Origin of the sequence: Marinobacter sp. MDS2, assembly GCF_030718085.1 — a bacterium.
GTDB lineage: Bacteria > Pseudomonadota > Gammaproteobacteria > Pseudomonadales > Oleiphilaceae > Marinobacter.
The window spans coordinates 170349-285691 of the sequence record NZ_JAVAJF010000001.1; the positions used below are offsets into that span (position 1 = coordinate 170349).

General features: G+C 53.9%; 96 protein-coding genes, 1 other RNA gene and 1 pseudogene (2 of these 98 cut by a window edge). 25 read left to right on the plus strand and 73 right to left on the minus strand.

Annotated features, from left to right (window positions below):
• The 3 genes in view from dnaQ to Q9245_RS00840 are tightly spaced (at most 39 nt apart) and all read right to left on the minus strand, a layout consistent with a single transcriptional unit that may run on beyond the window.
• Positions 1–136, minus strand: the 5' end (the start) of a protein-coding gene (gene dnaQ, locus Q9245_RS00830) for a DNA polymerase III subunit epsilon (protein ID WP_305895384.1). 575 nt of this gene lie to the left of the window's left edge; 136 of the gene's 711 nt are visible here — the first part of the coding sequence; its start codon is at positions 134–136; the stop codon falls past the left edge of the window.
• Positions 137–175: 39 nt separating this feature from the next.
• Positions 176–619 (minus strand): ribonuclease HI, encoded by a 444-nt coding sequence (gene rnhA / locus Q9245_RS00835; protein WP_305895385.1) that lies wholly within the window; start codon positions 617–619, stop codon positions 176–178.
• Positions 619–1419 (minus strand): class I SAM-dependent methyltransferase, encoded by an 801-nt coding sequence (locus Q9245_RS00840; protein WP_305895386.1) that lies wholly within the window; start codon positions 1417–1419, stop codon positions 619–621. The genes rnhA and Q9245_RS00840 overlap by 1 nt, the downstream gene beginning before the upstream one ends.
• Before the next feature lie 102 nt (positions 1420–1521).
• Between Q9245_RS00840 and gloB the strand changes: the two genes are divergently transcribed.
• The 7 genes from gloB (at position 1522) to Q9245_RS00875 (ending at position 10640) form a co-directional block, all read left to right on the plus strand.
• Positions 1522–2316 (plus strand): hydroxyacylglutathione hydrolase, encoded by a 795-nt coding sequence (gloB, locus tag Q9245_RS00845; protein WP_305897142.1) that lies wholly within the window; start codon positions 1522–1524, stop codon positions 2314–2316.
• 177 nt (positions 2317–2493) lie between these two features.
• Positions 2494–4188 (plus strand): LysM peptidoglycan-binding domain-containing protein, encoded by a 1695-nt coding sequence (locus tag Q9245_RS00850; RefSeq protein ID WP_305895387.1) that lies wholly within the window; start codon positions 2494–2496, stop codon positions 4186–4188.
• Positions 4189–4200: 12 nt separating this feature from the next.
• Positions 4201–6030, plus strand: a complete 1830-nt coding sequence (locus Q9245_RS00855) for an extracellular solute-binding protein (RefSeq protein ID WP_305895388.1) — start codon at positions 4201–4203, stop codon at positions 6028–6030.
• A 46-nt stretch (positions 6031–6076) separates the two neighbouring features.
• A complete protein-coding gene (locus tag Q9245_RS00860) occupies positions 6077–7162 on the plus strand; it encodes a microcin C ABC transporter permease YejB (protein WP_305895389.1) in 1086 nt (361 codons plus the stop codon).
• A 5-nt stretch (positions 7163–7167) separates the two neighbouring features.
• Positions 7168–8187: an ABC transporter permease gene (locus Q9245_RS00865; RefSeq protein WP_305897143.1), complete on the plus strand. Its 1020-nt coding sequence runs from the start codon at positions 7168–7170 to the stop codon at positions 8185–8187.
• Between the two features lies 1 nt (position 8188).
• A complete protein-coding gene (locus Q9245_RS00870; RefSeq protein WP_305895390.1) occupies positions 8189–9787 on the plus strand; it encodes an ABC transporter ATP-binding protein in 1599 nt (532 codons plus the stop codon).
• Between the two features lie 67 nt (positions 9788–9854).
• Positions 9855–10640 carry an enoyl-ACP reductase gene (locus Q9245_RS00875; RefSeq protein ID WP_305895391.1) on the plus strand — a complete coding sequence of 262 codons (786 nt, stop codon included), beginning with the start codon at positions 9855–9857 and terminating at the stop codon, positions 10638–10640.
• Between the two features lie 53 nt (positions 10641–10693).
• Here Q9245_RS00875 and Q9245_RS00880 read toward each other — a convergent pair whose 3' ends face one another.
• Positions 10694–11107, minus strand: a complete 414-nt coding sequence (locus Q9245_RS00880) for a PilZ domain-containing protein (protein ID WP_305895392.1) — start codon at positions 11105–11107, stop codon at positions 10694–10696.
• Between the two features lie 10 nt (positions 11108–11117).
• Positions 11118–12944, minus strand: a complete 1827-nt coding sequence (locus Q9245_RS00885; protein ID WP_305895393.1) for a DUF1631 family protein — start codon at positions 12942–12944, stop codon at positions 11118–11120.
• Positions 12945–13122: 178 nt separating this feature from the next.
• Between Q9245_RS00885 and Q9245_RS00890 the strand changes: the two genes are divergently transcribed.
• The gene (locus Q9245_RS00890) at positions 13123–14196 is read left to right on the plus strand and encodes a 3-deoxy-7-phosphoheptulonate synthase (protein WP_305895394.1); all 1074 of its coding nucleotides are present in this window, start codon (positions 13123–13125) and stop codon (positions 14194–14196) included.
• 59 nt (positions 14197–14255) lie between these two features.
• On the opposite strand, the pseudogene cobA reads toward Q9245_RS00890, so the two are convergent.
• From cobA to leuC, 20 genes and pseudogenes are all read right to left on the minus strand, one after another.
• Positions 14256–15008: pseudogene (cobA, locus tag Q9245_RS00895) on the minus strand (uroporphyrinogen-III C-methyltransferase); the annotation flags it as partial.
• 92 nt (positions 15009–15100) lie between these two features.
• Positions 15101–16375, minus strand: coding sequence for a serine--tRNA ligase (gene serS, locus Q9245_RS00900; protein ID WP_305895395.1), 1275 nt, complete (start codon positions 16373–16375; stop codon positions 15101–15103).
• Positions 16376–16488: 113 nt separating this feature from the next.
• Positions 16489–17823 carry a replication-associated recombination protein A gene (locus Q9245_RS00905; RefSeq protein ID WP_305895396.1) on the minus strand — a complete coding sequence of 445 codons (1335 nt, stop codon included), beginning with the start codon at positions 17821–17823 and terminating at the stop codon, positions 16489–16491.
• Positions 17823–18470, minus strand: coding sequence for an outer membrane lipoprotein chaperone LolA (lolA, locus tag Q9245_RS00910; protein ID WP_305895397.1), 648 nt, complete (start codon positions 18468–18470; stop codon positions 17823–17825). Before lolA ends, Q9245_RS00905 begins: the two co-directional genes overlap by 1 nt.
• Positions 18471–18480: 10 nt before the next feature.
• Entirely contained in the window at positions 18481–21063 is a 2583-nt protein-coding gene (locus Q9245_RS00915; RefSeq protein ID WP_305895398.1) for a DNA translocase FtsK, read from the minus strand.
• Positions 21064–21086: 23 nt separating this feature from the next.
• The gene (locus Q9245_RS00920) at positions 21087–22310 is read right to left on the minus strand and encodes an O-succinylhomoserine sulfhydrylase (protein ID WP_305895399.1); all 1224 of its coding nucleotides are present in this window, start codon (positions 22308–22310) and stop codon (positions 21087–21089) included.
• A gap of 27 nt (positions 22311–22337) precedes the next feature.
• Positions 22338–23879, minus strand: coding sequence for an amidophosphoribosyltransferase (purF, locus tag Q9245_RS00925; protein ID WP_305895400.1), 1542 nt, complete (start codon positions 23877–23879; stop codon positions 22338–22340).
• Between the two features lie 34 nt (positions 23880–23913).
• Positions 23914–24483 carry a CvpA family protein gene (locus Q9245_RS00930; protein WP_305895401.1) on the minus strand — a complete coding sequence of 190 codons (570 nt, stop codon included), beginning with the start codon at positions 24481–24483 and terminating at the stop codon, positions 23914–23916.
• A 93-nt stretch (positions 24484–24576) separates the two neighbouring features.
• On the minus strand, positions 24577–25251 hold the full coding sequence (locus Q9245_RS00935) for an SPOR domain-containing protein (RefSeq protein ID WP_305895402.1): 675 nt from the start codon (positions 25249–25251) through the stop codon (positions 24577–24579).
• A 90-nt stretch (positions 25252–25341) separates the two neighbouring features.
• Positions 25342–26616: a bifunctional tetrahydrofolate synthase/dihydrofolate synthase gene (folC, locus tag Q9245_RS00940; RefSeq protein ID WP_305895403.1), complete on the minus strand. Its 1275-nt coding sequence runs from the start codon at positions 26614–26616 to the stop codon at positions 25342–25344.
• A gap of 13 nt (positions 26617–26629) precedes the next feature.
• The gene (gene accD, locus Q9245_RS00945) at positions 26630–27556 is read right to left on the minus strand and encodes an acetyl-CoA carboxylase, carboxyltransferase subunit beta (RefSeq protein ID WP_305895404.1); all 927 of its coding nucleotides are present in this window, start codon (positions 27554–27556) and stop codon (positions 26630–26632) included.
• Positions 27557–27594: 38 nt separating this feature from the next.
• On the minus strand, positions 27595–28404 hold the full coding sequence (trpA, locus tag Q9245_RS00950; protein WP_305895405.1) for a tryptophan synthase subunit alpha: 810 nt from the start codon (positions 28402–28404) through the stop codon (positions 27595–27597).
• A gap of 17 nt (positions 28405–28421) precedes the next feature.
• Positions 28422–29630 (minus strand): tryptophan synthase subunit beta, encoded by a 1209-nt coding sequence (gene trpB, locus Q9245_RS00955; protein WP_305897144.1) that lies wholly within the window; start codon positions 29628–29630, stop codon positions 28422–28424.
• Positions 29623–30252, minus strand: coding sequence for a phosphoribosylanthranilate isomerase (locus Q9245_RS00960; protein WP_305895406.1), 630 nt, complete (start codon positions 30250–30252; stop codon positions 29623–29625). Before Q9245_RS00960 ends, trpB begins: the two co-directional genes overlap by 8 nt.
• On the minus strand, positions 30249–31157 hold the full coding sequence (gene truA, locus Q9245_RS00965) for a tRNA pseudouridine(38-40) synthase TruA (protein WP_305895407.1): 909 nt from the start codon (positions 31155–31157) through the stop codon (positions 30249–30251). The genes Q9245_RS00960 and truA overlap by 4 nt, the downstream gene beginning before the upstream one ends.
• Before the next feature lie 85 nt (positions 31158–31242).
• On the minus strand, positions 31243–34383 hold the full coding sequence (locus Q9245_RS00970) for a FimV/HubP family polar landmark protein (protein ID WP_305895408.1): 3141 nt from the start codon (positions 34381–34383) through the stop codon (positions 31243–31245).
• A 282-nt stretch (positions 34384–34665) separates the two neighbouring features.
• Positions 34666–35781, minus strand: coding sequence for an aspartate-semialdehyde dehydrogenase (asd, locus tag Q9245_RS00975; protein ID WP_305895409.1), 1116 nt, complete (start codon positions 35779–35781; stop codon positions 34666–34668).
• 120 nt (positions 35782–35901) lie between these two features.
• Positions 35902–36975: a 3-isopropylmalate dehydrogenase gene (gene leuB, locus Q9245_RS00980; RefSeq protein ID WP_305895410.1), complete on the minus strand. Its 1074-nt coding sequence runs from the start codon at positions 36973–36975 to the stop codon at positions 35902–35904.
• Between the two features lie 17 nt (positions 36976–36992).
• A complete protein-coding gene (leuD, locus tag Q9245_RS00985) occupies positions 36993–37640 on the minus strand; it encodes a 3-isopropylmalate dehydratase small subunit (protein ID WP_305895411.1) in 648 nt (215 codons plus the stop codon).
• 17 nt (positions 37641–37657) lie between these two features.
• Positions 37658–39076 (minus strand): 3-isopropylmalate dehydratase large subunit, encoded by a 1419-nt coding sequence (leuC, locus tag Q9245_RS00990; protein ID WP_305895412.1) that lies wholly within the window; start codon positions 39074–39076, stop codon positions 37658–37660.
• A gap of 394 nt (positions 39077–39470) precedes the next feature.
• On the opposite strand from leuC, the gene Q9245_RS00995 reads away from it, so the two are divergent.
• Both Q9245_RS00995 and Q9245_RS01000 read left to right on the plus strand, forming a co-directional pair.
• A complete protein-coding gene (locus Q9245_RS00995; protein ID WP_305895413.1) occupies positions 39471–40361 on the plus strand; it encodes a LysR family transcriptional regulator in 891 nt (296 codons plus the stop codon).
• Positions 40362–40375: 14 nt separating this feature from the next.
• Positions 40376–41545 carry a PilT/PilU family type 4a pilus ATPase gene (locus Q9245_RS01000; RefSeq protein WP_305895414.1) on the plus strand — a complete coding sequence of 390 codons (1170 nt, stop codon included), beginning with the start codon at positions 40376–40378 and terminating at the stop codon, positions 41543–41545.
• Positions 41546–41555: 10 nt separating this feature from the next.
• Here the strand turns inward: Q9245_RS01000 and Q9245_RS01005 are convergent, their stop codons facing one another.
• From Q9245_RS01005 to Q9245_RS01050, 10 genes are all read right to left on the minus strand, one after another.
• Positions 41556–42641 carry an MFS transporter gene (locus Q9245_RS01005; RefSeq protein ID WP_371824776.1) on the minus strand — a complete coding sequence of 362 codons (1086 nt, stop codon included), beginning with the start codon at positions 42639–42641 and terminating at the stop codon, positions 41556–41558.
• Between the two features lie 75 nt (positions 42642–42716).
• Complete coding sequence (gene aroC, locus Q9245_RS01010) at positions 42717–43811, minus strand: chorismate synthase (protein ID WP_305895415.1); 1095 nt, start codon at positions 43809–43811, stop codon at positions 42717–42719.
• A gap of 36 nt (positions 43812–43847) precedes the next feature.
• Positions 43848–44753: a 50S ribosomal protein L3 N(5)-glutamine methyltransferase gene (gene prmB / locus Q9245_RS01015; protein ID WP_305895416.1), complete on the minus strand. Its 906-nt coding sequence runs from the start codon at positions 44751–44753 to the stop codon at positions 43848–43850.
• Between the two features lie 77 nt (positions 44754–44830).
• Positions 44831–46051 (minus strand): patatin-like phospholipase family protein, encoded by a 1221-nt coding sequence (locus tag Q9245_RS01020; protein ID WP_305895417.1) that lies wholly within the window; start codon positions 46049–46051, stop codon positions 44831–44833.
• Between the two features lie 2 nt (positions 46052–46053).
• A complete protein-coding gene (locus tag Q9245_RS01025; protein ID WP_305895418.1) occupies positions 46054–46968 on the minus strand; it encodes a DUF4892 domain-containing protein in 915 nt (304 codons plus the stop codon).
• Positions 46961–47881, minus strand: a complete 921-nt coding sequence (locus Q9245_RS01030; RefSeq protein WP_305895419.1) for an alpha/beta fold hydrolase — start codon at positions 47879–47881, stop codon at positions 46961–46963. The genes Q9245_RS01025 and Q9245_RS01030 overlap by 8 nt, the downstream gene beginning before the upstream one ends.
• A gap of 12 nt (positions 47882–47893) precedes the next feature.
• Positions 47894–48244, minus strand: a complete 351-nt coding sequence (locus tag Q9245_RS01035; RefSeq protein WP_114333655.1) for a PilZ domain-containing protein — start codon at positions 48242–48244, stop codon at positions 47894–47896.
• Positions 48245–48350: 106 nt separating this feature from the next.
• A complete protein-coding gene (holB, locus tag Q9245_RS01040; protein ID WP_305895420.1) occupies positions 48351–49382 on the minus strand; it encodes a DNA polymerase III subunit delta' in 1032 nt (343 codons plus the stop codon).
• Positions 49379–51466 carry a DUF3488 and transglutaminase-like domain-containing protein gene (locus tag Q9245_RS01045; protein WP_305895421.1) on the minus strand — a complete coding sequence of 696 codons (2088 nt, stop codon included), beginning with the start codon at positions 51464–51466 and terminating at the stop codon, positions 49379–49381. The genes holB and Q9245_RS01045 overlap by 4 nt, the downstream gene beginning before the upstream one ends.
• Positions 51463–52485 (minus strand): DUF58 domain-containing protein, encoded by a 1023-nt coding sequence (locus Q9245_RS01050; RefSeq protein ID WP_371824800.1) that lies wholly within the window; start codon positions 52483–52485, stop codon positions 51463–51465. Before Q9245_RS01050 ends, Q9245_RS01045 begins: the two co-directional genes overlap by 4 nt.
• 239 nt (positions 52486–52724) lie before the next feature.
• On the opposite strand from Q9245_RS01050, the gene Q9245_RS01055 reads away from it, so the two are divergent.
• The gene (locus tag Q9245_RS01055; RefSeq protein ID WP_305895423.1) at positions 52725–53339 is read left to right on the plus strand and encodes a hypothetical protein; all 615 of its coding nucleotides are present in this window, start codon (positions 52725–52727) and stop codon (positions 53337–53339) included.
• 135 nt (positions 53340–53474) lie between these two features.
• Here Q9245_RS01055 and Q9245_RS01060 read toward each other — a convergent pair whose 3' ends face one another.
• Positions 53475–54440, minus strand: a complete 966-nt coding sequence (locus tag Q9245_RS01060; RefSeq protein WP_305895424.1) for a DUF6160 family protein — start codon at positions 54438–54440, stop codon at positions 53475–53477.
• A gap of 185 nt (positions 54441–54625) precedes the next feature.
• Entirely contained in the window at positions 54626–55213 is a 588-nt protein-coding gene (locus tag Q9245_RS01065; protein WP_305895425.1) for a hypothetical protein, read from the minus strand.
• Positions 55214–55376: 163 nt separating this feature from the next.
• Here Q9245_RS01065 and pabB point away from each other — a divergent pair, with 163 nt between their 5' ends.
• On the plus strand, positions 55377–56753 hold the full coding sequence (gene pabB, locus Q9245_RS01070; protein ID WP_305895426.1) for an aminodeoxychorismate synthase component I: 1377 nt from the start codon (positions 55377–55379) through the stop codon (positions 56751–56753).
• Positions 56754–56795: 42 nt separating this feature from the next.
• On the opposite strand, the gene thrH is transcribed toward pabB, so the two are convergent.
• Positions 56796–57410, minus strand: coding sequence for a bifunctional phosphoserine phosphatase/homoserine phosphotransferase ThrH (gene thrH, locus Q9245_RS01075; protein ID WP_305895427.1), 615 nt, complete (start codon positions 57408–57410; stop codon positions 56796–56798).
• Positions 57411–57619: 209 nt separating this feature from the next.
• On the opposite strand from thrH, the gene Q9245_RS01080 reads away from it, so the two are divergent.
• Positions 57620–58345, plus strand: a complete 726-nt coding sequence (locus Q9245_RS01080; RefSeq protein WP_305895428.1) for a phosphoadenylyl-sulfate reductase — start codon at positions 57620–57622, stop codon at positions 58343–58345.
• 65 nt (positions 58346–58410) lie between these two features.
• On the opposite strand, the gene cysB is transcribed toward Q9245_RS01080, so the two are convergent.
• A complete protein-coding gene (gene cysB, locus Q9245_RS01085) occupies positions 58411–59388 on the minus strand; it encodes an HTH-type transcriptional regulator CysB (RefSeq protein WP_305895429.1) in 978 nt (325 codons plus the stop codon).
• Between the two features lie 214 nt (positions 59389–59602).
• On the opposite strand from cysB, the gene Q9245_RS01090 reads away from it, so the two are divergent.
• A complete protein-coding gene (locus tag Q9245_RS01090; protein WP_305895430.1) occupies positions 59603–62344 on the plus strand; it encodes a LuxR C-terminal-related transcriptional regulator in 2742 nt (913 codons plus the stop codon).
• A gap of 243 nt (positions 62345–62587) precedes the next feature.
• On the opposite strand, the gene dinG is transcribed toward Q9245_RS01090, so the two are convergent.
• The 5 genes from dinG to Q9245_RS01115 are packed head-to-tail and all read right to left on the minus strand — an operon-like array spanning position 62588 to position 69436.
• Positions 62588–64765 (minus strand): ATP-dependent DNA helicase DinG, encoded by a 2178-nt coding sequence (gene dinG / locus Q9245_RS01095; RefSeq protein WP_305895431.1) that lies wholly within the window; start codon positions 64763–64765, stop codon positions 62588–62590.
• The gene (locus Q9245_RS01100; protein ID WP_305895432.1) at positions 64765–65481 is read right to left on the minus strand and encodes a general secretion pathway protein GspB; all 717 of its coding nucleotides are present in this window, start codon (positions 65479–65481) and stop codon (positions 64765–64767) included. Before Q9245_RS01100 ends, dinG begins: the two co-directional genes overlap by 1 nt.
• A 3-nt stretch (positions 65482–65484) precedes the next feature.
• Positions 65485–67176, minus strand: a complete 1692-nt coding sequence (locus Q9245_RS01105; RefSeq protein WP_305895433.1) for an ExeA family protein — start codon at positions 67174–67176, stop codon at positions 65485–65487.
• Positions 67177–67181: 5 nt separating this feature from the next.
• Entirely contained in the window at positions 67182–68672 is a 1491-nt protein-coding gene (locus tag Q9245_RS01110) for a DUF3336 domain-containing protein (protein WP_305895434.1), read from the minus strand.
• A gap of 17 nt (positions 68673–68689) precedes the next feature.
• Positions 68690–69436, minus strand: a complete 747-nt coding sequence (locus Q9245_RS01115; protein ID WP_305897146.1) for a VacJ family lipoprotein — start codon at positions 69434–69436, stop codon at positions 68690–68692.
• A 128-nt stretch (positions 69437–69564) separates the two neighbouring features.
• Between Q9245_RS01115 and Q9245_RS01120 the strand changes: the two genes are divergently transcribed.
• Positions 69565–69972 (plus strand): thioesterase family protein, encoded by a 408-nt coding sequence (locus Q9245_RS01120; protein WP_305895435.1) that lies wholly within the window; start codon positions 69565–69567, stop codon positions 69970–69972.
• A 6-nt stretch (positions 69973–69978) separates the two neighbouring features.
• Here the strand turns inward: Q9245_RS01120 and Q9245_RS01125 are convergent, their stop codons facing one another.
• The 3 genes from Q9245_RS01125 to Q9245_RS01135 all read right to left on the minus strand — a co-directional run bounded on the left by Q9245_RS01125 (position 69979) and on the right by Q9245_RS01135 (position 76967).
• Positions 69979–71100, minus strand: coding sequence for a beta-ketoacyl-ACP synthase III (locus Q9245_RS01125; RefSeq protein WP_305895436.1), 1122 nt, complete (start codon positions 71098–71100; stop codon positions 69979–69981).
• A 129-nt stretch (positions 71101–71229) separates the two neighbouring features.
• On the minus strand, positions 71230–75162 hold the full coding sequence (hrpA, locus tag Q9245_RS01130; RefSeq protein WP_305895437.1) for an ATP-dependent RNA helicase HrpA: 3933 nt from the start codon (positions 75160–75162) through the stop codon (positions 71230–71232).
• Positions 75163–75290: 128 nt separating this feature from the next.
• Positions 75291–76967 carry a long-chain fatty acid--CoA ligase gene (locus tag Q9245_RS01135; protein WP_305895438.1) on the minus strand — a complete coding sequence of 559 codons (1677 nt, stop codon included), beginning with the start codon at positions 76965–76967 and terminating at the stop codon, positions 75291–75293.
• 166 nt (positions 76968–77133) lie between these two features.
• Between Q9245_RS01135 and Q9245_RS01140 the strand changes: the two genes are divergently transcribed.
• A complete protein-coding gene (locus Q9245_RS01140) occupies positions 77134–77619 on the plus strand; it encodes a MaoC/PaaZ C-terminal domain-containing protein (RefSeq protein ID WP_305895439.1) in 486 nt (161 codons plus the stop codon).
• Between the two features lie 4 nt (positions 77620–77623).
• Here the strand turns inward: Q9245_RS01140 and Q9245_RS01145 are convergent, their stop codons facing one another.
• From Q9245_RS01145 to Q9245_RS01250, 22 genes are all read right to left on the minus strand, one after another.
• Entirely contained in the window at positions 77624–78574 is a 951-nt protein-coding gene (locus Q9245_RS01145) for an AgmX/PglI C-terminal domain-containing protein (protein ID WP_305895440.1), read from the minus strand.
• Positions 78567–79055: a biopolymer transporter ExbD gene (locus tag Q9245_RS01150; protein WP_305895441.1), complete on the minus strand. Its 489-nt coding sequence runs from the start codon at positions 79053–79055 to the stop codon at positions 78567–78569. The genes Q9245_RS01145 and Q9245_RS01150 overlap by 8 nt, the downstream gene beginning before the upstream one ends.
• Positions 79052–79582 carry a biopolymer transporter ExbD gene (locus tag Q9245_RS01155; RefSeq protein WP_305895442.1) on the minus strand — a complete coding sequence of 177 codons (531 nt, stop codon included), beginning with the start codon at positions 79580–79582 and terminating at the stop codon, positions 79052–79054. The genes Q9245_RS01150 and Q9245_RS01155 overlap by 4 nt, the downstream gene beginning before the upstream one ends.
• A gap of 42 nt (positions 79583–79624) precedes the next feature.
• Positions 79625–80272: a MotA/TolQ/ExbB proton channel family protein gene (locus Q9245_RS01160; protein WP_305895443.1), complete on the minus strand. Its 648-nt coding sequence runs from the start codon at positions 80270–80272 to the stop codon at positions 79625–79627.
• A 28-nt stretch (positions 80273–80300) separates the two neighbouring features.
• A complete protein-coding gene (locus tag Q9245_RS01165) occupies positions 80301–80651 on the minus strand; it encodes a hypothetical protein (protein ID WP_305895444.1) in 351 nt (116 codons plus the stop codon).
• Positions 80648–81142 carry a tetratricopeptide repeat protein gene (locus tag Q9245_RS01170; RefSeq protein ID WP_305895445.1) on the minus strand — a complete coding sequence of 165 codons (495 nt, stop codon included), beginning with the start codon at positions 81140–81142 and terminating at the stop codon, positions 80648–80650. Before Q9245_RS01170 ends, Q9245_RS01165 begins: the two co-directional genes overlap by 4 nt.
• A complete protein-coding gene (locus tag Q9245_RS01175) occupies positions 81135–83966 on the minus strand; it encodes a tetratricopeptide repeat protein (RefSeq protein WP_305895446.1) in 2832 nt (943 codons plus the stop codon). The genes Q9245_RS01170 and Q9245_RS01175 overlap by 8 nt, the downstream gene beginning before the upstream one ends.
• On the minus strand, positions 83963–85549 hold the full coding sequence (locus Q9245_RS01180) for a M48 family metallopeptidase (protein ID WP_305895447.1): 1587 nt from the start codon (positions 85547–85549) through the stop codon (positions 83963–83965). Before Q9245_RS01180 ends, Q9245_RS01175 begins: the two co-directional genes overlap by 4 nt.
• A 481-nt stretch (positions 85550–86030) precedes the next feature.
• Entirely contained in the window at positions 86031–87209 is a 1179-nt protein-coding gene (locus tag Q9245_RS01185) for a VWA domain-containing protein (protein WP_305895448.1), read from the minus strand.
• A 22-nt stretch (positions 87210–87231) separates the two neighbouring features.
• Positions 87232–88074, minus strand: a complete 843-nt coding sequence (locus Q9245_RS01190; RefSeq protein ID WP_305895449.1) for a MoxR family ATPase — start codon at positions 88072–88074, stop codon at positions 87232–87234.
• Positions 88075–88104: 30 nt separating this feature from the next.
• Complete coding sequence (locus tag Q9245_RS01195; RefSeq protein WP_305895450.1) at positions 88105–89973, minus strand: VWA domain-containing protein; 1869 nt, start codon at positions 89971–89973, stop codon at positions 88105–88107.
• 38 nt (positions 89974–90011) lie between these two features.
• A complete protein-coding gene (locus tag Q9245_RS01200; protein WP_305895451.1) occupies positions 90012–90356 on the minus strand; it encodes a hypothetical protein in 345 nt (114 codons plus the stop codon).
• A complete protein-coding gene (locus Q9245_RS01205; RefSeq protein WP_305895452.1) occupies positions 90356–90802 on the minus strand; it encodes a YcgN family cysteine cluster protein in 447 nt (148 codons plus the stop codon). The genes Q9245_RS01200 and Q9245_RS01205 overlap by 1 nt, the downstream gene beginning before the upstream one ends.
• Positions 90799–91092: a YcgL domain-containing protein gene (locus Q9245_RS01210; RefSeq protein WP_305895453.1), complete on the minus strand. Its 294-nt coding sequence runs from the start codon at positions 91090–91092 to the stop codon at positions 90799–90801. The genes Q9245_RS01205 and Q9245_RS01210 overlap by 4 nt, the downstream gene beginning before the upstream one ends.
• Positions 91089–92240 (minus strand): HRDC domain-containing protein, encoded by a 1152-nt coding sequence (locus tag Q9245_RS01215; RefSeq protein ID WP_305895454.1) that lies wholly within the window; start codon positions 92238–92240, stop codon positions 91089–91091. Before Q9245_RS01215 ends, Q9245_RS01210 begins: the two co-directional genes overlap by 4 nt.
• A gap of 14 nt (positions 92241–92254) precedes the next feature.
• Positions 92255–92857 (minus strand): recombination mediator RecR, encoded by a 603-nt coding sequence (gene recR, locus Q9245_RS01220; protein ID WP_305895455.1) that lies wholly within the window; start codon positions 92855–92857, stop codon positions 92255–92257.
• A 35-nt stretch (positions 92858–92892) separates the two neighbouring features.
• The gene (locus Q9245_RS01225) at positions 92893–93216 is read right to left on the minus strand and encodes a YbaB/EbfC family nucleoid-associated protein (protein WP_114333620.1); all 324 of its coding nucleotides are present in this window, start codon (positions 93214–93216) and stop codon (positions 92893–92895) included.
• Positions 93217–93220: 4 nt separating this feature from the next.
• Entirely contained in the window at positions 93221–95110 is a 1890-nt protein-coding gene (gene dnaX, locus Q9245_RS01230; RefSeq protein ID WP_305895456.1) for a DNA polymerase III subunit gamma/tau, read from the minus strand.
• Between the two features lie 71 nt (positions 95111–95181).
• The gene (locus Q9245_RS01235) at positions 95182–96219 is read right to left on the minus strand and encodes a lipase secretion chaperone (protein WP_305895457.1); all 1038 of its coding nucleotides are present in this window, start codon (positions 96217–96219) and stop codon (positions 95182–95184) included.
• Between the two features lie 49 nt (positions 96220–96268).
• Positions 96269–97213, minus strand: a complete 945-nt coding sequence (locus tag Q9245_RS01240; RefSeq protein ID WP_305895458.1) for a triacylglycerol lipase — start codon at positions 97211–97213, stop codon at positions 96269–96271.
• 174 nt (positions 97214–97387) lie between these two features.
• Positions 97388–97484: signal recognition particle sRNA small type (ffs, locus tag Q9245_RS01245), an RNA gene on the minus strand.
• 80 nt (positions 97485–97564) lie between these two features.
• Positions 97565–98326: a 2OG-Fe(II) oxygenase gene (locus Q9245_RS01250; protein ID WP_305895459.1), complete on the minus strand. Its 762-nt coding sequence runs from the start codon at positions 98324–98326 to the stop codon at positions 97565–97567.
• A 107-nt stretch (positions 98327–98433) separates the two neighbouring features.
• Between Q9245_RS01250 and Q9245_RS01255 the strand changes: the two genes are divergently transcribed.
• The 9 genes from Q9245_RS01255 (at position 98434) to Q9245_RS01295 (ending at position 111672) form a co-directional block, all read left to right on the plus strand.
• Entirely contained in the window at positions 98434–99354 is a 921-nt protein-coding gene (locus tag Q9245_RS01255) for a D-hexose-6-phosphate mutarotase (protein ID WP_305895460.1), read from the plus strand.
• Between the two features lie 53 nt (positions 99355–99407).
• Complete coding sequence (locus Q9245_RS01260) at positions 99408–100223, plus strand: lysophospholipid acyltransferase family protein (protein WP_305895461.1); 816 nt, start codon at positions 99408–99410, stop codon at positions 100221–100223.
• A complete protein-coding gene (locus Q9245_RS01265; RefSeq protein ID WP_305895462.1) occupies positions 100223–101161 on the plus strand; it encodes an SDR family oxidoreductase in 939 nt (312 codons plus the stop codon). Before Q9245_RS01260 ends, Q9245_RS01265 begins: the two co-directional genes overlap by 1 nt.
• Positions 101162–101267: 106 nt before the next feature.
• Complete coding sequence (gene prsK / locus Q9245_RS01270) at positions 101268–103403, plus strand: XrtA/PEP-CTERM system histidine kinase PrsK (RefSeq protein ID WP_305895463.1); 2136 nt, start codon at positions 101268–101270, stop codon at positions 103401–103403.
• A gap of 124 nt (positions 103404–103527) precedes the next feature.
• Positions 103528–104910, plus strand: a complete 1383-nt coding sequence (gene prsR / locus Q9245_RS01275) for a PEP-CTERM-box response regulator transcription factor (protein ID WP_305895464.1) — start codon at positions 103528–103530, stop codon at positions 104908–104910.
• A gap of 48 nt (positions 104911–104958) precedes the next feature.
• On the plus strand, positions 104959–107664 hold the full coding sequence (locus Q9245_RS01280) for a tetratricopeptide repeat protein (protein ID WP_305895465.1): 2706 nt from the start codon (positions 104959–104961) through the stop codon (positions 107662–107664).
• Between the two features lie 111 nt (positions 107665–107775).
• The gene (locus tag Q9245_RS01285; RefSeq protein WP_305895466.1) at positions 107776–109740 is read left to right on the plus strand and encodes a PA14 domain-containing protein; all 1965 of its coding nucleotides are present in this window, start codon (positions 107776–107778) and stop codon (positions 109738–109740) included.
• A gap of 145 nt (positions 109741–109885) precedes the next feature.
• Positions 109886–110551: a PEP-CTERM sorting domain-containing protein gene (locus tag Q9245_RS01290; protein WP_305895467.1), complete on the plus strand. Its 666-nt coding sequence runs from the start codon at positions 109886–109888 to the stop codon at positions 110549–110551.
• Positions 110552–110619: 68 nt separating this feature from the next.
• Complete coding sequence (locus Q9245_RS01295) at positions 110620–111672, plus strand: glycosyltransferase (protein ID WP_305895468.1); 1053 nt, start codon at positions 110620–110622, stop codon at positions 111670–111672.
• Here the strand turns inward: Q9245_RS01295 and Q9245_RS01300 are convergent.
• The 4 genes in view from Q9245_RS01300 to Q9245_RS01315 are tightly spaced (at most 35 nt apart) and all read right to left on the minus strand, a layout consistent with a single transcriptional unit that may run on beyond the window.
• Positions 111641–113188, minus strand: coding sequence for an exosortase/archaeosortase family protein (locus Q9245_RS01300; protein ID WP_305895469.1), 1548 nt, complete (start codon positions 113186–113188; stop codon positions 111641–111643). The genes Q9245_RS01295 and Q9245_RS01300 overlap by 32 nt on opposite strands.
• A gap of 11 nt (positions 113189–113199) precedes the next feature.
• Complete coding sequence (locus Q9245_RS01305; RefSeq protein WP_305895470.1) at positions 113200–114318, minus strand: GNAT family N-acetyltransferase; 1119 nt, start codon at positions 114316–114318, stop codon at positions 113200–113202.
• Positions 114318–115217, minus strand: a complete 900-nt coding sequence (locus tag Q9245_RS01310; RefSeq protein ID WP_305895471.1) for a glycosyltransferase — start codon at positions 115215–115217, stop codon at positions 114318–114320. Before Q9245_RS01310 ends, Q9245_RS01305 begins: the two co-directional genes overlap by 1 nt.
• A gap of 35 nt (positions 115218–115252) precedes the next feature.
• Positions 115253–115343 carry the end of a glycosyltransferase gene (locus tag Q9245_RS01315; protein WP_305895472.1) on the minus strand. Its footprint extends 791 nt past the window's final position, so only the last 91 of its 882 coding nucleotides appear in the window; its start codon lies beyond the right edge, outside the window; the stop codon is at positions 115253–115255.

The following is a 115343-nucleotide window of genomic DNA, read 5'->3' on the forward strand; positions in this document are numbered from 1 at the left end:
CCGGATTGATATAAACGTGGTAATTTCGCCCCGTTAATTTGCGCTCAATAACTTCAACACACCCGATCTCAATAATCCGGTGCCCGGCGCTGGGATCAATACCCGTTGTTTCTGTGTCCAGTACAATCTGTCTCATGCATTACCTTTCAGGGAACATCGTTCGGCTGTTACTACTTTAGCGCCTCATCACGGTTTCGACACCCAAGTTGGCAAGCTCATCCGCCAACTCGTTGCCCGGGTCGCCCGCGTGACCCTTGACCCAGTGCCAATTTACGTTGTGCCGGGCGGATTCCGCGTCCAGCTCTTTCCACAAATCCGAATTCTTGACCGGTTTTTTGGCCGAAGTTTTCCAGCCATTGCGCTTCCACCCCTCCATCCACTCTGTGATCCCTTTGCGTACATACTGTGAGTCTGTATACAGCTCGACATCGCAAGTACGATTCAGCGCTTTCAGGCCCTGAATAGCGGCCATCAGCTCCATCCGGTTATTGGTGGTTTCACGCTCGCCGCCATGCATTTTTTTCTCGGCCCCACCGTAGCGCAACACAACCCCCCAACCACCCGGTCCGGGATTGCCTTTACACGCTCCATCGGTGTACATCACTACTTTGCCTGCCATTAGAACTCCGGTGAACGGTTACTGGTATCGAGATGTCGGGGCACTCGGTTCATGCAATCTCTTGATGCGCCTACCGCACCCGGGAGCGAGATCACGTTGTTCTTTCGCCAACTTACGCCACGCTGGATAGGCGCCGGCACCCGTTTGCGCGCAAGGATACAGTAATAGGCGCCAACGGGAATAATATTGGCTTTGCCGGAGGGTTCCCGGGTGGCGATGGAGCCGTGGCGTTTTTGAATCGGCAGCTGACAAAAATAGGTCGCGGTGGATTCAACCGTAAAGCCCAGCAGCCGAAGCCAGTCTTCCATGCGCGACCGCATCATGAAGCGCCCGCCCCAAGGCCCTTGGTGATGCCGGGAAAGCAGCTTGCGAGCACCCCACAGCCCCAGTGGATTGAAACCAACCAAAGCCATCACGCCTTCGCCTCGCAGAACTCTTGCCGCTTCCCTCAGCACCTGATGAGGGTCCTGAGAAAAATCGGCAGCATGATGCAAAATGGCCAGATCGATAGAATCGGCCGGGAATGGCAGTTCAACCGAATCGCAAACCGCCACTCCATCCGGCATGTTCGGACTCCAAGTAGGCGTTGTAATAATCCGCTGTACGAAATCGGTACCCGTGGCCAAGGGTAATCTGTGACTCAAGCCTACTTGTAACTGCCGGGCTCCGGTGAGGCTGCCAAGCTCTCTATCAAGGACACGCCGCTGGCTGGCCAACAAGGCTCGCCCTAACGGGCTTTGAAACCAGACTTCAAAGCTTTCATGTCGCGCTGCAAAATCGATCGGCCTGGAGTCGTTCACCGTTTATTCCTCTGCTCATGCGGCCCTGACATCGGACACCTTGGGATAGGCGCGCTGTTGCTTTATCATAACAGTCACATCCATTAAGCACATGTGGTCATGATGTTTCGCATTTACCCTATTCCGGCGTTTTCAGACAACTACATCTGGTGTCTTGCAGATACATCAACCGGCAAAGCCCTTGTGGTGGATCCGGGGCAGTCGCAACCGGTCAAGGATTATCTGAAACACTCGGGCCTGACGCTCGACACCATTCTGGTCACTCATCATCACCCGGACCATATCGGTGGTATTGCCGAGCTCCGGGAAACGCACCCGAACATCAGAATCGTCGGCCCGGAAGGTTCACCGTTCACCAATGTGACAGAAACGGTGAGCCATGGCGATCACCTTGAATGGCAAACGATTCGTTTCTCAGTAATGGCAACCCCAGGCCACACTCTGGACCATATCGTCTACTACACGGAGACTCAGGTTGATGGCGCTCCTGTACTGTTCAGTGGTGACACCCTGTTTATTGGCGGCTGCGGAAGGCTGTTTGAAGGTACCCCCGACCAAATGCACCGCTCATTGAACTCACTGCGGGCTCTTCCCGACAACACTGCGATTTACTGCGCCCACGAGTACACTCTTGCCAACCTTCGCTTTGCGCGTCATTGGCTGCCTGACGATGCGGGGCTGATCGAATTCGAGCAAGACTGCAATCTGCTGCGCCAAGCCGGGAAACCCACTGTGCCTTCGAGCCTACAGAACGAAAAAGCACTCAACCTGTTTCTGCGCTGGGATGACCCTGCCGTGATCAAAGCCGCAGAAGCCTATGGTGCTGAACACGGTTTGCCTGTAACCAGTCCGGCGGAAGTCTTTGCAGCCGTTCGGCATGGCAAAGATCACTTCTGATCAGAACCGAATTTGAGGCGGTGGTAACAATACCTCTCAAAGCCGTAACATCACGTGCCTTGACCGCCTTAAAACCCGTCCCATAGAATCTCGCTCGAACTGTGTTTGAAGCATTGCATTTATCTTTACGCCGGATCTTGTTACTGACGTCTGGCGCAACCTCCCGGAAGCCTAGTTATGCCGGTTAATCGCCTCTCATTGGTCTTACTCACCACATCCTTAACCGCTGGCTGCAGCAGCAATCCTTTATTTGAAAGCAGGCACAGCAACCCGCTCGAATCTGAACGCGTTGTGGTGGCTCAGGGCGACGATGAACTGATTGCGGCTATCGATTCAGATCAAGATCTGTCCACGAATGCCCCCTTGGATGATGCCATTTCGGCAGACCTTAAAGCGAAAGCGAAAGCCGCCCGTAAAAAGCTCGACGAGCCCAAGTCCTCCGGGTCGGATGAGCTTGTGCAAACGGATCTATGGAGCCGCATGCGAGCCGGGTTTGCCATGGATCACTCGGTTGATAATGCCAGGATGCAGGCTCAGCTTGACTGGTATGCCCGCAATCCCCGCTACATTCAACGCGTAACAGAAAGAGGCGCACGATACCTGCACCACATCCTGAGCGAAGCCGAAGCCCGCGGATTGCCAACCGAGCTGGCCTTGCTGCCAGTGGTAGAAAGCGCGTTTGATCCTTTTGCCTACTCTCACGGTCGCGCAGCAGGGCTTTGGCAATTCATCCCTTCAACCGGCAAATACTTCGGTCTGACACAAAGCTGGTGGCATGACGATCGTCGGGATGTGCTGACCTCAACCGATGCCGCACTCACTTACCTCGAACGTCTGGCCAACCGATTCGACGGCGATTTCACCTTGGCACTGGCGGCCTATAACTCAGGCGGCGGAACGGTTTCCAGTGCCATGCGCCGCAACCGTAAGGCGGGCCAGTCAACAGACTATTGGTCATTAAGACTACCTAAAGAAACCCGACACTACGTGCCCAAGCTTTTGGCATTGGCAAAAGTGATCGACAATCCGGACGCCTATGGCATTCAGCTGCCGGAACTGAAGAACGAACCTTATTTCGAAGTGGTTGAGACAGGTTCACAACTGGACCTGGCGCAGGCAGCCAAACTTGCAAGCGTCGATATTGATGAAATCTATCTGCTTAACCCGTCTTACAACCGATGGGCCACGAACCCCGATGGCCCGCACCGCTTGCTGGTGCCCGCCCAAAACGCTGATACATTCCGAGCTGCGTTGGCGAATTTCCCAGCCGACCAACGGGTTTCCTGGAAAAACTACAAAGTAACGAAGGGTGACAACCTGGGCAGCATTGCTCGCCGGTTTTCCACCACCACGTCCGTTATACGCCAGGTAAACAAGCTAAACGGCGACATGATTCGGATCGGTCAGCAGCTTCTGATTCCGTCCTCCACCAAGAGTTCTGACGCCTATGGCTTGAGCCAGTCCCAGAGGCTTGAGCGCAAGCAGGAGCGGAAGCGATCAGGCAATAAAGTACGCTATACCGTTCGCCGCGGCGATACATTCTGGGACATCGCCCGGGAACACCGGGTCAGCGTGCGTGAAGTTGCCGCGTGGAACGGCATGGCGCCGGGCGACCCCCTCCATCCCGGCCGGAAACTGGTTATCTGGAGCAAGGTGAAGCAACCCAAAACCGTTGCCGGCAACGCCAGAAACAAGGCCATGGTGCGCAAGGTTGGATATCGCGTGCGCAAAGGCGATTCTCTATCGACGATCGCCTCCCGTTTCTCCGTGAATGTGCGAGACATCGCATCATGGAACGATCTTAATACCAACCGTTATCTGCAACCCGGCCAAAGTCTGGTACTCTACGTTGACATAAGAAACAGCCCATAACGTGCGAGAACTATGACAAAAATACGTAAAGCACCGAGCCTCACCGGACTGGTTACGTCACTGGCCCTTGCGGTCACTTCTTTTGTTTCATACGCAGACAGTCACTCCCCGGAAGCGCCCGCCCCCGTGCACGGCATGGCCATGCACGGGGAGGTGAAGTACCCCTCGGATTTCGATCATTTTGAGTACGTAAATCCGGCAGCTCCCAAAGGCGGCCATCTTAAACTGAGCGCCGTCGCCAACGGTTTCGATAGCTTTAATCCGTTTGTTGTCAGAGGCGTTGCCGCCGCTGGCGTCAGCACCTATGTGTACGACACCCTGATGGTATCGTCTGACGATGAGCCTTTTTCAGCGTACGGGTTGATCGCAGAGAGCCTCGAAGTACCCGAGGACAGAAGCTACGTTATTTTCAATTTACGGGAAGAAGCTCGCTTTCAGGACGGCGAACCGATTACCGCCGAGGACGTAGCCTTTTCCTTCCGAATCCTGACCACGGAAGGCCATCCTTTCTATCGCAATTATTACTCCGATATCGAAAGTGTATCGGTCGAAAGTGATCACCGCGTTCGGTTTGACTTTGGTGATACCGAGAACCGCGAGCTGCCCCTGATTATCGGCCAAATGCCCATTCTACCCGCCCACTACTGGCAAGACCGGGAGTTCGAGGGCAATGGCTTGAATGTGCCGGTGGGCAGTGGGCCTTATCGCATTGGCTCCTTCGATGCCGGCCGAAACCTGACATTCGAACGCATCTCTGATTACTGGGCAGCCGACCTTCCGGTTCGCAAGGGTCGCTTTAATTTCGACAAGATCACCTACGAGTATTACAGCGACGATACCGTTGCTCTCGAATCTTTCAAAGCAGGCAACTTCGACTTCCGGCAGGAGACCTCCGCTAAAAACTGGGCTACCGCCTATACCGGCACACCGTTCGAGAAAGGCTCGATCACCAAAGTCGCGATTGAGCATCACCGTCCAACCGGCATGCAAGGCTTTGTTTTCAATACCCGAAAAGCGGTTTTCAAAGACCCCAAAGTCCGTGAAGCTTTGGCCTACGGATTCGACTTCGAATGGGCGAACCGAAATCTGTTCTATGGCCAGTACAACCGCACAGACAGTTTCTTCGAAAACAGTGAACTTGCGTCTGAAGGCTTGCCGTCCGGGCGCACACTGGAGATTCTCGAGCCTTTCCGTAACCAGCTCAGCGCCGACGTCTTCAACAAGGTGTACACGCCACCTGACACCAGCAAAACCCGGAGTGTTCGTGACAACCTTAAACAGGCATTTCAGCTGCTGAGCGAAGCCGGTTACGGAATTCAAGGTGGAAAAATGGTTCACAAAGCATCCGGAAAGCCACTGAAATTCGAGATTTTGCTGGCGCAGAAAAGCTTCGAGCGCGTGGTACTTCCGTTTACCCAGAACCTTAAAAAGCTGGGCATTGATGTCACGGTACGCCTTGTCGACACCAGCCAGTACATTCGGCGCGTCCGCAGTTTCGATTTCGACATGATTACCCAGGTACTACCCCAATCCGACTCGCCCGGTAATGAACAGCGAGATTACTGGCACTCGTCGAATGTTGATGTAGAGGGCTCTCGCAATACCATTGGCGTGAACGACCCTGTGGTTGATGAACTTGTCGACATGGTGATTCAAGCACCGGACCGTGACGAATTGGTCCATCGAGTGCGGGCCTTGGATCACGTGTTGCTGCATGGCCATTACGTCATTCCTCACTGGCACCTGAGCAAAGACAGAGTGGCCTATTGGAACCATCTTGAACGGCCCGACGTTACCCCTAAAAGCGGTATCGATCTTAATAACTGGTGGATTGCCCGCTGAGCGGCCCACTCCCAATCAAGCCGTCATGAAAGGATTCCTTCCCTAGATGGGTACATACATACTTCGTCGATTGGCGCTGATTATTCCGACCCTGATCGGCATCATGCTGCTCAACTTCATCATCGTTCAGGCAGCGCCCGGTGGCCCCATTGAGCAGCTGATTGCCGAAATGGAAGGGCTGGGTGGCAATGCGCTCGCCCGGGCCGGTGGCGGCGATATGGGCGGCGAAGTCTCTACGGCTTCAAATGAAAGCCGGGGAGCGCGGGGGCTGCCGCCGGAGCTCTTGGCGGAGATGGAAGCCCGCTACGGTTTCGACAAACCCGCCCACGAACGTTTTCTGGGGATGCTGAAGGATTACGCCACGTTTGACTTCGGGAATTCCTTCTTTCGAGATCGTTCCGTGGTCGAACTCGTCATCGATAAAATGCCGGTATCCATTTCGCTGGGCCTTTGGTCCACGCTGGTTATCTATCTGATTTCCATTCCTCTGGGTATCCGGAAAGCCGTCAGAGACGGTTCCCGTTTCGATGTTTGGAGCAGCTCTGCCATCGTAGTCGGCTACGCCATTCCCGGATTCCTGTTTGCGATTCTGTTGATCGTTCTGTTTGCCGGCGGCAGCTACTTCGACTGGTTCCCCTTGCGGGGCCTTACGTCTCCCGATTTCGACACCATGACCTGGTACCAAAAGATTGGCGACTATTTCTGGCATCTGGCACTCCCCGTTACCGCCAACGTTATTGGCGGGTTTGCCACACTTACCTTGCTGACCAAAAACTCGTTTCTCGATGAGATCGGTAAACAATACGTGACCACCGCCCGAGCCAAGGGTCTGGACGAAAAACAGGTTCTTTATGGCCATGTGTTCCGTAACGCCATGTTGATTGTCATTGCCAGCCTACCCGGAGTGCTTGTGTCTCTGTTCTTCACCGGCTCTCTACTGATCGAGGTTATCTTCTCTCTCGATGGCCTCGGCCTGCTCGGGTTTGAAGCCGCTCTGAACCGGGATTATCCCGTTATCTTCGGCACGCTTTATATCTTTACCCTCATGGGGCTTTTGCTAAAGCTCATCAGCGACATCACCTATGTTCTGGTTGATCCACGCATCGACTTCGACAGCAGGGAGGGCGCGTAATCATGATAAAACTCTCTCCCATTCAACAACGCCGGCTGCGCAATTTTCGCAATAATCGCCGCGGGTACTGGTCGCTCTGGCTGTTTCTGCTGATTTTCGGCATCAGCCTCGGTGCCGAGTTGATCGCTAACGACAAACCGCTGGTTGTTTCCTACCAAGGCGAATTATATTTCCCGGTCGTTCAGACCATTCCCGAGGAAACCTTCGGTGGCTTCCTGCCCACCGAAACCGACTACCGGGACAGTTTTATTGCGGGCGAAATCAACGCCAATGGGTGGATGATCTGGCCTCCGATACCGTTCAGCTACAACACAATCAACTACGACCTGGACGTGCCCTCACCCGCCCCACCCAGCTCCGTTAACTGGCTCGGCACTGACGATCAGGGCCGCGATGTAGCTGCCAGAGTGATCTACGGCTTCCGGATTTCCGTGGTGTTCGGGCTGACACTGACCTTCATCAGCTGCCTTATTGGCGTTGCGGTAGGTGCCATTCAGGGCTACTACGGCGGCAAGATTGACCTGCTCGGCCAGCGGTTCCTGGAGATTTGGTCCGGGCTGCCCATGCTCTACCTACTGATCATTCTGTCAGCCATTGTTCAACCAAATTTCTGGTGGCTTCTTGGCATCATGTTACTGTTTAGCTGGATGGGGCTTGTAGACGTCGTTCGGGCTGAATTCCTCAGAGCCCGAAACTTTGAATACGTGCGCGCCGCACGAGCCTTGGGGCTGGAGAACCGGCATATCATGTTCCGGCACGTACTGCCGAATGCCATGGTGGCAACCCTTACCTTCCTGCCCTTTATTCTCGCGGGGGCCATTACCAGCCTCACCTCGCTTGACTTTCTGGGGTTCGGCTTGCCTTCGGGCTCGCCCTCCCTGGGCGAATTGATTGCGCAGGGCAAAGCCAATTTGCATGCGCCCTGGTTGGGCATTTCAGCGTTTGTTTCCTTGTCACTCATGCTGACGTTACTGGTCTTTACCGGAGAAGCCGTGCGTGATGCATTTGACCCGAGAAAGAATTGATATGAGCGACTTGTTAAACATCTCGGATCTATCCATCCAATTCGACAACGGTCCTCTCGCCGTAAACAGCCTTTCACTATCGATACGGCCGGGCGAAACACTTGCTCTGGTGGGTGAAAGTGGCTCCGGAAAATCAGTCTCGGCGCTCTCGGTACTTCGCCTGCTGGATGAACGCCATGTGAGTTACCCTTCCGGTGAAATTCTGTTTAAGGGCACCAATGTTCTTGAAGCCCCCGAGAAGGTCATGAAAACCATTCGTGGCCGGAAAATCAGTATGATTTTTCAGGAGCCAATGACATCCCTCAACCCTTTGCACACGGTTGAGAAACAGATTTCACAAACCCTACAGATTCACTTGGGCATGCGCGGTCCGCAGGCACGAACACGCTGTATTGAATTGCTGGCGCTGGTGGGCATCCCCAATCCGGAGCAGCGCCTGGCGAGCTATCCGCATCAGCTATCCGGCGGCCAAAAACAACGAGTGATGATCGCCATGGCGCTCGCCAACGAGCCAGAACTGCTGATCGCCGACGAACCGACTACTGCGCTGGATGTGACGGTTCAAAAGCAGGTTCTGGAACTGCTCCAATCCCTTCAGGAAAAGCTCGGTATGGCTATGCTGCTGATCACTCACGATCTCAGTCTTGTCAGGCGCTATGCCGACCGGGTCCTGGTGATGGAGAAAGGCATCAAGGTTGAAGAAGCGGAAACCGACCGCTTGTTCGCTGCGCCGAAGCATCCCTATACGCGCACGCTGATTGACGCTGAGCCTCCGGAACAACCTTTGGCCCCACGGGCAGATGCGAAGGATTTGTTAGAAGTTTCAGAACTGAATGTCGCCTTCACGCTCAAGAAAAATCTCTTAGGCAAAGTCACCCAAAGTTTTCATGCGGTGAAAGACGTCAGCCTGCAACTGGGCCAGGGTGAAACCTTGGGCATTGTTGGCGAGAGCGGCAGTGGTAAAACCACCATCGGCCACGCTCTGCTGAAACTAACGGGCAGCACAGGCTCAATCCGCCTCGACGGCACCGAATTAGCCCCCCTGTCTCAAAAACAGTTTCGGCCCTGGCGCCGCCGCATACAGATTGTGTTCCAGGATCCTTTTGGCAGTTTGAGCCCTCGCATGTCGGTGGCTGAAATCATCAAAGAAGGGCTTCTTATTCACGCCTCTTCAGAACCCGATCGACACGATGACCGGGTTATACAGGCATTGAAGGATGTCGGGCTCGATCCTGCGGCGCGCCATCGCTATCCTCACGAATTTTCCGGAGGCCAGCGCCAGCGCATTGCGATAGCCCGGGCCCTGGTATTGCAGCCCGAAGTCATCATTCTTGACGAGCCCACCTCTGCGCTAGACCGCACGGTTCAAAAGCAAGTAATTGAGTTGCTGCAAGAACTACAGGCTCAGTATGGGCTAAGCTATATTTTTATAAGCCACGATCTGAATGTCGTCCGTGCACTAAGCCACAAACTGCTGGTGTTACAACACGGCGAGATTGTTGAATACGGAGATGCAGAAACCATCTTCCGTGAGCCCAAAGAAAACTATACCAAGGAGCTGCTGAACGCAGCGTTTTTCTATAGCACTACGACCAATTGACATTAGCCCCTTTGACTCGGGTCGGGGATAATGCGCCAAAATCAAGGAACATAGGGAGTCGATACCCATGGGTATTCTCAGTGGTAAGAAAGCACTGATTGTTGGTGTGGCCAGTAAACATTCCATCGCTTACGGCATTGCCGAAGCCTTCGCCCGTGAAGGCGCAGAACTGGCGTTCACGTATCAGAACGAAAAGCTTCAGTCTCGTGTGGAGAAATTTGCCGAGCAGTGGGGAAGCAAGATCACTATCCCCTGCGATGTTGCCAGCGATGAAGAAATCGAAAACGTGTTCACCGAGTTGGGCAAACACTGGGACAACATCGATATCATCATCCACGCCGTTGGTTTCGCGCCCGGTCATGAGCTGGATGGTAATTACGTTGATGTAACCACCCGTGACGGGTTCCGCATCGCCCATGACATCAGCTCTTACAGCTTTGTTGCCTTGGCAAAAGGCGCCCGGAAGATGATGCACGAAGGCAGCAGCCTGCTGACCCTCAGCTACCTGGGTGCCGAAAAGGTTCTTCAGAACTACAACGTTATGGGCCTCGCCAAAGCGTCTCTGGAGGCCAATGTTCGTTACATGGCCGCGAGCCTCGGTAAAGACGGCATTCGCGTGAACGGTATTTCAGCCGGCCCGATCAAGACCCTGGCAGCGTCCGGCATCAAGAGCTTCCGCCGCATGCTGGCAGAGAACGCCAAGCGTGCACCACTGCGCCGCAATGTGACCACCGAAGAAGTGGGCAATGCCGCTGCGTTCATGTGTTCGAACCTGGCATCCGGCATCACAGGTGAGATTTTGTACGTTGACGGTGGTTTCAATATCACCGGCATGGGCGAACTGGAAGACTGAGGTCGGTAACAGGTTAGCCCTCTCACAAAGCCGGCATGCTGTGCCGGCTTTGTCTATTCTGAACCAGTAAACGCATCGGCAACGGCTTCAAGCCAGCTCAGATAATCGGTTTCATCGGAATCGAACACCCTCAAGCCGCTCAAGTACCGGCTACCCTCTTCTTTGCTCCACACCACTTCAACCATCAGCCTTAACGATTCCGCGCGCCCAGACAGATGGATCTCGGCAGTTAGCAACGAACCTACCCGTAAGGTCTCGGTGGTCACCAGACTCATGCCACTGGCAGAAAGATCCCGAACTTCGCAGGTGCGAACCGAGCCCTCCACCAACTCACCACCAAACTCAGCAGGCTCTGCTGATTCAACCTGCAGCCGAGCTGTTGCCCGTGCCGACAAGCGATAATCTCCGCGCTTGTCGGTCTCATCCGGGACTGAGGATTCCTGACCAAATCGGTAATCTTTGTCCATCATAATCCCCTTAACCCCGGCTGCCGCGAATTCGGCCAACGACACGACTGAGCGTATCATCAAAGGCCGCCCCGCCACCAAGAATCTTGATCCTGCCACCGACGATACCCGCTACCAATTCCTCCCGCATTAACTGGTGCCGGTTAAGCCCTAAGCGATCGACAAAGACGAATTTTCCGGTAGCCGCAATTTTTACGGCTAATTTCAACCGCAATGGCGCGTCTTTCGCCTGTTCAGACTCGAGCACGATCCAACCTTCAAGCTCGAGTTGATCAATCTGTCGAGCGGCTTCGGCTTCAGCCTCACGCACCAACCTGCCCAATTCCAGTTTTTCATCGGCAATCCGTTGCTGCTCGGCCTCGGCCCGTTGTCGTTCTAACATGGCTTCATGGGCCGCTTGTCGCTGTGCAGCCAAACGCTGCGCTTCTTCTTTCTCGCGACGCACTGCTTCTGCTCTTGCACGAACTTCAAGGGCGGCCTGTTCTCGTTGCCGCTGTTGCTTCTGGCAGACCTTCACCAACAGCCGCAAGGTTTCGTCCAACACCTCTCCAAACGGTTTCAAATCGGGTAAAAGTCGCAACGTCTGAGCGTCCAGTTCAGCCTGGAATTCAGTCCAATCCTGTAACCTCAGTTTTACACCGGCACCGTTCGTCCACACAATCTCGTGGCTGTCCGGCAACAAAGCAAAGAAAAAACGCCGCTGCTCATCGACACCCTCGCCTTTCACAAACCAGCGCTCTAGATAGGGTTCAAAATCACTGTCGTTCAGGGCGGCTCGATCAATCCAACCGGCCTCATACACGAAATCGCCGCTTACCGGCAACGCCGGCTCCAGATCGGTAATCTGACCTTTAATCCGGTCAACAATAACGGCGTTGATCGCCTCAATTTTTGCCACGGGTATGTCTTGCCCCATGGCCCGGCGCCAGACATCGTGAACGAGATCCCCAAGCTGCTCTCCAACTCGATACAGCTTGCCTCGATCTTTATCAGACAATGCGGGATCACCAGCCCACACCAACCATTCCAGAATTTTATTCGCGTGCCGATACAACTCGCTTTGTTCGCCGTCGGCCAACACGCTTTGTTTGAGCACCGCCATCCAATCGTTCAGCACGAAGCCCGAAATAAAGATTGGCAATTGGCGCCCTTTCAGCGCGCGGCCCACCAACGCTTTCGATACTTGCTCGGCGTGGCGCTGCCGTGACAGCCCCAACTCGGTTTCATACAGCCGATGCCGAAGCCTATCGACCTGTCCCAGTCTCTTCTTGCTGTCCTCAAGCCATTGCTGACAATAAACGTTTACCGGCTCTGTGGAACCCTGCTCAAAACTTGCGGCCACGGCAACCACCAGGCTATCAAGCAAATCCAGCAGGGCGCGAGACGACCGTCCGCCGGTATCACTCCAACCCCGCCACTCCTGCAAATGGTCCAACCAATCCAGCACCACCTGCGGAAAGGCTTTGCCACCGTCTTCTCCCAGACGCCATGCACACCAGAACCTAAGCCGAGCGACGCGACTGACCAACGACGCGTGCAGCCCACTGGTATTCAGAAAAACATCCATAATACGGTCGGCTAGATAGGCAGCATTGACCTGCCGAACACTCCAGCCAATCTGCACAGACCTTAAAACATGGGTAACCCGCTCATCCCGCTGTTCAGACCAGCAGGATAAAAGCAAAGGCCCCCAATCCGGTATGGCATCGGGCGTAGAGTTACCGGTGGGATATGGCAGGTCCGGAACACGAATGCCGGTGAGAACCTGATTAATTCGGACAGCAACCTCTTTACGGGAAATTGGCGCTGCCTCTGGCTGCTTTGCCTTAGGGGACATCCGGTGCCTGTTGTCTGGAATCGTTGAAATGGACCTTCAAATAACGCAGTATAACCAACTCGCCGGGGTTTGCTGCAACCGTGTACCGGCGCCATTCGTGTTTATCTTCAATCACCGGGCAAAGTGACACGGCGTTGTTTCGGTGACGTAACGATTTGAGTCGGGGAACTACAACAAGATGTCGGGCAAGAAACTGGAAAACCTGAACGTGGCCAGCCAGGAACAACTGATCACTCCTGAAGCCTTGAAAGACGAACTGCCATTATCGGACAAGGCGGCAAATACCGTCGCGTCAGGCCGTCAGGCTATTTACGACATCATGGACGGCAAGGATAAGCGTCTGTTTATCGTTGTCGGCCCCTGCTCCATCCACGATCCCGAAGCAGCAAGAGATTACGCCAGCAGGCTAAAAAAACTGGCCGATGAAGTCAGTGACACTCTGCTTATCGTGATGCGCGTTTACTTCGAAAAACCCCGGACTACCGTCGGCTGGAAAGGACTGATCAACGATCCACACCTGAACGATACGTTCGACATAGAACAAGGCTTGCATATCGGTCGTCGCCTGTTGCTGGACATCAATGAAATGGGCCTGCCGGTCGCCACCGAAGCGCTTGATCCGATCTCTCCCCAGTACTTGCAGGATACCATTGCCTGGTCGGCGATTGGTGCACGCACCACCGAATCCCAGACACACCGCGAAATGAGCAGCGGTCTGTCGATGGCCATTGGCTTTAAAAACGGCACAGACGGCAACCTGGACGTAGCGGTAAATGCGATGAACTCTGTATCGCACCCTCACAGTTTTTTGGGAATTGACCAGCAAGGTCGAGGCGCCATTATCCGCACCAAAGGTAACAACTATGGCCACGTTGTTCTGCGCGGCGGCGGAGGTAAGCCAAACTACGATTCTGTCAACGTTGCTCTGTGTGAGCGAGCGCTGGAAAAAGCAAAACTGCGCCAATCCATTATGGTCGATTGCAGCCACGCCAACTCCAACAAAGATCCCGGCATTCAGCCTCTGGTCATGCAGGATGTTACCCGTCAAATCATTGAAGGTAATGAATCGATTCAGAGTTTGATGGTTGAAAGCAACATCAACTGGGGCAACCAGTCGATCCCTGACAATCTAGACGACCTGAAATACGGCGTATCTATTACCGACGCGTGTATTGATTGGGAAACAACGGAAAAGGCGATTCGTGAAATGCGCGAAAAGCTGAAGGATGTGCTGCCGAAACGCGGCGCATAAAATAGATAAGGCCCGGAGCCTGTTCAGCGCCGGGCCTTATTTTTTGATCAATCGCACTCTCAAATCACCGACTCACATCCCAGCCAGTCCAATTTCCCCCTCAAACTGACTACATGGCCGATTATCACGATGGTCGGAGCCTGAACCCCACTGCTTTTAACCAACGAGGCAATGTTCTCCAACGTGCCGGTCACCACCTTCTGTTCCGGAGTTGTGCCTTTGGAAACCAGCGCCACAGGCATATTCGAGTCCATGCCGTGAGCAATCAATTCCCGGCAGATAATCGGTAGCCCGACCAGCCCCATGTAGAACACCAGCGTCTGATTGTTTTGCACAAAGTCCGACCATGGCAAATTGCAGGTATCGTCTTTCAAATGGCCGGTAACAAAGCGGACGGATTGAGCGTGATCACGGTGCGTGAGCGGAATGCCGGAGTAGGCAGCGCAGCCGGATGCGGCGGTGATGCCCGGCACCACCTGAAAGCGTATGCCTGCGGCCGCCAGGGTCTCAATTTCTTCCCCTCCACGACCAAAAATAAACGGATCGCCCCCTTTAAGGCGGACGACCCGATACCCTTCCTTGGCGAGATCCACCAAGCGCTGATTAATTTGCCCCTGAGGTAAGGTGTGGTTCGCTCGTTTCTTGCCTACGTGGATCTTCTCCACCTGCTCAGGAACCAGCGCCATGATTTCAGGCGACACCAAGCTGTCGTACAGCACCACTTCAGCCGACTGAATAAGTCGCCATGCCTTGAGCGTCAACAGCTCCGGATCACCGGGGCCGGCTCCGACCAGAGCCACATCGCCGGCGGAATTGTTCGGATTATCCGTTACCGGGTTCGGCTTGAAGCGGACCGGGCCCGCTCCAACCTTCACTCTTTTCCCTGGCACCTCGGTTTGTCGGCTCATTGGATGCGCTCAACGCCTCCCATATAAGGTTTCAATACCTCAGGCACAACAATGCTGCCGTCAGCCTGCTGGTAATTTTCCATAACTGCGATCATGGCCCGGCCTACCGCCAAGCCTGATCCGTTGAGTGTATGCACCGGCTCGGGCTTACCGGTTTCCGGGTTACGCCAGCGAGCTTGCATGCGACGCGCCTGGAAATCCCGGGTGTTGGAGCAGGAGGAAATTTCACGGTACTTGCCTTGGCCCGGAAGCCACACCTCAAGATCATAGGTTTTAACTGCGGAGAAGCCCATATCACCACCACACAGGGTGACCATGCGATACGGCAACTCAAGCAACTGCAATACTTTTTCCGCGTGACCGGTCAGCTGCTCCAGAGCCTCACCGGACTCTTCAGGGCGCACCACCTGAACCAACTCGACTTTATCGAACTGATGCTGGCGAATCATACCGCGCACATCCCGACCGTAAGAGCCGGCCTCACTGCGGAAACACGGCGTGTGCGCCACCATGCGCAGCGGCAATTCCGAATCCTCCAGAATGCTGTCGGCCACCAGGTTGGTCACCGGCACTTCGGCAGTCGGAATCAGATACAAAGGATTGTCGCCTTCCATACGGAACAGGTCTTCTTCGAACTTGGGCAGCTGCCCGGTACCGAAAAGTGCGTTGCCGTTCACAAGGTAAGGTACATAAGTCTCTGTGTAACCATGCTCGGTGGTGTGCAAATCGAGCATGAACTGAGCCAAAGCCCGATGCAGTCTGGCCAACTGACCACGCATCACCGCAAAACGGGAATGGGCCAGATGGGTCGCCTTCTCGAAATCGAGTCCATTAATGGCTTCACCCAAGGCGACGTGGTCTTTCGGCTCGAAGTCAAACTCGCGAGGCGTTCCCCAAACGCGGGTTTCAACGTTGTCGTCTTCACTCTTTCCGGGAGGCACGTCTTCGTCCGGCACATTCGGAATCCCGGCAAAAAACGCGTTTAGGGCCTCCTGCACAGACCGCAGCTCTTCTTCCGCTTCGCTACGCTGCTGCTTCAAGCTTTCAACTTCATCCAGCAGCGGCTTGATATCTTCACCGGCGGCTTTGGCTTTACCAATCGACTTGGAACGTTTGTTCTGCTCGCTCTGCAGGGTCTCGGTACGAACCTGAATGGCTCGGCGGCGCTCTTCCAGCTGCTCGAACGTGGCTACATCGAGCTCAAAGTTTTTAATGGCCAGCCGGCGGGCGATCTCTTCAGTCTGTGAACGGACACGTTTGGGATCGAGCATGGTGTTCCTGAATTATCCAGTTAACGAATGGGTGAATAGGCGAACATTATACCCGCCATGAGTTTGCTGGCCAGCATTGACCTGAGCCGCAAAGTAAAACCCGACAGAACCAATCAATAGCGCTTAACAGTGCTTTGTTGGTCGAGAGCGTCCAGACGTTGACGCTTTTCGGCAAGCTTGATTTCCAGGCCACGCATGACAGGCTCATAGTAGCGGCGCTGATGAATGGCTTCCGGTAGATAGTTCTCGCCTGCCGCATAGGCATCGGGCTCATCGTGAGCATAACGGTACTCTTCGCCGTGGCCCATGCTTTTAAGCAGCTTGGTGGGTGCATTGCGCAAATGCACAGGCACATCGTAGTCAGGATCGCTCTTGATATCGGCCATGCATCGGTTGAACGCGGCATAGACCGCGTTACTTTTAGGCGCCATGGCCAAATAGGTCGCCGCTTGGGCCAGAGCCAACTCCCCTTCCGGCGAACCTAAGCGCTCCTGCGCATCCCAAGCCTGCATGGCAATCTGCAGCGCTCGCGGGTCGGCATTCCCTATGTCTTCACTGGCAATTCTGACAAGCCTTCGTGCAACGTACAGTGGATCACAGCCGCCATCGAGCATTCTGCATAGCCAGTAAAGTGCACCGTCTGAGCTGGAACCCCGAATCGACTTATGCAGCGCCGAAATCTGGTCGTAGAAAACATCACCGCCCTTATCAAATCTGCGCAGGCTCGTTTGCAGGACTTGTTCCAGCGTTGACGGAAGTACGCGATTATTTCCCTGCTCGTCTGGTTCTGCCAAATCCGCTGCTACTTCGAGGATATTCAGCGCACGACGTGCGTCCCCGCCGGAGGCTGAAGCCATAGTATCCAGTACCGAAGGGTCAACTTTTAACGATCCTGCAAAACCCTCGTCACTCGAAAGCGCGCGGTTAAGCAGGGTCAGAATATCATCAGATTCGAGATTTTTGAGTACATAAACCCGGGTACGGGACAGCAGAGCGCTGTTGAGTTCGAAAGAAGGATTTTCAGTGGTGGCTCCCACAAAGATGAAAGTGCCATCTTCGATGTGGGGCAGGAAAGCATCCTGCTGGCTTTTGTTGAACCGGTGAACTTCATCAACGAACAGCAAGGTGTCACGGCCTTGGGCCTGCTTGCGGTGTTTAGCACGATCCACCACTTCGCGGATTTCCTTTACACCGCTGAGCACCGCCGACAGAGTTTCAAACGTTAGCTCGCCTACGTTAGCAAGTAATTGCGCAAAGGTGGTCTTGCCAACCCCGGGCGGCCCCCACAGAATCATGGAGTGTAGCTGGCCCTGTTCAACGGCCCTGCGGAGCGGTTTCCCCTCACCCACCAAATGGGCTTGCCCTACGTAGTCAGCGAGGGTTGTCGGGCGCATTCTCGCCGCCAGAGGCTGAAACCCGACCTCTGGCTGAAACAGGCTGTCCTGCATTAAGCACCGTCCCGAATAACGTCAACCTCCTCAGGATACTCCAATGTGAAGGCGCTCCTATCAACATCCTTGTTCAGTTCAATCGAGTCAAAACTGAGAATACTGATTTGAGCCAGCGAATCTTCCATTCTCATTTCTTGCAGTTCACCATCGAAGAAACTCAGACGCAACGAGACAAACAACGAGTCTGCGCCTTTGGGCACCAACGTAAACTCTTGAGTCAATTCTCCGATTCGACGCTGGCTGACCTCATAGGTTTCATCCAGATTATCGACCTCACCACTGAGCAGCAGAGCTGGAGTGCTTTGAACCCGGTCATCCAGTTTGTGGATCGTCACTTGCTCAAGATCCGGGTCATAAACCTCAACCGTCTCACCATCACTGACGATGAATTGCGACAAAGGAGCGGCCGTTTCCCAATAAAACAGACCCGGCCTTTTCGCTTTCAAAGCGCCACGGGTTTCTTGCACACGACCACCGTTTTCACCGACCACGATTTGAATAAAGTCAGCCTGATAGGTTTCGTAGCTACGAAGAATCGAGGAAAGCTCCTCGGCGGCCCCGGCAGAGGATTCCTCAGCATGACTAAGGCTCGCCGTGAAAATGAGCAGAATGCTCGCCATCAGAGAATACATAATTCGAATCATATTAACGCTCCTAGTCTCTTGGGGGCGGCGGCGCCAGAACTTCTCTGGCACCATTGTGGCCCGCCGCACTGACGACACCCGCTGCTTCCATTGCATCCACCAGGTTGGCGGCGCGGTTGTAGCCAATCTTGAATTTTCGCTGAACCGAGGATATCGACACCCTGCGATTTTCGGTCACGAACGCAACCGCTTCATCAAACAATGCATCACCTTCGTCGCCACCACCGCCTTCAGTCAGTGTGGGCACGCCGGGCAAATGCTCACCTTCGGCACCACTGAGTACGTCATCAACGTATTCCGGCTCGCCCCTAGCCTTCCACGCACTGACCACGCGGTGCACCTCATCGTCGTCCACAAAGGCGCCATGCACACGAACAGGCAACCCTGAACCCGGCGGCAGATACAACATGTCACCGTGCCCGAGGAGCTGCTCTGCGCCGCCTTGGTCCAGCACCGTTCTCGAATCGATTTTGGAGGAAACCTGGAACGAAATCCGGGTTGGTATGTTGGCTTTGATCAAACCGGTAATCACGTCCACCGACGGCCGCTGAGTGGCTAGTATCAGGTGAATACCGGCTGCACGGGCTTTCTGGGCAATCCGCGCAATCAGCTCTTCGACCTTTTTACCGACGATCATCATCATGTCGGCAAATTCATCGATTACGACAACGATGAACGGCAAGGTTTCCAGCTCCGGGCGCTCCTGCTCGTCATTCGCCAGATGATCGTCCGGCTTCCAGAGCGGATCCAGCAGCGGCTCTCCCTCGGCACGAGCATCTTTCACTTTTTTGTTATAGCCCGCCAAATTACGTACGCCCAAACTCGCCATCAGGCGATAACGGCGCTCCATTTCGGCGACACACCAACGCAGTGCATTGGCGGCTTCTTTCATGTCAGTAACGACGGGAGCCAGCAAATGCGGAATGCCGTCGTAGATGCTCAATTCGAGCATCTTCGGGTCAACCATAATGAAACGAACGTCTTCCGGCCCGGCCTTCAAGAGCATGCTTAGTAGCATCGCATTGACCCCCACCGACTTACCGGAGCCGGTCGTACCGGCAACCAACAGATGCGGCATCTTCGCCAGGTTGGCCACCATCGGATTACCACCGATATCGTTACCCAAAGCCAGCGTGATCGGCGATGAGGATTCGGTAAACACCCGAGCTCCCAACACTTCGCTTAGTCGAACGATCTCTCGGGTTTCATTCGGTATTTCAATACCAACTACCGATTTCCCGGGTATCACTTCGACAACCCGAACACTGAGCACAGCCAAAGAGCGGGCAAGGTCTTTGGCCAGGTTGGAAATTTTGCTGACCTTCACCCCTGCAGCTGGCTTAATTTCAAAACGGGTAATGACGGGGCCCGGGTTCACTTCGACCACTTCCACCGTGACGCCGAAATCTGCAAGCTTCTCTTCCAGCAAGCGGGACATGTGCTCGAGGGATTCCTCGGAATAGCCGCTCTCTTTATGCTCTTCGGGCGGATCCAACAGCGTAATCGGTGGAATCGGGCTCTCAATGTCTTCTAGCAAAGAGCCTTGCTTACTGCTGCTCTTTTTCGTGTCAGAAGCGCCTTGATCCTCTTTCTTGAACGGCGCGATCTTCAGCGCCCGGCTCAAAGGTTTTTCTGCTTTTTTGGCAGTCGGTTTGGGTACTACCGGTTCAACGTCGCGCGAACTGAAGCTTTCCACTTCTGACGGTTCCGGATCGGCTGTCGTACGTCCTTCCAGAGCCGGTTCTTTACGAAGCTTTTGCGGTTTTGCCTCCGAATTCTGTGTCGCCGCGCGATCCTTCCCGGCAAACAGGCGGCGCCACCAGGGTATCTTCTTAGCAGAATCCGGGTTGGCATTGGACGCGGCAGCCTTGGGCGCACTGCGGGCAATCGGCGGTTCCGGTTCGTCCTTTGGTTCGGGTGCCTCGGCACGAACCGCTTTGGAGGTTTGCTTTTTGAAGAAGGCACTAACGGCCAAAGCCGCTTTCAGTGTCAAACCTCCTACCCGGTCCATCAACCGGAACCATGAAAGCCCGATCGTCACGGTGAGCGCAAACAGGAAAATGGCAATCAGCAAAAGTGTGGTTGCCGGCAAATTGAAAAAACGAACCATTGACTCGGAAACGGCCTTGCCCAAGACCCCACCGGAGGACATGCCCAGACCGAACAAGGAATACAACGAAAGCAAACTCGTTGCGGATAGGAGAATCAGTATGAAGCCACCGAATCGGACCATGAACAGCGGCCAATGCAAATCCAGTGGCTGATGGCGAAGCCGAATGAGCATGAAGGCATAGCCTGCCACCATGACCGGGAAAAGCCAGGACACATGCCCGAAAAAGTCCATTAAGAGGCTGGCCAACCAAGCACCGGTGCGGCCGGCGTAATTTTCTACGTTGGTTTCATGGCCGATGCTGGCCCAACCGGGGTCAGAATGACTAAAGGTAAAGAGCGCCATGGCCAGATAGATGCAGAGCACGATGAGGGCCAGGACAGCCCCTTCACGGGCCCCCTGTGCCATCAAGAGGCGAAAGCGCTTTTGTTTGTCTGTGAGTTCCGTGGGTACAGATTTTTTCGCTTTAGCGGATTCCGCCATGAATACTCGAACCGTATGTAAGTTTAGTCTTCCAGCGCCTGAAAACCCCTTGCGAGATCGGTTTTCAGGTCGTCGATGGCTTCAATGCCAACTGACAGCCGGATCAGATTTTCAGTAATACCTGCTTTCGCTTTGTCTTCAGGTGCCAAGCGCCCGTGCGTTGTCGTTGCCGGGTGGGTGATGGTGGTCTTCACATCTCCCAAATTAGCCGTAATTGAAATCATCCGCGTGCCGTCAATGAAGCGCCAGGCCTGCTCCCTGCCTCCCTTGACCATAAAGGACACCATGCCACCAAATCCGCTTTGCTGTTGTTTCGCCAGCTCATGCTGCGGATGGCTTGCAAGCCCCGCATAGAACACTTTTTCTACAGAGGGCTGTGATTCCAACCACTTAGCCAACTCTAACGCATTGTCACAGTGAGCTCGCATACGAATCGGTAAGGTTTCGAGACCTTTCTGAAAAACCCAGGCGTTGAATGGGCTCATGGTGGGCCCGGCGGAGCGAATGAAGCCGTATACCTCATCCAGATATTTCGCCGGTCCAACCACCACACCGCCAACGCAGCGGCCTTGTCCATCAAGATACTTGGTCGCAGAGTGGATAACCAGATCAGCACCTAACGCCAACGGACGCTGAAGAATAGGCGTGCAAAAACAGTTATCAACCACCAGCAACGCATCGTTAGCATGAGCCAGAGTTGCCAATGCTTTTACATCTGCCACTTCACACAAAGGATTTGACGGCGTCTCGATGAACAACATCCGGGTTTCAGGACGGATCGCTGCCTGCCACTCATCGACCTCAGTAAGACTCACAAACGTAGTCTCAACGCCAAACCGCGCCATATACTTCTGGAACAGAACGTTCGTGGTTCCGAAAACGCCACGGGAACAGACCACATGATCGCCGGTTTTCAGCAGCGACATGCAGGTGCTGAGAATTGCGGCCATGCCCGAAGCCGTCGCGACGGCTTTTTCACCACCCTCCATCGCGGCTATACGCCCTTCAAATGCCTGAACCGTCGGATTGGTGAAACGCGAGTAGATATTCCCTGCCTCTTCACCGCCAAACCGCGCCGCTGCCTGCGCAGCGCTGCCATAAACGAAGCTCGACGTTGGGAAAATTGCGTCGCTGTGCTCCAGCTGGCCGGTGCGAATCTGCCCTGCCCTGACCGACAACGTGTCTACTGACATCCCGTCCAGATCGGATTCGGGAATCCAGAGGTGTTCTTCACGCGTGTGGCTCATGGCATTCTCCTGGCTGTTCGGCGACGCTCAGTCTTCGTCATTATGTAGGTCAATATTGTCGTTATCTGAGTCAGAATCAGAGTCGACATCCGTCACATTTGCAGTCGCTGAGCTGCTGTCCTTGCGACGATTTTCGAGACGCGTCAGATACTCTTTGTCGATGTCTCCGGTAATGTAATTGCCGCTGAACACAGAGCATTCCCAACCATCGATATCATCGTTCACATCGCTGACACAGGTGATCAGGTCATCCAGATCCTGATAAACCAGCCAGTCGGTCCCGATCAGTTCACCAACCTCTTCAACCGTGCGGTCATGTGCGATCAATTCAGATGCAGACGGCATGTCGATGCCGTAAACGTTCGGATAACGAACCGGGGGCGCCGCGGAAGCAAAATAAACGTTACGCGCGCCGGCATCCCGAGCCATCTGAACAATTTCTTTACACGTGGTACCGCGCACAATGGAGTCGTCTACCAGCATGACGTTCTTGCCACGAAACTCCAGATCGATTGGATTGAGTTTCTGGCGTACCGACTTCTTCCGCATTTTCTGGCCCGGCATAATGAACGTCCGGCCGATATAACGGTTCTTGATAAAGCCTTCACGGTATTTAACACCAAGCTGATACGCCATTTGCATGGCTGATGTGCGGCTGGTGTCGGGAATCGGAATGACAACATCAATGTCGTGGTCCGGGCGCTCACGAAGCACTTTATCAGCCAGTACCTCACCCATCCGCAAACGAGCCTTGTAAACCGACACGCCATCCATAATCGAATCAGGGCGGGCAAAGTACACGTGCTCGAAAATACACGGATAAAGCTTGGGTGACTCGGCGCACTGCTCCGCGTAAAGCGTTCCGTCTGTTTCGATATAGACAGCTTCGCCGGGCTCAATATCCCGCACCAGCGTAAAGCCGGCTGCATTCAGGGCCACGCTCTCGGAGGCAATCATATATTCGGTTTGGCCGTTTTCACCCTCACGAATCCCGTAACAAGCCGGGCGAATACCGTTAGGATCACGGAAACCCACAATGCCGTGGCCGGTAATCATGGCGATTACACCATAAGCTCCACGGCACCGTTGATGAACGGCGCGTACCGCAGCAAAAATTTCATCTTTGGTCGGGTTCAGCTTGCCAAGCTTCTGCAGCTCATGAGCAAACACGTTCAACAGCACTTCCGAATCGGAATTGGTATTGATGTGGCGCAGGTCAGTGCGGAACAAATCACTGCTCAGCTCGTCGGCGTTGGTCAGATTACCGTTATGGGCAAGCGTTATACCGTAAGGGCTGTTAACGTAGAACGGCTGGGCCTCGGCCGAACTGGCGCTTCCCGCTGTCGGGTAACGAACATGGCCGATACCCACATTTCCGACCAAACGGCGCATATGGCGTGTGTGAAATACGTCTCTGACCAAGCCGTTATCTTTGCGCAAAAAGAACCGGTCGTCCTGGAAGGTAACAATACCCGCCGCATCCTGGCCACGGTGCTGTAGAACGGTCAATGCGTCATAAAGCATCTGATTGACGTTAGAAGTACTGACAATACCGACAATGCCACACATGGCTGGACGATTCTCCGAGAGTTAGAACTGAATGTTAGCGAGAGGCCGACGCGGGTTCCACGCCTTCCGGTTCACTGGGTACTTGGGTGTTTCCAGAACTGCTATCTGCCGGCCCCAGAAAGCGGGCAAATTCATCACCAAAGGTGCGTCGAGACCAATCTTCGACCACTGCCAGGCGTTCAATCATGACAGACGATTGCCACCAGGTATCTTGCGCAAGAGGCGTATAGCGAGTGAAGGCGATGCCAACAATGACGACCACCACGCCACGAAGTAGGCCAAACCCCATGCCCAACACCCGGTCGGTGGCGGAAAGACCGGTCGCGCGCACCAGGTGGCCGATAAGATTATTAACGATGGCACCCACGATCAGAGTGCCGAAAAACAGAATGGCGAATGCAGCCACCAAGCGAACCAAGGGCGTCTCGACGGATGATTCGAGAAGGCCCTGCATCTGCGGATGGAATGTGCGGGCGATGATGAATGCACCGATCCAGGTCACCAATGACAGAGCTTCGCGAACGAACCCCCGCTTCAGACTGATGAGCGTGGAAACAGAAATGAGGGCAATGATGACCCAGTCAATCCAGATCAGCGATTCCATGAACAACCCGGTGGAGAAAACGAAGGAAGAATTCTAACAGGAAACGGGAGCGCACCAAACTCCCGTCTTAAGATAATTCCAGTTCCGGAGGAATTATTTTCCGCCTTTGGTCACAAGACTTTTCAGTCCAAACTTCTTATCGAGCCTGGCTTTGGCCTGGTCGGCATCCGCACGGTTCACAAATGGGCCACTAAACACACGAGTTAATGTCTTGTCGCCGCTGGAAAACTGCTGCAAGTGCGCACCAAAACCCATCTCGATCACATTGTCACGCAACCGCTTCGCATTGTCTCCGTTGCCGAAGCTGCCCAACTGAACAACCCAGGCTCCTTCCAGAGTGCGAGCGAACTCAGCCTTCTCTTCGCTCGGTTTGGCAGCAGGAGCTTCTTGTTTGGTGGCCTGAGGCAATTCCGCTACCGTCTCAGTCTTTGATGCATCAGCCTTTTCGGCGGGAGCAGCCTGCGATGATTCGGCCGGTTCAGCCAATTCCGAGTTCTGTGCGCGGTCTTCTTCGACAATTCGGAATCCCGGCGCCTGTTTCACATCCTCGGAACCCGATGCCCCGTTGCCCGAGGAAATCTGGTATCCCACCGCATCACCCGACGGCTCGTCAGGCATTTCTACCTCAGGAAACGGCGGCTCTTCGGGGATGGTGATCGACGTGGATTTGCGTTGGGAATGGGGCTCATCAAAGATCATCGGCACAAAGATGACAGCCAGGGAGATCAGAACCAAAGCACCAATGATTCGCTGTTTTAACCCGTCCACCTGAAAGAACTCCCTATGCCAACCTATTTGAGTTCGATAGTAACTGTGTGAAAAACAGAACTGAAGCCATATCCGGCCAATGAACAAAGTTTAAGGCGAATCACCCAGCAGCAGCCCCCTGGCCTCGGCCACGGTGAAGAACGATCCAAAAACCACCACACAGTCTGCCGAGCCTGCTGCCCTAGCCTTGGCATCCTCCAACGCTTCCGCGATGCTGTTGCTCGCACCGGAGTTGGCAAGCTCGCCCACCCGTGCTTCAAGCTCCTGAACAGACAATCCTCTAGGCACACTCAGACCCGCCAGGCACCAGTGATCCACAACGGGTGCCATTGCAGACACAACACCTTCAATGTCTTTATCGCCAAGCGCGGCATAAACCGCAATAACACGCCCACTGCTTTGCTGTTTCAACTCATAGAGCTTGCTTGCCAACCAACGGGCCGCATGGGGATTGTGTCCAACATCAGCAATGACCCTGGGCTTGCTGCTGAGCCGCTCAAAACGCCCGGGCAGATTGACGGCATGCGCGGCCTCACCCAACCGCTCAAGCCCGGCTTCCGGAACAAGCTGTGCAGCCATGACCGTAGCCGCCGCCACACTTTCAATGGGCAACGGCCCCGCCGGCAACGCTACACGCCCCTCAGTCAGCACTAAATCAATGAGTTCACTGTCATCAGCACGAGGCTCAAGCCGATAGTCACGCCCGGTTAGCCGCAGATCAACTTTCTGAGCGGTTGCCTGCTGCAAAACCGAAGCCGGTGGCACGGGATCGGCGCAAACAGCGGGAATTCCCGGGCGTAGAATGCCCGCCTTTTCAAAGCCTATTACTTCCCGGTTGTCGCCCAAAAAACCGATATGGTCAATGTCAATCGACGTAATGATCGCAAAATCGGCATCAAGAACATTAACCGCATCAAGCCGGCCACCCAAACCGACTTCGAGCACCCAATCTTGCACCCCTGCCCGCTCAAGCGCCACGAATGCCGCCAAAGTACCAAACTCAAAGTAGGTCAAGGACACACTGCCACGGACTTCCTCTACCATTTCAAAGGCAGAGACCAAGGCAGGATCGGACACATTGGTTCCGTTAATACGAACACGCTCGTTGTAACGCTGAAGATGGGGCGATGTGTAGGCACCAGTGGTTCTGCCCGCCGCTAATAACTGACGCTCGAGTGTAGCAACCGTGGAGCCTTTACCATTGGTGCCGGCAACGGTAATGATTCGGGCATTAGGCTTTCTCGGAAACAAGCGGCGAAGAACCACCAGAACTCGATCAAGCCCCATGTCGATTTCTGTGGGGTGAATGGCCTCTAACCACTGGAGCCATTCATTAACAGACGCGCCACCTGTCGGACTACTCATTGCCCTACTGGAACTACTCGACAGATTCATCTGCACTCGGCTTTTCAGAGATTTCAAACTCGATCGGAGCCTCGGTACCCGGCTTCTCCTGTCCAGTGAACTTTGCAAGTACGTGGGCAATTCGCTCACGCATCTGGTGACGATGCAGAATCATATCGATCGCACCATGCTCCAACAAAAACTCACTGCGTTGGAAACCTTCCGGCAGCTTCTCACGCACCGTCTGCTCGATTACCCGAGGCCCGGCAAAACCGATCAAGGCGTAAGGCTCGGCAATATTGAGATCGCCCAGCATGGCCAAACTGGCAGACACACCGCCAAATACAGGATCGGTCATCACCGAAATATAAGGGATGCCCTCTTCTTTCATGCGCTCAAGAACCGCCGCGGTCTTTGCCATCTGCATCAACGACAAAATAGCTTCCTGCATACGCGCACCGCCACTGGCCGAAAAGCAGACCAGCGGAATGCGGCGCTCCAGCGCAACGTTGGCTGCCTGCACGAACTTTTCGCCCACAACCTGCCCCATGGAGCCGCCAAGGAAGTTAAATTCAAAAGCACAAGCCACCAATGGCACGCCCAACGCACTGCCGCTCATCGCAACCAAGGCATCTTTCTCGCCAGTCGCTTTCTGGGCGGCCGCCAGGCGGTCCTTATAACGCTTGGTGTCTTTAAATTTCAGACGATCATTGGGCTCAAGATCGGCCGCAATCTCTTCGCGCCCATCTTTATCTAAAAAGATCTCGAGACGGCGCCGGGCAGACACACGCAAGTGGTGGTTGCACTTCGGACACACATCCAGATTCTTTTCCAGCTCTGGCTTATACAGAAATGCGCCACATTTCGGACACTTCTTCCAGAGCCCTTCCGGGACACCGGTACGTTGCCTTGATTCCGAGCGAATCTTGCTCGGCATGATCTTGTCCAGCCAGTTACTCATGCTTAGGTCCTGTCCTTTTGTGCCTGGATGCTCACTTATCAGGCAAGGCTATCCAGTGCTTCGCGCATTGGGTACAACAGATCGTGTAACGCTTGGTTCAATGCGTCAGAATCTGATTGATTTCGGGCTATTGTATCCACCAGTACGCTACCCACAATTACACCATCGGATACTTTGCCGATCGCACCGGCGGTTTCTGCATCCCGGATACCAAAGCCCACACCTACAGGAAGTGCGGTTAACTCGTGGATATGAGCCACTTTCGCTGCAACTTCATCCACATTGATGGTTGCCGAGCCGGTTACACCCTTGATAGAAACATAGTACACATAGCCAGACGAGTGCTTGCTAATTGCTTTAATTCGCTCATCCGTTGTTGTTGGGGCCAACAAGAAGATCGAATCCATATTGCGCTCGGCAAATAACGGAGCAACTTCACCGGCTTCTTCGGGCGGCAGATCGACCGTTAGAACCCCATCGATGCCCGCCTTTGCCGCCGCATTGGCAAACGCTTCATAACCCATCGCTTCCATCGGGTTAAGGTAACCCATTAACACAACAGGCGTATCAGCATCGGTTTTTCGAAACTCTTCAACCATGCCAATCACCTGGCGCAGCGAGGTGTTATGTTTCAGCGCGCGCTCACATGCCAATTGGATAACAGGGCCATCGGCCATTGGGTCAGAAAACGGAACCCCAAGCTCAATAATGTCCGCGCCGGCTTTTACCAGTGTGTGCATCAGGCTGACCGTTTGCTCAGGATGAGGATCACCCGCAGTAATATAGGGGATTAACGCCTTACGCCCCTGCTCTTTCAAGGACTTCAATACACCTTCAATACGACTCATGCCTGCTCCTGATACCTTCAGATCTCGATGCCATCCAACTGGGCGATGGTATGAATGTCTTTGTCGCCGCGGCCCGACACGTTAATGACCACAACCTTGTCTTTATCCATGGTGGCCGCCAGCTTAAGCGCGTATGCCACGGCATGAGACGACTCCAGCGCTGGCATAATGCCTTCCACCTGGGTCAAGGTGCGGAAGCCGGCCAGCGCCTCTTCGTCGGTGACCGACACATAATGGGCGCGGCCAATATCCTTCAACCAAGAGTGCTCTGGACCTACACCGGGATAATCCAGTCCGGCACTGACAGAGTGAGTTCCCGCGATCTGGCCATTTTCATCTTCCATCAGGTACGTGCGGTTGCCGTGCAACACACCCGGACGGCCGGCACACAATGGCGCGGCGTGATCGCCTGTTTCGATACCCAAGCCGCCGGCTTCAACACCGTAAAGTTCAACGGATTCGTCGGTCAGGAACGGGTGGAACATACCAATGGCGTTCGAACCACCGCCGACACAGGCAACCAACGCATCAGGAAGTTTGCCCATTTTTTCCAGGGACTGCTCACGCAGCTCGCGACCGATCACGGATTGGAAATCGCGTACCAAAAGTGGGTACGGGTGAGGGCCTGCAACGGTGCCAATGATGTAGAAGGTGTCATCTACATTTGCCACCCAATCGCGCATCGCCTCGTTCATGGCGTCTTTGAGTGTCTTGGTACCACTCTCTACGGCATGAACCGTAGCGCCCAACAGTTTCATGCGATAAACGTTCAAAGACTGACGCTGAACGTCTTCTGAGCCCATGAAAACGTGACATTCCAAGCCAAGGCGAGCGCAAACTGTGGCTGTTGCTACGCCATGCTGACCTGCGCCGGTCTCGGCAATAATGCGCTTCTTACCCAGAAAGCTTGCAAGCAGCGCCTGACCAATGGTGTTGTTTACCTTATGGGCACCGGTATGATTAAGGTCTTCCCGTTTTAACCAGATTTGCGCACCACCGGTTTCACGAGTCAGGCGTTCCGCAAAATAAAGCGGACTTGGCCGGCCCACGTAATCAGCCAGATCCTTGTCAAACTTGGCCTGAAATTCCGGGTCGTCTTTCAATTGGAGATATTCTTTCTCCAGCGTCATTAACGAATCCATCAGGGTTTCAGAAACAAACCGGCCACCGAAGGCTCCAAAGTGACCTCTGGAATCCGGGAGTGCCTTCAACATTTCATCAGTCAGTTTTACGGACACTTTGCACCTCTTTAAAGAAATCAGATAATTTGGTGGCGTCTTTAATACCCTTGCTCAGCTCAACCCCGCCGCTGACATCAACGGCCCAGGGACGAACCGCTTCGATGGCGCGGGCTACGTTAGCAGATGACAAGCCCCCGGCCAATATCAGGGGCATAGGACGTTGATCTGGTATCAATTGCCAGTTAAAGGATTGGCCTGTTCCGCCATAACGATCGGGATCCCAGGCATCCACAAGCAACCCCACCGCTTTGTTATACGTAGAATAAGCTTCTGAGATCTGTTCTGCGCTCTGGACTCTGATGGCTTTGATCCATCTTCGCCCGAAGGACTCGCAAAATTCTGGTGTTTCGTCGCCGTGGAACTGCAACAGATCCAACGGCACGGCATTCAGTACCGACTTGACGAACTCGGCTTTGGGATTCACAAATAAACCCGTCACGGTTACAAACGCCGGGATAGCCGCCGCCAACTCTTGTGCCTGCTCAATCGACACCGCACGAGGGCTTGGATCATAAAACACCAAGCCTATGGAGTCCGCTCCGCTTTCCACAGCCGCTTTTACATCTTCGACTCGGGTCAGACCACAGATTTTTACACGGGTTGTCATGATTCTGAAACCGGCTGCTTGGGATGAATATGGGTTGGAGCAATAGGCAAGTTGTGCTCTCGCGAAAACCAGGGCGCCACAAAAGCCGGACCACACAGTGCTTCGGGAATACCAAAGTGTTCAGGATACCCTACATCAACCAGATAAAGCCCGTATGGCGGTGCGGTAACGCCCGCAAGTTTTCTATCCCGAGCAGCCAGAATCTCGCCAACCCAGGTTACCGACTGTTCTCCCGACCCCACGGCCATCAGAGCACCGGCTATATTACGAACCATGTGATGCAGGAATGCATTGGCCTGCACATCAATGACCACATAGTCCCCTGAACGGCTGACCGATATGCGCTCCAAAAAACGAACCGGAGTCCGAGACTGGCAGCCCGCGGCCCGAAACGATGAAAAATCATGTTCACCGGTGAGTGCCTGAGCAGCTTCGTGCATCTTTTGTGCATCCAGTGGTCGAAAATTCCAGCTAACCTGCCCGCGCTGAATACCCGGCCGAACCGGATTATTGAAAATAATATAACGATAACGCCGATAGGTTGCCGAGAAACGGGCATGGAAATCACCCACGCCGTTGCCCGCCCAATGCACTGCTATGTCATTTGGTAACGCCGTATTAATGCCCATGACCCACGACCGAAGCGGGCGCACAGCTTCAGTATCAAAATGTACAATCTGAAAACTCGCATGAACACCAGCATCTGTCCGGCCTGCACACACCAGTTCAACCGGGTGGTTGGCAACCTTGCTAACCGCTTTGGTTAACTCCGCCTGAACAGACCGAACGCCACTTTTTTGCTGCTGCCAACCGTGAAATGCCTGTCCATCATACTCGAAAGCAATTACAACCCGACCGGCACCGATCGAATTGTTCGTAGTTAAAGGCTGCGATTGAAGAAACAATGGAGCGTCCAGTTTGCGGGTTCAGAAAAACAAAGCGCCGGCACAAAGGCCGGCGCTGTTGCCGTTATACAGTGATTATAACGAATCAGGAGAGATTTTTAAGAAGCTCTTGCGCTTCAGCCTTCTGCTCGTCGTTACCCTCCAGTGCAACTTCCTCGAGAATGTCTCTGGCACCGTCGCCATCACCCATTTCAACGTAGGCTCGTGCCAGATCAAGTTTGGTCGCCGCTTCGTCCGTGCCTGCCAGGAAATCGAAGTCATCGTCGTCACCAAGATCGGCGTCCTCGATATCGAGGCCGGACAACACTCCGCTCTCGCTTTCCCGCACATCAACGTCGGGATCCAGAGAAGGCACTTCCTCAGCATCGCCCTGATCCAGCTCATCCAGAGCGTCTTCAAGGCCCAACTCTTCGTCTAACGAGCTCTCAGCCGTTTCTGAAGCGTCGGCCGTATCGAGCTCCGAGAACTCATCCATCAGGGCCAAGTCTTCATCGGAAACATCCAGTTCGAGGTCGTCGAGGCCGGCTTCACTCAAATCTAAAGCCTCGGCTTCACTGTCGTCCCCGACCTTATCAAGCTCGGCATCCAATTCGTCAAGGAAAGACTCATCAAGAGCAGAATCGTCCTCCGAGTCGTCAGCCAACGAAACCAACTCACTTTCCTTATCGGCTTTATCGCCTGACTCTCCGGATAACGCACCTAAATCATCCAGCTCACCATCCAGGTCCAGGCTCTCGGTCAAATCGAGCTCCGGGTCAAGCGCATCTTCAGACTCACCTGCACCAAATACAGCCTCATCCTCTTCACTCAGCTCGAAATCGAGACTGAATTCATCTTCACCCAAAACATCATCCGGCTTATCAACTTGCGAATCCGCCTCAACATCCATTTCGAAGGACGAGAAGTCGGATTCTTCGTCAGCCGTGTCCGTTGATTCATCCGAGCTATCCAGCGCAGCAATACCCGAAAGATCGTATTCAATCGGGTCATCGGGTGAACCAGCCCGCGCCTTTTCATCCTCAAACTCATCCTCGAGATCTAGCTCACCGGCATCATCGTCCAAAGGTGTTGAGGACACCTCGGGCTCATTCTCGTCAACGTAGGCTTCGGAAGCGAAACCAGCCAAGGAATCGGAACGAAGCTCATTTTCGAGATCATCGATGCTCGGCATGGCCTCGGTCTCTTCACGCTGCTGCTTGAGAACCGTAGCTTTCGCCAGAGCTTCGTCATCGCCCAAAGCTTCTACTTCGCCAAATTGCTTATCGAAAGACTGATAATCCTGGCCGTCGGCATAGGTCTCCAGCAATTTCAGGCGCAGATCCGTTCGGCTGGGTTCACGCGAAATTGCGGTTTCCAGAACCTCGGCCGCTTTTTCATGCTGACCGTAAGCAATATAACTGTTTGCTTCCGCCAATACTTCATCACCCCCAGGTGATGCTTTCACCTGGTTTTGCTCAACAGCAGGAGTCAGCTCAAAGCCTTCTGTGTCGCCATCATCTTCAGCATTCAGCTGATCATAGAACGCCTTTTCACGAGTTGCGTTCCGACGCGCTACCACCAAAAGAAGGAGCAGAAGAAGGATCAGCCCGCCGCCGAGGGCCAACTGGTACATCGGATTCCCGACGACCGAATCCATAAACTGACCCAACCAACCTTTTTTAGATTCCTGCGCCGGCTCGCTGGCGACCGGCTGCTGGGCTTGGGGCTCGTCGGCAGCGGCGGTGCTCGCCACCGGCTCGGCCATCTCACCCGAATCCGATGCTTCTATTTCGGCTGCATCATTCGCCTGTTCACCTGCAGATTCCGACGTAGTGATTTCGGCTTCCGCTTCACCCTGCCGTGCCGTCGCTGATTCCTGTGCAGTGTCGTCACCTGGAACCAAGCTCTGGGCGTCAGCGACTTCCCGTTCCGAGGAAGCTTCCGCGGCCATGTCTTCGTCTGTTACCTCAGCACCGCCAGCCTGAACATCGGAACTCTCACCGACGTTGTTTTCGGCAGACTCTGCCTCCGCCGAGGATGCTTCATCGGCAACGCCTTCAGACACACCGGCTTCGCCACCCTCCAGATTACCCGGAACGGCGGCTGGATCTTCGGAAACTGCACCCTGCAAATCAGCAAGCTGAGTGCTCTTAAGCTCGAGGAGACGCTGAAGCGTTTCGACCTGCGCCTGCATATCTTCAAGCCTGGAATTCAGTTCTTCGTTTTCACGACGAGTGGCTTCCAACTCTTCCAGAGCCACGGCAGAACCTGCATCCACCCCCCCTTCAGAGGCACCATCACCACCGGCAGATCCGCCCTGTTCTTGAGTACGGGCCTCGGATTCATCTGCGGCGATAAGGCGAAGCTCCGCTCCGGAATCTGCTGCTTGCGGCTGTGTGCTCGGCTTCGGAGCCGGTTCAGCCGTTTGCGTAGCATCCACGGGCCGCGGCGACTTCAACTCCTCGTTCTGTCTTGCGACAACCCGAGAGGCCTCTGCCTGACTACGGCGCTCAATTTCAGCGAGACTTGGGGCACGAAGTACCTGACCACGCTTCAGGCGATTGATATTCCCACCAATAAACGCATCCGGATTTTTGTCCTGGATTGCCAGCATCATCTGCTGCATCGACACTGAATTATTGGGGCGCATTCGCTGCGCGATGGTCCAAAGGGTATCGGAAGGCCCTGTTGGCCCAAAACTATCGGCGCTATAACCGGACGAACGTGAATTCTGAACGGCGGCCTGGCGACGAACAGACTCCGCACTGCGGCTGGTGCGCGCAGCGGTGCTGCGCTGCGGCGCCGAAGTTGGTGCTATCACCTGCTCCCGGACGCCCGACTCTTCCGCATAGACAGGAGGATCGACAAGTACTGCGTACTCGCGCATCAAGCGGCCATTCGGCCAGGTCAGTTCAAGAAGGAAATTCAGGTAAGGTTCGCGGAAAGGTTCTCGTGAGGACACATTGATCGCGAGATTACCGTCGGCCTCGGTCACTACTTCAAATTTCAGTTTGCTCAGAAACTGATGACGTTCCAGGCCGACTCGTTGGTAAGCAGCTTCAGGAGCCACGTTAACGAAGACGTCACCGGGATCAACTCCACGACTTTGTCGCAACGAAATTTCAGCATCCAGCGGCTGATTCAGCCACGACTGCATCTCAATTTCACCCAGCCCCAGGGCCTGAGCCATGCCCGAGCCGAGCCCTCCCGCCAACGCCAGGGCAACCGCAAGCTTGCGTACCTTCATGCTTTTTCCTTTCCAGTCTCCGTTATTCTTTGACTGCTGAATTTCAACAGAATCGGACGAGGTTGGATGACTTTCGTCTTTTTATAGTTTGGGAGTATTGTTGATAAAACCTCTTTTATCAATCAATCAGCCGCATTCCTTGCGCCATTAGTTCACCACTCCCATGGAACTCATTAGTGTCCCTGAAAATAACAGGGGCGGACACTGAAATCAGCACCCGCCCCGAACCGGCTTATGAAAAACCGGACACAGTTGGCATTAATGACCAATCTGTAACATTTTTTAACGTTCCTGGAGGATTCTCAGCATTCTGCGAAGCGGCTCTGCCGCGCCCCACAGCAACTGGTCACCTACGGTGAACGCGGAGATGTATTCAGGGCCCATGGCCAGCTTACGAATACGTCCGATGGGCACACTCAATGTACCCGTCACCTTGGTTGGGGTCAGCTCCTGCATGGTCGCATCGCGATCATTCGGGATGACTTTCACCCAATCGTTGCCTTTTGCCAAAATACTTTCGATCTCGGAAACCGGCAGATCTTTCTTGAGTTTGATGGTCAACGCCTGACTGTGAGAGCGCATGGCCCCAATGCGAACGCAGATGCCGTCAATAGGAATCGGATTACCACTGCGACCAAGAATCTTGTTGGTCTCAACACCCGCTTTCCACTCTTCCTTGCTCATGCCGTTATCAAGCTGCTTGTCGATAAACGGAATCAAGCTGCCCGCCAGCGGAACACCGAAGTGTTCGGTCGGAAACTCGCTCGAACGCATGGTGTCGGTCACCTTACGGTCAATCTCAAGAATAGCAGACGAGGTATCTTCCAGCTCCGGCTTAACGCTGTCATTCAACGCACCCATCTGGTTGAGCAGCTCACGCATGTTTTGTGCGCCGGAACCCGATGCCGCCTGATAGGTCATGGGGGACACCCACTCGATCAGATCTTGCTCGAGCAGTCCGCCCAAAGCCAGCATCATCAGGCTTACAGTGCAGTTTCCACCCACGTAATCCTTCACGCCCTTCTCAAGCGCTTCATCGATAACGTTGCGGTTAACAGGATCCAGAACAATGACAGAGTGATCGGCCATACGCAGCGTTGAAGCTGCATCAATCCAATAACCTTGCCAGCCCGCGTCACGGAGTTTCTCGTACACCGCGGAGGTATAGTCTCCACCCTGACAGGTGACAATCACATCCATCGTTTTCAGGATGTCGATATCAAATGCATCCTGAAGTGCTGGCACACCGTCTTTCCCGACATCCGGAGCCGGCTTACCGGCCTGGGATGTGGTGAAGAACACCGGATCGATGTCAGCAAAATCGTTTTCTTCGCGCATGCGCTGCATGAGGACAGACCCCACCATGCCACGCCAACCTACAAGTCCAACTCGCTTCATGTGCGACCTTTGAATCTCACATTATGCCCGCCCACTGCCGTTATCGCTGGCAAGGACAGGATGGATGATCCCGCAGCGGCTGCATCCCGCCGCCATCGGGCCTCGGTTTCTGAACCTGGATTAAAGTGCGTTTAGAACGGCTTCGCCCATTTCACGGGTCGAAACTTTCTTGCCGCCTTCAGACATAATATCGGCGGTACGCAAACCTTGGTCCAGCACCTTGCTGACCGCAGCTTCAATAGCTGCTGCGGCGGCGTCTTCATTCAGACTGTACCGCAACATCATTGCTGCACTGATGATCGTGGCCAGCGGATTCGCAATGCCCTGCCCGGCGATATCCGGCGCCGAACCGTGGCAAGGTTCATACATACCTTGCTTCTCGGAGTTCAGCGAAGCGGACGGCAACATACCAATTGAGCCGGTTAGCATTGCAGCTTCGTCAGAAAGAATATCACCAAACATGTTACCAGTCACAATCACGTCGAACTGCTTAGGCGCTTTAACCAACTGCATAGCGGCGTTATCGACGTACATATGAGACAGCTCGACGTCCGGATACTCGCTCTTAAGCTCTTCCATGATCTCGCGCCACAGCACGGTCACTTCCAGCACATTCGCCTTGTCCACAGAACACAGTTTCTTTCCGCGCTGCTGGGCAGCCTCAAAAGCCACACGGCCGATACGGCGGATTTCAGACTCGGTGTACTGATAAGTGTTATAACCCTGACGCTCGCCGCTTTCGAGCTGACGAACACCGCGTGGCTGGCCGAAATAGATACCACCGGTCAACTCACGAACAATCAGAATATCCAGACCGGAGACCACTTCGGGCTTGAGCGAAGACGCTGAAGCCAGTTGCGGGTAGAGAATGGCCGGACGCAAGTTCGCAAACAACTCCAGATTGGAGCGCAAACCCAACAGCCCTTTTTCCGGGCGGTTCGCCATCGGCAGGCTGTCCCATTTGGGACCACCCACGGCGCCAAGCAAGATCGCATCGGCCTTGCGGGCCTTATCCAGAGTATCGGCTGGCAACGGAGTATCTTCGGCGTCAAGCGCCGCGCCGCCTACGAGTGCGGTATCGAATGACAAACCCAAGGAAAACTTATCGTTCACCTTGTGCAGAACCTTCTCCGCTTCTGCCACAATTTCGGGGCCAATGCCGTCACCCGGCAACAACAAAACACTACGAGACATATCAGAATCCTTTTTAATCAATTTCCAGCGTTAAACAACCAGGGAGCCGTTTGGCGACGCGCATCTTCATAAGCCTTGATCACATCCGCGTCCTCAAGGGTTACGCCAATATCATCCAGACCATTAAGCAGGCAATGACGACGGAAATTATCGACATCAAAGCTGAAGGATTCTCCTTCAGGAGTCGTAACCGTCTGCGCTTCAAGATTAATCGTCAGCTGATAGCCTTCATTCGCCTCAACGCTCTCAAACAGTCTGTCAACAACTTCTTCTTCAAGAACAATAGGTAACAAGCCATTCTTAAAGCAGTTGTTATAGAAGATATCAGCAAAACTCGGCGCGATAATGACTCGGAAACCGAAATCATCCAGGGCCCAGGGAGCGTGCTCCCGGCTTGAGCCACAACCAAAGTTGGTGCGCGCCAGCAACACGCTGGCATTCTTGTAACGCTCCTGATTCAACACGAAATCAGGATTCAGCGGGCGGCCTGCACAATCCTGGTCCGGCTTACCTTCGTCCAGATAACGCAGCTCATCAAACAAATTAGGGCCAAAACCTGTGCGCTTGATGGACTTCAAAAACTGCTTGGGAATAATCATGTCCGTATCCACATTGGAACGGTCCATGGGGGCAACAATGCCCTGATGTTGCGTAAATGCTCGCATGGTGTCTCTCCTGTGGATCAGTTCATCAACTCACGGACATCAACAAAATGCCCCGTTACCGCAGCCGCGGCCGCCATCGCCGGACTCACCAAATGAGTGCGCCCGCCAAAGCCCTGACGCCCCTCGAAGTTACGGTTTGACGTAGACGCACAATGTTCGCCCTGCCCCAACTTGTCGGCGTTCATCGCCAGACACATGGAGCAGCCCGGATCACGCCATTCAAGACCCGCTTCGATGAAGATCTTGTCCAGACCTTCCTTCTCGGCCTGCTCTTTCACCAAGCCAGACCCCGGCACCACCATCGCCTGCTTCAGACCGGCGGCAACCTTGCGCCCCTTAACAACTGCGGCCGCCTCGCGCAGATCTTCAATGCGACTGTTGGTGCAAGAGCCAATAAACACACGATCCAACTTGATGTCGGTAATCTTCTGATTCGGCTCCAAACCCATGTATTTAAGAGCACGAACAATCCCTTCGCGCTTGATGGGGTCTTCTTCTTTAGCAGGATCAGGCACATTGGCACCCACATCTGCCACCATCTCTGGAGACGTGCCCCAGCTCACCTGAGGCTGGATTTTAGTGCCATCGATTTCGACAACTTTGTCGAACACAGCGTCGTCATCACTGCGCAGCGTGCGCCAGTATTCCACGGCCTTATCCCAGGTTGCCCCCTTGGGCGAAAACGGGCGACCTTTAACGTAGTCGATCGTGGTGTCGTCAACCGCCACCATGCCAACACGGGCACCACCTTCGATGGCCATATTACAAATGGTCATCCGGCCTTCCATACTCAAACCACGAATGGCCTCACCACCAAACTCAATCGCGTACCCCGTGCCGCCGGCGGTCCCAATCTTACCGATAATCGCCAACACCACGTCTTTGCCGGTCACACCTGCGCCCAGCTTACCGGTCACCTTGACCAGCATGTTCTTCATTTTTTTCTGAACCAGACACTGAGTGGCCAATACGTGTTCAACTTCAGACGTGCCGATACCATGCGCCAAACAACCGAAAGCGCCATGAGTCGAGGTATGGGAATCACCACAGACAATGCTCATCCCCGGCAAAGTGGCACCTTGCTCTGGCCCGATAACGTGAACAATCCCCTGGCGAATGTCTTTGATCTTGAATTCCAGAATACCGAACTCATCGCAGTTCTTGCCGAGCGTTTCGACCTGCGTGCGCGACACGGGATCAACAATGCCATCAATACCTTTGTCACGGTCTGTGGTCGGTACGTTGTGATCCGGCGTTGCGAGGTTCGCATCAATGCGCCACGGCTTACGGTTAGCCAACCGAAGCCCTTCAAACGCTTGGGGAGATGTAACTTCGTGCAGCAACTGGCGATCGATATAGATCAATGCTGAACCGTCATCGCGCTGTTTGACCAAATGGTCATCCCACAACTTGTCGTATAAGGTTTTGCCCGCCATGGTTCTCTCTCACTCTCTGGGGGTTTCTGTTTCTTTCTTAAGTGCAACCATCATACTATCTTGACTCCAATAACCCCAATTCATGTTTTTCATTCATTGCATTCCAACTGGTTATCGATGATAGTTTTCGCTATAAATCGACAGGACACTCGAGCTCTGGCGATAGCTCCTCCCAACCACCCGCGCCCCAACTTCAAACGGGGCATCGCCAATCGAGAATCCACCTACGCAAGTCTGGGGATTGGTTTACGTGGTGCCGTTTCAAAAATTTCGTAGGCCATGGATGGCCGGAGAGAAGCGCACACGGACGTGCTTGTAGCGGTTTTTGAAACGGCACCCCGTAAGCCAAGACCTCCCACCCAAGCCCTAATTGACGCGGAGAAAATAGACAACGATGGACGCAAACTCCCTAAAAGCATTCCTGACAATCGTAGACCAAGGCTCTTTCTCCGAGGCCGCAGAAACACTGCACCTAACCCAGCCGGCCGTCAGCAAACGCCTGGCCACCTTAGAACAGCAACTCGGCACCAAACTGATCGAACGGGGCCACCGGGAAATTCGCCTGACAGAAGCCGGCGCGAGGTTACTTCCTCACGCCCGTCAGATACTCGACGACATTCACAACGCCAAAGCCGCTCTAGCCTCCGATGACGGCACCATAACCGGCGAACTCAACATCATCGCCAGCCACCATATTGGCCTGCACCACCTGCCAAACTGGCTGCGACGCTTCGCAAAACAGTATCCGGAGGTTTCTATAAACCTGCAATTCATGGAATCCGACGCAGCCTACAGCCAAATGTTAAAACGCAACGCAGAACTCGCGTTCGTCACCCTCAGCGACAGCATGGAAAGCCAGTTCAGGGTATACCAACAGTGGCCCGACCCCATGGCATTTGTAACCGGTACAGATCATGAGTTAACTGCCGACAAAACGACTACACTTAAAGAGCTGGCAAGGTACCCCGCACTATTGCCGGACACGACAACAGCCACCTATCGCACCGTGAGCCGCTTGTTTCTGGAGGCCAACCTCCCACTTAAACAACAAATACCCACAAACTATCTTGAGACCATCAAGATGATGACAAGTGTTGGCTTAGGCTGGAGCGTGTTGCCACTGAGCATGGTGGATAAGAGCCTGCACACCTTACAGACCGGCTTCTCGGTCAGCCGGGTGCTGGGCGCAATCGGTTTGTCAGGGCGCCAATTAAGCCTGGCCGCCAAAGCCATGCTCGATATCGTTAAGGAAGAAGAAGTGAGCTGTAAAACTAACACCAAATGATTACAGGAGCTTTCATGGGCTTCGACGATTACCTAAAAATTCTGGCCAAACACGATGGATCCGATCTGTACCTGAGCACCGGCGCCCCGCCCTGCGCAAAGTTTCACGGCACACTCAAACCTATTGACCGAACGCCGCTTGGGCCAGGCGTCATCAAAGAAATCGCTTGGTCGATCATGGATGAAGACCAACGCGCTGAATTTGAGCAAGAAATGGAAATGAATCTCGCCTACAGCATTCGCAACGTAGGCCGCTTCAGGATCAACATCTTTCGACAGCGACATGAAATCTCCATTGTTGCCCGAAACATCGTTACCGATATCCCCAATGTTGACGACTTGGGCTTACCCCCCATCCTCAAAGATGTGGTGATGGCCAAGCGTGGATTGGTTCTGTTCGTCGGTGCCACGGGCTCTGGCAAATCCACCTCGCTAGCCGCGCTCATTGACCACCGCAACACCCATTCAGCCGGGCACATCATTACTATTGAAGATCCGGTTGAATACATACACCGACACAAGAAAAGCATTGTTAATCAACGTGAAGTTGGCGTTGATACCCGCAGCTTTCAACAAGCGCTCAAGAACACCTTGCGCCAGGCTCCGGACGTGATCCTGATTGGCGAGATTCGCGATCGCGAAACGATGGAGCACGCCCTTGCGTTCGCCGAAACCGGACACCTATGCATCTCCACGCTGCACGCCAACAACTCCAACCAAGCCCTGGACCGGATCATTAACTTTTTCCCGGAAGAACGCCGTCACCAACTGTTAATGGATCTTTCGATGAATCTTCGGGCTTTTGTATCTCAGAGGCTGGTTCCGACTGTTGATAAAAAACGCTGTGCAGCCATCGAGATCCTCCTGGGCACGCCAACCATCAGTGAACTCATTCTTCGCGGAGAGATAGACGGCATCAAAGAGATCATGGAAAAATCCACCAACCTTGGCATGCAAACCTTCGATCACGCACTGTTCAATCTGTGGATGGAAGGAAAAATAAGCCAAGAAGATGCGCTGAAAAATGCGGACTCGGCGAACAACTTACGGCTCAAGATCAAACTTCATGGCCGGACTGCGCCGCAAGCTCGTAGCGCAGTCTCGCGTTCACCCGCGAGCTCTGAGGGAATCGGGTTATCGCTGCAATTGGAAGACCAGGAAGAGGATTCAGATTCACCGCCATAGCCTTGGCGCATCAACTCTGTTCAGGAGGGGGTTTCAACCCCCACCAGGTCACGCCAATTGCCACGGCCATAGCCCCTGCACCGCCCCAGAAAGCCGCAGCTGTGCTAAAGCCGTCCACCAGAAACCCGGACATCCAGGCGCCCAGTGCACCGCCCGCGCCGAAGGTCAGTCCACTGTAGAGCGCCTGCCCCTGCCCATGGTGGTGCTTGCCGAAAAAACCTTGAACGTACTGCACCGAAACCGCATGCAACACACCGTACGAAGCGGCATGTAACAACTGAGCAACAATCAGAACCGGAACCACGGCCGTCAGCTCGGCGATAAGCGCCCAACGAATCATCGTCAACATCAAAGCGCCCAGCACCACCTGACGCACCGAGAAGTTTCGCGTTATACGGTGCAACACTAAAAACAAAACAATTTCCGCCAGCACGCCGAGCGACCAGAGCAGTCCAATCGATAGTTTGCCGTAGCCATGGTGCTCAAGGTGAATACTGAAAAAGGTGTAGTAAGCGCCGTGCGATACCTGCAAAAGAAAGTTCATTGCGAAAAACGCAATAACAGCGGGGTGACTGATAATCGCTTTTAAACTGCCTTTCGGCGCGCGTTCCACACGAGCGCCGCGCTCCGAGGGCACTAAAAATGCCGACGCTGCGATTCCGACGAAAACCGGTAGCAGCAACCACGGGAGGTATTCGATGGGAACCCATTCTAACAGCGCGCCCACCAACGCGACGGCACCGATAAAGCCAACCGATCCCCACAAGCGAACTTTGCCATACTTGTCTTTATGGGCCCCCAACACCCGCAAGGTGATGACCTCATAAAGCGGAAGAATGGCGTTCCAAAAGAAGGTAAACACCAACATCACTAGCAGCAGACCGTAAAAACCGGGCTCCAGAAAGACGCCAGCAAAGAAAATAGATCCTGTTATTGCCCCGAAGCGAACCAGACGCACGCGCTGCCCGGTTCGGTCGCCGAGCCACCCCCAAAGACTGGGGGCCACAATCTTGGTCAGCTGGATGGTCGCCATCAGTGTGGCGATTTGCAGATAGGAAAAGCCCTGCCCCTCCAGATAGAGGGACCAGTAAGGCAAAAGCCCTCCTAAGAGGGCAAAGAACCAGAAGTAGAGGTTAGACAGCCGCCAGTAGATGGTGTCGCCTCCCTTCGATCAAAGCTGACCGATAACCGGAGTGGACACTTCAACGTCGCCGTTTTGAGCGCGATGGCGCAAATAGTGGTCCAGAAGAACAATGGCCATCATGGCTTCAGCGATCGGAGTGGCCCGAATACCAACACACGGATCGTGACGACCGGTTGTAATCACCTCAACCGGATTGCCATGTACATCAATGCCGCGGCCCGGCAAACGCAAACTGGAAGTCGGCTTCAATGCAATACTGGCCAGGATTGGCTGCCCGGATGAAATACCGCCAAGCACACCACCAGCTTCGTTGGACAAGAAGCCCTCCGGAGTCATCTCATCCCGGTGCTCCGTGCCCTTTTGCTCGATGCACCCGAAACCTGCACCAACCTCGACACCTTTTACTGCGTTAATACTCATCAAGGCATGGGCCAGATCAGCATCTAAGCGATCAAAGATAGGCTCACCCAGCCCTGGCGGTACACCTTCCGCCACCACGTTGATTCGAGCGCCGATGGAATCTCCTTCTTTTCGAAGGGCGTCCATGAAGGCCTCCATTTCCGGCACCTTGTCAGCGTCCGGGCAGAAAAACGGGTTCTGATGAACCTGCCCCCAATCCAGCTTATCAACCTTGATAGGACCCAGCTGCGATAGATACCCGCGTATACGAATGCCCAAGCGCTGTTCCAGAAACTTACGAGCCACGGCACCGGCCGCGACGCGCATCGCCGTTTCGCGAGCGGAAGAACGCCCACCACCGCGATAATCCCGATTGCCGTACTTATGGTGGTAGGTGTAATCCGCGTGCGCAGGCCGGAACTGCTCGGAAATTTTGGAGTAATCCTTGGAGCGCTGGTCGGTGTTCTCGATGATCAATCCGATCGGCGTACCAGTGGTTTTGCCCTCGAACACACCCGAGAGAATACGAACCTCGTCGGCTTCCCGGCGCTGAGTGGTATGGCGAGAAGTACCCGGTTTTCGGCGATCAAGATCGGCCTGCATATCCGCTTCCGACAGCTCCAGCCCCGGAGGACATCCGTCTATAATGCAGCCCAATGCGGCGCCGTGGCTTTCACCAAAGGTGGTGACCGTAAACAGCTTTCCGAAAGTATTTCCCGACATATTTCAGCACTTTGTGTAAGTTATATAAAAACAGGGTTAAGACTTTTTAGCCTGCCATTCACGAAGGTCTCGGGCGGTGACCAAGAACACACCATCGCCACCGCTCTCAAACTCAAGCCAGGTCAACGGCAGATCCGGATAGGCGTCATCCATGGCTCCCCAGGAGTTCCCCACTTCAACGATCAGCAAGCCGTCTTCCGTCAGATGCTCAGAAGCCTTTGCGATGATTCGATGTGCAATGTCCAGCCCGTCGTCTCCGGCAGCGAGGCCCAGCTCCGGCTCATGCCGGTACTCTTCAGGCATATCTGCCATATCTTCCGCATCGACATAAGGCGGGTTACTCAGAATCACATCGTACCGGCCTTCAATGCTGTCAAACACATCCGAACGAACCGTGTGCACACGCCCCTGAAGACCGTGCAGTTCGATGTTCGATTCAGCCACAGCCAGCGCGTCTTCAGAAATATCCGACAGCGTCACCTCGGCTTCATCGAATACGGTCGCAGCGCCAATTCCGATGCAACCGCTACCCGTGCATAAGTCCAGCACACGCTGAACGTAAGCATCACCCAACCAAGGCTGCAATCCGTTTTCGAGCAATTCACCCAAGGGCGACCGTGGCACCAAGACCCGTTCATCAACATTGAACGGCATCCCCATAAACCAGCCTTCGCCTAACAGATAGGCGATAGGCACACGTTCACTGATACGGCGATCAATGCGAGCAAGAATCAGATCTCGTTCCGAGCGGGTAAGCCGTGCATCCAGAAAAATGTTGTTGTTTTCCAATGGCAGATGAACACTGCGCAGCACCAACTGGACCGCCTCGTCCCAAACATTGTCGGTACCATGACCAAAATAAAGTGGCGATGCGGCGAAGCGTGAGGCGGCATACCGCAATAGATCACGGATGGTATGCAGATCATCAACGGGACTAGTCACAAATAAACGTTCCTGCTCAAGCATTTTAGCGCCGCATTATACGCAGATTCAGCGCGCAACTGCAGCCTTCGTGGGGGTTAAAGCGCCAGTGGGCCCGAGCTGCTTCGACTTTCTTCAAACCGATCCAGAGCGGCTGTCATACGCTCGCGCCCCAGTCGGATAAGCTCAGGCGCTTTGTGGTAGTCGTAGCTTCGGCTCGCATTTTTGGGAATGTTTACCAGCAAATCAGGCGGATAACCCGCGATTTTGTACTGCACCAAGGCGCTTTGCATGGTTTCGATGGTCAGGTTCATCACATCAAATTTACCAATACCAAGCTTGTCCCAATCAATGGTGGGGTGTTCCTCTTTTTGCTTTGCCTTGTTCTGGCTTCGCTCTTCCAATTTTGCCTTCAGCTCGCTCTTTTTGTTGTCCTCAGCGGTCTTCTTGGCAATCTCGCGGCTTATCTTATCCTCTGGCGATTCATCGCTACTTGGGCCTCGGGTGGTCAGCGACTTGAGCGTGTCCCAATCAAACCAGCGTGAGGCTTTATCACGAACCGCGCCTACCCACTCTTCGATGTCACGGCCTTCATCGTTGTCAGACGAGAAGGCCGCGTCGGGAATGCGGCGATGCTGGTCGTCCTCACCACTCAGGTTGACCGCCATCACAAGATCGGCATGGGCTGATATCGTGGGAATAATCGGAAGCGGGTTAAGAAGCGCACCATCCACCAAAACCCGGCCGTTTAGCACCAAGGGCGTGACCACGCTCGGGATGGCGATGGAAGCCCGAATAGCCTGATCCAAAGGACCTTCCTGGAACCAGATCTCTTTGTGGGCCAGAAGGTCGGTCGCGACGGCGGTATAGGACATCGGCAGTTCTTCAATGCGAGTATCGCCAAGAATCTCACGCACCACCGAAAAAACTTTTTCACCGCGAATGGCACCGATAGAGGTAAACGTAACATCAAGCAGCTTGAGCACGTCAAACTGCCCCAGACCGGTCACCCAATCTTTGTATTCCTGCAGTTTACCAGCGGCATACATACCGCCAACCAACGCGCCCATTGAACAACCCGACACCGCAATAATCTTGTAGCCACGCTCATGCAGCACTTCAATTGCACCAATATGGGCGTACCCTCGGGCGCCGCCACTGCCAAGGGTCAGGGCGACGGTTTTTCCGTTACCGGTTTGTCTGACGGTAGCCGAGGCAGACGACACATCCGAACTTTCGACCACAGCACTGACACCATCCTGCACCGGTTGCTCCGGAGCAGAACTGCCGCTCGCTTCGGGATTGCCCTTATCTGCCATAGTTACGGCCTCTTGATGACGACGACTTCAAGTCTATTGCCTTGACGGTTAGGTGCGACCTGGTGAACGGCAGGCCCGACCGGCAAAATTCGTATTTGACTGCGGGAAACGCCGATCTTATTGAGCAGATCAGCAAAGGACTGCGCAGCCTGATCCGATCGTTCAACTGCGGCCTCGAAGGCTTCATCGTCGCTCAGCTCGGAAAAGGCCACAAGCACCACGTCAGAATCTTCTTTTTTACTCCAGGCCAACAGCTTCCGCCTGTCACTGGCCGTAAATTCAAACCGGTATGAGATACCGCCCTGCCAGGGCACAATGAGAGGACCTTGCATTCGCCCATTTCCGGCTTCGGATCCGGGAATCACCGCTCCTTGGGTGACGTTCAAGTGTTCCACCCAAACGTATTCACGCAAGTTGCCTCGGGTAACGGTATACACCGAGGTTAACCATTGCCGCCCCTGGTCATCCAACGCAGCAACCACGAAGTAATCCTGATCGGTATCCCGACCTAATAACTTAGGCTGCTCAAAAACCTGATTTGCCCAAACGTTGCTGCGCCCGCAGTTAATGCCGGAGCACTCGAAAAGGATCTGTGCGCCGCGCGCCTGCATGCGTTTTAAATAGTGATTCCGGGCTTCCTGGCGACTGGCATCGCGGTTAATCTCATACAGCTGGCCTTCGCCACGCACAGGCAGGCGGGCCAGGACCTTGGAACGGATTTCATTGCGCACCTCCCGGATCGGGCTGAACAACACCAGATGACCAGAAGATTCGATGGATTTGGTTAGCTGAAGCCGGGACTGAGGGAAGGCTTCCGGTGCTGTTCGCAAAGACTCCGCAACAGCGCTAAGCGAAAGCCCTGTCAGGGCGACAAGCATAAGACTTTGCAGAAAACGAAATCGCGCGGAATCAAGCATCAAAAAGGAACCCTTTTATAGCGGAAGCTACTGGAACGGTATCACCGTCGAGGTGGCAATGGTGCCCACCCGGCACATCCGCAATGGTTAAGTCGGGAATCAGCTTTAGTCGGGCATCAATTCCCTTACGGTCCGCCAGCAAACCGCCTTCCGCCCGAACGAATAAGGTCGGAACTGTCAGCACCGACAAAGACGCGTGCACTTGCTCTTCTGTCATCATAAGTGCGGTCGGGTGCCTGAGGCGAGCATCAGTTCTCCAGACGAACCCGTCTGGATGCTCCCGCATATTACGAGGGACCAAGGTGGCGGCCGCTTCGGGGCTTAACGGGCTAAGACCGCCTTCCCGGATCTTTGCAGCCGTCTCGATAGACGGATAAACAGCTGACGGCGCAGAACCACTTCGTTTTTTCTGCAAGGCCCGGCGAAGCTGCGGAATTGTCTCTTTTGCCGGACGGCTTAGTGCACCGATACTGTCTATCATGACCAGCCGCTTAACCCGCTCCGGAAAAGCCGCGGCGTAGAGCGCGCACACAATTCCGCCCAATGAGTGCCCCACCAAATCCAGCGGTTGTTCGCCGCCTTTGGAAAAGTGCACATCGATCAGTTCACAAAGATCGGCGACATAGTCAGTCAGCCAATAACCATAACCGGGCGGACGATGGCTAGAATGCCCGTGGCCAGCCATATCGATGCCGTAAACGGTCGTGAATTCAGAAAGCTCAGGGGCCAAACGGGCGAACGTCATGGCGTTGTCCAGCCAGCCGTGCACCATGAGCACCGGAGGATGAGTATTCGCGGGAGATTTAGCGGGCCAAGCAAGTCCCGCCAACTCTATATTCTGCAGGGGCCAGTGCGCCTCCCGGCAACCGGCCGGATTTGCGAGCCTGCTGCCTGCTAACACGGCATCGTTCATTCAGAAAGAATCCTACATCGTGTGCGTGGGGCGGTCCGAGCTCAGGGAGCCCGCCAGATAAGATTCAATTTTGGTGCGAGCCGTTTCATCATCACCGTTAAATTGAACGCCAATGCCAGCAGCCCGGTTACCCTGCGCTCCTTTGGGTGTAATCCAAACCACTTTGCCCGCAACAGGGATTTTCTCTGGCTCGTCCATCAGGTTCAGCAACAGAAACACCTCGTCGCCCAGCTGATATTGCTTTTGAGTGGGTATAAACAACCCACCCTGACGGATGTACGGCATGTACGCGGCATAAAGTACCGCTTTATCTTTAATGGTCAGGGTGAGAATACCGCTGCGTGCTCCGAATCCGGGGCCCATATCAAACACCTTTAAATGCTTAAAGTTTCGTGACGCTATTTTATGCTATTTTTCGCCAAGAATTTCCCGACATTTCACAATCATAGCAGCTGATCTTAAACAAAGCTCAACTTGCCTTGCGGCGCACTGGCATCAGCGCTCGCCACGCAATCAGCAGCTGACTGGCTTCCAGTTCCGGGCTGGCGTTATACACCGCAGCGCTTCGGCTCTCTTTCACTTTATCCAACAACTCATGAGCACGCCAAGCCGGATTGCTTCGGGCAAGATATCCGAACATATCGGCTGTTTCAGGATCAGACACTTCCCCGCCAGCGCAGCACCGCGCAAGATCGGCTGCCCAGCTTTCGAACAGCCAAAGCGCATCATCCACGCCCAGTGCTTTGAATTTTCTGGCGGCTTCACCTACCCCAACCTGCCCCTTCATAAACTGGCGGAACGCGTCAAAAGCGGCATCCCGCAGCGACAAGAATTCTCCGGTTGCGTATTCAAGCGCCAATCGAGGCGCATTGCCGGAAAGCAACAAGCTACGCGCCAGATCCCGATCCGATGGCCGACTATCCTCATCCAGACTCGCCACTTTGGTGGCAAGCCACTGGCTCGCTTGCTCAGCGGTAGGTAAAGGTAACGCAAGGGCCTGACAGCGTGACCGAATCGTAGGCAAGATTGGCCGCCCACTCTCCTGTAACAGCAAAAGGGTTACATCTGGCTGGGGTTCTTCCAGGGTTTTCAGCAACGCGTTCGCCGCATTGATATTTAACTGATCCGCCCGGTCTATGATGGCGACCTTATGCTGGGCCACCTGAGCCGAAGACACCGCGAAGGAGGTCAGAGCGCGAATCTGATCAACTTTGATCATCCGCGACTTTTCGGGCGCGTAGACGCGTAAATCGGGATGGGTGCCAGCAGCCATCAGTTCACACTGCTTACATATCCCGCAAGCCAAAGGTGTTCCGTTTTCCAGCCCGCTTGGAGCGTCACACAGAAGAAGCGCACCAACGGCTTTTGCCCAGGCCTGTTTGCCGACACCTCGCTCACCACCCACCAACAACGCGTGCGGCAGCCGCTTCTGAGTCAAGCGCTGTTGAATGCTTTGCCAATGGCTGGCAAGCCAAGGCATTTCCTGTGCTATATCCGTCATTTAACCGAGCCTGTGGAACTTCGTTGGCCATCATGTCGAAGCTGGCGTTTGATGGCTTTTAATAATCGTTGGAGCCGCTGCAACTCTTCGCCGCGATGCGAGGACAGCGCTTGCCTATAGTAATGGCTGTTCACCGCCCGGGCAAAAGTCCTTGCGGATTCAGCCACTGCGGGCCGTGCCTGGGCCAATCGTTCCGCCTGAACCATCGGGGTTTCACCACTACGTACGGGCACGCCTGCCTGCTGACAGACTCGCCGCCAGTTTTCCAAGACTCTGCCAAAACCGTCGCGGCGCTCCCCGGCTCTTAAACTCAAGCCTGAAACGACACCGGCAATCAGTAATGCGAAACCGACTATTCCGGCGGTGATATAACCCAGTTCTTTCAGGCCCATTCCACCCGGCAAGCGGGACATAAGATCTAACTGGCTCTGGCCTTGATAACCGACCACCCAACGCTGCCACTGATAGTTGATGCGGTCCAACTGAAGCCCGAGCCACTGGAGTGCAGCAAAATCCTGATAACGCTGAAGCGATGTGAAGTCATTTTCAAGAAACGAACCCTCTTCCTCTACTGCATCTCTGAGACCGGACTCGATTCGGCTCGGCGCGATGGCCGCCGTGGGATCAACTCTCACCCAACCCCGGCCTTCCAGCCAGACTTCCACCCAAGCATGAGCATCGTATTGGCGAACAATTAAATACTCGCCCCCAGCCCCCGGATCACCACCCTGATAACCGACAACGATTCGAGCCGGAATACCCGCGGCCCTGAATAAGAACGTTGAAGCCCCAGCGTAATGGGCACAAAATCCGCGCTTATTATCAAACAACAAGGCATCTACCCCGTCCTTCGGCATCGTCGGTGGGCGAAGCGTGTAGTAATACGCCTGCTCACGGAATCTGCGCATAAGCGCATTCACCAACTCGGCAGGTTTCAGATCAGCCGCCATTTGTTCTGCTAGCGCACGGGTTTTCGGATTGCCACTGCGTGGCAATTGCAGGTATCGGTTTCGTTCGACGCCATCCAACGCCAGCACAGGTGACGACGCTGTCGCTGACAATGCCATTCGGTAACGAATAGGGCTGTCGGCGGGCCGTTCAAAGCGAAACAGATCCTCGCCGGCGGCAAATACATTGTTCGACGCAGCCACCGAATTCTCCAGGGTGAATGCCCAGCGCTGGTCTGTTGGTTCCATTAAAACATCGTATTCGTTCTCTGCGAGAGGGCCGGCTCCCCCATCTGTAGCAACGCGCCCCAACCTCCGAAACGGCGCCTCATCCCGCTGCCGCCAGGTTTCGCCATCCAGATAATCGAGTATCAACCCTCGCCAATAACGATCCCGATAAGCCGGATTTTCACCACCAAACGTCACCCGAAAAGCCCGTTCACTACTTTGAGCCAGATTGGAAATATCACCGGGGCGCATGGTGTCCGAAATACCACTGCGGGCCTGCCCCGACACCAACGGCACACTCCACAACGGCGCCATTCGCGGGAAAAACACGAAGAGCAGCACCACAATTGGCAGGGTTTTGAGTAACAATAAGCCTAACCGCTTCCAACCCGCGCGGAAATTGCCCGGCAAGGCCGGGGCATTCAGAATTTGTAGCCCCACCAATAAACATCCTATGGCAGCAAAGGTAATAAGCGCCCAAACAATGCTTTGCTGAAACAGAAAATTAACCGCCGCCAGATACACGAGAATAAAAAAAAGAACATAGAAATCACGAGCCGTGCGGGTTTCAAGCCACTTCAAACCCACCGCCAGAACAAAAAAAGAAGCGGCGGTATCAACTGTAAAGCGCCCCTGCACCGTAGCGACGTAAATCGCAACCAGCACCAACATAACGCCGGTCTTCAGCCACCGCCCGGGTAACCTGAACCTGCCTTGCTGGGCCATCCACCGCCACACGGCTAACACAGCACACGCACCTACCAGCCACCAAGGCAAACGATCCCACTGGGGGGCCAGTAACAGAGCAAATGCGCCAATCAGCCAAAGTAACGCTCCACCGGGAATGGCTTGCTCCGCGTGATCGCCCGCGTTTCCCTGATTAAGCTTGAAACGGCGTAGCACGTTCATTTCACCGCCCCCGCATAACCAGCATCCAATGATTTACGTGTGCCATAGGACAAAGCATCCTGATCTCTCGGCGGCATCTCCCCCCAGGCCGCAAGAGCACGCAGACACCGTTCGCCATGGGCGGAGCCGGAGTCTGGCTCTATGATTTCACCCGGAAGGTTCAGCCCAAACCGCGCCCCTTGCTTCACCCGATCCGCCACGAGCCAGGCCAAATAACTTAACCGAAGCTCCGCATCCGCACCCGGAAACGCATTGAAATCTAACCAGTGGGGGCTGCCCTGCTCGCCCTGCCAATCCGCCACCACCATTTGGCCGGACCGGGCGTAACGCTTCCACATCACTCTCTGGCTGAGATCCCCCTCCCGGAACGGCCGCAAATCCGCATGGTCCTGCCCGACCACAGGTGTTATGGCCGCGGCCTCAACACCGTCCTCCACCTGACTTCCCGCTTCAGGTGCAACCAAAGGGCGTGGATACGCCAGAGCCGCAGACGATGGGCGCAGCCACGACCATGCCTTTAGCAAGCCAAATGGGAAACGGGTTTCAATACGAATTCGCTCGGGGCGCACATACCCTCGATGGGCAGAGGGCACGGGCAAAATCACGTCTTTTGTGGAGCCGGCGGGAATATGAATCTGCTCAAGCAACGAGTCGTCTACCATTAGCTGAATCGCCACAGCCTGGTCTTTGCCCGCCGTCAGCCTCAGATAGAACGGGATATCATCGCCCGCAGTACCCTCACCCGTTCGCGTGACCGAAAGGGTGAGGCCCGACAAGTTGCGGTGAGTCTGGTGCATGGCACCGATAAAGACGGTTCCCAGAACGAAGGTCATCAGATAGATGAGGCTGTTTTGGTAGTTAATACCGGTGATCAGCATAATCAGCAACAGGATGCCAAACACCACCCCGGCGCCGGAAGGCAGAATGAAGATATTCTTCTGGCTGAAAACCTGACTGTCGGTACGGGGAATTCGCCGGTTTATCCAGTCTCGCCATCGAGTTAACACACCTTGCCTCAACCTGCCCTCCAAGCTCTAAATTCCGTTAATACCCAACCTATTCGGCGCCCATCAAACCACAGTTCGGCCCTTCAAACACAACTATACTGCTTAACGGTGGGTTCTGATCACACCTCTGGCACTTTCTGATTGAAAAAGTGTCTGACAACCAGAATACTCCGATAAGGGAGCGGGCTGGCTGAACCAAGCATTTTCAGTGGCGGCTCTGAACAGACACGGAAACGTATGAGGCACGACATATGACTCGCCCATCACTGCTTGCAGCAGCCATTGCAGCAACTTTGGCCAGCCCCGCTTGGGCCGGCGTACAAACCATGAGCTCTGATGAGATGGTAGACACCTACGTCGAAGATTCCGCCGTCATCGTCGTGCCCAGAAATCAGCAAAAATCCGAAGCTGACCGCCAAAAAATTATCCGCGCCCTGACCATCTCGCCGGGAGAACCGGTGATCACCGAAGCGGAAGAAGAAGCTTATCGGGAAGCGTTACAGCGTTATATTGAAGACGGCCGAAAAGATGCGTTGACGGATGCGGAAGAAGAGTTTGTGCGTAAGGCACTTCTCCTCCCCATCGACGAACTAGCGAGCGCACAACCACCGGCGGATTTTACGCCAAGAACGCTACCTTTGATTTTTGGCCAGCAACCCGAGATACCGGACGAGCCTTTCACACAAACGTTTATGAACGATCAGCTGGGGCTTGGGTTTGACGGGAAGAATTTGAATTTCAGCATTGGCAACCCGCCGGGGTTAAACCAGATACAGGTGCCGCACGGAATTAACGAAGGGCCTGTTACTTTGACGCCTCGACCAGGTGGTGGATTTGATTTATCGATTGCGGTGCCGGATCGCTGATGATTTAGCGACAGCACTACATGTTAAAAGCGGCAACTCTCGGGTTGCCGTTTTGTTTTCATGCTTTTATTTCAGGTATAAAAAAACGCCCCGCAAGGCGGGGCGTTTCTTCACCAATTAAGCGATCAGGTCAGATTAGTGACCGTATACTGCCAAACGGGTGTTTTGCACATGCAGGTTGTCCAGAGCAACGGTACCGATATTGGTTCCGCCGATCAGCACTTGACCTACGTTAACATCCATAACGATGTCGTTGATGTCGATGCGAAGGGCGTCGGTCGCGGTAGAGGCGCCAAAACCATTGCCTTTATATACATCCAAGTTAACTTGAGCGAACTTGGTGGCAACGCCCAACATCTTCGCCTGTGCTGGATCATTTGGGTCTAGGCCAAGCTCAACGTTGGGCGCCTCGACAGTGCCATCACCGTTGTAGTCGAAGTTATTGCCCGCACCCGTGATGGACATGCCTTTGATACCCAAAGCCAGGAACGGAACGTCAAATTCCATGCTGTTCACGGTGAAAGCAGTGTCGATGTTCAGAGAACCGTCACCAGTACCACCCAGGTTGGTCGCCGCGTCTTCAGTGTCAACACGGATATCCAGCTTAGCCAACATACCCCAAGCTTTCAGGCCGGAAACCAAGGTTGTGCTGTCAGTGCCTTCCAGCATCATGCTGTCTGCAGTCAAACCGAAATCAATCGGCAGGCCGCTGATGGTGTGAACGGAGATTACCGCGTCGCCATCTGCCGCAATGTCGATGTCGATTGACAGATCGTCAAGCAACTGAGTCGCTGCAAGATCAGGCGTGCCATCACCATCGGTGTCAAAAATTGGAGCTGCACCAGTGATAAGCCCAGCACCGCCAAGATCGATGTTGTTCACGGTGAAGGAACCACCACCGATTTCATTGGCGCCACCGCCATTCGTGTCGGTGTACTTGAACTGACCGATGCTTACCTGGGTTTCCAGCTCGATGGTCACACCGGCTTGACCGGTAACGTTACCCATCGCCATGTCGTTCATCGCTTGCAATTCAGCATTGGCAGCAAAAGGAACCGCAGCAATAGCCGTTACCAGAGCAATTTTTTTCAGGCCTTTCATATTCTTCTCCTTAAAACTCATCATTGTTTTTATCTGAGTTTGTATTTTTTGATGCGAGATCGATGACCCCACGAGTTCATTTAAGATTGTTTTACAGTCCGATTCCGTGACTGTACTCACACTTCCCCACATCAAAGCTACGAAAACTTACAAAAGGCGCCTGCCCCACATTTCCCCAAAACATCTCAACTTTCTGTAGCACCGTCGTAAAACAGTTCATAAGGTTTTTTCTGCGATTGGGCATCACCAAAACTCAGCTCACCTTGCTGGAAGCGGTATGGAACAATCTGCAACCCCGAAATTCCAAGACGATGTTCATGCTCCACCGCCAAAACGCGGATATCATCCTCGCCGTCCAGATTGCCCGCGTAGACGATTGCCGTTCCTAAAATTTTGCCGTGGCGTGCCAGCGACTTCAGCGCCGCCCGATACATCAACACCTTAATCGTTGCTGAAGCCTTGTCTCCGGTTTCCCCGAGTTTGACCCTTTTCACTTCACCGTCATTCATCATCATCCACGCTGACGGGATAACTATGCCGCTTTGCTCTAGCTCCGCGCCGACTTCTTCTCGCGCGACTGTTGTCAGCTTTTGAACGTGTACCGCAGCAAGCGTTGCGTATTGCTTGATCTCTTCTTCGGTCAATTTCCCGTCTGACAATGCATTGCGATCAGGTATTGGCAACTCTTCCTCAGCTTGGGCGAAGGTCACCGGCACTGTTACAAAAACAACCGTCAGCATTATCCAAAACAGACTTTTAATATCTCTTATCATTATTAGAATCCTTACGCGTTATTTGCAGGAGGAGCGGCGGTCCAAATTAAGTTAGAATGCCGCTTTGGCTTTCTTCCCCTTTTTATTAGACCAGCGGCCTTCCTGAACCGACAATGCCGGTTTTGTGGCCTAAGTATCATTCTTCTAATTAACTGGAGCTAATTTGCCGCTTCCCGCCTCCACCCAGATTGACCGTAAAAAATACGAACGCTTACTTGCTTGGGCGGCCGAGCTAGAAGATTTCGCCTATTTAGGAAGTACAGGTTCAGGCCACAACCACGGTTCGTTGAGAGGGTTCACAGGCTGCGCAGTGGAAAGGGTATGCGTCGAACCTAATACCGATCTTCTAGAAACAGATTCGCTGGCCTCAAAGATGGAAAGTCTGGCTCGCCAGTTCAGTCTGCCCGATAGCGACGTAAGAAATATTCTGACAGGCGGCTGGATAGGCTTGCTCAGTTATGAATTCGGATACGCAAGAGAAAAACGCCTTGCCGGAGAAAACCAAATGGCATCGACACCGCTTTTATACGCTGGCCTTTATTTGTGGGCGGCCAGCCATAATGTCGAATCAGACACCTATCATTTATGGCTCCACCCCGAGTGTCCGAGCAAAACTCGGACTCTTATCAATTCCTGGCTAGACAACGAAACTCCTAACCGACTCGAAAGCTGGAAAATACCGTCGGGTTTTACAGCTACGCAAATAGCTTCGGATTTCAAAACGAGCGCATCGAAAGTCCTCCGTTACATCACCGCCGGAGATTGCTACCAAGCGAACCTCTCTCAAGAATTCACAGCACGTTATAGCGGAAACCCATGGTTTGCTTTTCAGAAATTAGCTGAAGCCAATCCCACGCCTTACAGCGCATTCCTGAAAACTCCGACCCGTTCCGTGCTGTCTATTTCTCCCGAGCGTTTTCTGGAAATCACAGATCGCACCGTAAAAACCAGCCCAATAAAGGGTACCCGCCCCCGCGGAACCACACCCGAACAAGATGCTGCTTTAGCCCAGGAACTGCTAGCCTCCGAAAAAGACCGCGCTGAAAACCTGATGATTGTCGATTTGCTCCGGAACGATCTCAGCGTCAACGCAAAACCCGGTTCCGTAAAAGTTGACGAACTATTTGCGCTGGAAAGCTACGAAAACGTGCACCACTTGGTCAGCCATATCAGAGCTGAGCTAAAAGACGGCGTGTCACCGTTGCAGGCACTGTTCGATGCCTTCCCCGGCGGCTCCATTACCGGTGCGCCAAAAATTCGTGCGATGGAAATCATTCGGGAACTTGAACCCCATTGGCGCGGACCCTACTGTGGTTCGGTGTTTTATTACGGATTAGATGGCAAGCTCGACAGCAACATCGCTATTCGCACCCTACTCTGCGAGAACGAACATACGGATGAAGAAGGCCTAGAACATGGCACCATTCGGTGCTGGGGAGGCGGTGGAATCGTTGCGGATTCGGAACCGGAAGCGGAGTATCAGGAAACACTGACGAAAGTTCAGCCCCTGATGAAGTTCCTGGAGAATTTGAAACTCTGACCTGCACCACCTTTTGGTGGCACAGGTCAGCCGTTTAAGCGATTAAGCACTGTGAACAGCGCTTGCCTTCAAAAACTCTTTCTTCAAATCTTCGAATTCATGCACCGCAGGGTACTGCGGGAATTCTTCGATCACGTTCTGCGGTGCGTGGAACAGAATACCGGCCTCAGCCTGCCCCAGCATGGTGGTGTCGTTGTACGAATCACCGGCTGCAATCACGCGGTAGTTCAGCAATTGGAAAGCACGCACGGACTGGCGCTTGGGATCACGCTGGCGCAGCAGGTAGTTGGTAATCTGGCCGTTATCGGCCACTTCCAGCTTGTGGCACAGCAGTGCCGGGTAGCCCAGCTTCTTCATCAGCGGCATGGCGAATTCGTAGAAGGTGTCTGACAGAATCACCACTTGGAAACGCTCACGCAACCAATCCAAAAATTCGCGGGCGCCCGGCAGCGGGTCCAGCGTTCCGATGACTTCCTGAATGGCCGGCAAACCATAGCCGTGCTCGTCCAGAATACGTAGGCGCTGCTTCATCAGCACATCGTAATCAGGAATATCCCGGGTGGTGGCCTTGAGCTCTTCAATACCGGTTTTTTCTGCAAATGCGATCCAGATTTCCGGGATCAATACGCCCTCAAGGTCAAGACATGCGAGTTCCACGACGGTCTCCTGATTGAATAATGGTTGAGCGAGCACAACCGATGCTCACCTTTCATGCGGGTATCATATGAAAAAAGGGGCGCAAATGCATCGGGTATCGGGCCAGCTTTCCTGCCGACAACGCATAAACATATAGATTGTCATTCCTTCAGGTTATGAGTTGTTTGTTGTAGCCTTGAGGAATTCTGTACTAGCAATGCTGGAGAAACATGACTGATATCGATTCCCTCCGCACGGAACTGGACGGCCAAAGCCCCCGAGCGATTCTGAAAGCCGCCTTGGCACGTTACGACAACATCGCCATTTCTTTTAGTGGTGCTGAAGACGTAGTGCTGATCGAAATGGCCCACAAACTGACGGACAACCTCAAGGTCTTCACACTGGACACCGGTCGGCTGCATCCCGAGACGTACGAGTTTATCGAAAAGGTTCGACAGCATTACGGAATCGAGATTGAAGTGCTCTTCCCGGAGGCCGAAGCCGTTCAGAATCTTGTCGGCAAGAAAGGCATGTTCAGCTTCTACGAAGACGGCCATTCCGAATGCTGTGGTATTCGCAAAGTGGCACCGCTGCGTAAAAAACTGGCCACCGTGGATGCTTGGATCACCGGACAGCGTCGCGACCAGAGCCCCGGAACACGCAACGATGTCCCCGTGGTACAGATTGATGGCGCGTTTTCGACCGATGACAGGCCACTGGTGAAGTTCAACCCGTTGGCGAACTGGAGCTCCAAGGAAGTATGGGACTACATCCGGATGTCGGAAGCCCCTTACAACGCGCTCCACGAAAAAGGCTTTATCAGTATCGGTTGCCAGCCCTGCACCCGTCCGGTACTGCCGGGCCAGCATGAACGCGAGGGCCGCTGGTGGTGGGAAGAAGCCACTCATAAAGAATGCGGGCTGCACGCAGGGAACCTGATCGGAAAATCCGGCTAATCGCGAATCACAAAAAAGCCCGCCCGTGTTGACGACACCGGCGGGCTTTTTTGTTTCGTGCACGATTAGTACGTGGGCAATTCTATATCTTCAAACAGAGCTGCAATTTCGGTGCGACTGCCCTGGTGCGCAACAACGCGATCAACCATCTCTTTGGTTAGATGCGGTGCAAACCGGTTCATGAAATCGTACATATAACCACGCAAGAAGGTTCCTTTGCGGAAGCCAAGGCGCGTGATAGACGGGCGGAACAGTTTGCTGCCATCCAACGCCACCAGGTCGGTATCCACTTTCGGATCGTAAGCCATGCTGGCAATGATCCCAACCCCCAAGCCAAGCCTTACGTAGGTTTTGATCACGTCGGCATCAGCGGCTGTGAACACAACCTTCGGTGTCAGCCCCTTCGACTGAAACGCCTCATCCAGTTTCGAGCGCCCGGTAAAGCCGAATACATAGGTCACCAACTGGTATTCCGCGAGCTCTTCCAGAGTCAGGTCTTGCCCTTGTGCCAAAGGATGATCCTTCGGCACCACCACGCACCGGTTCCAGCGATAGCACGGCATCATCAACAGATCGTTAAACAGCTCCATGCCTTCAGTAGCGATAGCGAAATCAACAGCGCCGTTCGCCGCCATTTCCGAGATCTGCATCGGAGTACCTTGATGCATGTGCAGAGACACATCCGGGTATTCTTCAATGAATCCTTGAATAACCGGCGGCAAGGCGTAGCGTGCCTGCGTGTGGGTGGTCGCAATACTCAGATCACCTTTGCGCTGGTTGCTGAACTCCTGGGCAATTTTTTTAATGCCTTCCGCGCGTCGCAGAATCTCCCCGGCCTCACGGATGATGATTTCTCCGCCCGGCGTAATGCGCGTTAAGTGCTTGCCACTTCGAGCAAAGACTTCCAGCCCCAACTCGTCTTCCAGCAGCCGGATCTGTTTGGATATACCGGGCTGAGAGGTAAAGAGGCTCTGGGCAGTCGCGGACACATTCAAATCGTGGTGTGCAACTTCCCAGATATAGCGCAGCTGTTGTAATTTCATTAAATCCGTCGCTCCCAGATAAGACCTTTCACCAAATAATACGCATAAAAATGAGAATTTTCATTCTTTTTGGATATACATAGACACTCATCTTCAGTGTAGCTTAATTCCCTGCTTTCACAGCCCCGCCAGCAAGTTGCATTCGCTTTACTCTTGACTTGAGCGTGACAAAGCACACAATCGCTTATCGAAGCTATTTTGATTGTGCTGAACCATGTTGCTAAACACCAAGTTCCTGAGACCTTCCCCCGATCGTCGCGCGGTTCGCAGAGAACGGCTAGACGTAATGTTGGATGCCTCAGAAGGCAAACGCTTGAACCTGATTGTTGCGCCCGCAGGCTTCGGCAAATCGACTCTGGCTAGCCAGTGGTGCGCTCAAAATACCGCTCGAACAGCCTGGTTGTCGCTGGACACCCATGACGACCAACCCCGCCAGTTCTGGCAGTACCTGATTGGAGCTTTTGAACACTCGGGGTTAATGGGGCTGGAAGACGCCAAAAAACAGCTCTCTCAAGAGTCCGGTGACGATCTGACGGCCGCGATCACCTGCTTGATCAACACACTGTCAACGGAAGGCGTGCCATGGTCTTTGGTGTTAGACGACTACCACGTTATTTCGGATGACGATATCCATCGTCAGCTTGCATGGTTTATCGATTACCTCCCCCCCGGCATTCTGATCACCATCGCATCTCGTACCGAACCTCCCTTGCCGCTGGCTCGCTGGCGTGTTCGCAGGCAAGTCCAGGACCTCTACCCGGGCTTGCTCGCATTTTCTGAAGACGAATGCCTTTCGTTTTTTCGTGACACCATGGCCATGGACCTTACGGAAGAAGAGGTCCTATCCATTGCCCAACGCACGGAAGGCTGGGTAGCGGCTATGCAGCTCTCGGCACTGTCGGGCAAAGCAGGACAAGCATCGCAGAGCCAAAGCACCCTGACCGCACCGATTGCTCTGGAAGGCAAACTGATCAGTGATTATGTCTTGTCCGAAGTGCTTGACCAGCTGCCCGATCCACTCACGGATTTCCTGCTCGACACATCCTGTTGTCCGAGACTGTGTGCTTCGCTCTGTAATTTCATCCGGGAACGGGCAGACAGCGAGGAGATGCTTGAGTCTTTACTGGCCCAGAATCTGTTTATCATTCCTCTGGATAACCGCAACGGCTGGTTTCGTTACCACGATTTATTCCGCGAAGCCTTGGCGGCACGCGCCCGCATCATCAATCACGAGAGGGCTGAAACCCTGCAGCGGCGCACCGTAAACTGGCTACTCAGCCACGGTCACGTACAAGAAGCGATAGGCCAGATTGTCAGCAGTCAGGACACCGAACGTTTGGCCCAGGTATTGGCTGAACACGGCAACAACCTGATTCACGGCGGCTTTCATTTGCCCGTACTGGAATGGCTGAAGCTCTTGCCTGAGGATCGGGTTCAGGAAAGCCCGCAACTGATGATGCTGCAGGTGTGGGGGCTCTATTTTGCCAACCGGGTTGAAAAACTCGAGCCGATTCTGGGCGAAGTAGAAAACCTACTGGACCGACAGGTCGCAGATTCCCACCCGAATGCTGAAGGTGCGCTGGCGATCCACGCCGAGTTGTCGCTGATGCGCTCGTACCTGGCCCGCAGCCGGAATGACGAGCAAAATGCGTCGGATCTCACTCGCCAGGCACTGAAAGATATCGACCACAACCAGATTCCACTGAAATCTGTCACCTATTACGGCCTAGGGCTAGATGACTTCGGCAAGGGTGAACTTAACGACGCTCAAGAAGCGTTGGAGGCGGCCATCCGGTTTGGACAGGTGGAACGCAAACCCAGCACGGTACTATCTTCCGGGGGCCTTTTGGCATGGATCCAGTATCATCGCGGTGACACCGATCTTGCGCTGGACACCACCACACGAATACGCAGCTGGGTTGATGAGCATTACTCCGATCCAAGCCAACCCCGCCTGATTTCATGCTGGCAAAATTCCGCGTTGACGGAAATCTACCGGGAACGGAACGAACTGGAACTGGCCGCCAGTTATCTTTCGCCGCTACTTGAGCATGTCGAGAACGGCACCGAACCAGGCCAGCACGTAGTTATTCAATACGTTCGTGGACATTTAGCCTTCAGCAAAGGGAACCTGGAAACCGCCATTGAATGTTTGGAAGATGCGCTGTTCGTGGGTAACAAACGCCGGGAACATATTGTCTTCGAGCCGCCGGCGGTTTCTGCCTTGCTAGCCCGTTGCTATCTGGCCGCAGGTGATCAGGCGAAAGCCATGCGCTGTATTGAGCCGGCCATACAGCACCCGGCAAATAATCCGCTGAACCGTGAGCAAAATCAGATTTCGTTGGCACGCACGCTTATTTCCGGTGGGCGATGCCGCGAAGCACAAGATACGCTTTCAGCACTGATTCCCATTGCCGAACGCAACGCCCACAATCGCCATCTGGTCGAAATCCTCTTGGTTTACGCAGAAGCCCTTCAGCAGGAGGGCCGAGCAGCAGAAGCATCCGCCATGCTCGAACGGGCGCTCGATCAGGCTGAAAACGCTGGCTTTATGCGGTTGTTCGCTGAAGAAAACGACAGACTAAAAAGATTGCTGCTCGAATTACCGCGCTTGAGAGCACCCGGGCGCTGGAATCGCGAGCTGCTCACCATGCTCAAAGATCAAAACGCCACCCTCAACCCGCTGACGCAAGAGCCCGTAACTCAGCGTGCGACTGGCCCTTCTGATTCCGAGCAACCCTCGCCATTAGTAGAGCCCCTCAGCCTTCGGGAACAAGAAGTTCTTCAGCTCATCAATCAGGGGTTGGCCAACAAAGACATTGCGATGACGATGTCGGTAGCACCTGCCACCGTAAAAGCCCATATTCGGAACCTTTATAGCAAGCTGGGCGTGGGCCGCAGAACAGAAGCGCTGGCCAAAGCACGAGAACTCGGACTACTCGACCAGTCATCCTAAAGTGTGACTTGCATCACACTTTTCTCACATTAAGCCTACCCACTACGCCTTTAGGACGATCCCCTTACGCCCCTTTACGCCTTATTATTAATCCACAGTGAGGTTAACGTCTCACACGAGATCTGAAACTCAGGCCTTCAGTCTCCTTGTTGTGCGTTGTTTGGACGCCCGGGTTCGTTTAGAACCCTTTCTACAAGAGCCGCCCTCACGGGCTGGCTCTTTTTTTTACAGTTTTAGACGGGACTAATGCTCGATTAACCGGCGGAACGGAGGCAACGCATCCAGAAGCAGCTGGCCGTAACGTCTGGCGACAATGCGGCGATCAAGAATGGTCACACGGCCAGTATCTTGCTCGGTTCGCAGCAGACGCCCTACGGCCTGCACCAACTTGACCGACGCATCCGGTACGGTGATCTCCATAAAGGGATTGCCACCTCGTTGAGTCACCCATTCCGCTAAACTGGCTTCGATGGGATCGTCCGGCACCGAAAACGGCAAACGGGTAATCACCACGTGATGCAGATATTTACCGGGCAGATCGATACCTTCAGCAAAACTGGCCACGCCAAAGAGTACGCTGGCCTTACCTTCATCGATCCGACTGCAATGGGTTCGAAGCACTTCGTTCTTGGCCATATCGTCCTGAGTCAGAATCAACTCCGGATATTCCGGTGCCAGCGCATCCCTCACCTGCTGCATTTGCCGGCGAGAGGTGAACAGCACCAAAGTGGCCTTTTCGCCCGCCCATAAATCCGGCAGGCGTTTAACCAACGCATCGCCAAACCCGTCGTCCGTTGGCATGGCTTCAATGGCTGGCACTTCCACCGTAGCCATTTCGTTATATCTGAACGAACTGGGCACTACCATGTACCGGCTTGCTTCCGGAAGCCCTGCCCGTGAGCGCAGACGGTCAAACCGGCCCAACGCGGTCAAGGTTGCGCTGGTCAATACCGCGCCATAAACGCGCGACCATAAGCGCGAATACAACAGGTTGTCGGCCAGCACAGGTGAACTGAACAACGTGATATCTTCGGCGTGCTCCCATCGCTGACGAACCGACCAGCGTGCCGCCGGAGGGCCTTTTCGCGGAACCGGTTGGGCGCTTTCGTCCTGATCTGGTTTCGCCGCAACGTTCCCCTCGGACCAGGCTTCCCATAATCGGAGCTGTTCTTCTGCCCGGCTATGAAATGCTCCGATCACCGGGTACCAAGATTCGGCCGTATCACGGTCCAGTTCCGGGTCTTTGCGCTCATCGAACGCACTTTGCAGCTCCTCAACCAAGGTTCCGAGATTGCGACACAAACCGGCTGTGACAATTCGGGTTTCGCCAGCCAATTCGGCAAGGCTATCCGGCAACTCGCCTTCCGGGTACCGCCACTGAGCACTCCGGCGTTCCTCATTGAAATCCCAGCCGGTATTGTCTTCCACCTCTTCGTATACTTTGGCCAACGCAATATCGAGATCCCGACCCGCCAAACTGATTTTCTCGACGGCTTTAGCTGCCTGAGAACCTCCCGGCAGCCACGGCTGCATTTTAACCAACGCCTGCGACAGCTGTTTCAGCCACTGGCGCGTCGCGCTCAACGGGACCGAAGCCGCGAAATGGTTCAGCGCTTTATCCGGAAGATGGTGCGCCTCATCAAAAATAAACAAGGCATTTTCCGGTTCTGGAAGAATCGCACCGCCGCCCAATGCGAGGTCTGCCAACACCAGATCGTGGTTAGCCACCACAATATCGGCATCGTCGAGATCTTTTCGGGCCTCGAAAAAAGCGCAGCTATCGAAGTAAGCGCAATGTCTATTGGTGCACTGGCGGTGGTCGGTGGTGACCTGACGCCAAATTTCGTCGGGGATCTGCTCCGGCCAATGGTCACGATCTCCGTCCCATTCCCGAGAACCGTAGCTGCCGAGCATTTTTTCAAATGTAGCCCGACTACTGGCTTCATCATCGACCGGGCTATCCAGCAGGAACAGAGGCATGGTGTCGCTATCGCCGTGCCCTTCATCGTGTAGGCGCGCCTCCAGCCGAGACATGCATAAATACCGGCCGCGGCCTTTGGCGAGGGTCCAGTTGAACTTTAATTTGCTGTGTTTACGCAGGTCGGGCAGATCTTTGAGAACAATCTGGTCTTGCAGGGCCACGGTGGCTGTGGAAATCACCAGCGTCTTACCCAATGCCTTGGCCACTGGAATTGCCGAAATCAGATACGCCAGTGTTTTACCTGTACCGGTACCAGCTTCCACCACACACGCAGACGCGGGCGACGTGCGCAGACCATCGTTATCGGTAATCTCTCCCATGTAACGGGCAATTTCGGCGATCATCAAGCGCTGGCCATAGCGGGCACGCACGCCCTTGCCGGCTAAAACGTCTCGATACGCTTGCTGAATATCCTGTTTAACGTCGTCGGTTAGCGCCATTATCGGGGGCTCACCCAGTCACGAACGATTCCAACCCGAAACCGCTGGCCATTTTTGCTCAGCACCACACCGTCTTCAGTGATGTTTTCAACCAACAACGAGCCCAGGCTTTGGCCGGTTCGCAAATATCGGTTGTTGATCATCACCCGGCTGGCAGTAGGGTCTGAGGAATAGATATGGCTGTTGAAGGTCAAATCAGGAACACTCTTTTGGAACGAAAGCGGCAATTCTACCAGATGCGGCACCCGTTCTTGGGGCCGTGTTTGTACGGGTGCGGGTGGCCTTTGTTGCTCAGACTGGCTGGGCACAATAATGGTTGGCTGTTCGAATCGAGGTTCATTCAACCCGGATTCTGCAACCGCTTGCGGCGATTCAACAGGCACAACCGGAACTTGATTGACCGGCTCTGGCTGAAATTCTGGCTCAGGCTTTGCCTCGGCCTGTGAAGCGCGCACAGGCGCTCCCGGGGAGGCTACCGCATCAGACTCAACAGTGCCTGCTGATATCGCAGTTGTCTCCGGAACTGGCCTTGAGGGCCAAAACACATACGCTAACACTGCGGCGTTGATGATTAACGCCAACACCACCCAGACCACCGCCGATACCGGCTTCTTCTTGGGGCGATAGATCATCTGTACCTGTTGGCCAAGATCTGGCGCTTTACCCTGACGGCGTTCTGCTTCGGATTTTCTTAAAGCGTCGAGTATGTATGACATAACTTAGCTGCTTCCCGCCGCCGATTCAGCCACTAACCGCGGTCCATCGACGCCCAGGTCGTTATGAATCTGAATAATGGTCATCGCACCGGGAATGCCATCCACCGTTAACCCGCGCTGCTTTTGATACCAGCGTACCTGGTCGGTCATGCCTAAGCGTTTGATTCGGTCAGATTCCTGCGCAGTGCTGGCAAAACGATCAGCCAGCTCCATCATTTTGGAGCTGATCCACAGCGTTTGGCCTTTTTTATCAGCGTAAACGCCGTCACCGCTCTTGTATTCAGGCGCACGCCATAGAATCCGGAACTCTCCGAACCAATACTGTTCAACTTGGCGGAATTCAACGGTAACCGGCCCGTCCGCTGTCTTGAGGGTGGCTTGATCACCTTCCAGCGCCTGCAAAACAACCTGGACATCCTGCCCGGGCGCTATACGCAGGTTCAGGATCGCGGGACGGTTAAGAAATTCTAAAGTTCGGCGCGCTCCCTCACGCTGCAAACATTCCAAGCCAACGTTCTGAGCATGCTGGCAGGGATAAGGTGCGACTTCGGGATGGTAAACCTTTCCCCATAAATCAAATAACTTAATGTACGAATCCTGTAGCGAAAGCCCGTGTTGTTCCGGGATAAACTCTGTCTTGTTGAATCCGGGAGGCTCAACCGGATTCTGCGCCACCGGAGCCGCCACCTCCTCAGGCGTGGTCGCGGCCACAACCCGCTCAATAACACCGGAAACCGATTGTTCGTCATCGCCCTCTGCAAAGTATCCATGCTGCGGAATATCTAACACCCATAGCGTGCTGATAATCGCGATCAATACCGAGGCAACCACCAGCCACAAATGACTGACGCTGTCTCCGAAACCGGCACGTTTCCGGGTACGAGGCTTCATGCCCCCACTGACTTCCTTGGCCGCCCGCTTGATGTGCAGCGTGGTAATTTGGTGTTCGCCCTCCGCGTAGGCCCCCAGCAGCGCACGATCACTGATCAGGTTGATCAGTCGCGGCACGCCTTGGCTGGCACTGTAGAGCTTACGAATGGCCCCGGGCGTGAACAAATCCCCTCTGAGCCCGGCAACGCTGACCCGGTATTGCAAATAGGCGGGGAGTTCCGCCTTATCGATTGCATCCAGATGGTAACGCGCTGTAACCCGTTGGTTGAGTTGTCGCAGCTCGGGCAACGCCAGAATATCCTGCAACTCGGGCTGCCCCAGCAGAACAATCTGCAGCAGTTTTTTTTCGGCAGTCTCAAGATTCGTTAGCAGGCGCAGCTGTTCCAGAACATCGGCAGACAGATTCTGCGCTTCATCAATAATGAGAACTTTGTGGCGGCCCGCAGCGTGAGCTTTTAACAAGTCGGCATTGATGGCATCGACCAGCACCTTGATGCTTGCATCCGGAGCGTGGGTAATTTCCAGCTCATCGCAGACCGCCGACAGTAACTCTCGCGCTGAAAGGCGAGGATTGAGTATCAGCGCAATATCAACGTGGTCAGGGGCATTATCCAAAAAGCAGCGGCATACGGTGGTTTTGCCTGTGCCCACTTCGCCCGTGATTACAATAAATCCACCCTGCCCCTGCACGCCATACATGAGGTGCGCGAGGGCTTCTTTGTGACGATCACTCAGATACAGGTATCGCGGATCCGGGGCTATAGAAAAAGGCGGCTCTCGAAAACCAAAAAAATCGTAGTACATGGGTCCTAGGGCCTGGCCGAATCGCCGCTACTGACCAATTTCAGCTCGGCAGCACGGCGACTTTGGTGTTTCAATCGGCGCACACAGCGCTCGAGTGTTTTTGATATGCGCGCATGGGAGCGAATCATGGAGATTTTCGGCCAGGTAGAGCGTTCACCCTGAAGAATCATTTCCCGAACGTATTCCGGTGTCGGGCTAGACAAGATATGGCGGTAATGGCGAAGCGAATAATCCGGCGCTATCGTCACATCACCGGAATAGCGCTGAGCCATAATCGTATACATTTGGCCGGACGCCTGCCGCAAAAGCTCGGGCTTAACGCGTTTGCGCAAGAAATCAAACAAGCCCTGCCCGTGAAACGCTACTTCGGCCTTCAACAGGTGCGAGGGCAAATTCAGCAAAGACAGCTTCTCATCCTGCCCCTTGGCGTTCAGGAACGGAATAACGTGAGGGTTGGTCTGGCTGACAATAGTGAAATTCACATCGTACAGGTGCATCAACCGGTCCACGGGAAGATCACTGACCACGGAGCCATCTACAAACTTCAAGCGCGGCATGTACGGCAAAGTGTTTCCGTTCAGATCTTTCTTCATCAGCGTCACCGGCGGGAAAATTCCCGGCACGGCTGCACTTGCCAGCGCAGCACTCCACATCATGAGGTATGGAGATGTGTAGCCGCTCAACAATCGTGCCTTCTGGTGAGCTTGCACCGGCGAGACACTGATATTCACGCTTCGCCCGGTGCGCAGATAAGCCTCTTCAAAGGTGTACTCGCCAATGTTGTCGCGAAGGCACTGTTTCAGGGTTTCCTGATCCATCAATCCGTCGCCCCGAAGCGCGCTGAACAGGCCTCGCCACTTCCAGGCTTTGAGGTTGTGGTTTTCGGGCACAAGCATTTCCGGAATTTCCGCGTCTGTATGCACGCCCAGAATGCCTGCAATGATAGCGCCCACACTGGATCCAGCAATTACCTGTGGCAGAAGGCCTTTCTCCCACAAAGCCTTGATCACGCCAAAATGGAACATGCCCAACCCGGCACCGCCACTAAGCAACAATGCCGGCCGGCCAAAGCTGGTCAGGGTATCTCGGAAAAACTGCAGTTTATCGTGCACCGAAAAGTTGGGCACAGGATGATCGCACAGGTAGTCCAGCGACTCACACACCTGGGTGATGTACTCTTCTACCAGATGCTTCGTGCCTACCCGAGAACAGGTATAGAGCGCTGGATTACCCATATTGCCCAAATCGTGATGAAGGCCTTCGCGTAGGGCTCGTTTCAAACGTTCGAAATCGTTCTGCTGGCGATATTGTTTAAGATTGCAAAGCCTGTCGTAAATCAGCTCGTAGTGATACAGATCCGAGGCAAAATCTTCCTTCCACTCAACGTTGCCTTCGAGATAATCCAACTCCAACGCAGCCGCTTTCCATTGCTCATAATTCTGAGCGTCCGCCAATTGTTTTCGGAATCGGTTAATTCTCGGATCTTTAATCAACATCGATCTCCCGGCAGTGCTCAGAAATCTTCGAGCATCAGGTCGTCTTCGTCATCATTGGCGAAGGGGTCAGCTGTGATCTTACCATCGTTAATCAGGAATTCACGACGCTGCAGAAAGGCATTTCTCACGAACGTGTACCGATCGCCAGAAATAATGCCTTCGGCGGGTATCAAGTCCGCGCGTTTATCGACAATCTGCAATGCTCGAAGGAAGTACACCTCCGGCTCTTCAACTGTGTCCCATGCCGAGGGCAGAATAAAACTGTCGGACGCCAATCCGGAGAAATGCCGTGGGGTCGATGGCCCGAGAAACGGCAACATCAGGTATGGTCCAGAGCCCACGCCCCAATACCCCAGGGTTTGACCGAAATCTTCCGGCCGCTCCGGCAGGTCAAAGGCCGTGGCCACGTCAAAAATGCCACCCAGGCCGAACACTGTATTGAAGGTAAACCGCCCGAATGCCACGACGGCTGACTCACCCTTGAGCTGAAACAAACTATTACTGAAGTTGCGAATTTCAGTCAGATTATTGAAAAAGTTAGTGACGCCCCGGTCTACAATGTCTGGAGTAACCGTGCGATACGTCTTGGCCACAGGGCGCAATACCCAATCGTCTACGGTTTCGTTGAACGAAAACACGCTGCGGTTCCAATTCTCGTAGGGGTCTGCCGGGTTCACGGTCGCGGCGCGCTGACCTGCTGGTTCTTGCACGGTCTGGGCCACGACCGGCGAAGTGGCCATGATGACGAAGAATCCCAGCATCATCGCTGCGGATATCCAATACCGAGTAGTCGTTTGAGTCATTTCAATCTCTTGGGTTGTTTAATCTGATTCCATTAGTCGACAATACCGGCGTTGTGTTCTTTTTATCTAAGTCATCCGGAGGAAATTAAATGTCAGTTCAGGGAAACCTCGTCAGCTCCCTCGCCATGACCCTGCGATGGGGCGACATGGATGCATACGGCCACGCGAACAACACAGTTTACTTTCGCTTCTTTGAGGAAGCTCGCATCGTCTGGCTGGCAAAATTAGAACTCGGCGGCATTGAAGAGCCGACCGGTCCAGTCATTATAAAGACCAGCGCTACGTTTCTGAAGGAATTAACGCACCCTGCCACCGTTTTGGTGGAAACATACGCGGGCAAAGCCGGAAATACCAGCCTCGATACCTACCACTTACTGAAAGATGCTGACACCGGAGACGTGTATGCAGAGGGGTATGCGAAGATTGTCTGGATGGACAAAACCACCCGGAAGTCTACTCCACTGCCAGATACCCTGAGAGCTCTGGCAGCGGAGTAATGCGCATCAGCGGTGGCGTACAATCACGCTGCCGATGGAGTAGCCGGCACCGAAGGAGCAGATAACGCCCAGGTCGCCGGCCTTCAGGTCGTTTTTAAATTTATGAAACGCGATGATTGAACCGGCCGAGCTGGTGTTGGCGTATTCATCCAAAATTACTGGAGCCTCTTCAACAGTGGCATCCCGTCCCAGCACGCGGCGGGCAATCAACTGATTCATATTCAGGTTGGCCTGATGCAGCCACATGCGAGCCAGATTGTCAGGCCCCAGCTCCAGAGACTCCAAATGGCCCTGGATCGTTGATGCGACCAACGGCGACACTTCTTTGAACACCTTCCGACCCTGCTGAATAAACAACTTGTCTGGCTTGCCCACGCCAGACTCATCCGCACGATTCAGAAAACCAAAGTTATTCCGGATATTATTGGAGAACTTGGTCACCAATCGGGTGCCAACGATCGCGAAACCCTGCCCCGGCTTCACATCTTCCTCACGCTCTACCAGCATCGCTGTGCACGCATCGCCGAAAATAAAATGGCTGTCCCGATCTCGGAAATTCAAATGGCCGGAGCAAATCTCGGGGCTGACCACCAGAACCGCACGGGCGGTGCCAATTTCAACCGCGTTGGCAGCCGCCTGCAATCCGAAGGTGGCCGAACTGCACGCTACGTTCATATCGTAAGCAAAACCCTGAATGCCAAGGGCTTGCTGTACTTCGATGGCAACCGCAGGGTATGCACGCTGCAGATTCGAGCACGCCACGATAACAGCATCAACATCATCGACGGTTTTACCCGCCTGCTCCAACGCCTCTTTACAGGCATCGACCGCCATATCGCACTGCACAGACTGCTCGTCGTTACTGCGCTCGGGAATATACGGAGTCATGCGTTTAGGGTCGAGAATACCTTCGCGATCGATAACGTGCCGGCGCTTGATGCCTGAGGCTTTTTCGATGAACGCGGAAGACGAGGGTTGCAACGCCGTCAACTCACCGCGGGCAATCTCTTCCGCGTGCTCGGTGTTGTATAGATCCACATACTGATTGAAGGCCTCAACCAGTTCGTCGTTTTCGATGGTGGCGGGCGGCGTATACAGGCCGGTTCCGCTGATGACGGCTTTAATCACAATAACCCCACGTCATGGTTATAGAAACAGTTTTTGACAATACACTGCCAGAAATACTAACACAGTCCTGAAGATTTGCCCGTTGGACTATCGTTCAGTAGCCCACCTCACGCACAGCGCTGACCTTCATCACACCCGAGTTAGCGCCCACTGCTTATCAAGACGCTTAACCGACACTGTCATCGCTGTGCCTAATTGCTGCGCAAAAAACGAAACCCTGAATTCTTCCAGCATCCAACGATATAACTCCAGTTCCGGATCTCGCACACTCTGGCGTTTCTGTTGTTCAAGCTTCTTGGCGTAGCGAGCCCACAGCGCATCAATGCTGTGCAGAAACTCTCGCTCTTTCCCCATCTCTCGTGGCATTTTTTCCAGCCGGATCAATGCCGCCTCAAAGTAGACGCCAAATCGGGCCAGCCATTCCGAAGGCGTCTCAACAAGAAAACCGGGATAAACAAGGTGTTGAAGCTGAAATTTAATGTCAGCCATGCTATTTGCCAAGGCGAGATTAATTTTCCCTTTCAGCTGTTTCGCGACCTTTTGATAGCCGGTCATGGCGCCGTGAAGACGCTCGTCGGCCAGCTCCAACGCAGGAATAAAATCACCCCGATGTTGATCAAACACCCGATCGAAGTTCTCAGGCGTTCGCGGAACTTCATCCGACAGAAAGTGTTCCATCACTGCAGCCAACAACAAATCATCCAGCAACGCTTTAGCCTGCCCCACTGGAGCGAACATAAGCGCAGACTGCTTAAACTTTGGCAGGCGGCGCTCAAGGTCCGTTAAGGTGCTGCCAAACCTATTAATGATCAACCTTGCCACACCGCGGCGCATGGTGGTTTCAGCCGTTAGTGGATCAAGGCACCGGATTGCTCTGACCTGCTTGCCAAGATCTTCCAGCGCCGGGTAAACGGTCACCTGCATACCGCCTTTTTCAGTCTGGACGCGCTCGGGCAGTTTGCCAAACTGCCAATCCGGGTACTCAATCACTTTGGCTTCAGCCGAATCGTCCGATGCGGCTGTGGTCAGTGCCTGTTCTGCCTGATCGCCGAGCTTCGCCTGTAGCTCATCCGCGCTGCGGCTTTCGGCCATCACTTTACCCTTATTGCCGGTGACCTTCAGGTTCATCCGCAAATGCTTGGGCAGCTCTTCTTCTGGCCAGGACTCCGGGTCGATCCGGACCCCCGTCATACGGCGCAATTCGTCGGCTAGTTTGATGGTTAAAGGCTCGTTGCTCGGTTGCATGTTCTCGAGCGCAGCATCGACAAAATCCGGAACCGGCACGAAGTTTCGGCGAACGGATTTAGGCAACCCTTTCACCAGCGCAATGCATTTTTCCCGCAACAAGCCCGGCACCAACCATTCCAGACGCCGGGCCGGAATTTGTTTCAACGCCATTAACGGCACGTTGAGGGTAACCCCATCTCGTTCACTGGTCGGTTCAAATTCGTAGCTCAGGGGGTACTTGGCCCCCTCCCATTCCAGATAGTCCGGATAGAGCGCTTCTGCGGACTGATCGACCGGCCTCTGCAACACATCGTCTTCGGTCAGCTCCATGTTTCGCAACGCTTCAGCGGACAGGTTTTTCCACCAGCTTTCGAAATGCCGGCCACTAACAATGTCATCCGGCAGGCGTTCGTCGTAAAACGCCACCAACACCTCGTCATCCACCAACAAATCACGACGCCGGGTTTTCTTCTCCAGATTTTCGACGGTATCCAGCATCTCGCGGTTGCGGGCAATAAACGGGGCCTTCGACCGAAGCTCCCCTTCTACCAATGCCCGACGGATAAACAGATTCCGGCATTCGGCGGGGTCTACCTTGGTGTAGGGAATCCGGCGCTTGGGCACCACATCCAGCCCGTACAGAGTGACCTTTTCATAACCCATCACCTGGGCCCGCTTTTGCTCCCAGTGGGGTTCAAAATAGTGGCGCTTAACGATGTGGCCTGCTAAAGGTTCCACCCATTCAGGCTGAATCCCCGCCACCATGCGGGCAAACACCTTGCTAGTTTCAACAATCTCGGCGGCCACAATCCATTTGGGGCCGGATTTCGCCACTTTCGAGCCCGGAAAGATCATGACTTTGCGATTACGGGTGGCGAGATATTCCCGCTTTTCGACTTTAACGGCGATCTGACCCAAAAGGCCCGCCAGGATGGGTTTATGGATGGCATCGTAGTTTGCCGGCTGTCGGTTCATCGCCAGCTTTTGATCCCGGCAAATCAGCGTGAGCTGCCGATGAATGTCCCGCCACTCCCGCATGCGCATCCAACTCAGGAAACTCTTCTGGCACAGTTTTTTGAGCTGATTCTGGGACAGCTCCTGACGCTGCTCTTCAAACCAGTTCCAGATATTCAGCAGGGTAGCAAAATCCGATTCTTTATCGTTAAACGGCGCATGGGCCTGGTCGGCAGCTTGCTGTTTATCTTGAGGGCGTTCACGCGGGTCCTGCACACTCAGCCCGGCAATCACGATCAGAACTTCGGCCAGACTGCCGTGGTCGGCAGAGGTAACCAACATCCTCGCCAGGCGAGGATCCAAAGGAAGCCTGGACATGGTTCGCCCAAGCTTGGTGACCCGCCGTTTTTCGTCAACCGCCCCGAGTTCTTCAAGCAGTTTGTAGCCATCGTTTACCTGGCGACGATCCGGTGCTTCGAGAAACGGGAACTGGCGAATTTCGCCCAAACCGGATGTCGCCATTTGCAGAATGACGGAAGCAAGATTGGTGCGCAGAATTTCCGGATCGGTATATTCAGGCCGGTTGATGAAATCCGCCTCGTCGTACAGCCGGAAACAGATACCCGGCGCAACCCGACCACACCGCCCTGCCCGCTGGTTTGCACTGGCCTGGGAAACCGGCTCGATCGGCAAACGCTGGATTTTCGAGCGCACACTGTACCGACTGATTCGAGCCACACCGGTATCAATGACATAACGAATGCCCGGCACGGTGAGCGAGGTTTCCGCGACGTTCGTGGACAGCACGATGCGCCGGCCCCGATGGGACTGGAACACACGATTCTGCTCTTGATTGCTCAGACGGGAATACAGCGGCAAAACTTCGGTATGACGCAACTCCGCGTGCCGCAACACTTTGCTGACGGCTCGTATTTCACGCTCACCCGGCAGGAACACCAACACATCACCCGGTGGCTGTTTTTCGGTGCGCTCGTGTTGTTCGATTTCCTCGATGGCGGAAAGAATGCCATCGGTCCAGCCTTGATCCTTATCGTCCTCGTCGCCCACTAATGGCCGGTACCGAACATCAACGGGATAAGTCCGGCCACTGACCTCGATCACCGGTGCTTTGTCAAAAAACTCACTGAAACGCTCTACCTCAATGGTGGCCGAGGTAATGATGACTTTCAGGTCCGGACGTTTGGGCAGGAGCTGTTTGAGATAACCGAGCAGGAAGTCGATATTCAAACTGCGTTCGTGGGCCTCATCAATAATCAACGTGTCGTAGCGATCAAGGAACCGATCATGCTGAACTTCCGCCAGTAAGATACCGTCGGTCATCACTTTGATTTGCGAATGCTCCGAGGTGTTGTCGGTAAACCGAACCTGATACCCGACACGCTGGCCTACCTGCTCACCGAGTTCCTCGGCAATGCGACTGGAAACGCTCCGCGCTGCAATGCGCCGGGGTTGCGTGTGCCCCACCAACCCTCGAACACCCCGACCCAAATTTAAACAAATCTTGGGAATCTGTGTGGTTTTACCCGACCCGGTTTCTCCGGCTACGATCACGACCTGATGTTCTTCAAGGGCCTTGCTGATGTAAGCAACCCGTTCGCTAACGGGCAAGCCTTCCGGAAACTTAGCGGGCTTGTGCAGAGCCTGACGCTTGCGAACTTTCTCTTTGCCCTGCTCCAACCAATCATTCATCGCCGCAAGATCTTTTTGCCCGGGCAAGCCTTTGCTCCGCCCCAAACGTCGGACAATGCGGGCCGCTTCCTGCTGATTGCACTCAGACAACTGGCGCTTGAGTGCAGCCACCTCCGCCTTGGGGTCGGCCACACTGGATGCAGAAGCTTTGTTCGGGGTTGAATCAGACATTACTTGCCATTAGCTCTCAAAGTTTCAATCAGGGGAATCAGGCGCCACAGTCTAGCGGGAAAGCCACACCGTATAAACACAAAGACCCTGCCGAGGCAGGGTCTTTAAGTGCGGAACGAGCAAACGGTTTAGGCGTTGGCTTCTTCGTCTCGCAGCTCACGGCGAAGAATCTTGCCCACGTTGCTCTTGGGCAGTTCTTCACGGAACTCGAAGTGCTTAGGCACTTTATAAGCGGTCAGGCGCTCGCGGCAGAACTCTTTCAGCTCGTTTGCAGACACGCCTTCTTTGGTGGCAACAACATACACCTTAACCGCTTCACCGCTTTTCGCGTCTTCCACGCCGACGGCTGCGCATTCAACAACTTTCGGATGGCTGGTTACCACATCTTCAATTTCGTTCGGGAACACGTTAAAGCCAGACACAATGATCATGTCTTTCTTGCGGTCCACAATGCGGATGTAGCCGTCTTCCTGGATCAGCGCAATATCGCCGGTCTGAATGAAGCCGTCCTCGGTGAACGACTGACGGGTATCTTCAGGGCGCTGCCAGTAGCCGCGCATAACCTGCGGGCCTTTTACACACAATTCGCCCGGCTCACCTACCGCTGTTTCGTTGCCTTCATCGTCAATGGTTTTAACGATGGTAGACGGGATCGGCAAACCAATGGTGCCCAGCTTGATAGCGCTGCGAGGGTTAAACGTAACCACCGGTGAGGTCTCGGTCATGCCGTAACCTTCGCTGATTTCACAACCCGTGACACGCTCCCACATTTTGGCTGCGTCGCTGGTCAAAGCCATACCGCCCGAGGCGGTCAGCTTCACACCCGAGAAGTCCAGTTTCTGGAAGTCTTCGTTATTGCACAGCGCAACGAACAAGGTATTCAGGCCGATGAAAGCCGTGAACTTCTGCTTCTGGAGCTCTTTCACAAAACCTGGGATATCACGCGGGTTCGGGATCAGGATGTTATGAGCACCCGCTTCCAGCATGATGCCGCAGTTCAAGGTAAAAGAATAAATGTGGTACAGCGGCAGCGGCGCAATAACCACTTCTTCGCCTTCAGAAACCTGATCTTCCAGCATGGGGCGAACCTGAGTCAGGTTTGCAACCAGGTTGGCATGAGTCAGCATGGCACCTTTCGCAACACCGGTGGTGCCGCCGGTGTACTGCAGTACCGCCAAGTCGTCCAGTTTGATTTCAACCGGAGTGAACTTCTCACGCGCACCCGCGCTCAACACTGCAGGCAGTTTGTGAGCACCCGGAATGTTGAACGGAGGCACCATCTTCTTGACGTGCTTTACAACCGCGTTCATCAGCTTTCGCTTGATGGGCGAATGCATGTCAGCCACTTCGGTGACGATAACGTGCTCGATGCCGGTGTGCGGAAGCACTTTCTCGGCGTTTTCTGCCATGTTGGCAAGAACGACAAGCGCTTTGGCACCAGAATCGTTAAACTGATGCTCCATTTCCCGGGTGGTGTATAGCGGGTTGGTGTTCACCACGATCAAACCGGCACGCATCGCACCAAAAACAACCACCGGGTACTGGGTGACGTTTGGCATCTGAACCGCAATGCGGTCGCCAGGCTTCAGGTCGGTTTTGTTTTGCAGCCAAGCCGCGAAGTTGCGACTCTGAGTATCAAGATCTTTGTACGTCAGAGTGACGCCGACCGCACTAAACGCAGGCTTATCTGCGTATTTCTTAACGGCCTGCTCAAAAACATCTACCATGTTTTTGTACTTGCTGAGATCTACCTCACGGGGGATGCCCGCAGGGTATTTGTCTTGATAGAACTGCTCAAAATCCATCACCATCTCCTGTTTGATTGGTGTCAATCGGGTCAATTGTGCAACCCGACTAAAGTCTCAATCCTTAAAAGTGCACAGAGAATAGCAGTTTTGGAATCGATGAGGTAGCTTTCAAAAATCTATCCTTCTTCAACCGCCGACGAGCCAATAACCTATAGAGGTCACTATGAGCGACACCTTGGACATTCTTGAAAATATTACCTACAACGAATTGAATGAAGGTGATTCCGCAACCTTCACCCGCACCCTCACTGAAGATGAGCTCGTCTTATTCGCGGCGGTGTCAGGAGACGTTAATCCGGTGCATCTGGATTCTGAATTTGCTGCCGACACCATGTTTAAAGAACGCATTGCTCATGGTATGTGGAGTGGCTCGTTGATTTCTGCGGCGCTCGCTACGGTTATGCCAGGCCCCGGTACGATCTATCTGGACCAGAGTTTGTCCTTCAAGCGCCCAGTCAAACTTGACGATACCCTCACTGTGAAACTGACCGTTTCCGAGAAAGGCGCGAAAAATCGCGTCACGCTGGCTTGCGATGTTCGCAACCAGAATGGAGACCAGGTGGTTGTCGGCGAAGCCAAGGTTATAGCGCCTACTGAAAAAGTCTCTCTGCAAAAGCCCCGCTTGCCGAAAATCACCATCGAAGGCTGATGTCTTAGCCCGGAAGGAAATCAATCGGGAATTGAACCTTCCGGGCGCTCACCTGGGCCGCTCCGAAATTAAACATTTGCACCCTCATCGCAATACGTTGCTCCAGCGACGGATTACTTAAATCGGATGCCACCACCCGACAAGCAGATACGGAGCCATTGGGCTCGATCGTCAGTTCCAGAGTGACTTTACCCTCGAGCGTCGGATCTTTCCTGAGCTCCCGTTTGTAAAGCGAATACAGAACGCTCTTTTGCGCATCAAATACCTGACGAATGTTACTCATGGCCCGTTGCTTAGCCTGTTTGCGCGCCGGTTTTTCCGCGGTTGCCGCAACCACCTCTTCCGGCGCCTTAATATCGGCGACCTGGTGGCCTGCAACCGCCACCTCCCGAGCCGGCCCTTCACGGGTTTCTATTCCGCCGCTACCGGCCAGTACGTCAGCGCTCGAGGGCACCTCTGACAAACCGGTAGCTTCGGCGCCCGACACATTCGCGGTCAGCTTGCGGCTGTGTTTCGGCTCGGTTTTAGTCAAAGCCTGCAGCCGGTTTTTCATGGCAAACAGGCCGGATTTTGATGCGGTCTCTCGAGCCTGCTCCTTGGTTTGAACAGGTTGCCCGGCTACCTTTGGCGGCAGTTTAGGTTGCCGAGTTTCAGAGACCGACTTCGGCTTGACCACATCGTTCGCTATTTCTGGCGTAGGCTCAGGTTCTTTTACCGGCTCAGGCTGTTTTGGTTGTACCGGCGGTGAAGAAGCAACCAGTTTGGCAAGCCGCGGCGGTATCCGCTCGGCTTCAGCGCGATTCATTTCCGGAACATCCAGATGCGGAATCAGTGCAGCCGGCACCAGAAACAAACCCAACACGATGACCAAGATAACCCTGAAGCGAATGCTTTCTGCGCCATCACGAGTCCATGGCAGACGGCTATCAACGTTTCTTGCGACACGATCAGCCATTGCTCACCTCCGCCTCTGCGGCGAGCCGAACCTGGCGAAACTGCTCATCCACGCAGGTTTGCATAATCCGGCGCAACAATCGGTAATCGGTATCTTTGGCCGCCATGATGGTGATTTCGAGACCTTGTTCAGGCACGTCATCCCAACGGCTGCGGCGGTAAGCCAACTCTTCGGACAAACCGGCTATTCGTGTATCAGTGGATTCAATGCCATCGAGCGTCGCCACCTCGCGGCCCTGCACGAGTATCGATTGGCCGCTGATCTGAACTGTCAGGTTTTCGACCGCTTCCTGTTTCGCCGTGGACGTAGGCAAAGCAACATCGGCATTGTTCTGCATCACTTTGACATCGGAAGAATTCACCATCAGGAAGAACACCAGAATGGTAAATATATCCATCAAAGACACCAGGTTCAGGCCACCTGCCTTGTGCATCCGGCTGTAGTGCCGTTTCCGCATCCGGGCTCTGCGTGAAGTCTTCATACGCCCTCTCCCTCTGCGGCTTCAGGGCTTTGCGCCAACACGCGACTTTCAGCGGCATCCATCAATGCAACATCCGGGAATAACTCAGCCTCCACAACACTGGTTGCCACAACTGCGGGGTACGAACGCACGGTATCCATCACCGACACCAACGTTTGATAATCAACGTTAGGCCCCACTTCCAGAATCACATCGGTTTTATCTGGAACGTGCCGTTTGATTTGCTGCAGAACTGTCCGCAGGCCCTCGTAATCCTGCGCCTCTCCCTTGGCGGGCAATACCGCGATAAGGCCGCGCTCGCTGTCGGCGATCTCAAGGCCGTTGGGGATGACTGTCACCACCAACCGCAAGTCTTCCGCTGCGGGAGCTTCTCCGGCATCCATGCCGGGAAAATTGAGCTCAATCATGCGAACCTGGCTGAACACCATACCCAAAAGCAACACGGGCACCAGCACGATCATCAAGTTCATAAAGGCCGTGATGTCCAGCTCCGCTTCGGCACTTAGCCGGCGGTGTCGACGTCTCATATCACCCTACTCCTGTTCAAACGGGTTTGAGAATGTGAAGCGTCACGCCGCAGCGTTGCGAGCTTCTGGCTCAGACACAATGTTCAGGAGTTTGACGCCTGCCATTTCGAAACTATCGACGATTTCATTGGTACGGGTTTGAAGCAACGCGTGGAACAGCAACAGCGGTATGGCAGAAATCAAGCCAAACGCGGTGGTGTTCATCGCAACGGAAATACTTTCGGAAAGGAGGCTCGCTTTTTGAGCCGGATCGGCTGCGGCGACCGCGGTAAACGCTGCGATCAGCCCGATGATGGTGCCAAGAAGACCGAGCAAGGTGGCCACGTTCGCCAGAGTCGCCAGGTACTGGGTTCGTTTTTCCAGCCTCGGAAGCACCTCCATCAATCCTTCTTCCATCGCGTATTCAATGTCTTCACGACGGCTGTTATTCAGCAGGCGGGCAATGCCCGCACCCAGAACAGACGCAATCGCGCTGTCTGAACTGCTTGCAGCCTTCATCGCCCGGGAATAATCCCGTTTTTGCAACGCCGGCAATATGCCACGTTCAAAGGCCAAGCGGTTTCGGCGGCGAACCGAACCAAGGTAGACAAATCGTTCCAGGGTGATCGCCAATCCAATCGCCAATACGACCGCAATCGGGTACATGAAAGGACCGCCGTCCTGGAAGAATCGGATGAGGGTGTCAAGCATGATGTTGTTCTCCGTTGTTACTGCTGAGTCACGGTTTATCCTGTGCTGGGAGGCCGTTCATTGGCTCCAGCACCAGCGGGTTCAGGGTTTCCCGAAACAGTCGGTGATTTTCAACGGCTGTTGCGGTAACCGGTTGGGTTAATTCGGGTAACTGTTCGTTCAGTTCAGCCCTTGGTCTTCTGGGCAGGCTGGGGCTTTGCCAGGGCAAAATGTAAAGTATGCGCGGATCATCCTCGCCGGCGCTTGCGGATATACCCGCCACTTCCAATACCGGCTTCTGGCTTGGCTTTACAGGCTCTTCTGAATGGGCGCTCACGGGCGAAACAACAACCAAAAGAAGGGTGAGCAGGCAGCCCGTCAGTGCAACAAGATGTCTCATTGAAGCCTCCGTTCAAGGTCGGTAATCCAGCCAGTGACGGTTTTATCTTCCGCGCCCGATAACTGCTGATAACGTTTATAGTGAACCAACGCTTTCTCAAGCTGCAGGAGGTATAACTCGGAAATCACCGCCAGGTTGTAGTACAGTTCTGCGGTTTCTGGTGAGGCTTCTACCCCCTGTTCCAAAAGCTTCGCTGCGGCGGAAAAGCGGTTTTGATCTTTGAGCACAAGGGCCAGGTTGTTAACCGTTATCGCGTCTGCGGGGTTGAGCTCTACTGCGCTCTGCCAGGACTGGATAGCGGTATCAATGTCGCCCCGTTCGTAGGCCCGCTTGCCCTCCAGCGCCAGCGCACTTGCCTGCTCGGGTGAATACAGGGACTTGGGCTTAGCCGTATCCGCGCCGGGTTCGGTTTTTGTAACTGCACACCCGGACACGACAGTTGCCGCCAACAGCAGCAGGCCAAGTGCTGTTTGGCGCGTGTAGTCAAACACCGTCATTCTCCTTTTTCGTCCAGGTCATCCAACGCAGGTTCCGGCTGTAACGCCCCGGGTGCATGGCAGCCAGCACGTCCAGGCTTTGGCGGATCCATTCGTCGTAACCGCGTGAGCGAATCATTTGATGGTTTCGGGTGTGCAGCTCCATCGCCTTTTCTTCAAGCGGATACGCTTCCTCTTCCAGGAGCATCTGGTACTGCAAACTTTCAAGTTCGTTGAGTTCGGCCGGCACCTCAGAGGTCATTAAATCCGCGGCCAACACACGATAAAGCTCTGCTTGCCTGAACAGCACCTCTGTAACCACGGCGTCACCGGCAAATGCCTCAGCTTCTAGCAGGTAGGTCTGTGCTCTCTCCAACGCAGCTTGTTTGCTAACCAACGTTTTTTCCAAAGGGTGCTGTAAAGCAATAGCCACAAACTCATCCGCAGCACGAGCCCCAAGCTTTAACGCGGCATCAGCCGCCCACGCCAGGGTTTCATCCGAATGCCATTGGCTGCGCGATTCAGCGGTAACCAATGTGTTTAGAACCTCGTAATCGGTTGCGCCAGACTGGATCAGGCGCTGTCGCATCGTTTGTTGCTGCACATGCTCATGAGCTGTCGCGGGCGCTGGTGCAATGGAAAGCCACTCCCGATAAAGTGTATTACGGGCTTCGATGTGGTTGGTTTCGTGGTAGATTTCGGCTGCCCGCAAGCGCTGAGGCCAGGGATCGGACATTCCAGACGCCCTGCCAAGAAGCTCGTTCGCCGCCTTTAAGGGTTGGCCGGATTGACGATAGGCGTACACCAGTTTTTCACTGACCTGATGCGCTAACCGATGGTTTGCATAATCAGATCTGAATCGATTCAGTTGATTAATAGCCGCGATCCATTCCGAAGCCTTTAACAAGGTGTTCGCAGCATCAAAACGGGCGTTAACGGCGAGTTCCGAATCAGGTGCCACATTCACCACCCGCTGGAAATGCGCAACGGCCAATGCAGAGTTACCCGCAGATGCTGCTTGCTCGCCCTGCTTGTATATCGACACGGCCAACTGCGCTCGGATGTCGCTTCGCTGGTGCTCCGTAACGGCCAACTGGCTCGAACTTTCAGCAAGCGAAAGTGCCTGGCGCCACGCTCGTTCAGCCAAGCCAAACTCACCTTTATGCTGCTGCACGCGGGCGATTACGAGCCATGCGGCATATTGTTGCTCGGTGTTTGGCGCCTCCCCCTCCAATGTCTTCTTTGCATAACTCAATGCTGTTTCATAATCACCACGAGCATACCAACGGTTCGCCAAGTCTGCGCGCAACGCCGCCACACGTTCATCCGCTCCGAAGGTTTGAGAATACCTCTGCTCTTCCAAACTTAACGCCTGCAAAGCTTCATGATGCTCAGTGGAGTGGCGCCCCTCTTCTAGCGTTACAAAGGCTTTTCTAAGCATGGTCATGGCTGCCCAACCCGCTTCGTCAGACCGTTCGTAGCCAGCACCGTATGCGGCCTTCCGGAAATTCGACAAGGCTTGCAAATCCTGCCCTGCCAGCAGCCTGGCATCACCAGCCAGATGCATTAGCTCACCTTTTTCGCCGGAACGGGGGGCCAACATTTCATAGTATTCCGCTGCTTTGGCCCAGGAACGCTTAGCGTCTTCCCCCTTCCCGACGGATTGATCGGCTGAACCTGAGGCGTAATAAAAATCCCCCAACGATCGGCCATAAGTCAGCCAACGTTGCTGATGGTGAGCAGGCAGCTCCTGAAAATAATCTTCTGGAAGATACTGAGCAACGAACTCCGCTTTAGCTTCCCGGACTTGGGCAGGTGCTCCGGCCATTGCCCGAAAATCGACATTCTGCGCCAGGAAATCAGGGCCGGCACCATGCCCCGGAAACGCGCCCACAAAGCCGTTATTTACCGCTACGGCACGGCCATAACGGCCTTCAACAGCGTGTAGATCTGCTAATCGATCGTACAGAAGGTAGAACCAAGGTGATGGGGACCGCCCGGCCAGCCAGCGTTCCAGAGTTTGGTTATCATCCAACCGGGAAGCCATCAGCGCCAGCACGCGGAAGCTGTCTTCCACCATATCCAGATTGGAATTAGCAGGCTTTCGAATCTGTTCAGCACCGGGCAGCTGTCGGTCCAGCAGTTCCATAAAGGTAACCGCCGCCCGCTCCCAGCCTGACATTCCCTGTTTAAACTGACTCCACCCCTTCATGTAACGAGCTTTTGTGGCAAGTATGGAATCAGGCTCTGCCGAGATCAGCGCTTGATACCCCTTTTCAGCTTCCTGATACCGACCGGCGGAGAACTCAGCTTCAGCAATGCGGAAACGCGCCTCCGGGACCAACTCTGATGACGGGTACAGCCCAACCAGTTGCCGCAACCGCTGGATAGATTCCGGGTGCTGCCCCGTCAATGCATGAGCTTTCGCCATTTGATACAACAACTCGTCCAATCGGCCAGAGAAGGAGCCCCGCGACAGAATGCTTTCGTAACTGCCCAACACGTCTTCGTAGATCTCTGTTTCTTTCTGCTCCGGGAAGCCAATATCCTGACCCGAACGGTCGCGAATATTATTCAGACGATTCAGCGCGTCGATTCGCACCTCTGGCTCGTCCGAGTCTTCAAACAGTTTCTGGTATCGACGCGCCACTTCAGCAGGAGAAATTGCTGGCAACGGGCGGGTTTCGAATTTCAAAAAAACGGGCCGCATGTCGCGCAGGGTTTCGCCATCCTTACCCAGTTCAACCCGAAAAGATTCTTGCGCCGACACATTGCTTTGCCCTAGCGCTACCATGACCAACAACAGCAGTAGTCGCCTGTAACCGAAGTGCATCGTCATTGGGCCTCCTCCCCTAGCGTTTCTAGAGCCAGGTATTCATAGAGGTGCGCAATTTGCTGCTCGGTTTTATCCAGAGCATGCCCCATCAACCGGTATTGTTGATCAACAAAGTCCAGTGCCAGCATATCCAACGCTCGTGCGGCGCGGGCTCGCCCCGCATTGACTTGGGTTTGTAATCCATCGATTTGCTGTTTTAACCGCTGCGAATCAGAAAGCAGTTTCTTTATCGACGTGGCAGAAGCGCCGGCATCCACCAATTGGGTTAACGCGACGATGAACACAGACAGATCATGAGCATTGCGGTTCAACTGGGCCGTCATCTCGTCATAACGTGCCACGTTCCTGACCGCATTCTGCGCATTTGCCTGCTCAAGGAAGGTCAGCAAATACGCCATCCGCGGCTGAGTTAACGTCCGGCTATCAGCCAGAAACCATTGCGGCCCGGTATTTCGGGCATCTTCAACCAGCGCCTTGTAGGCGCCGTGTTGCCCAATCTGTTCAGCCAGCGCACTCAATGTGACTCGTTCGCCCTGATAAGCTGCGTTGGCCGCAAGCCAGGATTCACCGGCCTGCCCGGGATACCCCGCCATATCGAAGCCCCGCCCCATTCCTATCCAGGCATCTGTCACTCCGGGAAAGGCCATCGGGAATTTCTTCGCGCGGTGCCAGCTCTGCATAGCGCCACGGTGATTCCCTTTGTTCGCCAGTGCCAGACCGTGGAGATACAGCGCCTGAGGCGCGTAGTAACTATCCAGCCGCACTTTTTCGAGTAGATTAATGGCTTTGTCGTAGTCGTCGCTCTTGAGGGCAAGGTATCCTGCGCGAAGATGCAACTGATTAAGGAGGTTGGTACCGCGGGTGTCGTTGTTATCTTTGGCAGCCATCGCCATTGCGACTCGCAACGATACAAGCGCCCTGGTGAAGTTCAAGTCGTCTCGGGCAAAGTCATTAGCAAGATTGAGATACCCCAATGCTGCCCAATAGCCCTCGTCCATTTTTGCGAGATAGCGTCCGGCTGCATCAGTCCGGCCTTTGATCCGTTCCTGCTCAGCCAATTCAAACATGTTCCGTTCACGGCGTTCACGATGAACGCGTTCGGCGTTGCCTTGCGGCCCGGAATTGTCGGATACGCCGGATGCATTCGATGAAACAGGATCTGCTTCTCGTTCTGAGAAAAGCGCGCCAGGCTCGAACTCGGGTGCCTTGGCACTCAGTGCTATGTGTAATTTTTTAATCACCGAGCGCTTAACAAATGAATGCAGAAATTCACGGCGCACGAATCGATTATTATCGGCACGAGCATTCACCACGGTTTTGAGTTGATGAGGCCCGCTGGACAGGTTTCCTTGGTATAGCGGCAGTGTTTGCCCCTTGGCCAAGCCATTGCGATCAGACTCGGTGTAGCGGTGTGATGTGACAAGGTGGTCGTCGAGATAGAGCTCCAGAGAATCAACAACCAGAGTTCTTGGCGTTACCACGACAACACTCAACTCCACACGGGTATCCGTATGCGGCAGCAACTCGTCCTCAACGGCACGCACGCTATGGGTATGACTGGCGACCATCTCTGTGAGCTGCGTCATCCGAGTATCGGGAGATACTGCGTGCACACTGTTTACCATGCATACCGCTAGCAATCCGGATATCCAACGCCCCAACATCCTTGGAGCAATCCGGCACTTTTGTGATTTTTGTTTGCCGAACATAGTTGTCCTGTGGTGTCTGGCCGAAACGATTGCGGCCACCGTGTAACAATTCGAAATAAAGAGTAACACCCGCTAACAGCCAAGAACGGTATCCATTTCACCAAATGAACATTTGATGTGGAGGGGATGTCAAAAGTGTCGATTTATTTGACAGATGAGACAAGGAAAGGATTTTCAGAAGAGGGTAAAGGGCAAAACACAACAAGCAGGCCATTGATTATAATGGATAATAGTTAAGGCTGGCCTAATCCCTGCTTGGATTAACCGTGCGGGCGCGCCAAGAGGCTGCACCCGCTTGATATGCCGAGCTTTGCCGATGCCGTTACACGCATCGGCTTTTTTCTTGTCCAACCAACAATTATTTGGTCAGCTGTTTCATGGCCGATTCAAGACCTTCAATGGTTAGCGGGAACATGTGATCGTTTACCAACTGCCGGGTAATGCCCAACGATCCACCGGTGCCCCAATAACTCTCCGGTAACGGATTCAGCCACACCACTTTGTGGAAATGGTCGGTCACACGCTGCATCCACGTTGCGCCGGCTTCTTCGTTCCAGTGCTCGATAGAACCGCCGGGGTGCGTGACTTCATAGGGCGCCATGGTGGCATCGCCTACGAAAATCACTTTATAGTCCGGCGTGTATTTGTGGAGAATATCCCAGGTGCTGGTGGTTTCGTTCATGCGACGAATATTGTTCTTCCACACACTTTCGTAAATAAAGTTGTGAAAGTAAAAATACTCCATGTGTTTGAACTCAAGTCTGGCCGCCGAGAACAATTCTTCACACACCCGGATGTGCGGGTCCATAGAACCGCCTACATCAAAGAAGATCAGCACCTTCACGGCGTTATGCCGCTCCGGCACCATTTTAAGATCCAGGTAGCCGGCGTTTCGGGCTGTTGAGCGAATAGTGTCATCAAGATCCAGCTGATCGGCCGCGCCCTGGCGAGCAAACTTGCGCAACCTGCGCAGGGCCACCTTGATATTGCGAAGCCCCAGGGTGATGCTGTCGTCCAGATCCTTGTAGTCCCGTTTCTCCCAGACTTTCACTGCCCTGCCGTGCCGGCCATTTTTCTGACCAATACGAAAGCCCTCGGGGTTATAGCCATTGGCGCCAAAAGGCGATGTGCCCCCGGTACCAACCCACTTGTTGCCACCCGCATGGCGTTCTTTCTGCTCTTCCATGCGTTTCTTGAAGGTTTCGATCAGCTCTTCGAGGCCACCAAGGGACTCGATCTTGGCCTTTTCTTCTTCGCTCAGGTGCTTTTCGAACTCGGCCCGCAACCACTCGTCCGGAATCAGCGCCTCCAACAAATCGTCGAGGTTTTCGATACCGTCAAAATAGGCTTTGAAGGCCCGATCAAACTTGTCGAAATGCCGCTCATCCTTAACCAGACAGACACGGGCGAGATAGTAGAACTCTTCCATATCGGCAAACGCCAGACGCTGCTGGATTGCTTCCAGCAAGTCCAGAAATTCCCGCAGACTGGCCGGTACTTTGGCTCGGCGGATTTCGAGAAAAAAATCAATCAACATAAAACGATGCTCTTGCCAGCAATCAGTTGCGGCGACGCGCCATAAACGCCAGCCTCTGCAGCAGGTGTACGTCTTGCTCGTTCTTCACCAGCGCACCGTATAGCGGTGGCAACGCAGAACTGTTGTCTTTTTCCAGCAGTGCTTTGGCGGACAGCTCATCGGCCATCAGCAGCTTCAGCCAGTCGATCAGTTCAGACGTGGACGGCTTTTTCTTCAGACCCGGCACTTTCCGAACGTCGAAAAAGACTTCCAACGCATCGCGCACGACTTGCTGCTGCAGCCCAGGAAAATGCACATCCACGATGTCCTTCATGGTGTCATGATCCGGGAAACTGATGTAGTGGAAGAAACAACGGCGCAAGAACGCATCAGGCAGCTCTTTTTCGTTGTTACTGGTGATTACGATGATCGGGCGCTTCTTGGCCTTAACGAATTCCTGGGTTTCGTATACAAAGAACTCCATGCGGTCGAGTTCTAGCAACAGGTCGTTCGGGAACTCAATGTCGGCCTTGTCGATTTCATCGATCAGCAGAATCACTTGCTCGTCAGACTCGAAGGCTTCCCACAACTTACCTTTAACGATGTAGTTGCGAATGTCTTTTACCTTCTCGTCGCCGAGCTGGGAATCACGCAGACGAGATACTGCATCGTACTCGTACAGACCCTGCTGGGCTTTGGTGGTCGATTTGATGTGCCAGGGAATGAGCTTCATTCCCAGAGAGGCCGCCATTTCTTCCGCCAACAAGGTTTTGCCGGTGCCGGGCTCGCCTTTGATCAGCAACGGGCGCTGGAGCGAAATGGCTGCGTTAACGGCCATTTGCAGGTCATCGGTGGCTACGTATTTTTCGGTACCGGTAAACTTCATGTGTCTAATTCCTGTTAGTTACTTTAAAACTTAATCTTTTTTGGCTTTGTCTTCAGGCAGATCGTCGAATTCTGACAGATCGAAATCTTCTAAACCAAATTCATCCGACTCGTCATCGAATGCCTTCGGCTCTGACTCGATGGTTTCGGTCACTTCGGGAATGTCTTCTTCCGTATCAAGCTCCGGCTCGGGCACCAATTCCGGCACCTCTTCTGGCACTGGCTCTGGCTCTGGCTCTGGCTCTGGCTCTGGCTCTGGAACAGTTTCTTCAAGAACCGGCAGCGTTTCTTCGGGCTCTTTCTGCTCGCGCTTGCGACCCAAAACGAACAATACAACCCCGACAATGATAACGAACAGGGCCGCAATTGCACCCAGCATCCAAACCGGGATCCCCCACAAGGTGCCTTTCTCGGGTTCGTGGATCGGTTGATCTTCGGTTTCCGGAGATTTTTGCTCCACTGGCTCCGGTAAAGGATCGCTGACAACCACTGCCTCATTAAGCGAACCGGGCTCTATATCCGATTCCGGTTCCTGCGCTGACGCAGGCTCGGGATCGTCAAGCGACATTTCCTCCAAGGGTTGGCTCAAATCCGGAACCAGTGGCTCCGACACCACCGCAACGGGCGGCTCTTCGCCAGGAACAACAAAACTGGTTTCGGCACTGAACTTACGCGCAAAGGTTCCACCATCGGCCAGCACTTCCACCCGATAAACACCGGCCTTAGACAGCTGTTTCAGCGTTTCACGATATACCCCATCCTCCGGTGGAGGTCCCGAGGAGAGTACTTTCGAGCCCTTTTTCCGGTTCCCCGAACTGAGCGAAAGGGTCACATCCATAACGTCCAGAAAGTTCGGGTCATTCAGCGGCTGGCTGCCCTCATAAAAGGCGACCTCAATCTCGAGTGGGTTTTCCGTGCTGAATTGTGACGGAATCGGGCCAACGACCATTCTCAGATTGCTTACCACAGTGACACGGCTACCCTGCCCCAGCTCACCATCAATCTTCCACTCTCCCGGTTGTGGGTCGGTAACTGTAATCAGATCGTAGCCCGGTTCTGCCAACCAGCGAACGTTACCGGGTGCTTCTGAAACGGTAAACAGCTCACCACCCGGCACAGCCAGGCGGAGCTTGCTCTGCTCCGACGAGGGCCCGCCGGTAAAGATCAGGGCGGTCAATTCTTCTACGCCCTCATCAACGGTAAAGTGGTTTCCTTCGAGGGGGAGCTGTGCCTGTGGGGCCACTGCGTTCAAGGCATCGGCAAACGCCAGATTCAAGGCTTCCGCCGAACGGGCCAGTCTGAAGGTACCCCCTGTTTCATCGGCCAGGGTGCGAAGAAACGAGACGTCGGCGAACTCTGATAAGCCCACCGTATGCACGGTTAAACCATTCGCCTTCAACGCCGGCAGCATGGATTCCAGAATTCGGGTTTCCTCGGCACGGCTGGCCGCTTCGCCAGCCGGAATATCGACTTTGCCGTCACTCAGCAAAATCAAATGGGTGTGCTCAAGCGTGCCGCCAGACAACCAGTCATTACTGGCTTTTTCTATGGCCAACCCCAGATTGGTGTGCAATGCAACGGAATTGATCTGCTCCGAACGCTCAATTGCCGCTTGACGCCATGAATTATCTACGGAATCGTGGGGTACGAGCATGTTCACATACTGACCGAAGGTCCAAACCCCGGCCCCCGCGCCATCGGGAAGCAGGCCCGCCAACAGCCTGACGGCAGGACGACGAAGATTATCCGGATCGGTCTCTTTCATTGAGCCGGAAATATCGACCACGACACGGACATCTATAGGCTTTGAACCGGAAACTGTTTCAGCTACGGACACCTGCCATGGCATCAAAACAACAAGAACTGCGGAAAACAGCCAGCCTATACGATTACTTTTCACGGTCGCCCACCAGTTATTATTCGGATAGTTGCTTGGGATTATTTACGTACGAGACGGTATCGGACAAGATCGAGAATCCACACCAACAACATCACTGCTGCCGCCAAACCGAAATTAAACAGCGCAACACCCGCGGCATCGATGTCGCCAAGAACCAGTTCGTAGCCTGCGTACAACCATGCGGGAATCCACCAACCTGCAAGATCAGGCGATTCAACCGGCGTGAGCACTAACACGGTCAGGGCCGCCAGCAAAAGCGTGCGAAAACCATAAAATGGCAAAAACCGAAACAAAACCTTCATCATGTAGAACAACACGATGAACGCAACGGCGTACGCGCCCCAGAAGATGGCGTAAGCCAAAGAAGCATCTGCATCAATCATTAGATAACCCAGTGAATAATATGTTCTTCCCATTCCTCTTCGGGCACATCGCCTTCCGAGGTTACTCTACCCTGAATGGATAATCCTGCTTTGCGCACCGAATCGGGATCGCCTGACCGTAGCGGGTGCCAATCCGCAAGGGGCCGCCCTTCGGCGAGGGTCCGATAAGCGCAGGTATGAGGCAGCCAGGCATAATCAGCGATGGTATCCGGCGTCAGCACGGTGCACTCGGGAACCACATCCGACCTTTGAGAATAGACCGTGCACTGGCCGTTTTCGATGTTCATACACCGACACACCAGATCCGTGTGATACACATCCCCGGTGTCTTCATCTTCAAGCTTCTGGAGGCAGCACTGGCCACAGCCATCGCACAAAGATTCCCACTCAGCCGGAGTCATTTCATCCAGGCGCTTTCGCTGCCAGAACGGAATCTGCGCGCTCATTTTTTATGCTGCTCTACCTTGCGCTTGAAATCGACAATGTAGGTATCCTGCTCTTCCGGCATCTGCAGGAAAAACCCCTTCTCGTGCAAAGCCTCCAGCACCTCTTTGCCCGTTGTTCTGGCCAACTGTTTTTCCGGTGTCAGAAGCAAATCCATAGCATGAGCGGGTTGGCCGAAAATCGAACGGAGCGCTTCCGGAAGCTCCTGCCAATCCTGACCTCTGCGGACGTAAATGTAAGTGTCCGTTTTTTTGGTGCTGCGATACACCGATACAAATTCACGGCTGGTCATTGTTTCACAAGCTCCTCAATTTCGCTGACGACAGGGCCTAACAGTGTCGCTCTCCAGCCCTCAAAAAAATCTTGGCCGTGCAAGGTCTGGTCTTGAATTACTTTTTCAGTTCTCTTTCGGGGAGCAAGAATTTCTATTGGAATATCATGCTCTTCTGCAACTTTCTTGAAGCACTTTTTTACTTGCTTATAAAGTGCTTGCTGATCTCGTGTGAGCGGCCGTTGAATGCTCGCGAAGCCCGAGAGGTCGGCGTCTTTGCCTGCACGCACAAGCGCCAGCAGGTGCTCGCCGTAACGCTTGACGATTCCGCCGGGCAGCCCCTGGATATCGTTCAGCTCACCCAGCGATTGGGGGCACCGCTCGGCGATCGCAATCAACAAAGCATCACTCAAAACCCGATTCCTCGGGCGATCTACCTTGTGGCACTCTTGTTCACGCCACGCGGCCAAACGTTGAAGCACGGACTGTTGGGCGAGTGTTAACGTCCAACCCCCGCGAAGTTTCAGATAATGCCGGTCAACGTCCTCCGGCGCAGCGGCTTCGTCTGCAAACCGGCGCGACTCTTCGGCCAAGGCATGTTCGAGGTTGCGTTCCCGCAGCTTGGAAGTCACCCAATTGGCGAGAGGTTCCAGATATCGAATATCGTCTACGGCGTAGCGCTCTTGCTCTGACGACAAAGGCCGTGACAGCCAGTCCGATCGAGTGACTGACTTATCCAGCGTTTCACCGAACAAAGACTCGACCAACCGGGCATAGCCGACAGAGAAGCCCGCCCCGGCTAACGCAGCGCCAATTTGCAGATCCTGAAGGCCTGCGGGTGCAACTTGGAGCCAGTGCCGGAACAGCTCGAGATCTTCACTCATCGCATAAAGCAATTTCGGGCGCTCGCTATCAGCCAGCATCTGGCGGAAAACCGCTGACGCCTCAGCTACATGCGGTTCAACCAGCCAGAAATCACCTGCCCCACCGAGCTGAACCAAGCCCGGTATCGGGTGGAACGTTGAAACCCGCTCAAATTCGGTATCGAGCGCGACCGGGCAGCCGGCGGGAAGACTGGTCAGCCACTGGTCAAGCTGCTCCGGGGTTTCCAGCCAGCGAATGGTTTCCGGCGCTGGCGGAACCGGTATGGCCGTATGGCTTTGACTCATAAATTAACCTGAAATTATTCAGAAAGGGGTTTACGGCCCCGGAAGGCGTGCGTGAGGGTAAAGCCATCGACATAACCCAATTCTCCGCCCACCGGAATGCCGTGCGCGAGACGGGTGATCAATATGTCCTGGCCATCCAGCCGATCAGCAATGTAATGAGCGGTTGCTTCGCCTTCGACGGTTGGATTGGTCGCCAAAATCAGCTCCGTCACACCCTCTTCGCGAATCCGCCGCAACAGGCGCTCGATACCGATTTCCTCGGGGCCAACGCCATCAATGGGCGATAGATGGCCCATGAGCACAAAATAGCTGCCGCGATAGTCACCCGCCTGTTCGATCGCCAGCAAGTCGGATGGGCTTTCGACCACGCACAGCGTTCCTGTACGGCGCTCGGGTTTGGCGCAAAGCTGGCAGATCTCGGTATCCGAAAAATTTTGGCAACTATCGCAACGACGAACGTTATCCATTGCCTGATTCAAAGCACCGGCTAAACGGACGCCACCTGAACGGCCACGCTCGAGCAAATGAAAAGCCATACGCTGCGCGGTCTTCTGGCCCACTCCGGGTAAACACCGAAGGGACTCGACCAATTCATCAACCATCGGGCTGAATGCCATGCATACTCCTCAAACAACAACTGAGCCGCGATTGTTTAGAACGGCATCTTGAACCCAGGTGGCATACCCATACCCGACATCAGACCGGACATTTTATCTTTCTGGTTTGCTTCAACCCGGCGCACTGCGTCGTTGACCGCCGCTGCCAAGAGATCTTCCAGAATTTCCTTGTCTTCAGACAACAACGAAGGGTCGATATCAACTTTACGCACATCGTGACGTCCATTCATGGTCACTTTGACCATACCGGCACCAGACTCGCCCGTTACTTCTGCTTTTGCGGCTTCTTCCTGGGCCTTCTGCATCTGCTCTTGCATCTGCTGGGCTTTTTTCATCAGATCGCCCATATTGTTCATCATGCGATTATCTCCTACCTGTCTCTATGGGGCGGATACTCTCTTCGACAACCCGCCCTTCAAACCGTTCAACAATGTTCTGTACCAGTGGGTCTTTACGAATCGACTCCACGGCCGCTTTCAAACGCGCCACCCGCTGGCGTTCTTCAAAGGCAGCAGGGGTATGAAGCCCCGGCTCACCCTCTTTCACCTTTAACTGTGTGGCGTCGCCAAAGCGCGATCTCAAGGCCGCAAGAATTTTTTCTTCGTGCCGCTCGTTCAAAAGCCGGGCGTGCCCTTCTTCCAGCGTTAATACAACCGTCTCACCCTCCCGCTTCATGGCACTGTAGCTAGCGAGATTCCCGGGCATACCGGTGATTTCCAATGACCGATAGTCACGTTCCCAAACAAAGCCGTCTTCACTGACCGGCGCGGCCAATTCAACTTCCGTTGACACATTGGCCGGCTCTGGCTCAGGCGGCTGCACAGGTTCAAGCTGGGCCACTTCGGGCATGGGCTTTGACTCGCCGGCCGCTGCAACGGGCGCTTCGCCAACCGCAACAGGTATCGGGTCCTGAGGTGCTGATACGAGCGCCGGCTCATTCGGATCAGGATCCCACGGCGGCGCATCATCGATCACCGGAGGCGGCGCCTGTTCGGTAATCGGCTCAGGAAGAGGAGCCGTCTCCGGCTTCTCCGCCGGAACCGGCTGTGTTTCGGATTGCTCGGATTGCACGGGTTCGGCTTGTGCTCGGGCAGGCTCCGGTTCGGGCTCGGCTCGCCCTGCACTTTCGTTACCGCTCGACGACACTGCCGGCGGTGCTTTACGATCTGCACCCGGGCGGAAGGCCAGCATGCGCAAGAGGGTCATTTCAAACCCCATCCGGGCATCCGGCGTAATGGCAAGATCTTTCCGCCCCATCAACGCTGTCTGGTAAAACAGCTGGGCATCTTCGGCACTGAGTTTGCGCGCCAACGCCTGGGCCTGAGCCGCATCACCCATCGCGTTATCGGCACTGCCCGGCACTACCTGTTCCATGGTGACCCGGTGGAACAAGGACAACAGGTCCGCCAGAATAACATCGTAATCCGGGGCAAAGTCCGAGATCCGGTTGATCTCCGCCAGCAACCCGGGGCCATCCCGCTCAACCAACGCATCAACAATCCGTTCAATATCCTGCTGATCAATGGTACCCAGCATCGTGCTGACATCGCTGGCGGCCAGCTTCTGGTTACCAAACGCAATGGCCTGATCGGTCAGGCTCAACGCGTCTCGCATACTGCCATCCGCGGCACGCGCCAATAACCACAATGCCGGATCTTCGAAGGGAATTTGCTCTTCCGCCAACACCTTCTGCAAATGCCCCACAATGTGCTCGGGTGTCATGCGCTTAAGATTGAACTGCAAGCAACGAGACAGCACGGTGACGGGCAGCTTCTGGGGATCGGTCGTCGCCAACAGGAACTTCACGTGCTCTGGGGGCTCTTCCAATGTTTTCAGGAAGGCGTTGAACGACTGGTTCGTGAGCATGTGCACCTCGTCGATGAGATACACCTTGTAACGCCCGCGCGTTGGTGAATACTGAACGTTATCTGTCAGTTCGCGCATGTCGTCCACCCCGGTACGGGACGCTGCGTCGATCTCGATCAGATCAACAAACCGCCCATCCAGGATCTCTTTACAACTGCCACACTCGCCGCACGGGTTGGCCGTAATGCCCGTCTCGCAATTCAGGCAACGAGCCAGCAAACGGCCAATGGTGGTTTTACCAACACCTCGGGTGCCGGTAAACAGATAGGCATGATGGAGCCGCTGGTGCTCCAACGCGTGTACAAGTGCCTGAAGCACATGCTCTTGCCCCACCATATCCTCGAAGGTACGGGGGCGCCATTTTCGGGCTAAAACCTGGTAGCTCATGATCCGCCAACTGCTCTGAAATCAGGGCTTAACAATACCATGGACCCGGTGCCAGAAGAAGGACGATTGGGCTAGCCAGCGGTTTCGGCCATCTTGTCCAGAGCACGAACACGGCGCAACTCATGCCCTTTAAACATCGATTCTCTTAATGTCCGAAGTGCGTCACTTCGGTCCCCTGGTGCTAAGCCTTCACTCTGCATCACTGCCTGCTTACGCCGCTGGTAGTCCGAAAGCCGCCTTTGCCATTGCTGGCGCTCTCTATCCACCTCTTCCAGCCTGGCCGTTGCTTCAGCCCCGTACTGCTGTAACCGCAAGGCTCGCACCTCGGCTTCACTCGCACCCGATTGGCGCATTCCCTGCACCCGCTGAACCGTTTCCACCACGGCTTTCGAGGTTTCTTTCGACTTTCGAACGTGCTCAGGGAGATTTTGGTCGATCTGAGCCAGTGCGCGGCGCTTTTCGGCCTCACTTAAACTGTCATCTGACATCACACTTTGGCGGTCCAGCGCCAAGCGCAAGCGGCGCTCTTCGGCGCCGTAAAAGCCTTCCGCCACATCGGGCCCCAAATACGTTCTGCGCATGCGATACACCGTATCAAACGCGGCAAAAATATCCGCAGAATCAGTGGCTGCCTGAAGCTCCATCTGCCCGGAAGCGTCACGATAGGCAAGATATTGGTCGAGAATATCGAGCACCTCTGCCTGCACCGCGCCCGGCACTCCGTTTGCGGCCATCACGGCGCGCATACGAAGCTTCATGGCGGGCTCATACTCGCGCCCCGGCGCCAAGCCAATAAAAAAATCCAGAAAACGACGGAGTTGCCGATCAAGCACCAGATTGCCGTTCATATCGACACGAACCGCACCATCGATCTGAATGTCAGCGACACGCTCATCTCTTGGTAAGGCGGGAAGCTCTTGTGCTTGGTCGGGAGAATTTTGAACCGATGCGGCGCTTTCGGGATGATTAGCAATGAACGCGTTCTGATTAACAGAAACCGTACGCACCGCTTTTCCTAACTCCCCATCGGCAAGCCAAAAAAACAATCCGGCACACGAAACGGTGAACAGCAATACACCAAAACAAACAGCGATGTAACGCTTACTCATGAACCACCTCTAGGGCGGGCCAGAGTGGCCCGCACATAATAACCCCCAATCAGAGCCCCAAATTCTTGAGGCGATTGGCCTGCTGTCGATACAACTGCACCGGATCTGCGGCATTGCGCCCAACCAACCCGAACAACTGGTTCACTTGATCAAGATGGTTATGGGCGTAATCAACCCCGAGCACCCTGCCCACTTTCATGCTGCAGGCAGGCACCAGGCCATCGGTTGGCTCGTCAAACGCCGGCTTCAGCGTCAAAAGCAGTGCGTCGCTGGCATCCAAAACGTTGGTCCAGACTTTGTTGCCACCCCAAGAGTAGTAGCGCACCCCATCAACAACTTCTGCACCGTCGTTACCGCAGTAGGTTGACGGCAGGCCGGCCGGGAATTGGGCGTTAAAAGCGAGCGAGCCATCGGTACTGAGGGATGCAATCGCCGCCCCGGTATCCTGCGGCAGCCCACCACCACCTGAGAAGGTATCGATCAACCCGAAGAAAAAGTTTCCGAGGCCGTCCAGCGCGCCATTATTGGCCAAATCTGCCACCGGTGTGCCCCAATTAACACCGCCAACACTGGACACAGAGGCGACAAGGTCTGGCCGAACACCGGCAACGTAGCGGATTGTCGGACCACCGTGACTGTGGCCAATCAGATGCACCTTCTCTGCCCCCGTCACCGCCATATACTCTTCAATCTGCGCCAGCAACTGCTCGCCGCGCACTTCCGACGAATTCGCGGCAGACACCTGAGGCACAAAGACTTCAGCGCCACTTTCCGTCAGCGCTTCTGGAATACCGTTAAAGTATTCAACAAAACCAAGCAACTTATTGAAGCCAGACAACCCGTGTACCAAGACGATCGGATGCTCTGTTTGGGTGTAGGTATCAGCACTTTTGCCGAACAACCAATCAAACCATCCTGCAGAAGCAGATTGAGAAGACAAACCAATAGCGAGGGCACCGGCCAGAACGGCCAGCTTTCGATTTGAACGTTTCATTTCATCACCTGTTTTATTGTTTTAGTTCAGAATGCAACATATCGAGCAACGCCAACATAACGTACAAACGCGCTTCAATTAGCGAACATCGTCACAACAACGAACAGGCAAGGAGGTCTTAAGAGGCCAAAAGCTTGATGACAGCAGGAACAACAGGAAGGAAGTTGGGGGTGACCCCACCAGCAATTCTCCGGCACACAATTCCACCGCTTCGGCTGCTCCCTTCCGGGCCTGACCGGGTTCACGGTTTCATGTTGCGGAGGCACCAATGGGGCCACCATAACGGCGTTTCAGAATATTTCCCTGAAAGCGGCGCGAATAGTATCAGAGAGTTACAGGGACTACAACGCCCTAAAGCGGCAAAGGCACTTCGTCTTGTCGAAACCAGCAAGCAATGCTGTAACGAGTGCGCCTTGTCGGTAATACTTCGTGGGGCACAGTTTCACTCAGGAAGAACGCTCCGCGCCCGGTTTCAGGCCTTAACAAGCCTATCGCCTTTTCCTGATCAACCGCATCGAATACACGCAACTCCCCGCCGTCTTCAATTCCCCAGTCATCATTCAGATAAAGCACCAGGCTGATCATCCGCGAGGCCCTGCCCAGAAAGCTGTCTACGTGACGCTTGTAGAAATCGCCGGCCTGATAGGTGGAGTAATGCGCCTCATACCGTTTCAAACCTAAAAACAAACGGCAATTCAATCCTTCACGCACTTGATCGAAAAAGCGAAACAGCGCCGCCTGTGGCGCACTGGCACCATCCATCCAGACAATTTTATCGCGCCGCACACTACGATCTTTCAGTAAATCAGCGCCACGGCCTATACCGGCGCGGGTCATGGCTTCCGTTTTATCGAGTATCTCAACCTCGCGTTTTAAATCCCGCAGCAAACCTGCAGGCAACCGAGGAGTCAGGTCGCACTCAAGCCACCCTGCACCTGCCAGACCATCGGCTAACTCGTCGAGCCAGGCATCCTCCACCAGATTATGCGCGGACGAAGCGTCTCCAACGCATTTTGGCTCATCTCCGGCCAAGCGATCCATCACCTCACCACCCCGTTCAAGGCGAGGTTCAAGCAGCGGCACCACGACCCCCTTTGTCACTTCTGAATCCATTAACAGCGCTCCAGTAATTTGGGATATTGTATGACTAAAGTCGCCGAATTGGCGCTTTTATTTTAACCTGATAGTACGCAAATGCACTTAAAGAAGCGGCGCCATACATGTCAGAACGCAGTGACAAACCTTCTACCACCTTGGCTCCCGGCCAATGGTCCTTCACTCGCTGGAAAACCATCGGCCAACTGGAAGCTCTGGAAGTTCAGCATCCTTTGTTTGAAGCGGCGATCACGCTCCAGGGCGCGCACCTGGTGCACTTCTCACACACCAACGAAACAAACTGGCTATGGTTAAGCGAGCTAGCCCGCTTCCAGCCGGGGCACGCCATTAGAGGTGGCATTCCCATATGCTGGCCCTGGTTTGGCGACCCGGCCCGAAACCCACCGGCGATTCGAGCCAACATCAAATCGCCGGCTGCTCACGGCTTTGCACGTACAGCGCTGTGGCAACTGGAAGATGTCAGTGAGAGCGCTCACGACGTAGAAATCAGCCTCTCTTTAAACGCTGGCGACGAATTCTCCGGCATATGGGAAGGACACGCTCTGGCGCTGATTACTTTCAACTTTTCGCTTCGCGGGTGCCAAATCGCGCTCACGACAACCAATCTTGCCCCAACCCCAATGGCGTTAAGCCAGGCCCTGCATACCTATTTGCCCACCTCGGACATTACCAACACACGGCTTCTGGGCCTAGGCCAGAGCCAGTACATCGACACGTTAGACGACTGGAACTACGCCGCTCAGGACGGTCCCGTGTATTTCGAGGGAGAAACCGACCGCATCTATGAATCCGGCGACGTGCTGGTTGCAACCACACCTGAGCGTAGAACCAAGCTGATTGGCTTCGGAACCGACTCGACTGTTGTCTGGAATCCGGGCCCTGAAAAATCCCAACGGCTTTCGGACTTTCCTGACACTGGCTGGCGAAACATGCTGTGTGTCGAAACGGCCAATGCGGCAGGCGACTACCGAGTATTAAATACCGGCCAGAGCCACACACTGGGCGTATTGATTGAGCGGGGATAATTCATAACCTTTAACCCGCCAGCATGCACCGGGATTCAACACAGGGAGCAGGTATGGGCCTGGCGTCTTTTATCAAATCGAAATTGAGTTCTAATGAAGTAAGCCGCCAAATTGACCGCATAAAAAAGCCGATTGGAACCTTGGGGTATGACCCATGGGGCTATAACAACGATGCCGTCAAATTCGGGATGAATCTTACCCGTCATCTTTATGAAAAGTATTTTCGTGTTGAAACCAGCGGCATCGAAAATATACCGGCCGAAGGCCCGGTTCTGATAATAGGTAACCACTCAGGCCAGCTGCCCCTTGATGGCATTCTCGTTGGCCATGCTCTGGCAAATCGTGAGGTGAATCCGCGCTTGCCACGAGCGATGATTGAGCGGTTCTTCCCGACCGTACCATGGCTTGGCAACATGTTGAATGAAGTAGGAGCCGTTCTCGGCGACCCAATCAATTGCGCCAAGATGCTTGAAAACGATGAAGCGATTATCGTGTTCCCGGAAGGCGTTCGCGGGTCCGGGAAACTCTACAAGGATCGCTACCAACTTCAGCGTTTCGGCAACGGTTTCATGCATCTGGCGATGAAGTACAACGCGCCCATCGTGCCGGTCGGCGTGGTTGGTTGCGAAGAGACAATCCCTGCCATTGCCAACATCAAACCGCTAGCGAACGCACTGGGCGTCCCTTACGCGCCGGTAGCCCTGCCCTTCATTTTCCCCGCCAAAGTGCATCTTAATTTCGGAAAGCCCATGTATTTCGACAGCAACGAAATTCCGGAAGAACAAGTCACCGAGCGCGTCGAAGCGGTTAAATCCGAGATTAACCGACTCATCAATAAAGGTCTGACCGAGAGAAAAAGGCTGTTCTGATGTCAAAAAAAAACAGACCACAAATTCTTGTTACAGGCGCAGCTGGCGCACTGGCTCAGCAAGTCATCAAACGATTGAGCACCACCTGCGACCTGGTCGCAGTGGATTTCCGCGAAAAAGTCGATCTGGATGACTCAATCCCCAGTTACTGCATCGACTTCAACAAGCGCGTTTTCGAAGATTTGTTCCGCAAATACCAGTTTGACGGCGTTATTCATTTGGGCCGAGTGCAATCGAGCGAACTCACCCGAATGCGCCGCTACAATGCCAACGTGCTGGGCACCCAGAAACTGTTGGATCTGTCCCATAAATACGGCGTTAAGCGGGTTATTGTTCTGTCTACGTATCACGTCTACGGCGCGGTTGCCTACAACCCCGCACTGATTGATGAATGCGCGCCTCTCAAGAGTGCCGGCCTGAGTGCCGATCTGGTGGATTCGGTTGAACTGGAGAATCTGGCCAACCTGTATTTGTGGCGCTACCCGGATCTGAATGTCACCATTTTGCGAGCCTGCAACATCGTCGGGCCCGGCGTGCGCAACACCATGAGCCGCCTTCTCAGCAGCAAAGCAGCGCCCGTTCTGGCCGGTTTTTCACCGATGATGCAGTTCATTCATATTGACGATATGGCCGACGCCATCACATTGACCTGGAAGAAAACCACCAAAGGCGTGTTCAACGTAGCGCCCCATGACTGGGTTGCCTACCAACAGGCCCTGAAACTATGTGGCTGCACCCGCATTCCCATTGTCTCAGTGCCGCCGGTGTTACCAAAAACCATTGCCCGGGTTCTGAAGCTTCGCAGCTTTCCGCACTACCTTCTGGCGTTCTTTAAATACCCTGTCGTCATTGACGGCAGAACGTTCGCCAAGGAATTCAACTTCACCCCGAAACGCTCGTTGACGGAAATATTCCATTATTATAGGGATCACAAGTAACAGTGTGATCCGTGCAGCTAAATTGGCAATTAAAAGGGGCGTAAACGGAGGTTCGCAGCTATTCTGTAGAGGTTAGTGACAGATCAGCGGTTTAAGGAAAGACCGAATGTTCAGCGACCTCAGCGTAATCAGCTACGGTGCATCGGCCATTGTGTTTGCCGTGTTGTCGACTCTGGTGGCAACGCGCTACCTCCGGCGAGAGCTTGATCGCGCGCTGTTTCTTTCGGCCTTCGTTACCACCCTTTGGGCCTCGGCTTTGGTGTCTCAAAGCCTTTGGGGAGAACCCGGATTCTTCATCCGATACCTTCTCGAATTACTGCGGGACACCGCCTGGCTGCTGCTGCTTTTCGCGCTACTTCGCGACTCCTTTCGCCAAGCCAAATTCACCGGCCAACTTCGTAAAACACTGGGGATTGCCACCACCGTATTAATCGTCACCTTACTCTCACTCGGTACGCTGGAGTTCGCGTTTGATGCCGATCTGGTGAGCGGAAAAACCAAGCTGATCGGGCAGCTTGCCCTGTCTTTGCTTGGCTTATCACTGATCGAACAAATCTGGCGCAACAGCCCCACCTTAGGCAGATCCAGCGTAAAGTATCTCTGTATCGGTACAGCCACTATTTTCGCGTACGACTTCATCATGTACGCAGATGCTTTACTTTTCGGGCAGGTCGCCGAGTCGTTTTGGGATGCCCGCGGCTTTATCAATGCCGCGTTGGTTCCTCTGTTTGCAGTCAACATCATCAATTCCCGCAAGCAACCGGTGGACTTCCAGCTTTCGCGCGCAGCGGTGTTTCATGCCGGCGCCCTGATTATGGGCGGCGGCTATCTGTTACTGCTCGCCATTGGCGGTTATTACGTTCGCAGTCTCGGCGGTGAATGGGGCGATGCGCTCCAAGTATTGTTTATTACGATTGCCCTCGCTTTCCTCGTTACGCTCGTGATGTCCCGACGAATTCGCGCTCGAATTATGGTGTTCATCAGCCAGAACTTTTTCGATTACAAATACGACTATCGGGAAGAGTGGTTGAGGATGACCAAAGAGCTCGCCAACCTGAGCGACGAGCCCCCTCTTCCGGAACGCGCGATACGAATCCTCGCGGATCTCGTTGAAAGTAACGCAGGGGTTATCTGGCTCAAATCGGATCAAAACAACTATGAGCTCAAAAGCAGCGTAAACGTCGCTACCCCCAAACACACAACGATCGATGGCGATTCTGACCTCGTCAATCTTTTCAAAACCAAAGAATGGATAATCGATCTCGCCGAGTATCGCGCCGATCCGCTGGCGTATGACTTGATAGAGCTACCGGAGCCCATCACCAAGGTACCCGATGCATGGCTGATTGTGCCTTTGTATCTCGGCAATGAACTGTATGGCATCGCAATGATTGGCAGGCCCTATGCAAAAGTCGTTTTAAACTGGGAGAATTTCGATCTCATCAAAGTCGTGGCGCGCCAAACCTGTAACCTGCTGGCACAAGCCGATGCCCAGAATCGATTGTCCCGGGCCATGCAGTTTGAAGCGGTCAGCAAAGCCTCCGCGTTTATGGTGCACGATCTTAAGACCCTCATCGCCCAGCTTTCTTTGCTGGTTAAAAACGCCCCTAAGCATCGCGCCAATCCGGCTTTTATTGACGACATGATCTCAACAACCGACCACGCTGTTCGGAAGATGTCGAACCTGGTCGATCACGTCAGAAAGCCAGCTATGCCCAACAACGCTGCTCGTAGCAAGATTAATCTCACCGAGCTGGTTCGAACCCTTGCTGAAGACAACAGTCAGCGCCTGCCCGCCCCCCAATTGATAGGCGACCCGCCAGCTATTTACATATGCGCGGAACCCGAACAACTCAAAAGCGTGCTCGGACACTTGATCAGAAATGCTCAAGATGCCACGCCACCTGACGGCGAGATTACCCTGAATCTGAAAACAGCCAAGGGCAGCGTGGTGTTGTTCATACAAGATACCGGAACGGGCATGACCAGTGAATTTATTCGCAGCCAACTGTTCAAACCGTTCGAAAGCACCAAAGGCTTAACAGGCATGGGCATTGGTGCTTACCAGGCTAGAGAGTACGTTCTCGAACTCGGCGGCAATATCGATGTTACCAGCGAACCGGGCGTTGGTTCGTGTTTCTCAGTGCGCATTCCGATGACCCGTGCGGTTATCGAAAAGCCCGTTAATCCAGATGCGTTGCCAAAACTCGAGACCTGGGCACCGCACAAAAGTGTCAATTAATCGGCGCCCGTTCGATTTTTGCCATTCCGACATTGCAAAGTGTCAATCTTGAGTTAAGACTCCTATATATGGAGTCGGCGGAGCCAAGTCGCGGCACCCGAACGGAACACAAAACAAAGGAATGATGGCTGTTGTGAAGCAACTATTGATTGTAGAAGATGACCCAGGTCTTCAAAGCCAGATGCGTTGGTGTTTTAACGAAGACGTTGAAGTGTCGGTGGCGTCTGACAGAGAGTCCGCACTGGCAGCATTGCGTCGCCTGGAACCCCAGGTGGTTACTTTGGATTTGGGCCTGCCGCCTGATCCCGGTGGTGCTGCGGAAGGCTTCGCACTGCTCGAAGACATTCTGCGACTGGCCCCGCAAACCAAAATCGTTGTGGTTACTGGTCGGGAAGATAAAGAAAACGCAGTCAAAGCTGTAGGCATGGGCGCCTGTGACTTCTACCAAAAACCTCTGGATGCCGACATCCTTACCTTTGTGGTCAACCGCGCGTTTCGCTTGGCCGAGCTTGAACTGGAAAACCGAGAATTAGCCAGCCAAAACAACGGCACCCATATCAAAGGCATCGTTGCCTCAAGCCCGGAAATGCTTGCGATTTGCCGAAACGTCGAAAAGGTTGCTCCAACCGATGTAACCACCCTGATTACCGGCGAAACCGGTACCGGCAAGGAGCTTCTTGCACAAGCGCTGCACGATCACAGTCAACGCGCAGAGAAGCCCTTCGCGGCCATAAACTGCGCCGCCATTCCCGAAAACCTGCTGGAAAGCGAACTCTTCGGCTTTGAAAAAGGCTCCTTCACCGGTGCCACGCAAAGCAAAAAAGGCAAGATCGAAAGCGCCAACGGCGGAACCCTGTTCCTCGACGAAATCGGCGATATGCCCATGCCCTTGCAGGCGAAACTACTGCGTTTCCTGCAAGAACGAGTCGTGGACCGGGTGGGGTCCGTGAAACCGATCCCTGTGGATGTTCGAGTGGTGTGCGCAACTCATCGGAATGTGCAGGATTTGATCGCCGAGGGCACATTCCGGGAAGACCTTTATTATCGTATCAGCGAAATCACACTGGATGTCCCGGCCCTGCGCAACCGGGAAGGCGATGCAATCGTTATCGCACAATCGCTGTTGATGAGCCTGGGCAAACAAATGGATCGCCCCAACCTCTCCTTCTCCGAGGATGCCGCCCAAGCGATCAGCGCCTACTCTTGGCCAGGCAACGTTCGCGAAATGATCAATAAGGTCAAGCGGGCCATCATCATGGCGGACGACAAGCGCATAACGGCTGAAGATCTGTTGCTGCCCTTCGAGCAGGCCTGCGATTCGGATTACCAGTTGAATCTGAGGCAGGTCCGCGAGCACGCAGAACGAAAAGCCATTCTGCAAGCACTCACACGCTGCGGCCACAACATGGCTCAAGCCTCACGCCTGCTCGGTATCACACGGCCGACTCTTTATAACTTAACGGATAAGTACCGGATAGAAACGTCAACCGCGACCAACGGTACCTGAGATCTTCGAACGGAATAAGAAAGACCCGACAGAAAAAAGGAACAGGGCATGAAAATGAACAACATTGTGCGTGCATCGTTACTCTCAGTTGCCATCGCCTCGATGGGCATCGCGGGTTGCAGTAACGAACCTGACATGTCACAGGACGACATTCAGTACATCAGCCATATTGACCAAGCGCGCTTCTTCCAAAGGCAGGGCGAGCTAAAAGCAAGCACCATAGAGGCTCGGAGCGCCATACAACTCCAGCCTGAACGACCTGCCCCCTACTTCGTTATTATCGACAATTTGTTAACGGCCGGCGATGCGGCAAACGCCGAACGCCAAGTCGATAAGCTGGTGGCTGAAATCGGAGCAAATCAGTTAACTCAGGCCGACAAAAACAAAGCGATACTGATTCGCGCCGAAGCACGGGCGCTCAGTGGTAAAACCGAAGGTGCTCTCGAATCCCTTAAAAAACTTGAATCTCCTTCCCCGGATCAGTCGCGGCAAGCCGACAATCTGAGAGGCAAGGCTTGGCTAATAAGCGGCGACCTGGATAAAGCCGAGCAAGCATACCAACAAGCCATCAGCAACCACACCAACAATGCTCTGGGTCACATCGGGTTATCCCGGGTAGACGCTGCCCGCGACGACTTTAAAGCCGCGAAAACGCATCTGGGCCACGCTGAAGGCATAGACGCTGAACATGAGGAACTTTGGCTCTGGAAAGCGCAGCTGCATCATATGCAGGGTAACTGGGCCGAGGCAGAACAAGCGTACATTCGAGCCCTCGAAACAATTGGTCAATACGACGTAATGACCTTCCAAAAGTACCAGACTATTTCGGCTCTGGTTACTGTATTGCGTCAACAGGGTAAATCCGCGGAAGCCTTCGTCTACGAAGAAATTCTGGCCAAATCGGCACCGGGCACGATCAAAAGCAACCTGGAAGCCGCGACCGCCGCCTATACGAGCGGGGACCTAGACACCGCCGGCAGATACTTGCAAGAAGTGCTGAATCAAGCGCCGGGGCATCAGCAAAGCACTCTTATGCTGGGCGTTGTGCGGTTCCGGCAGGGCCGCGCGGAAGAAGCGGAAAAGTTACTCGAGCCGCTGGCGGATATGGAGGATGCCGATGGCGTCCGCAAACTATTGGCCGCTACTCGAATTTCAATGCGTGACCCGCAGGGCGCGCAATCGATCCTCGACAACATCGATAACAAAGAATCCGACCCCCAGACGCTTGCCTTGGTCGGTATAGCGGCGCTTGCATCGGGCGATGAGCAAACGGGCCGCCCTCTGCTCGAAAAGTCTCTTGAGCTGGACCCAGACAACCACAACCTCAGGATTCGCTACGCCGCCTACCTGACCCAAATAAACGAGTATCAACCGGCGCTCGAACAAATCCGCAAAGTGCCGAAAGCTGCTGACGAAGCCTTACAGGCTCAGCTTCTTACCGCCCGCATTCAGACACTATCCGGCGACGCTGATAGCGCTCAGAAAACACTGGACAACTGGCTTTCCGATAATCCGGACAGCATCCGGGTGCTTCTGGCCAGAGGCCACCTCGCGAATAGCCTGGACCAACCCGCAGAGGCTGAAAAATACTACAAGACCGCGCAGGCCAAAGCCCCTGACAACCCCGCCCCGTTGGTAGCCATGGGTAATCTTGCCCGTAAATCAGACAACACCGAAGAGGCAATAAAGTACTATAAACAAGCAATCGAACTTGACCCCAACCACGCCGGAGCCATTCAGGGGGCTGCAGTTACTATGGGCCGGGACAAGCTAACAGCGTTCATGCAGAAGATTAACGACCAAAATCCGCAAGCCGCTGGCCCTCGTTTAGTAATGCTTGAATCTGCGTTAATTAATAACGAAGCGTCACAAGTCGATGAGCTTACTGCCCAACTCATGGAGCGCGATCAGGAAGACCTGCCCGGCCCCCATGAGCCGATGGTTGCGACCGTCTACGAGGGCATAGCCACCCAAATGGCTCAGCGGGGAAATTTTGAACGGGCGCTGAGCATACTAAACAGAGGCCGAATTCTGTTCCCGGAATCTGAAAGCATATCTCTGAAACTGGCTACCATTGAGTTCCAACAGGGGAACACTTCTGAAGCGCGAGATGTTTTGCAAGATGTAAAACAACACCATCCAGACTCTCCCGCCCCCTATCAGGTTGAAGCTAATTTCTACGAGAACGCCGGTGAGCACCAGCAAGCCGCTGAACTCTACGAATTGGCAATTGAGAAACGCCGCACCCCGGAATTAGAGGTAGCCCACGCGCGCGCCCTCGCCCGCTCGGGACAAAGCCAAAAGGCGCTGGACGGACTGGAAGCCGCAGCTGAGCAATTCCCTAATAATCAGCCGATCCTGTTAAGTTTGGCGATGACTCATCAGCAATTGAATCAGCCTGATGAAGCGATTGCGCGCTACCAGGCGCTGATGGACATCAACCCTGATAACCCCTTGGTCCTGAATAATTTAGCGTGGCTATATTATGAAAAGGGCGATGAGAAAGCGGCAAAGCTTGCAAGAAAGGCATTCGAGCTTGCACCGAATAACGCCGCTATTGCAGACACTTACGGGTGGATATTGTTCGAGACAGGAAAGCAAACCGAAAGCGTGTCTGTTCTCGAAAAAGCTCATGCGCTGGAACCAGAATCGCAGGAAATCGCAATGCATCTGGTGGAAGCGTATCGCTCTGTCGGCAAAACCGACCGAGCCAAAGAAATCATGGTCAAATTTGAAGAGACCAGCAAAGGATAAGTCGTATAACCCCACCGGCGTCATAACCAAACGTTCCTATGCGCCGGTGGCGGCCCCCTTCTTTCGCAACAATACTTTACTTAATGTTTCAGAACATAATAAGGGTGAGGTATGGCTACTATAAAAGCATTGGGGATAGGCACCATGGTGGTCGTCGTCAGCGGATGTCAGAGCTGGCAATTCAGGGACATTGAAAAGCTCCCTCCTACAGCTTCAGTCCCTGAAGTGAGCACCAAGGGTCAGGTGGACGTTTGGTACTACGATTCAATTTCTGGAAATAACGTTCAGAACCTTTTAGATTCAAACAAGTATCCTGACGCTCCAGATGAGGTATCGGCCTTTACCGAACTGCGCCAACCGGCCAGCCGGGGAAACAACTACGGCACACTCATTCAAGGATTTCTCGCTCCGCCGACTACCGGTGAATATACCTTCTATATAAGTGGTGACGACGAAACCCAATTATGGCTCTCAGAAACGGAGAGTCCTGAGGCCGCCGTCCAAATCGCTATGACAATGGCAACGCCCCTCGACAATTTTTCAAGATACAGCTCGCAAACCTCTGGCGTGCATTATCTTGAGGCTGGCAAGAAATACTATTTCCAGCTGCGCCACAAAGAAGGCGGCTGGGACGACCACTTTACCGTAGCCTGGTCTGGCCCCGGCATCTCGCAACAAGTGATTCGTGGCGAGCATCTATACAGTTGGGCTAAAACCGCACCGGATGCGAAGCCAGATTTGGGGGGGGACGAAGCCTACAAGCTCGGATATAAAATCGGTTACTTCGATGCCGAACAAGGTTTGAGCTTCAATGATACTTACCCGCCACTCGACGAAGATGGTGACAACCTATACGACAATTGGGAAACATTGCACGGGCTAGACCCCGGCAACCCGAACGATGCGAACTCAGATTCTGACAACGACCTGATGACCGCGCTGGATGAATACTGGGCTGGGACAGACCCTAACGCAGAAGATACCGATGGCGATGGCATCCCCGATGGTTATGAATACGCCTACGGAATGGACCCTAGCAACCCCGCTGACGCCAATTTTGACATTGATGGAGACGGCTATAGCGCTCTCGATGAGTACCTGGCCAATACAAATCCCGACGATGCAACCGATGCACCGCTTGCCGAACCGGTGTACGAGCCAGGCTTTGTTGGTCAGTACTTTACAGGGACCAACTTCGACCGGTTTGTTTACAGCCAAAAAGACGCCGAGATTAATTTTGACTGGGGAAGAGGTGGGCCTTCTGCAGACATGCCAAAGGATAAGTTCAGCGTACGTTGGCAAGCGTGGTTTACCCCGCCCCATAGCTCAGGCACAAAAGAGTATACCTTCAGCACGACCACCGACGATGGCGTCAGATTATATGTTGACGGCTCACTGGTCATCGACCAATGGAAAAACCAGTCCGCCACCGAATACACCGCCACATCCAGCCTGGGCGCAGGCAGCCCCATCGCAATCAATATGGAGTATTTTGAATCTGGCTGGGGTGCCACAGCAAAACTGACCATCACAGAAACCGATACCGGCAAAGTGCTCTCTTCGCAAAATGTTATTCAACAACTGGCCTTGAACAGCGAGATTGCCGGAAGCAGTCTGGAAGATGGTGTCGATGACCTTTACAAGCTGCGCTACGGCTTACCTGTACTGCAGCCAGTCGCCACGAAGGTCTTTAATAACAGCGGTGTCACTGTTCTGGATGCATACCAATCCGGCCTACACCCCTACACTCTTGAAACAGTATCGGCACCCGATGCACCCAATACCACAGCACCGGCTCCAAGCGATCCAACGCTCGGCAGCGTAACACTCTCATGGACACCGCCGGGCACACGCGTAGACGGTAGCAGCATTTCCCTCAGCGAGATCAAAAACTACAAGATCTCATACGGCCAGAACGTAGAAACATTAAACCAAACGCTGGAGGTAGCAGCAGGGACGACAACAACCCAGATTACTGGCCTAACCGCCGGGGTTTGGTTCTTCACGATCCAGGTGATTGACAATAACGGGCTGAGTAGCGAGCCCTCTGAACCCGTTCAATATTCTGTTAAGTAAGAATACAGGTCGTCGAGATACTTTACATTGCACTCAAGTAGTCCGAATTTAACGACCAAATTTCAACAAGTTACATGTTGGCACAGTGCATGCTTAATGAGTTATTGAAGTATTTATAAGATCGCTCACTGGAGGAGTGGACAACATGAAAAAGCTTACTCAAGGTTTAGCACTGGCGGCGGCGATGGGCGTTACAGGTTTTGCCCAGGCTGCTTATATTGGCGCATTTGCGAACGGAAACGCACCAGGGGCCCCCGCAGAGCAGACTGTGCCTGGTGATAATGACTACGCGACCAGAGCAAAAGGCATTTGGACTGCTGATGCACCGCTCTACAGCGTTGGCGACAGTGTTCTTTTTGGGCACAACCTGAAATCTACCACTGCCGATCCATTCAAGTTGACGTTTACCTATTTGGGTAAAGAAGCTAGCGATAACAACAAATTTTATTGGGGGAACACGCTAGCTTTTGACACAAATAGTACACCCGATGACCAGTACAGTGCTGTATTCACTGGTGGCATGAATCAGTTTTTGGGATTCAAGTTTGAAAATGGGGGAGGCACCATCGTTAATAATGATGCTCTTAATGGAAGCCAGGTCGATCCCACAAGCGTGAACTTCAACTTGTTCTACATCGCCGAAGACGAGTTCCTGATCAGTTTTGACGATGGATACCAAGGTGATGACAACCACGACGATATGGTTATTCACGTGAAAGCCTCCAAGGTACCTGAGCCAGGTACTCTTGCCCTCCTCGGTCTTGGCTTAGCCGGTATTGCTGTGCGCATGAGAGGCCGGAAAAAAGCCTAACATAGATGGCATTGTGCTATGTTAAAGGCCCTGCAAGTACAGGGCCTTTTTCATTTTGGTTGCGGAACATGTTCATACGAGTGGTATACGCAGGCAGTGGTCGCGGTCTACAGAAAGATGCCGAAATACTGTTGGAATCATTTACAAAGCTTGGGCATAGGTGCGAACTTCGTTGCGTACCACCTACCCCGCCATGGCGCAACAATCTTTCCCGGTTGAGAAACCTCGCTATTGAAAAGTATTTCCCTAAAGCTTTCAGTGCTCGTTATTACGCATTCAATAGATGGCTAAAGATGTGCTTAAGCAAATCTGCGCCAGACATTAACCTCGTAATACATCTTGAGAACGTACGGCCATCAGAGCTACACGTTAATGCAGCGCACTGGCTCATTCCGAATCAGGAATGGTTTATCGAATCCCGATTGCCTTATCTACGGTTTGTTGATCAGATTCTTTGTAAAACCCACCAGGCCGTTGAGATTTTTTCCCGCAAACACTCGAACATTCGATACCTTGGGTTCACCGGTTCCATTTGCCCAATTAATCCAGAGACTCTCGATAAAGACTATGGGCTCGCTTTGCATGTTGCCGGCAATAGCCAATTTAAAGGCACGAAATCTCTGGTTAATTGTTGGAAAGAACACCCTGAATGGCCGAGGCTGGAAGTGGTATCACAACACCTAAACAGCAGCCCACCTCATAGCAAAAATATAAAACACCATAAGTCGCTTTCTGAGGAAGAGCTATCGGCGTTGTGGGAAAAGGCGGGAGTTGCCGTTATACCGTCAGAAGTAGAGGGTTACGGGCAGGTTCTAGCGGAAGCCATGGCCCACGGTTGCGTCACCATTACGACCGATGCCCCGCCAATGAACGAGGTTATCAACCGAAATCGCGGTTTCTTGATTGCACCCGTAAAGAATGAACCATTCCGGCTTGGCACTCGTTTTTTCGTTTCTCAGTCAGGCATTGAGAAGACCATGACAGACGTCTTGGATACAAACGAGCACACGCTAAAAGAGCTGTCCACAGCGTCGATCGCTTGGTATCGCCTAAACCATACTGAGTTTATTCAGCGATTGCAGACCTATCTCAATCAGATAACCCGGCAACCTCCTGGTTAATTGTAGAGACAGATTGCGGGAACGTTGTCTCCACAAAGTTCACCAAACTCTCCCGAGGGGCACACTCACCACAACGAACAGCCGCTATTAGGAGACTGGCATCGCTTCGGTCACTGAAGAAGCCAAGTACCTGCGCCAGTTTCGCGCGCCACTGATCTGTCTCCCAGCGTCCTTCCACGAGATAGCTATAGGCAACATGGATATTTTCACCGGTTAACCGATTTTCGAGGGTGATGCCTTGGATCGGTATACTCAGATCTGTTTCAACCCTGTAGAACTGCTGCGGCGCCCACACTGAACTGTCATATAGCTTATTGCTATACTGGATCAATTCAGCACGATGGCGTTGAAACTCATAGGTAAAAATACCCAAGTAGAACTGTTCATCGATACTACCGTCGGACGAAATCCTCTGCCGATCGAATAAGGTTTGCGTGTAAGTCCGGTCCGAATTCTGAATTTGGGGGCGCCAGCCCGCAAGTTGGGCGCCAAACACCGGAGCATAACGCTGTTGAATATCAATACTGTAGTTTTCTGGATGGTCCGATACAGGCGATCGCTTTTCTGGTAAGGCGGAATAGGTGACGACGACACAAACTAAGATTGCTCCAAGCGAGATGCCAACCGCCTTTCTCGAGGAGACGGAACCGGTTTCGGCGCTCGCATTGCTCGAACACTCGCCGTCTTTCACCTCAAGCCGCCGAGCAATGAAATAGAGAGGCACTAAAGTGGCTGCAAATACCCACCAGCCAAAATTATCATGATCTTCTATTAAGCTGGACTGCATGTTGGTTTCGTAACCCATATAGATAATGACAAACACCCGAATCCAATTTGCAACCAGAGCAAACGCAACCCCGCAACAGAAGAGCAAAACTCGAGAACGCAACCGTGAGAGATACATCTCTCCGTATATCAAAACCAACGCCTGCCCAACCAATAAGTACCGCAACCCTGAACAGCCGTGAGCAACCTCAAAGGTCCCAACACCAATCAAGTAAACAAATACACCTTCGACCTCAAAATCAATATCCAGCAACCCCAGCAAGAACCTGTTTACTGCCACGGTAATCAATTGCAGATTCCACGATAAGAAATCCCACACAGGTACCGTAAGAAAAAGCAGTCCTACCGGGATAATCAGCCATCGCACTTGCCGCCACCCCATCAACACCGCCAGGGCACTGAGTAGCATTGGCACTAAAGTGAGCTGTTGCAATGCCTGTAAACGAATGAGCCCACCAAGCCAATAGCCCAACAAACTCAAACACAAAGGCACAAGCCAAAACGGATAAAAACCAGAAGCAACAGGGTGCCGTTTAACAGACTGCGCAATCAGAAATACGGAAACCGCCAATAAAAGAAACCCATGAGAATAGGACTCGTCCAGCTTAAACCAACGCGAAACCACGCCCTCAATAGTAGGCCATGCTAATAATCCAAGCCCGCACAACACTAGTAGATAAGGCAAAAACTGCGCGGCGACACCTCGCCCTGGAATCCATTCCCTGATCATAAATACCCTATTCACAGCCTGAAAAAGCGGTTAACAGATGACACCAAACCCTGCGGCAAATATCCCCTTGCACCATATGCCGCCTTCAATACGGGCGAACGCACATATTCGACGGTAGGGAACCGAACGGTTTGGCCTTTAAAACGACTCTTATAAAACGTATTTTTCCCGGAGCCCGCCAACAAATCATAACTATCGATTTCAACGTTTCTGAAGGCGTCTTCGATAGAATACCCCAGATGTAAAGTACCCAACGAAATCTTGGGATGGAATTGTTCGCGAAACCCTGCCTGTAGATTGTAGATGCGATTTCTGGCACGGATGTCATAGAGCACCGATACGACTTTCTCGCCGGCCTTCAATACCGACAACTGTGCTTTTTGGGGGGCACGTAACCGACTTAATAGCAACTGATGAAATCGCACCGCAGCTCCGTCAAAGCAGGGTTTCCCCCATCGTGTCACATGAAAATCATTCAAGATTTCCAAAAAATTCTCGTGGTCGCTCCAGGCCAGACGATGACCTCCTAACGCACCTTCGAACAATGAACGACGGTTATAGACTTTCAAGCGAGTATTTTTACCAAGACTTGCAAGCCACTCGTCATGCGAGCCCGCGGTGTCAATCGCGATTCCCTCAGCCTCACTACGAACATGGCAGGAAACGCTCATGTGATGTTCAAGCGCTTGCCCCCAGCCTGCGACTTCGCTCTCCCTCGCGTCCGCAAGGATAAGCTCATCCCAGGCCTCACCTTTTAAATAAACAGACAACGCCTCAAGTGCCTGCTCTTTGTATTGCCTGTCGCAGATGCAACTAACGTATTCTGTACGAACGGTCGGGCCAAGTTTCCATGCATTGCCAATCACATGAAGACGTCTCAAATGCCATCCGATAGGCGTTCTGTACCGACTAGTATACAAAGGCGCCAAAGCGACAAGTCGATCATCTCGATCGTAAACTGCCAGCAGCAACAATTGAAGTTTTAGCTTATTACCCCAAATCTCCCACCAGGAGACCTGCCAAGGCCAGCTCATGAACAGAGGGTCCGCATCAGACCGAGAGAGCAGTTCCGCCCAGTTCTTTTCGAAACCGAAAAACTGGGGTTCACTGAGGGCCCGAACGGTTAACATTATCTCACTCCACCGCGAAGCACGTTAATCGCCAACTTCGCAGCCAGTCGCCATGGGCCCGACCAAGCCGGATATTGAACCAACGAACGGCCCAGATCACGCGCCGCACTCCTTGACCGGCCTACGGAGAGTTCGTACCGCCCTTTCCTATGGTAAAAACGGCTCAATCCCTGCCGTATCTCGAGTGAATCGAGTGCATCAGGATAAGCCTTTAAAAATTCCAGTATTAGCTCTTCATTAGCGTTAAAACGACTATCTTTATCACTGGAGATTTGATCTTCCATAACCCGGTAGTAACCCAGAACTTCTGGCAAATACAAAAACTGATAGCGAGTCGAAAAACGCAGCCACAAGCCATAATCCTCGGCTAGCCGATCATTGCTATCAAAGGCGCCCATTTCGTCAAAACAGCGCCTACGGGTCATGGTCGTGTTCATACTGACAAAGTTGTCGCAAATCAACATTGGGGTTATCCGGCCAGAATAGCGTGTCATACGATTTACGCCTAACTCACGGCCCTCAGCATCGATGACAACATAATCGCCGTATACAACATCTGCTTGAGGGCGCTCATCAAACGCCTGCAGAGAAGTAGCCAGCTTTGTTTCAACCCAGGCATTATCCGAATCCAGAAAACAAATGAAGTCACCGACTGACTCGGCAACGCCTCGGTTCCGAGCAACACTCTGCCCCCTATTCGGTTGCTGAAAATAGCGGACCCGAGGGTCATCTAAATACCGCTGCATCAATTCTGGCGTATGGTCCGTTGAACCATCGTCAATGACGATTAGCTCAAAATCACCAAATGTCTGTGCGAGCGCGCTCTCAATCGCTACAGGCAGATAGTCTGCTCGATTAAACGTTGGCGTGATCACTGATACCCGAGGCTTGTTTGCCATAACTGCTACGCTTCCCTGTCGTGCTTACCCTGCTTTCACTTAAGCAATACGGCGAAAAAAGACCGCCATACCGTATACTCCAAAGGCGCGTACCGAATCGCCTTTCCTATTTCCTTTATTCCCTCA

What these genes read in the sequence shown, in the direction of transcription:
- Q9245_RS01135 (WP_305895438.1), bottom strand. Translation starts at nt 76,967, where the DNA reads ATGGATTTTGAGCAGTTCTATCAAGACAAATACCCTGCGGGCATCCCC.
- Q9245_RS00960 (WP_305895406.1), bottom strand. Translation starts at nt 30,252, where the DNA reads ATGACAACCCGTGTAAAAATCTGTGGTCTGACCCGAGTCGAAGATGTA.
- trpA (WP_305895405.1), bottom strand. Translation starts at nt 28,404, where the DNA reads ATGAGTCGTATTGAAGGTGTATTGAAGTCCTTGAAAGAGCAGGGGCGT.
- prsK (WP_305895463.1), top strand. Translation starts at nt 101,268, where the DNA reads ATGTTCAGCGACCTCAGCGTAATCAGCTACGGTGCATCGGCCATTGTG.
- asd (WP_305895409.1), bottom strand. Translation starts at nt 35,781, where the DNA reads ATGAAGCGAGTTGGACTTGTAGGTTGGCGTGGCATGGTGGGGTCTGTC.
- Q9245_RS01300 (WP_305895469.1), bottom strand. Translation starts at nt 113,188, where the DNA reads ATGATCAGGGAATGGATTCCAGGGCGAGGTGTCGCCGCGCAGTTTTTG.
- Q9245_RS01285 (WP_305895466.1), top strand. Translation starts at nt 107,776, where the DNA reads ATGGCTACTATAAAAGCATTGGGGATAGGCACCATGGTGGTCGTCGTC.
- Q9245_RS01110 (WP_305895434.1), bottom strand. Translation starts at nt 68,672, where the DNA reads ATGTTGATTAAAGATCCGAGAATTAACCGATTCCGAAAACAATTGGCG.
- Q9245_RS01160 (WP_305895443.1), bottom strand. Translation starts at nt 80,272, where the DNA reads ATGCTTGACACCCTCATCCGATTCTTCCAGGACGGCGGTCCTTTCATG.
- hrpA (WP_305895437.1), bottom strand. Translation starts at nt 75,162, where the DNA reads ATGTCTGATTCAACCCCGAACAAAGCTTCTGCATCCAGTGTGGCCGAC.
- Q9245_RS01215 (WP_305895454.1), bottom strand. Translation starts at nt 92,240, where the DNA reads ATGAGTCAAAGCCATACGGCCATACCGGTTCCGCCAGCGCCGGAAACC.
- Q9245_RS01080 (WP_305895428.1), top strand. Translation starts at nt 57,620, where the DNA reads ATGACTGATATCGATTCCCTCCGCACGGAACTGGACGGCCAAAGCCCC.
- Q9245_RS01120 (WP_305895435.1), top strand. Translation starts at nt 69,565, where the DNA reads ATGTCAGTTCAGGGAAACCTCGTCAGCTCCCTCGCCATGACCCTGCGA.
- Q9245_RS01115 (WP_305897146.1), bottom strand. Translation starts at nt 69,436, where the DNA reads ATGATGCTGGGATTCTTCGTCATCATGGCCACTTCGCCGGTCGTGGCC.
- folC (WP_305895403.1), bottom strand. Translation starts at nt 26,616, where the DNA reads ATGAGTAGTCCGACAGGTGGCGCGTCTGTTAATGAATGGCTCCAGTGG.
- Q9245_RS01200 (WP_305895451.1), bottom strand. Translation starts at nt 90,356, where the DNA reads ATGATTGATGCAGATGCTTCTTTGGCTTACGCCATCTTCTGGGGCGCG.
- lolA (WP_305895397.1), bottom strand. Translation starts at nt 18,470, where the DNA reads ATGATTCGAATTATGTATTCTCTGATGGCGAGCATTCTGCTCATTTTC.
- Q9245_RS01210 (WP_305895453.1), bottom strand. Translation starts at nt 91,092, where the DNA reads ATGACCAGCCGTGAATTTGTATCGGTGTATCGCAGCACCAAAAAAACG.
- Q9245_RS00995 (WP_305895413.1), top strand. Translation starts at nt 39,471, where the DNA reads ATGGACGCAAACTCCCTAAAAGCATTCCTGACAATCGTAGACCAAGGC.
- Q9245_RS01150 (WP_305895441.1), bottom strand. Translation starts at nt 79,055, where the DNA reads ATGAAGACTTCACGCAGAGCCCGGATGCGGAAACGGCACTACAGCCGG.
- Q9245_RS01250 (WP_305895459.1), bottom strand. Translation starts at nt 98,326, where the DNA reads ATGGATTCAGAAGTGACAAAGGGGGTCGTGGTGCCGCTGCTTGAACCT.
- Q9245_RS01205 (WP_305895452.1), bottom strand. Translation starts at nt 90,802, where the DNA reads ATGAGCGCGCAGATTCCGTTCTGGCAGCGAAAGCGCCTGGATGAAATG.
- Q9245_RS01100 (WP_305895432.1), bottom strand. Translation starts at nt 65,481, where the DNA reads ATGTCATACATACTCGACGCTTTAAGAAAATCCGAAGCAGAACGCCGT.
- Q9245_RS01140 (WP_305895439.1), top strand. Translation starts at nt 77,134, where the DNA reads ATGAGCGACACCTTGGACATTCTTGAAAATATTACCTACAACGAATTG.
- Q9245_RS01090 (WP_305895430.1), top strand. Translation starts at nt 59,603, where the DNA reads ATGTTGCTAAACACCAAGTTCCTGAGACCTTCCCCCGATCGTCGCGCG.
- Q9245_RS00860 (WP_305895389.1), top strand. Translation starts at nt 6,077, where the DNA reads ATGGGTACATACATACTTCGTCGATTGGCGCTGATTATTCCGACCCTG.
- dinG (WP_305895431.1), bottom strand. Translation starts at nt 64,765, where the DNA reads ATGGCGCTAACCGACGACGTTAAACAGGATATTCAGCAAGCGTATCGA.
- Q9245_RS01025 (WP_305895418.1), bottom strand. Translation starts at nt 46,968, where the DNA reads ATGCTTGATTCCGCGCGATTTCGTTTTCTGCAAAGTCTTATGCTTGTC.
- Q9245_RS01225 (WP_114333620.1), bottom strand. Translation starts at nt 93,216, where the DNA reads ATGATGAACAATATGGGCGATCTGATGAAAAAAGCCCAGCAGATGCAA.
- Q9245_RS01190 (WP_305895449.1), bottom strand. Translation starts at nt 88,074, where the DNA reads ATGAAGTTTACCGGTACCGAAAAATACGTAGCCACCGATGACCTGCAA.
- Q9245_RS01020 (WP_305895417.1), bottom strand. Translation starts at nt 46,051, where the DNA reads ATGGCAGATAAGGGCAATCCCGAAGCGAGCGGCAGTTCTGCTCCGGAG.
- Q9245_RS01180 (WP_305895447.1), bottom strand. Translation starts at nt 85,549, where the DNA reads ATGACGCAGCTCACAGAGATGGTCGCCAGTCATACCCATAGCGTGCGT.
- Q9245_RS01155 (WP_305895442.1), bottom strand. Translation starts at nt 79,582, where the DNA reads ATGAGACGTCGACACCGCCGGCTAAGTGCCGAAGCGGAGCTGGACATC.
- cysB (WP_305895429.1), bottom strand. Translation starts at nt 59,388, where the DNA reads ATGAAATTACAACAGCTGCGCTATATCTGGGAAGTTGCACACCACGAT.
- Q9245_RS01045 (WP_305895421.1), bottom strand. Translation starts at nt 51,466, where the DNA reads ATGAACGTGCTACGCCGTTTCAAGCTTAATCAGGGAAACGCGGGCGAT.
- Q9245_RS01305 (WP_305895470.1), bottom strand. Translation starts at nt 114,318, where the DNA reads ATGTTAACCGTTCGGGCCCTCAGTGAACCCCAGTTTTTCGGTTTCGAA.
- gloB (WP_305897142.1), top strand. Translation starts at nt 1,522, where the DNA reads ATGTTTCGCATTTACCCTATTCCGGCGTTTTCAGACAACTACATCTGG.
- aroC (WP_305895415.1), bottom strand. Translation starts at nt 43,811, where the DNA reads ATGTCGGGAAATACTTTCGGAAAGCTGTTTACGGTCACCACCTTTGGT.
- Q9245_RS01255 (WP_305895460.1), top strand. Translation starts at nt 98,434, where the DNA reads ATGTCAGAACGCAGTGACAAACCTTCTACCACCTTGGCTCCCGGCCAA.
- purF (WP_305895400.1), bottom strand. Translation starts at nt 23,879, where the DNA reads ATGTGTGGCATTGTCGGTATTGTCAGTACTTCTAACGTCAATCAGATG.
- Q9245_RS00915 (WP_305895398.1), bottom strand. Translation starts at nt 21,063, where the DNA reads ATGGCGGAATCCGCTAAAGCGAAAAAATCTGTACCCACGGAACTCACA.
- Q9245_RS01295 (WP_305895468.1), top strand. Translation starts at nt 110,620, where the DNA reads ATGTTCATACGAGTGGTATACGCAGGCAGTGGTCGCGGTCTACAGAAA.
- Q9245_RS00855 (WP_305895388.1), top strand. Translation starts at nt 4,201, where the DNA reads ATGACAAAAATACGTAAAGCACCGAGCCTCACCGGACTGGTTACGTCA.
- Q9245_RS00905 (WP_305895396.1), bottom strand. Translation starts at nt 17,823, where the DNA reads ATGCAGGACAGCCTGTTTCAGCCAGAGGTCGGGTTTCAGCCTCTGGCG.
- Q9245_RS00890 (WP_305895394.1), top strand. Translation starts at nt 13,123, where the DNA reads ATGTCGGGCAAGAAACTGGAAAACCTGAACGTGGCCAGCCAGGAACAA.
- accD (WP_305895404.1), bottom strand. Translation starts at nt 27,556, where the DNA reads ATGAGTAACTGGCTGGACAAGATCATGCCGAGCAAGATTCGCTCGGAA.
- Q9245_RS01145 (WP_305895440.1), bottom strand. Translation starts at nt 78,574, where the DNA reads ATGGCTGATCGTGTCGCAAGAAACGTTGATAGCCGTCTGCCATGGACT.
- prsR (WP_305895464.1), top strand. Translation starts at nt 103,528, where the DNA reads ATGGCTGTTGTGAAGCAACTATTGATTGTAGAAGATGACCCAGGTCTT.
- leuC (WP_305895412.1), bottom strand. Translation starts at nt 39,076, where the DNA reads ATGGCGGGCAAAACCTTATACGACAAGTTGTGGGATGACCATTTGGTC.
- Q9245_RS00875 (WP_305895391.1), top strand. Translation starts at nt 9,855, where the DNA reads ATGGGTATTCTCAGTGGTAAGAAAGCACTGATTGTTGGTGTGGCCAGT.
- serS (WP_305895395.1), bottom strand. Translation starts at nt 16,375, where the DNA reads ATGCTCGATCCCAAACGTGTCCGTTCACAGACTGAAGAGATCGCCCGC.
- Q9245_RS01185 (WP_305895448.1), bottom strand. Translation starts at nt 87,209, where the DNA reads ATGTTGATTGATTTTTTTCTCGAAATCCGCCGAGCCAAAGTACCGGCC.
- recR (WP_305895455.1), bottom strand. Translation starts at nt 92,857, where the DNA reads ATGGCATTCAGCCCGATGGTTGATGAATTGGTCGAGTCCCTTCGGTGT.
- Q9245_RS00870 (WP_305895390.1), top strand. Translation starts at nt 8,189, where the DNA reads ATGAGCGACTTGTTAAACATCTCGGATCTATCCATCCAATTCGACAAC.
- Q9245_RS01165 (WP_305895444.1), bottom strand. Translation starts at nt 80,651, where the DNA reads ATGAGACATCTTGTTGCACTGACGGGCTGCCTGCTCACCCTTCTTTTG.
- Q9245_RS01065 (WP_305895425.1), bottom strand. Translation starts at nt 55,213, where the DNA reads ATGATAAGAGATATTAAAAGTCTGTTTTGGATAATGCTGACGGTTGTT.
- dnaX (WP_305895456.1), bottom strand. Translation starts at nt 95,110, where the DNA reads ATGAGCTACCAGGTTTTAGCCCGAAAATGGCGCCCCCGTACCTTCGAG.
- Q9245_RS01000 (WP_305895414.1), top strand. Translation starts at nt 40,376, where the DNA reads ATGGGCTTCGACGATTACCTAAAAATTCTGGCCAAACACGATGGATCC.
- Q9245_RS01060 (WP_305895424.1), bottom strand. Translation starts at nt 54,440, where the DNA reads ATGAAAGGCCTGAAAAAAATTGCTCTGGTAACGGCTATTGCTGCGGTT.
- Q9245_RS00885 (WP_305895393.1), bottom strand. Translation starts at nt 12,944, where the DNA reads ATGTCCCCTAAGGCAAAGCAGCCAGAGGCAGCGCCAATTTCCCGTAAA.
- Q9245_RS00850 (WP_305895387.1), top strand. Translation starts at nt 2,494, where the DNA reads ATGCCGGTTAATCGCCTCTCATTGGTCTTACTCACCACATCCTTAACC.
- Q9245_RS01240 (WP_305895458.1), bottom strand. Translation starts at nt 97,213, where the DNA reads ATGAAACGTTCAAATCGAAAGCTGGCCGTTCTGGCCGGTGCCCTCGCT.
- Q9245_RS00880 (WP_305895392.1), bottom strand. Translation starts at nt 11,107, where the DNA reads ATGGACAAAGATTACCGATTTGGTCAGGAATCCTCAGTCCCGGATGAG.
- Q9245_RS01260 (WP_305895461.1), top strand. Translation starts at nt 99,408, where the DNA reads ATGGGCCTGGCGTCTTTTATCAAATCGAAATTGAGTTCTAATGAAGTA.
- rnhA (WP_305895385.1), bottom strand. Translation starts at nt 619, where the DNA reads ATGGCAGGCAAAGTAGTGATGTACACCGATGGAGCGTGTAAAGGCAAT.
- Q9245_RS01280 (WP_305895465.1), top strand. Translation starts at nt 104,959, where the DNA reads ATGAAAATGAACAACATTGTGCGTGCATCGTTACTCTCAGTTGCCATC.
- Q9245_RS01235 (WP_305895457.1), bottom strand. Translation starts at nt 96,219, where the DNA reads ATGAGTAAGCGTTACATCGCTGTTTGTTTTGGTGTATTGCTGTTCACC.
- Q9245_RS01035 (WP_114333655.1), bottom strand. Translation starts at nt 48,244, where the DNA reads ATGGGCCCCGGATTCGGAGCACGCAGCGGTATTCTCACCCTGACCATT.
- Q9245_RS01105 (WP_305895433.1), bottom strand. Translation starts at nt 67,176, where the DNA reads ATGTACTACGATTTTTTTGGTTTTCGAGAGCCGCCTTTTTCTATAGCC.
- Q9245_RS00970 (WP_305895408.1), bottom strand. Translation starts at nt 34,383, where the DNA reads ATGAAGGTACGCAAGCTTGCGGTTGCCCTGGCGTTGGCGGGAGGGCTC.
- Q9245_RS01290 (WP_305895467.1), top strand. Translation starts at nt 109,886, where the DNA reads ATGAAAAAGCTTACTCAAGGTTTAGCACTGGCGGCGGCGATGGGCGTT.
- Q9245_RS01265 (WP_305895462.1), top strand. Translation starts at nt 100,223, where the DNA reads ATGTCAAAAAAAAACAGACCACAAATTCTTGTTACAGGCGCAGCTGGC.
- leuD (WP_305895411.1), bottom strand. Translation starts at nt 37,640, where the DNA reads ATGCGAGCATTTACGCAACATCAGGGCATTGTTGCCCCCATGGACCGT.
- Q9245_RS01175 (WP_305895446.1), bottom strand. Translation starts at nt 83,966, where the DNA reads ATGACGATGCACTTCGGTTACAGGCGACTACTGCTGTTGTTGGTCATG.
- Q9245_RS00930 (WP_305895401.1), bottom strand. Translation starts at nt 24,483, where the DNA reads ATGGAATCGCTGATCTGGATTGACTGGGTCATCATTGCCCTCATTTCT.
- Q9245_RS01055 (WP_305895423.1), top strand. Translation starts at nt 52,725, where the DNA reads ATGACTCGCCCATCACTGCTTGCAGCAGCCATTGCAGCAACTTTGGCC.
- Q9245_RS00920 (WP_305895399.1), bottom strand. Translation starts at nt 22,310, where the DNA reads ATGAGCCACACGCGTGAAGAACACCTCTGGATTCCCGAATCCGATCTG.
- leuB (WP_305895410.1), bottom strand. Translation starts at nt 36,975, where the DNA reads ATGTCTCGTAGTGTTTTGTTGTTGCCGGGTGACGGCATTGGCCCCGAA.
- Q9245_RS01310 (WP_305895471.1), bottom strand. Translation starts at nt 115,217, where the DNA reads ATGGCAAACAAGCCTCGGGTATCAGTGATCACGCCAACGTTTAATCGA.
- Q9245_RS01030 (WP_305895419.1), bottom strand. Translation starts at nt 47,881, where the DNA reads ATGAACGATGCCGTGTTAGCAGGCAGCAGGCTCGCAAATCCGGCCGGT.
- holB (WP_305895420.1), bottom strand. Translation starts at nt 49,382, where the DNA reads ATGACGGATATAGCACAGGAAATGCCTTGGCTTGCCAGCCATTGGCAA.